At 40.9% G+C, this 115,343-nt stretch carries 99 protein-coding genes and 1 tRNA gene (1 of these 100 only partly in view); 72 read left to right on the top strand and 28 right to left on the bottom strand.

Features of this window, described 5'->3' with window-relative positions; all coding sequences use genetic code 11:
- The first annotated feature begins 61 nt into the window (after positions 1-61).
- Complete coding sequence (locus LEP1GSC185_RS09025; RefSeq protein WP_008591775.1) at positions 62-1,651, top strand: glycosyl hydrolase family 18 protein; 1,590 nt, start codon at positions 62-64, stop codon at positions 1,649-1,651.
- A complete protein-coding gene (locus LEP1GSC185_RS09020) occupies positions 1,638-2,573 on the top strand; it encodes an L-threonylcarbamoyladenylate synthase (protein ID WP_008590070.1) in 936 nt (311 codons plus the stop codon). The genes LEP1GSC185_RS09025 and LEP1GSC185_RS09020 overlap by 14 nt, the downstream gene beginning before the upstream one ends.
- 77 nt (positions 2,574-2,650) lie before the next feature.
- Here the strand turns inward: LEP1GSC185_RS09020 and LEP1GSC185_RS09015 are convergent, their stop codons facing one another.
- Entirely contained in the window at positions 2,651-4,363 is a 1,713-nt protein-coding gene (locus LEP1GSC185_RS09015) for a S49 family peptidase (protein ID WP_008591539.1), read from the bottom strand.
- 128 nt (positions 4,364-4,491) lie between these two features.
- On the opposite strand from LEP1GSC185_RS09015, the gene uvrA reads away from it, so the two are divergent.
- Together uvrA and LEP1GSC185_RS09005 are read left to right on the top strand one after the other, a co-directional pair.
- Positions 4,492-7,326: an excinuclease ABC subunit UvrA gene (gene uvrA, locus LEP1GSC185_RS09010; protein ID WP_008591167.1), complete on the top strand. Its 2,835-nt coding sequence runs from the start codon at positions 4,492-4,494 to the stop codon at positions 7,324-7,326.
- 11 nt (positions 7,327-7,337) lie between these two features.
- On the top strand, positions 7,338-8,402 hold the full coding sequence (locus LEP1GSC185_RS09005; RefSeq protein ID WP_008591112.1) for an acyl-CoA dehydrogenase family protein: 1,065 nt from the start codon (positions 7,338-7,340) through the stop codon (positions 8,400-8,402).
- A gap of 40 nt (positions 8,403-8,442) precedes the next feature.
- On the opposite strand, the gene LEP1GSC185_RS09000 is transcribed toward LEP1GSC185_RS09005, so the two are convergent.
- Together LEP1GSC185_RS09000 and LEP1GSC185_RS08995 are read right to left on the bottom strand one after the other, a co-directional pair.
- On the bottom strand, positions 8,443-9,456 hold the full coding sequence (locus tag LEP1GSC185_RS09000) for a cation diffusion facilitator family transporter (protein ID WP_008591395.1): 1,014 nt from the start codon (positions 9,454-9,456) through the stop codon (positions 8,443-8,445).
- A gap of 14 nt (positions 9,457-9,470) precedes the next feature.
- The gene (locus LEP1GSC185_RS08995) at positions 9,471-10,502 is read right to left on the bottom strand and encodes an OmpA/MotB family protein (protein WP_008590203.1); all 1,032 of its coding nucleotides are present in this window, start codon (positions 10,500-10,502) and stop codon (positions 9,471-9,473) included.
- Between the two features lie 138 nt (positions 10,503-10,640).
- Here LEP1GSC185_RS08995 and mgtE point away from each other — a divergent pair, with 138 nt between their 5' ends.
- From mgtE to LEP1GSC185_RS08960, 7 genes are all read left to right on the top strand, one after another.
- Entirely contained in the window at positions 10,641-12,035 is a 1,395-nt protein-coding gene (gene mgtE, locus LEP1GSC185_RS08990; RefSeq protein WP_008591050.1) for a magnesium transporter, read from the top strand.
- 49 nt (positions 12,036-12,084) lie between these two features.
- A complete protein-coding gene (locus LEP1GSC185_RS08985; RefSeq protein WP_008589476.1) occupies positions 12,085-12,729 on the top strand; it encodes an LA_2219 family laminin/E-cadherin/plasminogen-binding protein in 645 nt (214 codons plus the stop codon).
- Positions 12,730-13,723: 994 nt separating this feature from the next.
- Positions 13,724-20,872, top strand: coding sequence for an RHS repeat-associated core domain-containing protein (locus LEP1GSC185_RS08980; RefSeq protein ID WP_008591628.1), 7,149 nt, complete (start codon positions 13,724-13,726; stop codon positions 20,870-20,872).
- Complete coding sequence (locus LEP1GSC185_RS08975) at positions 20,869-21,540, top strand: hypothetical protein (protein WP_008590504.1); 672 nt, start codon at positions 20,869-20,871, stop codon at positions 21,538-21,540. Before LEP1GSC185_RS08980 ends, LEP1GSC185_RS08975 begins: the two co-directional genes overlap by 4 nt.
- A gap of 11 nt (positions 21,541-21,551) precedes the next feature.
- Complete coding sequence (locus LEP1GSC185_RS08970; RefSeq protein WP_008591304.1) at positions 21,552-22,004, top strand: TIGR04452 family lipoprotein; 453 nt, start codon at positions 21,552-21,554, stop codon at positions 22,002-22,004.
- 138 nt (positions 22,005-22,142) lie between these two features.
- Positions 22,143-23,126, top strand: a complete 984-nt coding sequence (locus LEP1GSC185_RS08965) for an NAD(P)-dependent alcohol dehydrogenase (protein WP_008590170.1) — start codon at positions 22,143-22,145, stop codon at positions 23,124-23,126.
- 32 nt (positions 23,127-23,158) lie between these two features.
- Positions 23,159-24,115 (top strand): c-type cytochrome, encoded by a 957-nt coding sequence (locus tag LEP1GSC185_RS08960; protein ID WP_008589825.1) that lies wholly within the window; start codon positions 23,159-23,161, stop codon positions 24,113-24,115.
- Positions 24,116-24,169: 54 nt separating this feature from the next.
- Here LEP1GSC185_RS08960 and LEP1GSC185_RS08955 read toward each other — a convergent pair whose 3' ends face one another.
- The 4 genes from LEP1GSC185_RS08955 to LEP1GSC185_RS08940 form a co-directional block, all read right to left on the bottom strand.
- Positions 24,170-24,484 carry an antibiotic biosynthesis monooxygenase family protein gene (locus LEP1GSC185_RS08955; protein WP_008590484.1) on the bottom strand — a complete coding sequence of 105 codons (315 nt, stop codon included), beginning with the start codon at positions 24,482-24,484 and terminating at the stop codon, positions 24,170-24,172.
- A gap of 66 nt (positions 24,485-24,550) precedes the next feature.
- Positions 24,551-25,327, bottom strand: a complete 777-nt coding sequence (locus LEP1GSC185_RS08950; protein ID WP_008590737.1) for a helix-turn-helix domain-containing protein — start codon at positions 25,325-25,327, stop codon at positions 24,551-24,553.
- Between the two features lie 47 nt (positions 25,328-25,374).
- Positions 25,375-27,897, bottom strand: a complete 2,523-nt coding sequence (locus LEP1GSC185_RS08945) for a cation-translocating P-type ATPase (protein ID WP_008589579.1) — start codon at positions 27,895-27,897, stop codon at positions 25,375-25,377.
- A 71-nt stretch (positions 27,898-27,968) separates the two neighbouring features.
- On the bottom strand, positions 27,969-28,178 hold the full coding sequence (locus LEP1GSC185_RS08940) for a YgaP family membrane protein (RefSeq protein ID WP_008591601.1): 210 nt from the start codon (positions 28,176-28,178) through the stop codon (positions 27,969-27,971).
- 130 nt (positions 28,179-28,308) lie between these two features.
- Between LEP1GSC185_RS08940 and LEP1GSC185_RS08935 the strand changes: the two genes are divergently transcribed.
- The gene (locus LEP1GSC185_RS08935; protein WP_008590517.1) at positions 28,309-28,869 is read left to right on the top strand and encodes a hypothetical protein; all 561 of its coding nucleotides are present in this window, start codon (positions 28,309-28,311) and stop codon (positions 28,867-28,869) included.
- 59 nt (positions 28,870-28,928) lie between these two features.
- Positions 28,929-29,900 (top strand): UDP-glucose 4-epimerase GalE, encoded by a 972-nt coding sequence (gene galE, locus LEP1GSC185_RS08930; protein WP_008591277.1) that lies wholly within the window; start codon positions 28,929-28,931, stop codon positions 29,898-29,900.
- Between the two features lie 57 nt (positions 29,901-29,957).
- Here galE and LEP1GSC185_RS08925 read toward each other — a convergent pair whose 3' ends face one another.
- Both LEP1GSC185_RS08925 and fbp read right to left on the bottom strand, forming a co-directional pair.
- Positions 29,958-31,610, bottom strand: a complete 1,653-nt coding sequence (locus LEP1GSC185_RS08925) for a thiol-activated cytolysin family protein (protein WP_008590210.1) — start codon at positions 31,608-31,610, stop codon at positions 29,958-29,960.
- A gap of 321 nt (positions 31,611-31,931) precedes the next feature.
- The gene (gene fbp / locus LEP1GSC185_RS08920; RefSeq protein ID WP_008589754.1) at positions 31,932-32,954 is read right to left on the bottom strand and encodes a class 1 fructose-bisphosphatase; all 1,023 of its coding nucleotides are present in this window, start codon (positions 32,952-32,954) and stop codon (positions 31,932-31,934) included.
- A 116-nt stretch (positions 32,955-33,070) separates the two neighbouring features.
- Here fbp and LEP1GSC185_RS08915 point away from each other — a divergent pair, with 116 nt between their 5' ends.
- From LEP1GSC185_RS08915 to rpoD, 7 genes are all read left to right on the top strand, one after another.
- The gene (locus tag LEP1GSC185_RS08915; RefSeq protein WP_008591181.1) at positions 33,071-33,493 is read left to right on the top strand and encodes a hypothetical protein; all 423 of its coding nucleotides are present in this window, start codon (positions 33,071-33,073) and stop codon (positions 33,491-33,493) included.
- Between the two features lie 240 nt (positions 33,494-33,733).
- Positions 33,734-33,949: a hypothetical protein gene (locus tag LEP1GSC185_RS08910; protein WP_008589453.1), complete on the top strand. Its 216-nt coding sequence runs from the start codon at positions 33,734-33,736 to the stop codon at positions 33,947-33,949.
- Between the two features lie 68 nt (positions 33,950-34,017).
- Complete coding sequence (locus LEP1GSC185_RS08905; RefSeq protein WP_008590900.1) at positions 34,018-34,482, top strand: hypothetical protein; 465 nt, start codon at positions 34,018-34,020, stop codon at positions 34,480-34,482.
- Between the two features lie 199 nt (positions 34,483-34,681).
- Positions 34,682-34,891 (top strand): 30S ribosomal protein S21, encoded by a 210-nt coding sequence (gene rpsU, locus LEP1GSC185_RS08900; protein WP_008591132.1) that lies wholly within the window; start codon positions 34,682-34,684, stop codon positions 34,889-34,891.
- 40 nt (positions 34,892-34,931) lie between these two features.
- The gene (locus tag LEP1GSC185_RS08895; protein WP_008589835.1) at positions 34,932-35,381 is read left to right on the top strand and encodes a GatB/YqeY domain-containing protein; all 450 of its coding nucleotides are present in this window, start codon (positions 34,932-34,934) and stop codon (positions 35,379-35,381) included.
- A gap of 11 nt (positions 35,382-35,392) precedes the next feature.
- Positions 35,393-37,183 carry a DNA primase gene (dnaG, locus tag LEP1GSC185_RS08890; RefSeq protein ID WP_008596593.1) on the top strand — a complete coding sequence of 597 codons (1,791 nt, stop codon included), beginning with the start codon at positions 35,393-35,395 and terminating at the stop codon, positions 37,181-37,183.
- A gap of 11 nt (positions 37,184-37,194) precedes the next feature.
- The gene (rpoD, locus tag LEP1GSC185_RS08885) at positions 37,195-38,961 is read left to right on the top strand and encodes an RNA polymerase sigma factor RpoD (protein WP_008589554.1); all 1,767 of its coding nucleotides are present in this window, start codon (positions 37,195-37,197) and stop codon (positions 38,959-38,961) included.
- Between the two features lie 111 nt (positions 38,962-39,072).
- Here rpoD and LEP1GSC185_RS08880 read toward each other — a convergent pair whose 3' ends face one another.
- Entirely contained in the window at positions 39,073-40,680 is a 1,608-nt protein-coding gene (locus tag LEP1GSC185_RS08880; RefSeq protein WP_008591638.1) for a glycerol-3-phosphate dehydrogenase/oxidase, read from the bottom strand.
- Positions 40,681-40,742: 62 nt separating this feature from the next.
- Between LEP1GSC185_RS08880 and tyrS the strand changes: the two genes are divergently transcribed.
- Positions 40,743-41,960 carry a tyrosine--tRNA ligase gene (tyrS, locus tag LEP1GSC185_RS08875; RefSeq protein WP_008590596.1) on the top strand — a complete coding sequence of 406 codons (1,218 nt, stop codon included), beginning with the start codon at positions 40,743-40,745 and terminating at the stop codon, positions 41,958-41,960.
- Positions 41,961-41,973: 13 nt separating this feature from the next.
- The gene (locus LEP1GSC185_RS08870) at positions 41,974-43,173 is read left to right on the top strand and encodes a polysaccharide deacetylase family protein (RefSeq protein WP_008591363.1); all 1,200 of its coding nucleotides are present in this window, start codon (positions 41,974-41,976) and stop codon (positions 43,171-43,173) included.
- A 22-nt stretch (positions 43,174-43,195) separates the two neighbouring features.
- Here LEP1GSC185_RS08870 and LEP1GSC185_RS08865 read toward each other — a convergent pair whose 3' ends face one another.
- The 4 genes from LEP1GSC185_RS08865 to LEP1GSC185_RS08850 all read right to left on the bottom strand — a co-directional run bounded on the left by LEP1GSC185_RS08865 (position 43,196) and on the right by LEP1GSC185_RS08850 (position 47,936).
- Entirely contained in the window at positions 43,196-46,552 is a 3,357-nt protein-coding gene (locus LEP1GSC185_RS08865) for an efflux RND transporter permease subunit (protein ID WP_008590252.1), read from the bottom strand.
- 36 nt (positions 46,553-46,588) lie between these two features.
- Positions 46,589-47,119, bottom strand: a complete 531-nt coding sequence (def, locus tag LEP1GSC185_RS08860; protein WP_008589590.1) for a peptide deformylase — start codon at positions 47,117-47,119, stop codon at positions 46,589-46,591.
- Positions 47,120-47,121: 2 nt separating this feature from the next.
- A complete protein-coding gene (locus tag LEP1GSC185_RS08855) occupies positions 47,122-47,808 on the bottom strand; it encodes a hypothetical protein (RefSeq protein WP_008590646.1) in 687 nt (228 codons plus the stop codon).
- Between the two features lie 55 nt (positions 47,809-47,863).
- Positions 47,864-47,936, bottom strand: a tRNA-Ala gene (locus LEP1GSC185_RS08850).
- 62 nt (positions 47,937-47,998) lie between these two features.
- Here LEP1GSC185_RS08850 and LEP1GSC185_RS08845 point away from each other — a divergent pair.
- The 5 genes from LEP1GSC185_RS08845 (at position 47,999) to LEP1GSC185_RS08825 (ending at position 55,891) form a co-directional block, all read left to right on the top strand.
- On the top strand, positions 47,999-48,304 hold the full coding sequence (locus tag LEP1GSC185_RS08845; RefSeq protein WP_008590162.1) for a hypothetical protein: 306 nt from the start codon (positions 47,999-48,001) through the stop codon (positions 48,302-48,304).
- Between the two features lie 96 nt (positions 48,305-48,400).
- Positions 48,401-51,082, top strand: coding sequence for a SpoIIE family protein phosphatase (locus LEP1GSC185_RS08840; RefSeq protein ID WP_420864561.1), 2,682 nt, complete (start codon positions 48,401-48,403; stop codon positions 51,080-51,082).
- A gap of 13 nt (positions 51,083-51,095) precedes the next feature.
- A complete protein-coding gene (locus LEP1GSC185_RS08835; RefSeq protein WP_008596558.1) occupies positions 51,096-51,425 on the top strand; it encodes an STAS domain-containing protein in 330 nt (109 codons plus the stop codon).
- A 65-nt stretch (positions 51,426-51,490) separates the two neighbouring features.
- Complete coding sequence (locus LEP1GSC185_RS08830; RefSeq protein WP_008589979.1) at positions 51,491-53,143, top strand: acyl-CoA carboxylase subunit beta; 1,653 nt, start codon at positions 51,491-51,493, stop codon at positions 53,141-53,143.
- A gap of 6 nt (positions 53,144-53,149) precedes the next feature.
- Positions 53,150-55,891, top strand: coding sequence for an ATP-binding protein (locus tag LEP1GSC185_RS08825; protein WP_008590768.1), 2,742 nt, complete (start codon positions 53,150-53,152; stop codon positions 55,889-55,891).
- 29 nt (positions 55,892-55,920) lie between these two features.
- On the opposite strand, the gene LEP1GSC185_RS08820 is transcribed toward LEP1GSC185_RS08825, so the two are convergent.
- The 10 genes from LEP1GSC185_RS08820 to ispH form a co-directional block, all read right to left on the bottom strand.
- Positions 55,921-56,949 carry a protein-glutamate methylesterase/protein-glutamine glutaminase gene (locus LEP1GSC185_RS08820; protein ID WP_008589541.1) on the bottom strand — a complete coding sequence of 343 codons (1,029 nt, stop codon included), beginning with the start codon at positions 56,947-56,949 and terminating at the stop codon, positions 55,921-55,923.
- 6 nt (positions 56,950-56,955) lie between these two features.
- Positions 56,956-57,447, bottom strand: a complete 492-nt coding sequence (locus LEP1GSC185_RS08815; protein WP_008591755.1) for a chemotaxis protein CheD — start codon at positions 57,445-57,447, stop codon at positions 56,956-56,958.
- A gap of 2 nt (positions 57,448-57,449) precedes the next feature.
- Positions 57,450-57,959: a chemotaxis protein CheW gene (locus tag LEP1GSC185_RS08810; protein WP_008590202.1), complete on the bottom strand. Its 510-nt coding sequence runs from the start codon at positions 57,957-57,959 to the stop codon at positions 57,450-57,452.
- Positions 57,960-57,969: 10 nt separating this feature from the next.
- Complete coding sequence (locus LEP1GSC185_RS08805; RefSeq protein ID WP_415857734.1) at positions 57,970-60,510, bottom strand: methyl-accepting chemotaxis protein; 2,541 nt, start codon at positions 60,508-60,510, stop codon at positions 57,970-57,972.
- A gap of 387 nt (positions 60,511-60,897) precedes the next feature.
- Complete coding sequence (locus LEP1GSC185_RS08800; protein ID WP_008591250.1) at positions 60,898-63,009, bottom strand: chemotaxis protein CheA; 2,112 nt, start codon at positions 63,007-63,009, stop codon at positions 60,898-60,900.
- Entirely contained in the window at positions 63,009-63,392 is a 384-nt protein-coding gene (locus LEP1GSC185_RS08795) for an STAS domain-containing protein (protein ID WP_008590232.1), read from the bottom strand. The genes LEP1GSC185_RS08800 and LEP1GSC185_RS08795 overlap by 1 nt, the downstream gene beginning before the upstream one ends.
- A 12-nt stretch (positions 63,393-63,404) precedes the next feature.
- A complete protein-coding gene (locus LEP1GSC185_RS08790) occupies positions 63,405-63,767 on the bottom strand; it encodes a response regulator (protein WP_008591692.1) in 363 nt (120 codons plus the stop codon).
- A gap of 19 nt (positions 63,768-63,786) precedes the next feature.
- Positions 63,787-65,058 (bottom strand): ATP-binding response regulator, encoded by a 1,272-nt coding sequence (locus tag LEP1GSC185_RS08785; RefSeq protein ID WP_008589865.1) that lies wholly within the window; start codon positions 65,056-65,058, stop codon positions 63,787-63,789.
- Complete coding sequence (locus LEP1GSC185_RS08780; RefSeq protein ID WP_008591341.1) at positions 65,051-67,129, bottom strand: PAS domain-containing sensor histidine kinase; 2,079 nt, start codon at positions 67,127-67,129, stop codon at positions 65,051-65,053. The genes LEP1GSC185_RS08785 and LEP1GSC185_RS08780 overlap by 8 nt, the downstream gene beginning before the upstream one ends.
- 132 nt (positions 67,130-67,261) lie before the next feature.
- On the bottom strand, positions 67,262-68,200 hold the full coding sequence (gene ispH, locus LEP1GSC185_RS08775; protein WP_008590225.1) for a 4-hydroxy-3-methylbut-2-enyl diphosphate reductase: 939 nt from the start codon (positions 68,198-68,200) through the stop codon (positions 67,262-67,264).
- A 337-nt stretch (positions 68,201-68,537) separates the two neighbouring features.
- Here ispH and LEP1GSC185_RS08770 point away from each other — a divergent pair, with 337 nt between their 5' ends.
- Both LEP1GSC185_RS08770 and LEP1GSC185_RS08765 read left to right on the top strand, forming a co-directional pair.
- Positions 68,538-69,386 (top strand): flagellin N-terminal helical domain-containing protein, encoded by an 849-nt coding sequence (locus LEP1GSC185_RS08770; protein ID WP_010515586.1) that lies wholly within the window; start codon positions 68,538-68,540, stop codon positions 69,384-69,386.
- A 383-nt stretch (positions 69,387-69,769) separates the two neighbouring features.
- Entirely contained in the window at positions 69,770-71,401 is a 1,632-nt protein-coding gene (locus LEP1GSC185_RS08765) for an ArnT family glycosyltransferase (protein ID WP_008590723.1), read from the top strand.
- A 198-nt stretch (positions 71,402-71,599) separates the two neighbouring features.
- On the opposite strand, the gene LEP1GSC185_RS08760 is transcribed toward LEP1GSC185_RS08765, so the two are convergent.
- Entirely contained in the window at positions 71,600-72,631 is a 1,032-nt protein-coding gene (locus tag LEP1GSC185_RS08760) for a glycosyltransferase family 2 protein (RefSeq protein ID WP_010515585.1), read from the bottom strand.
- Positions 72,632-72,804: 173 nt separating this feature from the next.
- On the opposite strand from LEP1GSC185_RS08760, the gene LEP1GSC185_RS08755 reads away from it, so the two are divergent.
- The 8 genes from LEP1GSC185_RS08755 to LEP1GSC185_RS08720 all read left to right on the top strand — a co-directional run bounded on the left by LEP1GSC185_RS08755 (position 72,805) and on the right by LEP1GSC185_RS08720 (position 81,307).
- The gene (locus LEP1GSC185_RS08755; RefSeq protein ID WP_008589668.1) at positions 72,805-73,890 is read left to right on the top strand and encodes a CehA/McbA family metallohydrolase domain-containing protein; all 1,086 of its coding nucleotides are present in this window, start codon (positions 72,805-72,807) and stop codon (positions 73,888-73,890) included.
- A 48-nt stretch (positions 73,891-73,938) separates the two neighbouring features.
- Entirely contained in the window at positions 73,939-74,358 is a 420-nt protein-coding gene (locus tag LEP1GSC185_RS08750) for a hypothetical protein (protein ID WP_008590758.1), read from the top strand.
- Between the two features lie 36 nt (positions 74,359-74,394).
- The gene (locus LEP1GSC185_RS08745) at positions 74,395-75,765 is read left to right on the top strand and encodes a TolC family protein (RefSeq protein ID WP_008590965.1); all 1,371 of its coding nucleotides are present in this window, start codon (positions 74,395-74,397) and stop codon (positions 75,763-75,765) included.
- Between the two features lie 10 nt (positions 75,766-75,775).
- Entirely contained in the window at positions 75,776-76,225 is a 450-nt protein-coding gene (locus LEP1GSC185_RS08740) for an LIC13259/LIC11441 family protein (protein WP_008589492.1), read from the top strand.
- Entirely contained in the window at positions 76,212-77,300 is a 1,089-nt protein-coding gene (locus tag LEP1GSC185_RS08735) for a heavy metal-binding domain-containing protein (protein WP_008590538.1), read from the top strand. The genes LEP1GSC185_RS08740 and LEP1GSC185_RS08735 overlap by 14 nt, the downstream gene beginning before the upstream one ends.
- 10 nt (positions 77,301-77,310) lie before the next feature.
- Complete coding sequence (locus LEP1GSC185_RS08730; RefSeq protein WP_008591668.1) at positions 77,311-80,598, top strand: efflux RND transporter permease subunit; 3,288 nt, start codon at positions 77,311-77,313, stop codon at positions 80,596-80,598.
- Between the two features lie 19 nt (positions 80,599-80,617).
- Positions 80,618-80,881, top strand: a complete 264-nt coding sequence (gene bufA2 / locus LEP1GSC185_RS08725; protein ID WP_008590321.1) for a BufA2 family periplasmic bufferin-type metallophore — start codon at positions 80,618-80,620, stop codon at positions 80,879-80,881.
- Between the two features lie 117 nt (positions 80,882-80,998).
- Positions 80,999-81,307: a hypothetical protein gene (locus tag LEP1GSC185_RS08720; RefSeq protein ID WP_008591420.1), complete on the top strand. Its 309-nt coding sequence runs from the start codon at positions 80,999-81,001 to the stop codon at positions 81,305-81,307.
- A gap of 79 nt (positions 81,308-81,386) precedes the next feature.
- Here LEP1GSC185_RS08720 and LEP1GSC185_RS08715 read toward each other — a convergent pair whose 3' ends face one another.
- Entirely contained in the window at positions 81,387-82,238 is an 852-nt protein-coding gene (locus tag LEP1GSC185_RS08715) for a flagellin N-terminal helical domain-containing protein (protein WP_008596549.1), read from the bottom strand.
- 308 nt (positions 82,239-82,546) lie between these two features.
- Here LEP1GSC185_RS08715 and LEP1GSC185_RS08710 point away from each other — a divergent pair, with 308 nt between their 5' ends.
- Genes LEP1GSC185_RS08710 through LEP1GSC185_RS08700 form a run of 3 tightly spaced genes read left to right on the top strand, consistent with a single transcriptional unit; the run spans position 82,547 to position 85,619 of the window.
- On the top strand, positions 82,547-83,104 hold the full coding sequence (locus LEP1GSC185_RS08710; RefSeq protein WP_008591055.1) for a cob(I)yrinic acid a,c-diamide adenosyltransferase: 558 nt from the start codon (positions 82,547-82,549) through the stop codon (positions 83,102-83,104).
- Positions 83,077-84,369, top strand: a complete 1,293-nt coding sequence (locus LEP1GSC185_RS08705; RefSeq protein WP_008591593.1) for a peptide MFS transporter — start codon at positions 83,077-83,079, stop codon at positions 84,367-84,369. The genes LEP1GSC185_RS08710 and LEP1GSC185_RS08705 overlap by 28 nt, the downstream gene beginning before the upstream one ends.
- Positions 84,366-85,619: a C40 family peptidase gene (locus LEP1GSC185_RS08700; protein WP_008590523.1), complete on the top strand. Its 1,254-nt coding sequence runs from the start codon at positions 84,366-84,368 to the stop codon at positions 85,617-85,619. Before LEP1GSC185_RS08705 ends, LEP1GSC185_RS08700 begins: the two co-directional genes overlap by 4 nt.
- A gap of 149 nt (positions 85,620-85,768) precedes the next feature.
- On the opposite strand, the gene LEP1GSC185_RS08695 is transcribed toward LEP1GSC185_RS08700, so the two are convergent.
- On the bottom strand, positions 85,769-86,383 hold the full coding sequence (locus LEP1GSC185_RS08695) for an LON peptidase substrate-binding domain-containing protein (protein WP_008590011.1): 615 nt from the start codon (positions 86,381-86,383) through the stop codon (positions 85,769-85,771).
- Positions 86,384-86,445: 62 nt separating this feature from the next.
- Here LEP1GSC185_RS08695 and rfaE1 point away from each other — a divergent pair, with 62 nt between their 5' ends.
- From rfaE1 to LEP1GSC185_RS08555, 28 genes are all read left to right on the top strand, one after another.
- Positions 86,446-87,456 carry a D-glycero-beta-D-manno-heptose-7-phosphate kinase gene (gene rfaE1 / locus LEP1GSC185_RS08690; RefSeq protein ID WP_024864007.1) on the top strand — a complete coding sequence of 337 codons (1,011 nt, stop codon included), beginning with the start codon at positions 86,446-86,448 and terminating at the stop codon, positions 87,454-87,456.
- Entirely contained in the window at positions 87,453-87,947 is a 495-nt protein-coding gene (gene rfaE2 / locus LEP1GSC185_RS08685; RefSeq protein WP_008589672.1) for a D-glycero-beta-D-manno-heptose 1-phosphate adenylyltransferase, read from the top strand. Before rfaE1 ends, rfaE2 begins: the two co-directional genes overlap by 4 nt.
- An 81-nt stretch (positions 87,948-88,028) precedes the next feature.
- Positions 88,029-89,645, top strand: coding sequence for a CTP synthase (locus LEP1GSC185_RS08680; protein WP_008590928.1), 1,617 nt, complete (start codon positions 88,029-88,031; stop codon positions 89,643-89,645).
- A complete protein-coding gene (kdsA, locus tag LEP1GSC185_RS08675) occupies positions 89,645-90,496 on the top strand; it encodes a 3-deoxy-8-phosphooctulonate synthase (protein ID WP_008589425.1) in 852 nt (283 codons plus the stop codon). Before LEP1GSC185_RS08680 ends, kdsA begins: the two co-directional genes overlap by 1 nt.
- Positions 90,497-90,508: 12 nt before the next feature.
- Positions 90,509-91,135 (top strand): LPS export ABC transporter periplasmic protein LptC, encoded by a 627-nt coding sequence (lptC, locus tag LEP1GSC185_RS08670; protein WP_008590483.1) that lies wholly within the window; start codon positions 90,509-90,511, stop codon positions 91,133-91,135.
- On the top strand, positions 91,132-92,463 hold the full coding sequence (locus LEP1GSC185_RS08665; protein ID WP_008591529.1) for an LptA/OstA family protein: 1,332 nt from the start codon (positions 91,132-91,134) through the stop codon (positions 92,461-92,463). The genes lptC and LEP1GSC185_RS08665 overlap by 4 nt, the downstream gene beginning before the upstream one ends.
- 9 nt (positions 92,464-92,472) lie before the next feature.
- Positions 92,473-93,198 (top strand): LPS export ABC transporter ATP-binding protein, encoded by a 726-nt coding sequence (gene lptB, locus LEP1GSC185_RS08660; protein WP_008590112.1) that lies wholly within the window; start codon positions 92,473-92,475, stop codon positions 93,196-93,198.
- Positions 93,195-94,631: an RNA polymerase factor sigma-54 gene (gene rpoN / locus LEP1GSC185_RS08655; RefSeq protein WP_008590871.1), complete on the top strand. Its 1,437-nt coding sequence runs from the start codon at positions 93,195-93,197 to the stop codon at positions 94,629-94,631. Before lptB ends, rpoN begins: the two co-directional genes overlap by 4 nt.
- 3 nt (positions 94,632-94,634) lie before the next feature.
- Positions 94,635-95,597 (top strand): HPr(Ser) kinase/phosphatase, encoded by a 963-nt coding sequence (gene hprK, locus LEP1GSC185_RS08650; protein WP_008589467.1) that lies wholly within the window; start codon positions 94,635-94,637, stop codon positions 95,595-95,597.
- Complete coding sequence (locus LEP1GSC185_RS08645) at positions 95,572-95,838, top strand: HPr family phosphocarrier protein (protein ID WP_008596556.1); 267 nt, start codon at positions 95,572-95,574, stop codon at positions 95,836-95,838. The genes hprK and LEP1GSC185_RS08645 overlap by 26 nt, the downstream gene beginning before the upstream one ends.
- Before the next feature lie 17 nt (positions 95,839-95,855).
- A complete protein-coding gene (locus LEP1GSC185_RS08640) occupies positions 95,856-97,631 on the top strand; it encodes an LIC_11548 family sensor histidine kinase (protein WP_024864008.1) in 1,776 nt (591 codons plus the stop codon).
- The gene (locus tag LEP1GSC185_RS08635) at positions 97,632-98,975 is read left to right on the top strand and encodes a sigma-54-dependent transcriptional regulator (protein ID WP_008589684.1); all 1,344 of its coding nucleotides are present in this window, start codon (positions 97,632-97,634) and stop codon (positions 98,973-98,975) included. It begins immediately after the preceding gene.
- On the top strand, positions 98,968-99,813 hold the full coding sequence (locus LEP1GSC185_RS08630; protein ID WP_008590804.1) for a hypothetical protein: 846 nt from the start codon (positions 98,968-98,970) through the stop codon (positions 99,811-99,813). The genes LEP1GSC185_RS08635 and LEP1GSC185_RS08630 overlap by 8 nt, the downstream gene beginning before the upstream one ends.
- A complete protein-coding gene (gene priA / locus LEP1GSC185_RS08625; protein WP_008590045.1) occupies positions 99,810-101,753 on the top strand; it encodes a replication restart helicase PriA in 1,944 nt (647 codons plus the stop codon). Before LEP1GSC185_RS08630 ends, priA begins: the two co-directional genes overlap by 4 nt.
- A complete protein-coding gene (gene fmt / locus LEP1GSC185_RS08620; protein ID WP_008591483.1) occupies positions 101,753-102,697 on the top strand; it encodes a methionyl-tRNA formyltransferase in 945 nt (314 codons plus the stop codon). The genes priA and fmt overlap by 1 nt, the downstream gene beginning before the upstream one ends.
- Positions 102,694-103,698, top strand: a complete 1,005-nt coding sequence (locus LEP1GSC185_RS08615) for a PASTA domain-containing protein (RefSeq protein WP_008591506.1) — start codon at positions 102,694-102,696, stop codon at positions 103,696-103,698. Before fmt ends, LEP1GSC185_RS08615 begins: the two co-directional genes overlap by 4 nt.
- A complete protein-coding gene (gene rpe / locus LEP1GSC185_RS08610) occupies positions 103,695-104,339 on the top strand; it encodes a ribulose-phosphate 3-epimerase (protein WP_008590056.1) in 645 nt (214 codons plus the stop codon). Before LEP1GSC185_RS08615 ends, rpe begins: the two co-directional genes overlap by 4 nt.
- A 99-nt stretch (positions 104,340-104,438) precedes the next feature.
- Positions 104,439-104,705, top strand: coding sequence for a 30S ribosomal protein S16 (gene rpsP, locus LEP1GSC185_RS08605; RefSeq protein ID WP_008590417.1), 267 nt, complete (start codon positions 104,439-104,441; stop codon positions 104,703-104,705).
- Entirely contained in the window at positions 104,705-104,935 is a 231-nt protein-coding gene (locus LEP1GSC185_RS08600) for a KH domain-containing protein (RefSeq protein WP_008591501.1), read from the top strand. Before rpsP ends, LEP1GSC185_RS08600 begins: the two co-directional genes overlap by 1 nt.
- Positions 104,928-105,446 carry a ribosome maturation factor RimM gene (gene rimM / locus LEP1GSC185_RS08595; RefSeq protein WP_008590897.1) on the top strand — a complete coding sequence of 173 codons (519 nt, stop codon included), beginning with the start codon at positions 104,928-104,930 and terminating at the stop codon, positions 105,444-105,446. The genes LEP1GSC185_RS08600 and rimM overlap by 8 nt, the downstream gene beginning before the upstream one ends.
- Positions 105,436-106,104: a tRNA (guanosine(37)-N1)-methyltransferase TrmD gene (gene trmD / locus LEP1GSC185_RS08590; protein WP_008589445.1), complete on the top strand. Its 669-nt coding sequence runs from the start codon at positions 105,436-105,438 to the stop codon at positions 106,102-106,104. The genes rimM and trmD overlap by 11 nt, the downstream gene beginning before the upstream one ends.
- A complete protein-coding gene (gene rplS / locus LEP1GSC185_RS08585) occupies positions 106,101-106,535 on the top strand; it encodes a 50S ribosomal protein L19 (protein ID WP_008591513.1) in 435 nt (144 codons plus the stop codon). The genes trmD and rplS overlap by 4 nt, the downstream gene beginning before the upstream one ends.
- Positions 106,536-106,610: 75 nt before the next feature.
- Complete coding sequence (locus tag LEP1GSC185_RS08580; protein WP_008590333.1) at positions 106,611-107,303, top strand: ribonuclease HII; 693 nt, start codon at positions 106,611-106,613, stop codon at positions 107,301-107,303.
- Entirely contained in the window at positions 107,272-108,075 is an 804-nt protein-coding gene (locus LEP1GSC185_RS08575; protein WP_008589832.1) for a hypothetical protein, read from the top strand. Before LEP1GSC185_RS08580 ends, LEP1GSC185_RS08575 begins: the two co-directional genes overlap by 32 nt.
- Positions 108,063-108,326 (top strand): EscU/YscU/HrcU family type III secretion system export apparatus switch protein, encoded by a 264-nt coding sequence (locus LEP1GSC185_RS08570; protein WP_033272141.1) that lies wholly within the window; start codon positions 108,063-108,065, stop codon positions 108,324-108,326. The genes LEP1GSC185_RS08575 and LEP1GSC185_RS08570 overlap by 13 nt, the downstream gene beginning before the upstream one ends.
- Positions 108,327-108,339: 13 nt before the next feature.
- Positions 108,340-109,524: an HD-GYP domain-containing protein gene (locus tag LEP1GSC185_RS08565; RefSeq protein WP_008589529.1), complete on the top strand. Its 1,185-nt coding sequence runs from the start codon at positions 108,340-108,342 to the stop codon at positions 109,522-109,524.
- Between the two features lie 72 nt (positions 109,525-109,596).
- The gene (locus LEP1GSC185_RS08560) at positions 109,597-109,956 is read left to right on the top strand and encodes a YraN family protein (protein ID WP_008590873.1); all 360 of its coding nucleotides are present in this window, start codon (positions 109,597-109,599) and stop codon (positions 109,954-109,956) included.
- Between the two features lie 94 nt (positions 109,957-110,050).
- The gene (locus LEP1GSC185_RS08555; RefSeq protein ID WP_008590301.1) at positions 110,051-110,248 is read left to right on the top strand and encodes a hypothetical protein; all 198 of its coding nucleotides are present in this window, start codon (positions 110,051-110,053) and stop codon (positions 110,246-110,248) included.
- Between the two features lie 30 nt (positions 110,249-110,278).
- Here LEP1GSC185_RS08555 and LEP1GSC185_RS08550 read toward each other — a convergent pair whose 3' ends face one another.
- Complete coding sequence (locus LEP1GSC185_RS08550; protein WP_008596624.1) at positions 110,279-111,814, bottom strand: YifB family Mg chelatase-like AAA ATPase; 1,536 nt, start codon at positions 111,812-111,814, stop codon at positions 110,279-110,281.
- Between the two features lie 82 nt (positions 111,815-111,896).
- On the opposite strand from LEP1GSC185_RS08550, the gene LEP1GSC185_RS08545 reads away from it, so the two are divergent.
- The 4 genes from LEP1GSC185_RS08545 to gspD form a co-directional block, all read left to right on the top strand.
- Positions 111,897-112,271 carry a type II secretion system-associated lipoprotein gene (locus tag LEP1GSC185_RS08545; RefSeq protein WP_008589447.1) on the top strand — a complete coding sequence of 125 codons (375 nt, stop codon included), beginning with the start codon at positions 111,897-111,899 and terminating at the stop codon, positions 112,269-112,271.
- On the top strand, positions 112,240-113,253 hold the full coding sequence (locus LEP1GSC185_RS08540; RefSeq protein WP_024864009.1) for a M23 family metallopeptidase: 1,014 nt from the start codon (positions 112,240-112,242) through the stop codon (positions 113,251-113,253). Before LEP1GSC185_RS08545 ends, LEP1GSC185_RS08540 begins: the two co-directional genes overlap by 32 nt.
- Positions 113,254-113,338: 85 nt before the next feature.
- On the top strand, positions 113,339-114,232 hold the full coding sequence (locus tag LEP1GSC185_RS08535; protein ID WP_008590415.1) for a general secretion pathway protein GspC: 894 nt from the start codon (positions 113,339-113,341) through the stop codon (positions 114,230-114,232).
- A 7-nt stretch (positions 114,233-114,239) separates the two neighbouring features.
- Positions 114,240-115,343: the 5' portion of a type II secretion system secretin GspD gene (gspD, locus tag LEP1GSC185_RS08530; RefSeq protein WP_008591540.1), read on the top strand. It continues 687 nt past the right edge of the window; 1,104 of the gene's 1,791 nt are visible here — the first part of the coding sequence; its start codon is at positions 114,240-114,242; its stop codon lies beyond the right edge, outside the window.

Genomic DNA, 115,343 nt, shown 5'->3' with positions numbered 1-115,343 from the left:
CTGGAAGACAGTCGGTGCTTTATTTTTGGCCCCCGCGATTCGATAAATATATAGAGCTCAAATGAATCCAAACGATGAACCTTACACCCCTGAGGACTTAATCCGCCCAGTCCCTTACCAAGCAAAGAAACAGTCTCTCTGGCAAACAAGCCTAGTGAGCCTGACCTGGTTTTTACTTTCCGGAATTTCTTTTTATTTAGGACTCCAAGCCTTAAAGGCGGATCCTAAACCTGCGTCTGCCCAAGCTGGGACAGAACAGGTAGCATTCCAAAATACTACTCTTAAATCGGACCTTGCTCCTACGGACGGGGCTTGGGAATCTTGGAAGAAATGGTGGAATTCCGATAACTCTTCTTCCGAGTCGGATGGTACTTCCAATTCTGTAAGTAATTCCGAACCGGAGTCTGAAGACGATCCTGCTTTTAGAGCTTCTACTTGGTTCTCAGACTACGAAGCGATGAAACGTACCGTTCATCTATACAACGAGATCCATCCTTTTATCTATGGATTCAAAGGTAGAGAAACAAATAACGGAGATCTTTATTCTCTATGGGGTTCCGCTCAAAAGCATGCTCGTGTTGCGGAGCTTAAATCTCTAAATCCTAGGGTTAAGATCATTCCTACGATCTTCCGCTGGGAAAATAAGAATGAGAAGATCGCAGAAAACATCGGCCTAAACGGACGTAATGATATCAGAGACAAACATATCCAGAACATTCTATATGAAGTAGACACTTACGGTTTCGATGGGATCGATATAGACTACGAAGGTATGAGCTGTGAGAAAAAAGAGAAGTTCGAGGAGTTCATCGTTCTTCTTGCGAAAGAGATCCACAAACGTGGTAAACTTCTTTCCGTTGCTGTTCACCCTAAGACCGCAGCTAAAAAAGCGAGCCTTAAAGCATGTAAGGGTCTGAAAGAAAAGATTAATATGGATTTTGCCGAGAATTGGAGAGGTCCGATGACCCACGATTATGCATTCTTAGCAAAACATGCGGACAGAGTAAAGGTGATGGCTTACGAACTTCATCCTCGCAAGTATAGAAACCCTGGACCTGGACCTCAAGCTCCAAACGTTTGGATCAGGAATATCATCACTTACGCAAAAGAAAGAGTTCCGGCTAAAAAATTGTATATGGCGATCCCGACTTACGGATACGATTGGGCTTTAAATTGTAACGCAAAGATCAAGTCTGTATATTGGTCCGATGCGTTAAAACGCCAACAACTTGGTGTAACCAAACAACCTACAAATATCAGCCAAGTTTTGGCGGATAATAAGAACTCAGGTTCTTGGACAAATCTTTCCAAGTTCAGCTGGGTACACGAAGGTAAAACATACGAAGACCCAAGTATTTGGTACAAATCGGAAGGTTGCGATCGTGTGGCGTTTTTCATGAACAGAAAAGCGTTCGAAGAGAAAATGACTCTATTAAGATCTTATGATATAGGCGGATTCTCTTTCTGGCAGTTATTATCTGATAACGATCCAGGAATCAACGATTATCTCGAATTGCTTGTGACTAACAAACTTCCGCCTGTTCCTAAGGCTAAAAAACAACTCGAAATCCCGAATCCTGACGTAAAACAGGCTCCTCCGGAAGAAGGTCAGGAAGAAGCCAAGAATAAGCAGGATCTTGTCAAAAAATAAGACCACAATCATCACGGAAGATCCTTCTCTCGCAGCTAAAATACTGAAAGAGGGAGGGATCGTTCTATTTCCTACCGAGACCGTTTATGGTCTTGGGGCGGATTCCAGAAATCTCTCTTCTTGTTTAGAAATTTATAAAATTAAAGATCGACCTGCGGATAATCCTCTTATCGTTCATTTGGGAAACCCGGCGCTTATCCCGGATATAGGAGAAGTCCCGGAGAGTGCAAAAATCTTGATCAGACAATGTATGCCTGGTCCTTTGAGCTTAGTTTTAAAAAAGATCGATAAGACGGTTTTTTCCACCGGGCTTTCTACAATAGCTGTAAGGGTTCCTTCTCATCCAAAAGCATTGGAGATGCTTTCCTATTTCGGCGGACCGGTCTCGGCTCCTTCTGCAAATCTTTCCGGCCAACCTTCTATCACAAGATTGGATGATGCGATCTCGGAATTTGACGGGTTAGTCGATCTGATCTTAAAAGGTCCGGAACCTGATATAGGTTTGGAATCTACGGTTGTGGATTTTTCAGTTTCTCCGCCGAAACTACTTCGCCCCGGATATTTTGGATGGCTAGAATTACAAAAATATGTCCCGGATCTAGAAGATTATAGTCGCTTGAAAGAAGGAGAAGCTCCTTCGAGTCCCGGTCAGAAATATAGACATTATGCGCCTAAGGCAAAAGTTATCTTTACGGAGAACCAAACCCCGGACAGAGAGTCGGCGGCGATCGGGATCGGTTTGACTCGCGGTTGGAAATTTGCTTTGGATCTTAGAAACAACTCTGAGTATATGAAAAATTTATATTCTTTCTTTAGAGATTGTGATCGATTGGGGATCTCCAAAATTTACTGCTTTCCGCCTGCAAATGCTTCCGGCAAAGAAGCGTTGCTCAATCGTATTATGAAGGCGCAAGAGATATAGGAGCCGCAGAGAGTTTTGGCAAAAACCCGGCTTACAAATTTCCTCTGCGCTTTAGCGCCTCTGCGTGCCAAATGCAGCTATATGTTCGAAAGTTCCTGTGCGATTTCGGACAGATGTAGGACTTCCAACGGGTTCGGTTTCTTCTCCGTATTCAATTTAGAGAAAAGAGAAAACTTGGAAAACTGCATTCCGGGTTTTAAATCTTGGACTAAATCCTTCCAACTATAGGTTCCTGGCAGATAACGCACATCAATCTTTTTAGATTTAAGCTCCGCTTTCAGATCATGCAATATATCCAGAAAGGAATCGCAGGAATCCAAAAATCCTGATTTGCGGAAAGTTTCTCCAGAAAAAATGCGACCTTCTCCATAACTTTTTTCTAATTCTTGGAAACTGGTTTTTCTAGACTCGATGACCCTGTTATAGAATAGATCCCTGGATCTCAAAACTTCTTTTCTTAAGAATTGTTCCGATTTAGGAGAGAGTTTTCCGTATTCGGAAAGAATATCTCTATGCGGATAAAATCCTATCCTTTCCTTTTGGACCCCGAATTTATCGTACAGTTTTTTTAACTCGAATCTCATCATGACCGCTCCTATGGAGCCTACGATAGAATAAGGCGTTCCATGGATTTTTTGGGTTGCACAAGACAGATAATAACCTCCGGAAGCGGCTACATTCAGTACGTACGTGATGACAGGTTTTTTTTCCGCGAGTTTTTTGATCTCTCTATACAATAGTTCCGAAACAAGTGCGCTTCCTCCAGGAGAGTTCATCTCCAAAACGACTGCGGCGACTTTAGGATCTTCTTTTAAATCCTTAAAAATTTCTTGGTAGTATCTGAATGAAACTTGCCTGGATCTAAAATCTTCTTCTCTTCCTAAGTCCGGAAGAATATTTCCTTGTACCGGAAGAACTGCAACAATCGGGACCGACTTGGAGACAATCGAAAAATTGGATTTTTTATGATATAGTCTGAAACCTTTGGCGCTTAGTTTTTTATATTTAGGCTTATCCGTTTCCTTCTCTTTTTTATAATTTTCGAATAGATAGTTTTCTTCGAAGTCGTCTTCTTCCATAAAATCGGTGATAAATCCGATCTTTTTCAATTTTTCGGAACTGAGTATCGGCTCTTCTAAAACTTTCAGATCTAAATTCGAGGACTTCTTAAATCCTTCCGAAAGTAGATCTTTATAATCGTTCAGCAACGCTTCCAAGTTTTTTCGGGCAGGCGCTGAGAAGGAAGTTCTTTGGAAAGTTTCTCCGAACGATTTGAATGCACCGCTTGCATAAGCTTCTACGCTCACACCGAACTTTTTAGCGGCTCCACCGAAAAAATAAGGCTCAGCGGAAGGAAGTATGGGAAAAAATTCGGATGCGGAAGAGGAGTATCTATATTTGCACTGAGAAAGTAATAATAGCGCCTTGGTCCCGCCGCCTAAACAAAATCCTGAAGTCTCGATTCCTTTTTCGTTCAAGGTTTGGATCGCTTTGCTGATATTCCAAACTTCTCCAAATCCGTATTCCGGATTGGAAATATAGAAAGAAACTTTTTTCAAACCCGGGACTTTAGTTAATGCCTTCAACCCTAATAAAAAATCCACCAAGAACGGATCTTCCTCTTTCGGGACAAGTAGTCTGACGAAGAAAGATTTTTTATCAAAGGAGAATGAAGAAGGAATTTCCAAATAGAAATGATCTCCCTTTCGGATAGTCCAGGACAATATCCTAAATCCTTGGAACAAAATCCGAATCGGTAAAAATAGAAGAGAGAACAGAATTCTAAACATTGGAAATTCCTTTTGGCGACCAAAGTAAAACGGTCATTTATTCCGGAAAACGTAAAATTGCGGAAGGAAAACCGCTTTTCAGCCTGGCTTTCCGGAAATTATCTGAAACCTAAGAGAGGGTTATTCGTTTGGATCATATCCGCATCCGAGGAGCTCGGGAGCATAATCTTAAAAATATCAATGTGGATATTCCACGAGATAAACTCGTGGTGATCACCGGACTTTCAGGTTCGGGCAAATCTTCTCTTGCTTTCGATACCATATATGCGGAAGGACAAAGAAGATACGTGGAAAGTCTCTCCGCATACGCTCGACAATTTTTGGGTCAGATGGAAAAACCGGACCTGGATCTGATCGAAGGACTTTCTCCTGCAATTTCTATAGAGCAGAAGACCACACATCGTAACCCCAGATCCACTGTAGGAACTGTTACGGAGATCTATGATTATCTTCGTCTTCTTTATGCGAGAGTAGGAAAACCGCATTGTCCTATTTGTGGAACTCCAATCCAGTCTCTCTCCATTGACCAGATCACCGAAAGGATACTGAATTTTCCGGAAGGAACTAAGATCCAAATTTTGGCTCCGATAGTTTCCGGTAAAAAGGGAGAACATAAAGATGTTCTGGAAAAGATCAGAAAAGACGGATTTAACAGAATCCGCCTGAACGGTGAGATCAAAACTTTAGACGAGGAGATCGTTCTTAAAAAAAGTTTTAAGGCAACGATTGAGATCGTAGTGGATCGTCTTGTGATCAAAGATGGGATACGTTCTCGTTTGACCGACTCGGTCGAAACCGCTCTCAAACAATCCGAAGGAATCCTACTCTTGGACGATGGGAAGAAAGATCATACATTCTCCCAAAAACTTTCATGTCCGAATCACCCGGAAGAATCTTTACCCGAACTTTCTCCTAGATTGTTTTCATTCAATTCTCCGTTCGGAGCATGTGAGACCTGCGACGGCTTAGGGAGCCTTTTAGAATTCGACGAAGATCTATTAATTACGGATCCGGAACTTTCTCTGGTAGAAGGTTGTATCGAAGCATGGGCAGGGGCCAAGAGTAATAGTTACTGGTTTTTAACCACCGTTCACTCTTTGGCTAAAAAATTGAAATTCGATTATAATATTCCTTGGAAAGATCTTCCTAAAAAGGTAAGGGATACGATCCTTTATGGGGATAAAAATCTTAAAATAGATTACGATTTTAGAAATGAAAAATCTCACTATGAGTTTAGTAGAGAATTTGAAGGTGTGATCCCGAACTTAAAAAGAAGATATAAAGAAGGTTCGGAAGCAAGACGTCAGCAGTTGGAAGGATACATGACCAATCATAATTGTCCTTCCTGCGAAGGAAAACGTCTTAAACCTGTGAGCCTGCATGTGGAAGTAAACGGTCTTACCATAGATAAATTCTCCGCCTTTAGCGTGGAGAAGGGCTTAGAATTCGTAAAATCGATGAAGCCTAAAGGAAGCGAAGAAGTGATCGCAAGACCTATTCTGAAGGAAATCCAACAAAGGCTTACTTTTTTGAATGATGTAGGCGTTGGTTACCTAAGTTTAGAACGTTCTGCCGGAACTCTTTCCGGAGGCGAAGCACAGAGGATCCGACTTGCCACTCAGATAGGATCTAGACTGCAAGGTGTATTATATATTTTAGATGAACCTTCTATCGGTTTGCACCAGAGAGATAATACGAAACTAGTCAATACCCTGAAAGATCTGAGAGATCTTGGGAATACAGTTTTAGTCGTCGAACATGACCAGGAAACCATGGAAGAAGCTGATTGGCTCATAGACATGGGTCCAGGAGCTGGCGTTCATGGAGGAACCATCGTTTGTTCCGGAACTCCGGAAGAAGTTTCCAAAAATAAGAACTCGCTTACTGGTAAGTTTTTGTCCGGAAAAGAATTTATTCCGGTCCCTAAAACTGTCAGACCTGGGAACGGTAAAAAACTCAAGATAGTAAATGCAAAAGAGAATAATCTCAAAAATGTAAGTGTGGAAATTCCATTAGGAAAACTGATCGTAGTGACAGGAGTTTCCGGCTCGGGCAAGTCCACTCTGATAAACGATATCTTATACAATGCGGCGGCTCATAAAGTAATGAAGATGAGAACCGTTTGGGGAAAACACGAAAAGATCACCGGTCTGGAAGAAATAGATAAGATCATCAATATTGATCAGTCTCCGATCGGAAGGACTCCAAGATCCAATCCTGCGACTTATACGGGGCTTTTTACAGTTGTTCGTGATATGTTCGCGCAATTAGAAGAATCCAAACTCAGAGGATATTCTCCGGGGAGATTCAGCTTTAACGTTAGCGGGGGAAGATGTGAGACCTGCGAAGGGGACGGTATCTTAAAAATAGAGATGCACTTCCTTCCTGACGTATATGTGACCTGCGATGTTTGTAAGGGAAAACGTTATAACCAAGAAACATTAGAAGTCCGTTATAAGGGTAAGAATATTTTCGAGATCCTGGAAATGACTGTAGAGGATTCAATTCCTTTTTTCGAGAATATTCCCGCATTAAAAAGAAAACTCGAAACTTTGGACGAAGTGGGCCTAGGTTATATCAAACTAGGACAACCAGCAACAACGTTCTCAGGTGGAGAGGCCCAAAGGATCAAGCTTGCGACCGAATTGTCCAAAAGACCAACGGGAAAAACGTTATATATCCTGGACGAACCTACTACCGGTCTGCATTTCGAGGACGTTAGACATTTAATGACCGTATTGCATACACTTGTGGATCGTGGAAATTCTATGATAGTTATCGAGCATAATCTGGATGTGATCAAACAAGCTGATTGGATCATCGATTTAGGGCCGGAAGGAGGAGATGGAGGCGGAAAGATCATCGCCGAAGGAACTCCTACAGAGGTCGCAAAGGTCAAAGAATCGTTCACAGGACAATATCTGAAAAAAGTTTTAGGAAATTCAGGGAAGAAGGCGGGTTAAATTTTTCTCAGATGATGAAAGAACTAAGAGAAATACTTTCTTCCTTTCCGCCGGGAGAATTCAGATCCGTTTACAAGTCCGTTTTGCCTGATATTGCAAAGGCAGGGTTATTGAATGCCTTAAAAGACGGAGGGTTCAGAGCATTTCACGAAAAGTTAATATTCTTACCCTCTTTTCCCCATGGGATCGGAGTGGGGGTAGGATTGATGGCCCAGACCAATGTGGCCGGAAAGATCCTCAAATTAGTGATCGGTTCCGAAGAAGGAGCCTCTAAAAATGAAGAAGCCAAAAATTTAGCGTTAGAACTACAGGATCGATTAGTAAACGGTTTTGGAATTTTGGGACTGGGAGTAAGCGAACCAGGATGGATGGGAAAGCTCACCAATCTCAAATCTACTGCAAAAATACTCCCAAACGGAGAAATAGAATTAAATTTTCATAAAGGATTCGTGACCAACGGAGCGGACGCGGAAGGTTACTTAGTAGTAGCCAAGGAAGAAGATCTGAATCGTTTCGGTGTATTTTTTATTCCAAGAGATTTCCCTGGTTTAAAAATCGAAGAAGTGTATCTGGACGTAGCTAGAGAAGCGACTCATTGTAAGATCACCGGTGAAAATTTCAAACTGCCTTCTCATTATCATTTTATAGAGGATTATTCCAAATTAGGTTCTGATATACATCTTTCCGAAATGTTGTCTGCCGCAGTTCTATTTTGTGGGGCCATCCGTAAAATAGTTTCAGACTTAAGCCAAGGAAGCGAATCCAGGGAAAGATTTGCAGTTTTAGGAAAACTCTGGGACTTAAGTGGGCTTCTATACGGAAAATGCCTGGAACTTTCTGATAAGAAAGACAAGGATCCGAACTATAAAATAGAAGAGGACCATCCGTATGGGTATGAAGCGATCCTAGATGAATGTATATCTATTTTAGAATCCATTCCGAATTTTGAATATAAAAAAGAATATCCTGATCTGGGATTATTCTGCACAATCCATCCGGCGAGAAGTCCTGTTTATATCAAGAATAGGTTAAAACAATCCAAAAGTTGGAGAAAGTTCGGCAAAGAAACGATGTAGGAGATCCTACACGTTACACGCAATACCCTTGCGCAAATTTTCAGTGATGGTGCGCTGGATGATCGTGAGTATGGTGATGATGTCCCCATTCTTCCGAATCTATTTCATGTAGTGTTTTCGCAATAATTCCGTCAATTACATGGGTGGTGGAAGCGTCTTCTAATTGCAGATAGATCTGCTCGAACTTCCATTCTCCTCTCAAAAGTTCATAAGCTTCCTTCAGGATTTTTTTAGGATCCGAGTCCTTAACGATCTGAACCCTGAAAGCGCAAGCGTGGATCCCTTTAGTTAGGGTCCAGGTATGAGCAGAAAGAAGAGATTCGACCCCTTTGATATGCAATAGATCCTTTCTCAAATGGTCCCATTCATCAAAAGTGGGAGAGGATTCCAGAAGGATCAAAAGACTTTCCTTTAAGATGATAACTGCCGCTCTTAATATAAAAATAGAAAGAACCAAACTAATTAGCGGATCTATCCAACTCCAAGCAAATATGCGGATCAGGATTGCGCCTACTAAAACGGCAACCGTACCGAATAGATCGTTCAGAACATGAAGGTAAGCTGTTCTAAGATTAATATTATCTGCGGAAATCCTTTTTAATAACCAGACGGAGATCAGATTTAGACCGATCGTTCCTAAACTGAAAACCAACATGGAGTCAGTACCAATTTCTTCCTGATGACGAAATCTTTGGACGGCTTCGTATATGATAAAAACTGAAATCCCAGAGATCAGAATGGAATTTAAGAATGCTGCAAAAACTTCTACCCTAAAGAATCCGAAGTTCATTTTTGCATTCGGTTTTTTGTCTGAGACTAAAACCGCAAATATACTTAACAAAAATGCGAACGAGTCCGAGATCACATGTCCTGCATCCGCAAGAAGCGCCAAACTTTTGCTTTGAGCGGAACCGAATATTTCCCAGGAGAAGGTCATGATTGAAAGAAAGAACGCGAAAACTAAACTACGTAATGCGTCCTTTCTTATGGGACGAAGGATCGCCTGTCTCCCAAAAGGTTCGAAATTAGAAGATGAGTGAAGATTTTTTTCCAAAGTCGAAAGAAGCCTTAGTGACTCTTGCCGCTTTGTGGTTCTAAAACGATATCCACTCTTCTATTCAAGGAACGATTTTCAGGAGTATCGTTTGAAACGATAGGTTGGTGTTCTCCATAACCTGCTACAGAGAAGTTCCTTGCATCCAGATTTTTGCTCTCTAATAAGAAGCGAACTACAGAAAGAGCTCTCTCAGTAGACAACTGCCAGTTATCGTTAAATTTTTTAGTCCGTATTGGAATATTATCCGTATGACCTTCTACAATGATGAGGTTTCCCGGATACTTGACCAAAATTTCCTTAATTTTATCCAATGCGGGAAAGATCTGTTTTTTCAGGTCCGCGGAACCGGAATCGAAAGAGATCTGATCGTCTATATTGATGACTAGTCTATTATGAAAACGTTTTACTCGGATCTGTCCTTTCGCGATCTCTCCGGAAAGTTTGGATTCTAATTCGTTTGCCTGCTCTGCCAAACGATTTAATTCTCTTTTTTGATCCTCGTTTAAGTTCTTGAGCTTGGAAAGATTATCCTCTAATTCTCTGATCCTAGCTTCCAGACCGGCAATTTTGGATTCGTATTCTCTTTTGAGCTCATCCATTTTACGGATACAGTTCAATCTTTCTTTTTCCAACTCGGACTTTAATTCGGAGATCAGTTCCTGGTATTTTTTGGACTGCTTTTCATTCTCTTCGATCAGCTCTTTTTCTTTATTTCCGCTCTTTGTTTTTAGAAGTGCGATCTGATTTTCAAGGGCACGGATCAGCTCCGCCGCAAGCTCCTTGTCCTTTTCTCGGAAGGACTTTTCGCCCGCGAGTTGCTCTTCTAAATTCTGGATCCTGGCATCCAGGCTTAGTTTTTCCTTTTTAGCGTTTTCGGTCTCGTTTCTGTAACGAAGTCTAAGCGAATCTAATTCGATCCTGAGAGTCGCGTTCTCATTATATAGTTTATTGTATTCCCAAGGGAAATAAAATGCGTCCGAGAATATCGGTAGGGAAAAGAAGAATAGAAGAACGGTAATAAGTCGGAAAAGAAAAGGTTTCATAGTCAAATCAGGAAAACTAGGTTCTATTCTAAGGCTACAAGTCCCCAGTCAAATGAAAAACTCTTGTACTAAAAATCAGGAAATTCATTGAACCGATAAATTCCATCAGGATTCTGTCATAGGGGGAAGTACGCAAAAATGGACGAAACAAATAGCACTAAGGAAACTTCTTCCCTGAAGGCAAATCCACAATCTGCGGATTGGATGGGGTCTTTTCTCGAAAAGATAGAAAATAAGGACAATAAGTTCCTACTCGCTTTCACTTCTTCCAATCACCCGGCGGATATTGCCGAAGTTCTGGAAAAGCTGGATATTGACGAAGCATTCTACGTATTTAAGCTCTGCGATTCCGAACAGCAGTCCGAGATCTTAGTCGAGTTTGACGAGGATTTGCAGGCGGATTTGATCTCTCGCCTGAATATGAAGGAGATCTCTCCTATCGTCGAAAATCTAGAACCTGACGATGTTACTAATCTGATCTCCGAGATCCCTAAGCATAAGGCCGAGGAAATCCTGAATTCCTTGGATCGGGAAGATTCGTCTCAGATCCGAAAACAACTGAATTTTAGGGAATACACTGCTGGTCGTTTGATGACGACCGAGTTTGCCTCTGCCTATGAGACAGACACTGTCAGAAAAGCGATCATCAAATTGAGAAGGGTCGCTAAAGAGACGGATGATATCTATCTTTTATACGTTACCGATGCGGAGAATCACCTAAAAGGATTTATCAGACTCAAAGACCTATTTCTTGCTCCGCTGAATCAAAAGGCGAGTAAACTCGTAAAAGAGGAAGTGTTCTCCATTCACTACGATACCGATCAGGAAGAAGTAGCTAGAATTTTCCGAAAATACGACTTAGTTTCGGCTGCAGTTGTAGACGATCTGGATCGGATTATCGGCAGGATCACTGTAGACGATATCTTGGATATCGTTCAGGAAGAAGCTTCTGAGGACATCTTGAGGATGGGGGGAGTTTCAGAAGAGGAAAGATTGAACACCTCTATCTGGGATTCTATCCGAAGAAGATTAACCTGGCTTGTGATCAATTTGGGAACTGCAGTGGTGGCTGCTTCTACAGTTGCGTTATTCCAAGATACGATCCAATCTTTCGTATTGCTTGCGAGTCTTATGCCGATCGTTGCTGGCATGGGGGGAAATGCGGGTACCCAATCCATCACAGTGGTGGTCCGAAATATCGCCACCGGCGATTTAAGCCAGTCAAACTGGACTGTAGGTTTCAGGAAAGAAGGTATCATAGGCATAATTAATGGGCTTACGATCGGAGCGATCACAGGACTTGCCGTATTTTTTTATACGGGAAAACTTGCACTTGCGATTGTTATCTTTTTTGCAATGTTAGCGAATCTAATCGTTGCAGCTATCGTAGGAGCTTGTATCCCTATGTTACTAAAGGTGCTTGGGATAGATCCTGCAATTGCGTCTTCCATATTTGTAACAACTACCACGGACGTGTTCGGCTTTTTCTGTTTCCTAGGGCTTGCCACACTGTTCTTGCAATATTTGGTATAGTTGGAACATTTCGGATAAAATTATAAATTTCCTTGGGTAGGAGAGGCCAATGTTTCGTGTTTCGGTTTTCCGAACTTTTTTAGCCGTTTTTGCGGTTCTATATTGTTTATCATTTATTTCTTGTATTAGTACAGGAGGAACTACCTCCCAAACACCGGAGACTCCTAAAGGAGAAGTCCTACCTAATCCGGCTGGAGAAAATGAAGATGTCATCGACGAAAATGGAAACTCAGTGAAGATCACAACTACAGATCCTGTTTCTTTCCAGAGTCAGTCTAAAGACAGCGCCGAATATTTCAGAGTACATATCACTAGCGACTCTTATCAGGTCCGTCAGATCAGAGGATCAAAATACATCCGCAGAAAAGTGGATAAAGGCGGGGATGCGCTTATCAGCGAAGAATTAGTAAAGTATAATAGGATCAATTTTAACGACGACGGAATTATCTTAGTGATCTTAAACGGAAATACCGGCGCTGTCGAAACAATCCGCTTTAATACTAGAGTTCCTAGGATCAATAACCTTGCTAAGATTATCCAGAATGATGTGACTCGATGGTCCATGGAACATTCGGAAGAGAAGCCTGTAGTGACTAAGTATCAAATTCATTACACAATCAAACTAGAAAATAAATCAAATACAACCAGAGATACAGTTAAGGAAGAGCTCCGCGGCGAGGTAAAGAAGAGGTAATTTTTTCTTTACAATCCGCACACCGGTGGGTACACTCGTTTTCAACTTGAAAGCAGAAGAAACGGTTTGAATCTCTAAATCACTTCTGTTAGTAAGTTGGAAGCGAGTGTATCCGAGAGGGACTTCTTCCTCTTTTCCTACTTCCTCAACCACTCCGATCTTCTCTCTCCACTTAGCAACTAACGCATCAAGTCCAAATACTTTTAAGTTTCTGTAGAAGCAGAACTCATTCAGATATAGTTGGGAGTATTCTGGGCGTATGTATACGTAGGAGGAGAACGCCTGTTTGGCTATGTTTCGAGAAATAAGGGCATATAAAGAGTTTAGATCCGAATATTAAAACCATTTTTTTGTCAGCCACCTCGATAATTTTGAGTTTAGAGAAGAGTTCCCTTGCTTGCAAAGTAAGGAATAGATTATATTAGGGTTTTATACTACATGAGATTGTCCAGGTCGACATTTTTTGCGCATACGATCTTAGTAGATATTCATAATCTAAACGGTTGCCTGTATCGCCATAGACAACCATCGATTACCGATGGAATTAACGCCACGATAGGTAATCAATCTTAAATTACGAATTGCCTATTGGAGAATCCGGACCAAATTAAATTAGAAGAATTGAAATTCAGGCAAACTATCTACGAGCAGGTTATACATCTGTAATAGCAATGTTCAAAAAACGTTACTATGGGTTTGCGAAGAGATAACTAAAGAAAAATTGGTGAGTTTTGTTGAAGAAAGTTTAATATTTTCTAATAAACAATTTTAACTGTAATTATGACCAGTACCTATTTAAAAGGTTCCCTTAGGTGATAGGTTTTTCATAAAAAATAAATTTGTAGCAAATGCTCCAGTTACTAGATTTATTCCATATTTATAAAATTTTTTGACATATTTGACTCTGATTTGGGTATTAGATATCGGAGCTAATAACGTAAGTCGTTTATTAAAAAGTCTTACGTTATTGACTCAAGTTCCTTGAGGGATAAATATGCGACTTAATAAAAAAATTTCAATCGCTGTCATCATAGCTACGTCATCTTTCTTTCTAATCGCCTGGAATCCTTTAAAACCAATTTTAAACTATTTTACATCTGTATTTTCCAGTGGAGAGACAAGTATTCCACTTCCTTTGCCGAATATCCAAATTGGGATAACAGGTAAGCCAAGTTTTTCTCTGAGTATCCAAGTTCCGCCGGGAGCAGGAGATTTAGTTCCTTCTATTACAATAGATTATACTGGAGGAAATACTCAGTCTATCTTGGGAAGCGGCTGGAATTTAGGAGGATTTCCTAGAATTTTAAAAAATCCTAATTTAGGAGTCCACTTTGGGACAACCGACGGTTATAGCTCCAGTGTTTTGGGAGAATTGGTTGAGACAAGCACGAGCGGTGTGTACCGATCCAAGATGGAATCTTTCTATAAGATTAAATTGGATGGAAACGTTTGGGTTTTCCAAGATAAATCTGGAATTACTTATGAGTATGGAAGAAACGATAGCAGCGGTTCGGAATCCATTGTTCTAAGTAACAGCGTAACGATTACTTCCTATTTAGATAAGGTCAGGGACTCTTTTGGTAACGGGTATGATATCGTATATAACTCGGATTCAGCTATTTCAGATGAGCCTCTTCCCAAAGAAATCAAATATGCCAGAGGAAATGGGAGGATAGTTTTTTCTTATAAGGATCGTTCAAGTGATTTTCGGGAGCAGATTTTTTATCTTACAAAAGCTGTTTTTAGAAAAAAGCTTTTAGATAAAATAGATGTGTATGCCAAAGATTCGAGTGGTTCGGAACAGCTAATTGAAACATATAATTTTAGTTATGAGATTACTGATCTGGGACCTATTTTATCTTCTTATGAAAGAGAGAATTATAAACCAATTAATTTCTCCTATTTAGAAAGATCAACTCAGGCCGATCTATTTAATTCGAACGGAAAGAACTATAATGTTTCTTACCAAGCAATCAATCCAAATGTTCAATCTAGCTGCGCTGCTACACAATCTGCTTGTTTATGTTCTGCTAGTGCTGCTTGCATGGCAGCAACAGTAGGCGCAGCTGGAATTTTATGTGCGCAAGGGATCGCTTCTTTTCAAGATGTTTGCACTAACGGGGTTACTTCTACATTCGTTACTCCCGCCGATACAGATGGAGATGGCATTCCTGAATTAGTAAAAGTAACAGGAACTATGACTAATCAGAAGTTTTCAATCTCCAAGCTGTCTGATTGGGAAAATGTCAATAGCAGTCCAATTTCTGCCAATACCAATACTATCGGGAGTCACATAGGAATTACTAGTATAGGAAGAATATTGCCTGGAGATTTTAACGGCGACGGAAAGAGCGATTTTTTAATTCTGAAAAATAACGGAGAGGCTTTAAAAGTTTATTACGGGCCAGATTTTATTTCAGCGTCTTACTCAAATGTGTCTGCTCAAAATCTAGGATCTTCAAATTCCAAGCATTTTATAACTGATGTGAATGGAGATGGAAAAACTGATTTTATCCAAGTAGATAAAAATAACGATTTCCTAGTATATGCTTCGACAGGATCAGGATTTCAAAAAATCCAAACGTTAACTATTTCTACGTATGGAACTTCCTTCCATCAGTTTGTAGATTTAGATCGAAATGGTGTACCGGATTTCATACGAATTAACGATTCAAATTCTCAAGAGCTAATTGTAACGTTTCTGGATTTTAAGAATGGACTACTTCAAGAAATAGAAACAAATAAAATTACTCGGCCCGATTTTGGCAAATATGGAGATCAATTCCTTTCAGATTTAAATGGAGATGGATATTTAGACTTTGCTTTTTTCTCAATGCCTGGAAGCCAGGGGAGTATATCGTATTATCCATTTACAGGAAGAATTTTCCAAACAAATGGAGCAAGTCCTCTTCAAACTATAAATGTTAATGGAGCATTTGCTAATAAAGAGCCTGGTTCAAGCACTAGTAAAGTTTATGTGGAAGTAGATCTTTCTGGAGATGGAGTAAAAGACAGAATTTCTTATGATAACACAGATATTTTCAATCCGTTTTTTAACGTGGAAATTTATGATTTGACGAATTCCAAATATTTAACGGCTTTCAAATTGTATTGGAACCAGGACGTTTCCAAAGATTTAAATGGAGATAGTGTTTTAGACACTCTCAGAGCTGATGTAACAAGCGAACAGCGGACCGATTCGAACGGATTAATAACAACCGTTAATACATCTAAATTCATAGTTACCATTGCTAATGCAAGTCCCTACGATGTAGCTATAGACTTGGATTCTTATATACCTTCTACTTCCAGCAGTGGTGATTCGAGTTCTATTTCTTACTTTAATTGGATGAACAGAAAAGATTTTATAGATCTTAATGGAGATGGTAAAGCTGATTTCTTGAGATATGATGCATCTAATGGCGTTTTGGCAGTTTCGTATGCCAGATTAGATTCGAATGGTTATATAACATATTCTCTAGATGGCGAAGATAGTTGGACAACAGGTGGATATTTTCAAGCGTTAGATACAAATGGTGACGGGAAGCCTGAATTTTTAGGACTAAAGGGGAATAAAGTCAATTTTCAGACTTCGGTTACAAGTAGTGCTCCAGGAATACTAACTACTGCTTGGCGTAGTTTTCCATACGAATCTAATTTAGAACTACATTATATTAGATTTAACCAAGCCCTTCCAAGTGGGCTCCTTTCAAAAATTGAAAATGGAGCTTATTCTTCGCAGGGAAATTTAGAATTAAATTTAGAATACCAACTTGCGAAAAACCATCCCGGAGCAATCCAACCAAATTTGTATAACTCTGCAAGTCCTCAATTTGTTCCCTTTGGAGGTGCAGATTATCTAACTACGAAATTAGTTCAGAAAACGGGAAATACCATTTTAAGCTCAGGAAGTTATACTTACTCTTTTGCTAGATTTTATTTGGGAGGTTTTCGAAATTCTTCGTATATCGGCTTTCAGAAAATGACTCAAAACGATTCCATTTTGAATCAAACAATTAAAGTCGAATACAATCCAAGTTTCATAGAGATGTCTGGAAAGCCTACATATCAGCGAATCGAGACAAACGGTATTCCTATTTCGGAATCTACGTGGAGTTACAATAAATCTATATCAAACTTTGGTAGCATTCTTGTTTTATCTGGTGACGCTTCCGAGGTAAAATATCAGGGTGGAAATGCTCTTTCTTCCTCATTAATTTCGAAAACTTATGATTCGTATGGAAACGTTTTAAATAAAGTAACTTCCATTAATGGTACATTATTAGCAGAAAAGACAACGTATTTGAATGATTGGAGCCAAAGTATAATAGGAAAACCGATTGAGATTCAGGTATTGAAAGATGGAGAATTACTATCTGACAAAAAACTTAATTATTCAGGACGATCCTTATCTGAAGTTCACGAGTTAATTTCCGAAGGAGTATGGCGGAGTCAGTTTATTCAAGCTTACGATGAATATGGAAATCCTACCTCGGTTTTAGACTCTAATGGAAACACAAACTCCATAGAATATGATTCTGTAGTACATAAATATCCACTTAAAACTACTAATTCGTTAGGACATATCTCTTTAAAACAATATGATTTAACGACCGGATTAGAACTTTCGACAACAAATTCTAATGGAGGAGTTTCGAAAACTGACTATGATACTTTTGGTCGTGCTGTTTTGAGTTACTTACCGGGGGAGTCAGATTGGTCGGAAAAAGTGGAATATGAAAATACGGGAGATTTGGAAAATAAACTTGTACGAAAATCTTTTCGAAGAAATGGCGGTAGTAGCTGGGAGGAAGAGTCTAGTAATTTAATTTCCGGGGTATCAAAGAAACGGAGCAGTTTAGTAAATGGTTATGTTCTTGTGGAAGAAGTGTATTACAACCCCAAGGGACTAACGTTGAAGAAGGTAGACTCCTATTTGGAAGGATCGACACCATTCTCTTGGACGAATTATACTTACGATGCAGAAGGAAATCTAATTCTTTCGGAAAGAAATGACGGTCATTCTACTTCTATCTCGATCAATGGGTGGACCGCTACGACGAAAGAATTTAATAATGGGAATGCTATTCGAGAAAATATCGAAATCAAAAATGTTTTTGGACAGACGATATCCGTAACTCAGCAAGGAAAAACAATTCAATATAAATATGCATCAAACGGTAAAATTTCTCAACTCATAGATTCGGAGAATGGAATTACGTACATTCAGAACGATTTTGCAGGAAGACAGACGAAAGTTATTAGCCCGAATTCTGGTACGACCCAATTCGTATACGATTCGAATTCTGGAAATCTTAATAAACAGAGATTGGCCAGTGGCTCGGAAATTCAATACTCGTATGATGTCTTAGGAAGAGTATTGCAAGCGACTGGAGTAGGTCCTCAAGGAGAAACTGTTAATCAGATTTTCGAGTATGATAGCGCATCAGTTTCAAACGGAATAGGTCGCCTAACGAAAGTTACTGATTCTTTAGGAACAACTGAATTTGAATATGATATACGAGGAAACCAGATAGTAATTAAAAAGAATCTTGTTGATGAAAATTTAACACTTATCGTCAAAAGGAAATACAACTTACAAGGTCAGGTTGAAGAAATTACCTATCCGGATGGGAGCGTCGCTAAGAACCTATATTCCGAAGCCGGTTACCTTTCAGCAGTAACCTTGGACCCGGCCGACGGAAGCGGTACCGATTTTCCTGTCGTGCAATATGCTGGACCTATTGTAGAAAATGGTCTCTTGAAAATCCAAAGAATATTGGGAAATGGTGTAAATACGAATATCTATTATGATCCAGTTAAGAAAAATCTGGTCCGTATTCAAACAAGCAAAGATTCAAGTTCCTATCAAGATTTAAATTATACCTATGACAATTATGGTAACCATTCTTCAATAACCGATAGTTTAACTCCTACTCGGTCTCAAAGTTTCACTTATGATTCATTAAACCGCCTTACATCTGCAGTGGGTATTTATGGAATAGAAGAATATCAATACTCTGATTCTGGTAAATTACTGAAAAAAGGTAACTCGACTTATTCTTATTTAGATTCTTCTCATAAGAATGCAGTTACAGATGTATCTGGGGATTCGATTTCTTATCATTATACATATGATAGTGCTGGAAACGTTCTTAGTAAGAATGATGAAGAGTTTGCTTATAATCCTTTCCAAAAATTAGAACGAATAAACACCTCTAATGGAGAAACGATTAAATTTGATTACGATTTCACCGGGACACGTATTCGAAAAACAAGAAGCAGCGACGGAACAAAAACGATTACTTTAGGCGGTCTATACGAGGTAGTTTTAGCATCTGCAAAACCTCCACAGCATACATTATATTTTCGGGGAAATTCGGGAGATTTAGTTGGGCAATGGTCCAGACAAAATCCTGATCTAATTTCCTACGGAAATCAAGAACTCTTAGCTTCTTCAGGTATAGGAGCCACATGGAATACCTACTTATGGCAATCTAAAGATCTTACAATTCGAGGCATTAAGTATCTGCTTTTTGTTCCTGGAGCAAATATCGTGTTCTTGTACGTCACAATATTTTTGGGTGTTGGGTTTGCTTTACTTTCTTTTGGAGATGGACTTTGGAGGTTAACTATAAAATTCGTAATACCATTAATGCTCGTCTCGTTTTCAAATTGTTCTATTACTTTGCCCGGTAGTAGTGGCAATGCTCCTTGGACAATATTACCTTTTATAGAATCAGGAACAACAGGTGTTGGAAGTCCTTACGAACCCGGATCGGGCGCGGGAATGCCAGTAGCGGGATTTCTCTTTTTACATCCGGATCATTTAGGATCGATCGTAATGGCGACAGATGGATTAGGAAATAGAGTAACTGGGGGAGAGCAATCCGGAGCTTCGAATGTAAGTTATAAGCCATACGGAGAAATTCAAAGAGAAGATTCTTTTGGACCTGATGTTTTTAGATATAAATACACTGCCCAAGAAGAGGATAGAGAAACTGGACTCTATTATTATAAAGCGAGGTATTACGATCCGATAATAGGTCGCTTCTTACAAGCTGACTCTCTAATTGATAGCAGTCGACCGATGGGAATGGATCTTTATATGTATACGGAAGGAAACCCGATAAGTTATACAGATCCTAGCGGTCATAGCGTCTTTAGTAGCTGGTTAAGTAAAAACGGTCTCGGTTTTTTAAACTTTCAGCTAACATTGACCAATGCGTTACTTATATTAAACCCGGTAGGGATGTTGGCAAGTGCGATTGCAGTTGGCATGGCAGGAGCATCCGTGATAGCAATAGCCGGTGCAACGGCTCTAGGTTTAGGAATCGCCGCCTCTGTTATCGTTGGATCTACTATCGTTATGGGTTCGGCTGCATTGGCAATTATAAGTGTAGGATCTGCAGTCATTGGAGGTTCAGCAGTAATGATGGGCTTGTCAGCCGCTGCAATTGTTGGAGCGGCTGGCCTAGCAATCGGGGCGAGTGCGTTGGGATTCATCTCAGGTATTGCGGCAGCCGCTGTAATAGCAGGAGTTAGCGTAGTACTAATGGCCGGTGCTGTGGCTATGACGGCTGCAGGTGCCGCAATAATAGTTGGGTTAGCGGCGATAGCTGTTGCAGCGGTTTTGGTCTTTACTGCAGTAGTTTTAGCGATTGCCGCGGCTTTAGTCGCTATCGCTGTAATTCCTATTCTGGCTGCGACAGCATTAGCAGTTGGAGGTGCAGCGGTCATAGTCGGTGGGATGGCTATAGGTTCAATTCTTTCATTCTGGACTTTACAAGCTTACGTTGCAGGTGGGTTTAGTAAATCGAGCTTTAATAATATTCATTGGAATGAAAGAAGCGCCAGACAAGGTGCTTGTTATGCAGCTGCTGGGCAATTTGGAGGAATGCTGGCAGGAGCAGGTATTGTCGGTTATCCGATCGCAAGTGGAGCTATACCTTGGCTGGAGCCCGCATTGACTGGTTTAGGTTATGGGATGACATTAAGGAGCGCAATCATGGAAGATTGGAAATCGTTTGGAGCTGCAATGGTCGGATTTGCAATAAAAGCCTACAAGGACGTAACAATTCCTGTGGGATTAATTTTAGATTATGCAGAAGGTACTAGTAGAACTTGCGGAGGAATCGAGTGAATAATTGCAGATTTCTATTATTTTTACAAATTGCAGTTACTTTACTTAGTTGTATATCCTCTGGCGGTATTGCAGGACCTGGAAGAAGTTTTCCTATAGAAAATCAGAAAAATACTTTTTTAATTCTCAAAATAGAAGATTATGCTAAATCCGCTTTGGCTGATCAAAGCCAAATTAATAAAAATAGTCGCTCTTTCTTTTTTTACATACGATCAAAGGATTCTGATGCGACAGGCTGGGCCAAAGGCCTTTCATATCCAGTGAACCCTTCCCATGAATACTTTAGAAATAAAAACGATGGACTTTATAAAAACATAGTTTGGCAATTTTTTTCTAGTTTTAGAAGGGAGGAATTTTTATTTGGCTGTGAATATCAAATCCCTATGCCATCCGGAGTAAACGAGTTTACATTTATGATATTCGATTATGATAATAGAAAAAGAGGATATATACAGAAAAGTTTAGATTTACCTGAAAATCATTCTGTTAGAGTAAAAGTTTTTGTAGGTGAAGACCAACCTTCGGAAAATCTTCGAAAGCTAAAAGATTCTCAGAATTGGCCTTCATCTTACCGGTTCTTGGGTGAGCAAATAATTAATTTGGACTTTCAAATTGAAAAAACCTTTCAAGGAGAAGAAGACTCCTCTTGTTCTCAACATAAAGAATGATGGAAGAATAAATGAAAAAGATTAATATACTTATAATAACATTATTATATAGTTTTCTGGCAAATTGTATAGTTGTTGATACTTTAGGTCTTACTGATACTTACAAAGGTGACGTTGCAAAGAGAAGACTTTTAGATGCGGCGATGATTGGGGATTCCCTTACTGCGAGGGCTGCTTTTACAGCACAAGGTTATACAGGACAGGAATTAGAATCATATATAATTGCCGACGTGATATATGTATCTTTCATTGACGAAATGGTATTTAAGATCGACGAATCTAAATATTATAAAAAGGACGATATTGACGATTGTGCAAAAATACTTCAATCTCTCGGAGTCATTTTAGACTTTGATTCATTTACCACTTATGCAAGCAATGTAAATTGCAACTTAAGCCCAAACGATTTGTTAATCGATAAAAACATGGCCGAAAGTTCTAATAATCCTTCGAAAAATAAGTAATCTATTGGAACTTTAGCGTAACTTCCAAGTAAAATTTCTTGAAATATATTAGGAAATTTTTTAATGATCTGGAATGACAAAAATTTCTCCCATCTCTCAATTGTCTGAAACTTTAAACCAAAAGATATACATATACGAATGAAAGCGATTGTATATGAGAATTACGGATCAACTGAGGTTCTGAAACTTAAAGAGGTCTCCAAACCTGTTCCGAAAGAAAACGAAATTTTAGTAAAAGTTCAGGCAGCTTCCGTAAATGCTGCTGATTGGCGTATGATGAAGGCAGACCCTTTTTTGGTCCGCTTTTATGCCGGGCTTTTTAAACCCAAAAAGATTTCGATTTTAGGTGCAGATGTTGCCGGAACCGTAGAGGAGGTAGGGCGGAATATTACTAAGTTCCGTCCGGGTGACGAGGTTTTCGGAGATGTTTTTGCAAGCGGCTTTGGCGGATTTGCGGAATACAAATGTGGCAAAGAAGACGAGTTTGTATTAAAACCTTCTAATCTATCTTTCGAAGATGTAGCTGCACTGCCTTTGGCGGGAATGACCGCGTTACATTCTTTACGCGATTTTGGAAAGATACAAGCAAGACAAGCAGTACTGATCAATGGAGCATCGGGAGGGGTTGGAACCTTTGCGATCCAACTTGCTAAATATTTCCGAGCTAATGTTACAGCAGTTTGTAGCACTTCCAAAAAAGAACTGGCAATATCTTTAGGAGCTAATCACGTAATTGATTATACCAAAGAAGATTTTACAAAAAACGGAAAAAAATACGATCTAATCGTTGGCGTAAATGGATATCGTTCTCTTTCAGAATATAAGGCTTCCTTAAATCCGAAAGGTAGATATGTAATGGCTGGCGGAGGAACTGCTCAGCTGTTCCAAGCCTTACTTTTGGGACCGTTTGTGTCGTTAACAAGCGATCGAAAGATTATAGCCGCATCTTCTCAACCGAATCAAAAAGATCTTCTCTTTTTATCGGAGTTAATGAAATCCGATAAGATCAAGTCGGTAATCGACAGAAGATACACTTTGGAAGAGGTTCCGAAAGCGATCCGTTACGTTGAGGAAGGTCATGCCGGTGGTAAGGTGATCATAAAAGTAGAGTCCACCGATTGATCATAAAAAATTAATAATAAAAGGAACTGTGAATGAAAAAAATTTTGAAGATGATTGGAATTATAATTATCCTTTTGCCCGTATCGGGGATCGGATTTTTATATTTTAAATTTCCGAATGCGGAACCAGCTCCGGAAATTTCGGCGGGAAAAGATCCTAAGCGTGTACAAAGAGGTAAGTATCTCGCCAATCATGTGTCAGCTTGTATGGACTGCCATTCGATACGGGACTGGTCTAAATTTTCCGGTCCATTAATCCCGGAAACATTGGGAGAAGGTGGCGAAGTTTTTGATCAAAAGATTGGATTCCCAGGTGCTTTCGTTGCACCGAATATTACTCCAAGTGCATTAGCTCAATGGACAGATGGAGAAATTTTAAGAGCGATCTCAAGCGGAATTAATAAAGATGGGAATGCACTGTTTCCGGTTATGCCTCATCCGGCTTACGGCCAGATGGACCAAGAAGATCTAATTTCTATCATTGCTTATTTAAGAACCTTGGAACCGATCGAAAAGAAAAATCCCGATTCTAAACCTGATTTTCCCTTCAACTTGATTTTAAGAACGATACCTAGTCCTGCAAAATTCGGAAAACTACCGGAAAAACAAGATAAGATATCTTACGGAAAATATCTATTTGTTGCGGCGGCGTGCACAGAGTGTCACACAAAACAAGATAAAGGAAAGCCGATTGCAGGTATGGAACTTGCGGGAGGATTTGAATTTCCTTTAAGTAACGGAACTAAAATTATTTCAGCAAATCTAACTCCGGACAAGGAAACCGGATTGGGTAATTGGACAGAAGCTCAGTTTATCAAAAGATTTAAGAGCATGGAACTTCCTCAATATAAACCTCATTCTGTAAAAGAGGGAGAACTCCAAACAATTATGCCATGGACGATGTATGCGGGAATGACGGAAGAAGATTTGGCCGCCATATTCGCTTATTTGCAAACTGTGCCGGCTATTAAAAATAAAATTAATAACTAAGCTTACTTTGCCAAGAAGAAGGGAAGAATATATTCCCTTCTGAATATATTGTTTTTAACTTTTTGAAGGCTCAAAAATCCCTCTTTCAATGGTAATCCCAAGTCTCTGCAACATCGCAGGCATATCAAAACCTTCCCTTTGATAAGAGGATAGCACTTCTTTTTTTGCGTTAGAAATTGCTTCTTCATTTTCCCAAATTGCAACAGTTACAAATTGAAATTCGGCCGGACTTTTTTCGCGGATATATGCGGAATCTTGGATAAAACCTGGGAGGGTTTTAATTAGATTCCGATTTACTTTGACCCGACTGAAAAATTCTTCTTCCGCGTTTTTAGGAACTATAAATGTATCTATCAAAACTTTTTGCATTTTTGTTCTCCTTTTGGAGAGAAGATACTATATTTATAGAATTCGAAATTGTAAAAATTCAGGATTTTACCAATAGGGAGTAGAAAGTTTAAAAAACTGTTTAGGGGTCTCGTTTGTGAAAGTTTTGAAGTCCTTAATAAAATGCGCCTGGTCAAAATATCCGGCTTCTTGGGCCACTTCCGTTAAATTTGTCTCAAAAGAATAGGAATCTATAATATTCTTCATTCGCACCATATAGGAGAATTGTTTAGGGCTAGTCCCAATCAATTCTCTGAATTTTTTTTCATACGAATCTCTACTGATCGGCATTCCTTTCAATAGATCCCTGATCTTCAGAGTTCCTTTCGACTTTCTGATCCGAGTGATAGAATCCAATATTAGATTATTCTTTTTAGTCCCTATCCATTCCGAGACCAGAAAATTTTCCACAATAGAGATCCTTTCCGGATTCGTTTTTGATTTGGAAAGTTTTTCTTCCGTTTCAGACACTTTTTTAGGGGAGATCAGATGATCTAAAGACAGGTTCATTTCGAATAGGGTATGGATCGGTTCCTTGATAAAACTGGCAGCTCCACCTTCTCTAAAAATTACTAATAGAGTAGAGGCCTTTGGGGAATATTCGATCAATCTAGGAAAACGTCGTAAGCCTGTAATTCCGGAGCTTGGCAGAATACTTTCTCGATTTTCTTCCTTATGAGAAATACTTCCGTTGATCCTAAAGGAAATTACTAAAGAAGATCCGGGAAGGATTTTATTTTGCATTCCGTTTTCACTTTCAATGATCAGGAATTGGCGTATATACGGTTGTAAATTTTTACTAGGTAAAAATGTATCAACTTTCATGAGAGTGGGTTCTTGGTTCCTTTAGATTGTCTCTTCTTCTAAAACTCTCAAGCAGAAAATCGTATTTTCCTTACTTCCCAAACAAGACCGGAGATAAGCCCCAATCCGATTGCGGAAAATACCCAGTCCAATGGGATTCTATGAAAACCGAATAACCTAAGACTAAAGTCGAATTGGAAACTTGCTATCAATGCGGAAGTCGCTAAGAAAAAGATCCAGAACACGGTGGAATGTAAGGATCTCAAGATGGAGACAAATCCGCCTTTATGAGTTAGATTCGTTAGCATTAGGCTGAAGTTGGATGCTACAAGGAATATAAAACCGAAAGATCTGATCTCATTTTCGCTAATACCTTTTTCTTTCATCTTGAAATATAAAGTAATTAGCAAGACAAGCACGATCGCACCTTGCGCGAATGAAAGAAGAAATCGAGAGACGGTCATTAGACTAGAATTCTTCCTTCTAGGACTGGAATAACGATCACCTTTTTCCAAATCCAATGATTCGAAAACGATAGAACATGTAGGGTCTATAATTAACTCTAAGATTAAAATATGTGCAGGAAAGAAGAAGATTGGATCTCCCGTAAATGCAGGCAATAAAGACATTCCTATGATAGGGACATGAACGGATAGAATGTAAGAAATACTTTTTTGTATATTCTCATAGATCCTTCTTCCTAAAAATACGGACTTTACTATGGAGGAAAAATTATCATCCAACAACACGAGATCCGAAGCTTCTCTTGCTACATCTGTACCTCTTTTTCCCATAGAGATACCGATATGAGCCGCTTGGAGGGCAAGAGCGTCGTTTACTCCATCTCCTGTCATAGCGACAATTTCACCCTTTTTCTGAAATGCTCGTACTATCTTTAATTTCTGAGCTGGCTTTATCCTGGAAAAAATTCCTATGGTATCTAACTTGGAGGCTAACTCTTCTTCCGTAAGTTTTTCTAACTCGTCGCCGGTTATACTTTCCTTATGGTCCTCTAATCCGATCTTGGAAGCTACTGCCTTAGCGGTCCCTGCGTGATCGCCTGTGATGATAATAACCCTTATCCCTGCTTGGACACATTCGGAAACGGAAGAAGGTACTGATTCTCTGACAGGATCTTCCAATAAGATCAGACCCAAAAATTCGAATTCTAGATCGTGTTGATTTTCAGGAAGAGATGAATTTGTAATTTTGGATCTTGCTACTCCGATGGCTCGGTATCCTTGTAGCGAATAAGTTTCAGTGATTTTTTCCCAATATTCCGTTTTTTCCTTCGAAAAATGGCAAAGGTCGAATATTGCCTCCGGAGCTCCTTTTGTACCGATCACAAACGCTCCGGGTTCTTCCGAATTCCAAGCGTAACTAAGTGCGAGTAACTTTGGTGAAAGTGGATATTCTTTTTCTAATTTCCAATCGGCATGAAGATGTTCCGTATCGTACAGCAATTTAATCCCTAACTCTCGGATCGCTTTTTCCATAGGATCAAAAGGGTCTTTTTTGGAAGCAAGAATGGAGAATTCCAAAAGTATATGAAATTCTTCCGCGACTTCGGGAGTTTTAAATTCGAATAAAGAATTCTCTTGGGAAGAAACCAAACCTTTCACTTTCATTTGGTTTTCGGTTAAAGTACCAGTTTTATCTACGCATAAAACCGTCGCTGCCCCGAGCGATTCTATCGAATTCAGTTTTCTTGTCAAAACACCACTTTTGGAAATTCTCCACGCTCCTAATGAAAAAAATATACTTAGGACTACAGGAATTTCTTCCGGCAATACAGCCATTAAGAATGTAAGCGCTGCCAGGACTGCCTGCATCCAGTTTCCACTACGTATCCCAAGTCCGTATATTAAAAAAGCAGAAATTACTAAAGCTCCCAAAAAGAAGGACGTCGTAAATTTTTTCGCCTCCTTTTGGAGAGGGCTTTCCGATTCGGAAATTTCTCCCATTTCTTTTCCGATAGAACCGATGGAAGTAAGATCTCCGGTAAATAATACTTTAAAAATTCCTTCTCCGGAAACGATCTTTGTTCCGGAATATACCTTTTGGAATTCGGAATATGGACCTTGGCTGTTTAGATCCGTTTCTTCTTTTAATACAGGGATAGACTCTCCCGTTAAAAGAGATTCGTCAGAATGCAGATTTAATCCGTCTACCAAATATCCATCAGCCGGGACCTTGTCTCCTTCGGATAAATAGACCAAATCTCCAGGAACAAGTTGGGCGGAATCAATCTCTATCTTTTTTCCTTCTCGGATCACCTTTGCCTTTAAAGGGGAGAGTTTTCTGAGAGACTCCAAAGCTTTTTCGGACTTATTCTTTTGATAAATAGTGAGAGAAATAACTGCAATGACTGCTATGGAAAGTGTGATCGCTTCTTCCAAATCGCCGAGTAAAGCGTAGATAAAACCGCAGGCCAGCAGTAAGGCAAGCATCGGTTCTGCGAGAATAGAAAGACTGATCCGCCAGAAGGATGTTTTTTTGAGTTTGGATTCGTTCGGTCCGAATTTTTGAAGAAGTTCGGATGCTTCCTGAAAGCTTAAACCTTTGTAAAGGATCTCCGTTGCTTGGGGCATAGATATAGAATAGCTATGATCCGATTCTCTATGGCAAGATCTTTCTTACCATAGAGAATAATTACGGGAATCTAAGACTTTTTAGAGTGGGTCCGAGTATTCCAGCCGAATAGGGAGTAAATCGGACACCAACCTACGATCCCTGTTGCCAGGATAATGAAGCCTACTGCAAAAATCGCAAGTTTATACAAATCTTCTATATAAAATGCCCAGGTAATCAAGGAGGTTCCTAATACCACTCTGAATACCCTGTCCCAAAAGTTAGAATTTATAAATTTCATATTGAACACCTATTGACCATTTCTCTATCAGAAATATTCTTCCATTTTAAGTCTTTGTCAATAATTGGACGGATACAAATCCGTTTCGGCAAGCTGATAAATATCAAAAGTATCTGAATTTGGAAGCATTATGAAAATCGATCGTTATATTATAAAAACTATAATAAAGACATCTATAGAGTATATATCCATCATATCGTTAGGAATCATTCTCATCTTTTTGGATGAAAGTGAATTTTCAGGTTTGGATATCAAATATCTGATCCTGATTTTGGCAGGTTTTAAATCTTGCTATTTTTTTATTAAAGGTTTCAGAAGGATTACGGAATTTTCCGGGTTGGATCTAAAATATTATGAATTTTTGGTATTTATCGCGTTCAATATTAGTGTAATCGTTCTATCTTTCGGATTCGATTTCCTTTGTATTTATAAAACGGATACAAGTTCTTTTTCCGGAATTCCTCAGAACTTGGGATATTCTTCCTTATTTTTTAAATTCGTATATTTTAGCCTGATGATTTTCACCAATATCGGGATTATCAAAATTGTCCCGGAAAGTACAGAAGCGGAAGTTTTAGTGATTTTTGAAGCTATCCTATCTTTTATCACGATCATCTTTATTCTTTCCGATTTTTTAAGTTTGAAAGAATCTTTGAGCGGTTTTACTTCTAAGAAAGGCGATCTCGGCTAAGGATGTCCCAAAATTCATTTTTACAATTTCGATCCTTCTGAAATACATGTAAAAGCTTTATGAAAAAAATCCTGATCACCGGTGGGGCCGGATATATCGGTTCCCATATGAATAAATATCTGCACAAATTGGGGCTGGAGACCGTAGTATTCGATAATCTATCCAACGGTCATGAGAAAGCTGTTAAGTGGGGAAAGTTTTTCAAAGGAGATCTATTAAATAAATCGGATCTGGCTCGTGTATTTTCGGAACATGAATTCGAAGCGGTCATTCACTTCGCTGCGTTCGCATACGTGGGAGAGTCCGTTACCGATCCCCAAAAATACTATGTAAACAATGTAGTGGGCACATTACAACTTTTGGAAGCGATGAAGGAGCACGGAGTCAAATACTTCATATTCTCTTCGACCTGCGCTACTTACGGGGCTGTTACAGAAGTACCGATCTTAGAGACCACTCCTCAAAATCCGATCAATCCTTACGGACAATCCAAACTTATGATCGAAAAAATTTTGGCGGACTACTCACATGCGTACGATTTGAAATACGTAGCTCTTCGTTACTTTAATGCATCGGGTTCCGACTTGGATATAGGCGAGGAACATGATCCGGAGACACATCTTCTTCCTATCGTGATCGAAAAAGCATTAGGAAAAAGAGATTCACTTACGGTAAACGGAAACGATTATGATACCAAAGACGGTACTGCTGTTCGAGACTATATCCATGTTATGGATTTGGCCCAAGCCCATTATCTTGGATTGGAGTATCTAAAAAAAGGTGGAACTTCCGATTTTTTCAACTTAGGAACAGGACAAGGATTTTCTATTTTAGAAATTATTAAAACAGTGGAGAAGGTCTCGGGGGTCTCTATCCCATACAAGATCGGCCCTAGGAGAGAAGGGGATCCTGCTAAATTGATCGCAGATAACACTAAAGCCAAAAAGATTTTGGGTTGGGATCCTAAATTCGCAAAGATAGAGGATATAGTAACTAGCGCCTGGGAATTTCACAAAAACCATTCTCACTAAAAAGAAAAAGGCTTCTTTCCCAATGAGAGAAGAAGCCTGAAAGATCGGTAATAGTGATTAGAATTCTGCTGTTTCGTTCTCTTCAAGAATGGACCAAGCGCCAGTAATCTTGTTTAATTTGTATTTGTAAGTTAACTGTTTTCCACAGGTGCTTACACTTCTATTTAGATTACGTGTTCTTAATACCGTTCCATTCAACTTCAGATCGATGTCCAAGGCTGCTCCGAAACAATTCGAGTTGATCAGTTCTACTGTGAACTCATGTTCTGAACCTACACTCATTGCATTGTTTAGATTGATCTCAGGTCCTGTATAAACATCCGCTTCCGGATTTGTGGAGAAAAATTCCTGTCCATCCATTAAGAAACGTACCTTGTCGTCCACTTTTCCGAGTTTTGCAGTGAATACCTGAGGATTTTCGGAGTAGGTTGCCTCACAGTCTCTTTGGTCATACACTGTGGTATAGCTCATCTTAGCAACGGATCTATCTTTAAGATAGTTTAATGTATAAGCGATAGGAACTCCAGGGTTCGCTGCGGAATAATTAGCAGCTTCCGGGTTCGCTAAAAAATTGCGAATTGCTTGGTACATACTTCCTGGAGTTGCGGAATCGGCGGAGCTGATAGGAGCCAAGGCCAAACCTGCGTTTCCACCTCTTACGAAATATGCAATCCGGGTCCTGTCTAAAACTTGCTCATGAGTAACGGAAACTTCCCCACCGATCGGAGGAACGGGAGAAACCGCAGAAAGAATCCCTGGATCCCAGGCAACTTCCAAAGCGGTTTTAACTTGGAGTGCAGTGTATTCGGACTCCAACAGGAAATAAACCACTCTTCCGTAGGAAACTTTAGAAACATATAATGGAGGATTGTTTGCCGCGATCTGTCCTTCCGGATCTTGGAAGTTAGCCCCGTCCTTAAAGACCGAAGTGGATAGAATAGGATCTTCAAAATTTACGTCGTAGAATTTCTGAGCGAACTTCATCAAAATATAGTTCTTTTTCCCCAAATTATCGATCCCGAGGCTGACTTTTAAGCCGACATCCGAGAAACGAGCATCTAATCCAAGATTGAAAAGAAGATGATTTTCATTGTAAACTTGTTCTACGCTAAAAGAAGCATCTGCTGCAGTTCCTACAACATCTGTGGATAGAATGTCTTGGATCCCTTGTTGTATATTGGATGCACTTACTTGAGCTAATTCCTTAGAGTAGATCGCGTTCGGAGAAAGTTTCAAACCGGTAAGGAAAATTTTACCGCCGGATCTAGGAATGGTAACCGGAGTGTATCCTCCTGCCTCCAAAAACTTACCTTGTAATAACGCGCCTGGATAGATCACTTCGGATCCTTGGTTCAGAATGGCGCGATCCACAAGGCTTCTTACTTCGGATGCACCCCACTTGGTAGTCGTGCAAGAATAATGACCTGTTTTAGAATCCGGAACAGGGATACCTGCAGGAAAAGGAGTGATCGATTCCTTAGTGGAAGAAGAAAGAGCCTGTCCATAAGAAGGTTCCGTATATAATTCGCCTGCATCCGCAATTTTAAGCGCTCCCGGGCCTGATTCTTGCACTTGTTTTGAAGAGCCGGAGCCTGCTAAAAAGCCTAATAAACCGTTTAAGTTGGATTGATTTGGGGAACAACTCGCTAAGTATCCTGCCGTTAGAACAGCTGCAACCGACGGTTTGATCCAATTTTTCACTATCTTCATTCTTTTAAAATACCTTGTTTAATATTTCAGTGCCTACAGATTATCTGCCCAAATTTTTGTAGCAAGCGCTAAAATAAAATCATGATATTTTTATTTATTATTAAAACGTAATATATAAGAAGAATGAAAGACGTTATGTAAGTCTTCTTGGTATAAAGTAAGACATATGCGAAAATATAAGTAAGATTTAAGCGCTTATTTTTTGGAGCGGTCGGAGGAAAGGTTTGGAAAAAAGGAAAGAGGAAGGGAAGAAGGGAAGAAGGAAACCGACTTGCGGATCTTCTCTCTGCGAAACAGACAAAGAAGATCCGCGAAAGTATATTATTTTTTTATAAAGGTTAGAAAATGTTCCACTTCGTTTTTGGAACCTACTACGAATGTAGTTCTTTCATGTAACTCCTCCGGCTCCAGATCCAGGATCCTTTTACCTTCTACAGTTACAGCCATTCCTCCCGCTTGTTCTGCAATGAGAGCCATAGGCGCAACTTCGTATAAAAGTCTAAGTTTACCTTTAGGGTATTTGGAAGACTTAGTATCGTTAGGATACAGGAAGATCCCACCTTTTAAAAGGTTTCTGTGGAAGTCCGCCACAAGAGAACCGATGTAGCGCAGAGACTGAGGCTTACGTCCTCCTTCGATAGACTTAATGTTTCGGATATAGTTCTTCACTTCATCCGACCAATAGTCGTAGTTCCCTTCGTTGATGGAATATATACCGCCGGATTCAGGCATTTTCATTTCCGGATGAGAAAGAATAAATTCGCCACAGGACGGGTCTAATGTAAATCCGGAGACTCCTTTTCCGACACAAAGAACGAGCATTGTAGAAGAACCGTAAACGATATATCCTGCCGCTCTTTGTTTGGATCCTTTCTGTAAAAGATCTTCTTTAGTTCCGGGAGTTCCCTGAGGAGAAGTTCTTAAGTGAACTGAAAAAATAGTCCCGATGGAAACATTCGCATCTATATTAGAAGAACCGTCCAGAGGATCGATCGCGATCGTATACTTTCCGATCTTATAACCTGTGGGAATAGTGATAATGTCTTCTTGTTCTTCGCTTCCCATCACGCATAAGTGTCCGCAGCGGGTAAGTGTATGAGTAAAAATTTTGTCGGCGTATTCGTCCAGCTTCATGACTGTTTCGCCCTGGACATTCGTTTGGTCGGTGGCTCCTAGAATATTTTCCAAAAGACCTGCTTTTCTAACTTCTCTAGAAACTACTTTTGCGGCGTAAACAAGATGGCTCATGAGTGCCGTAAAATCCCCTGTTGCCTGGGGAAGTTTGAGTTGTTCCTCGATCAGATATTGGGAAAGACTCATTAATTGGGTAGGGTGGGCGCTCACAGCTTGTTCTCCTTTTGCTTTTTAGCTATACCGGATATAAAATCGCTCCTGGGCAGGTTGACAAGCCTGAAAAAATTGGATTTTAGAGGGATATCCGGTCGATATTCCTAAAAGAGATGGAAACATCGAATCAAAAGCAGCCTATTCCGGATGTGTTCGAAGAATTTACGAACCAGTTTCTACGTGACGTTAAAAATTCACTCAGCACTGAAATGGTCCTAACTCATTTTTATTTCCAGGACCTCTCCCAGTATTTTAAACTACTTGGAGAACAAAAGTCAGGTGAAATTTTAGAAGAACTAAAATCAGTCATCCAGGCCCATCTTCGTCCGTACGATAAATTGTACGTTTTAAATTCCAGGTCATTCTTAACTTTTTGTCCTGATTGTAGATTGGATATTGTAAAAAGTAGATTCGACGAAGTGATCTTTCAAGTAAACCATCTCATCATAGATTACGAAATTAAATTTCTTGAATTCACTGAACCTTTGGATTCCTTCCAACCGGTTTACGAAAAACTACTAAAAGCTCATTTTTAAAATTCCACGCAAAGTTTTTCTGTTAAATTAGCTCTCCGCGTCTTTGCGACTTTGAGTGATATTTAAAACACTAAAATTGGCACGCAGAGACGCGAAGCCGCAGAGGAAGTACTACTTGTTTGTGTACCTTCTCCTTTCTTTACCCTATTTCTCTGCGTAAAAATTAATTCGATGCGAATAAAAAACTCTCTCGAGAAAATGAACGGTTGTACCGTAAATTGAAACGTATTGGGGGAGAAGATGAAAGACAGAGCGAAACAATTTAAGGACACCTTAGAACGTTATATCAATTATCGCGGGATAGATATTATTCTAACCTTAAAAGACGGAACCGTAATCGAACTGGATAAAAATAGAAAAATGAAAGGGGACATCGTCATCAAGAACGGTGACTTCGGGATAGAAGCAGAAATTGAAATTTCTTCCATCCAAAAAGCGGATTTTTTTGCAGCTTAAACCACTCTTTAGTTCTTGTCCGACCTAATTTTTTAGACTACAATTCTTCCCCGCGAGCGGGAGGAATTATGGAAGCAATAGGATTGATCTTCTTAGCCGGTTTTACCGGAACCATTTGTATGTCTCTCTCCATGTGGTCCATTCATTATGCTGGATCAGTCAATGCAGATATGATCCGAGCGGTGGGAAGTTTTTTCACAAAGGATATGAATCGAGCATTAATCCCTGGGATAATTGCTCATATCCTCGTGGGGCTTATTTTTGCATTTCCCTACGCTTTTCTGATCAATCTGGCTCCTCATATTTTGATCGCTTCGATTGTGACTGGAGGAGCGTTAGGATTCTTCCACGGATATTTGGTAGGCTTCCTATTAGTGGTTTTAGTTGCCAGAAACCACCCGTTGGAACAGTTTAGAGAAGCAGGGATCAGCGTTGCTGCCGCTCACGTTTTCGGGCATTTGATTTACGGGGTGGGTATTGGGGTCATACTTGGTTTGTACGGGTATGCCTGGACATCCATTTTGACCATATAAGGTCATTTTGGAGTTTTCTCTTCTTTTAGCCTGAAAAACGCCCGAATGACCTTGACTTCCTACCCGGTCAACAGAAATTAGTAAATACGGGGTATTTTGTCCCCAGACTCCGGACCTCTGTCGTTTCAGTGGTCGGTATCGTTTTTTGCGATATTGTTTATCCGGTCCTAAAACAATCCAAACAGGAGAACTCCACCGAATGGTAGGAATCATTGTAAAGGAAGGCGAGTCCATCGAATCCGCTCTCAAACGTTTTAAGAGAGATTGCGCTAACGCCGGAATCATGAGCGAGATCAAAAGACGTGAATTCTACGAAAAGCCTAGCATCAAAAAGAAAAAGGCTTTAGAATCCGCAAAACGCAAATTAGAAAAGAAAAAACGTCTCTTCTCTCGTAAAGACCGCGGTTAATCCTCGGTCTTAGGTTCCTAAGAGAAATAGGGGAACGGGCATGTCCCTGCAATTAAAAATTAATACCGACCTGAAAGAGGCTATGAAAGCAAAACAGGAGCCTCTTCTCTCCACCTTACGCCTGCTTAAGGCTGATATCCAATACGAGCTTACGAAAAACGGAGCCCATGAATTAAGCGATGAACAGATCATTGTCTTGATCAAACGTGGTTACGCAAAACGTATTGATGCAATCCAAATGTATGAAAAAGCGAATCGTAATGATCTCGCGGATAAAGAAAAGGGTGAAGCTGAAATCTTAAAATCATATCTTCCGCCTGATGTGCCCGAAGATCAAATCATCGCCGCTGTAGAAAAATTTGTCATAGAACTCGGAGCTTCCGGTCCCAAAGACATAGGAAAGGTTATGGGAAGAGTAATGGCTGAATTTAAAGGCGCAAACATAGACGGATCAAAGGTTTCTGCGATCGTAAAATCTAAACTTTCCTAAGCGGGTATACCTTGCAGTTCCAAAGGGAATTTATCGACCGTATTCGTAGGGAAGTTCCCATTGAAAGTTATATCAGTCGATTTGTACCCTTACAAAAAAGAGGGAGGAATATGGTGGGTCTATGTCCATTCCACCAGGAAAAATCCCCTTCTTTTAATGTTTCCGTAGATAAACAATTCTATCATTGTTTCGGATGTAAGGCCTCCGGAGATCTATTCCAGTTCGTGATGAGTTACGAAAGAGTGGATTTCCAAAGAGCGAAAGAAATTCTTTCCGAGTATTCGGGCATTCCGATCCAGGAAAAAGCGAAAGAAGAAGTAGAAAGAACTGAAACTTTATACAAAGTAAATAAGAAGGCTCTTAATTTTTTCCAAGAAAATCTGCGTGGACCACAAGGACTTGCGGCTCGAGAATATTTGAATTCTCGAGGCCTTGGCGAAGAGATCCAGAAATCTTTCCAATTAGGTTATGCTCCGGGTGGATTCAATCATCTAACCGGAAAAGTTTTTAACACAAAAGAAGAGATAAAGGCCGCTCTAGAAGTGGGCCTGATCCGCGAATCCGAAAAGGGAAAAGAGCCTTACGATTTTTTCAGAGACAGGATCATGTTCCCTGTTTTCGATCTTTCCGGCAGAGTAATCGCGTTTTCAGGAAGGATTTTAGGCCCGGGAAAAGAGTCTAAATATGTGAACAGTCCTGCTTCTTCCATATTCGATAAAGGAAGAACATTTTATCATCTTCACCAGGCAAAAGAATCCATCCAAAAGTCCAGGACCTCGATTTTAGTGGAGGGATATCTGGATGTGATCGGTCTCGTAGATAAGGGACTGGAAAACACTGTAGCGTGTATGGGAACCGCTGTGACTGAAAATCATATCCGTACCATGAAAAAATTCTCAGACAAATTCCTTCTGGTTTTGGACGGAGATTCTGCGGGTAGAAAGGGGGCGCTTCATGCAGCCGAACTTTGCCTGAAAGAAGGTCTGGATTGTTTTGTTATACTATTACCGGAAGGAAAGGATCCTTTCGATATTTCCAAAGAATTGAACCGCCAAGAATTGCATAAACTTTTGGAAAACCAAATCCCAGCTTCTTCTTTTGTTGTGGAAGAACTTTTGGATAAGGCGGATTCTCGCGCTCTTCCAGAAAAGAAAAGAAGGGCATTGGACAATCTATACCAATTTCTGAAAGGTTTCAATCGAGACTCCGACAAGGAGTTTTTCTTAAGTCTCGGGGCAAGAAGGCTCGGGATCAGTATGGATGCAGTTTTACGAGATTATAAGGGTGGGGGAGCCAAGTTTGCCTCTCCAGGGTCCGATAATAATAAGGATAAATCCGCCAAACGTGTATCAGGCCCGAATCCAGCGGAAAAATGCGAAAGAGAGATCATTGCCTTACTCGTGAAGGCTAATCATTTATTCCGTTTTTCCGAAGAATTATCCGGGTTGGAATTCTTGGACTCTAAAAGCGCGTTTTTATGGGACTTTATATATACGAGATACGCAAGCGAAGAAGAAGTTTCTCCCGCTTCCGTTATTTCTTCGGAGATCCCGAACGAATTTAAGGAATCCATAGCCCCATTTCTGATCTCAGAAGCGGATATGAGTCCTGAAGATTCCGTGAAGGTATTTAAAGGATTATTAAATCAACAGAAACTTTTCGTGATCGATAAGAGAATGGAAGAGTTGGATTCGGGTTCACCTTTGGATGATCCCGAACATTTTACAAAACTGGCATATTATAAGACCGAGAAAGCAAAATTATTGGAATTTATCCGTAATGAAAACTCGGGTGTAAGATAGGGGACCGCAGAATGGAAAATCTACAAAGCATGCCGGAAGTGCAGAAGATCATCGCGATAGGAAAAGCAAACAGCGAAATTTCCTACGACGAGATCAACGAGATACTTCCGGACAAGATCTTAAACTCGGAGAAGATCGACGACGTATTCACTCTTCTTCATGAGATGGGAATAGAGATCGTAGAAGAATATACTAGAAAATCTTTGGAGCCGGCTACTTCTATCCTGCCCAAAGACGATCCTGCTCTTCCGGTAAAACCTGCCCGCAAAAAGAAAGAGACTGCCTCTTCCGCAGGCGGTTCCGAAGATCCGATCCGTCTTTATTTGAAAGAGATCGGAAAGGTAAATTTGATCTCCGGAGAAACGGAAGTATTTCTCGCTAAGAAGATAGAAAAAGGCGAGAAGATCATTGAAGAAACCATCTTAGGGTCATCCATCCTTAGAGCGAACTTCATTAAACTCCTTCCTAAGATCCGCAGTAAAAAGACTAAGGTGTATGATCTTGTCAGAGTAGACAAGATGTATGCGATGAACGCGGAAGAAGCGAAGAAGTTGGAAGAACTTTTCTTCAAAAACATCTCCGTTATCCAAGAACAGGAAAAAGTTTTACAAGAAGCTCAGTCCAGGATCCGCAAATATTCCGAGAACTCTAAAAAATACAAAGAGTTCAAAGAGAAGATAGATATATCCAAGGGTATCATAGACACCGCAGTTCGCGAGCTCGGAGTTTCCCAGAAAGAGATCCAAAAAATTTCCCAAAAGATCAAATCTATGGTCTTTAGGATCAAAGAGATCGATCGCCATTTCTTAAAGATCAAAGCTCAATACGGTTACGACGTTAAGGATATCAAAGCATTCAACCGTTTCATCGAGAAGAATGAAAAGTTAGAAGATATTGAGAAGATGATGGGAGTCTCTATCGACGAGGTTCGCGAGGTCATCAAAGATATTCGTAACAACGAACGTAAACTTCGTCGTATGGAGCAGGAAGCAGGTTCTTCCGTCCAAGAGATCAAGGACTGGGGCGAAAAGATCATCAAAGGTGAGAGAGAGATCGCTCAAGCCAAAAAGGAGCTCGTAAAAGCAAACTTAAGACTTGTGGTTTCCATCGCAAAACGTTATGCGAACCGAGGAATGCATTTCTTCGACTTGATCCAAGAAGGAAATATCGGTCTCATCAAGGCTGTGGACAAATTCGAGTATAAGAAAGGATATAAATTTTCCACTTATGCTACTTGGTGGATCCGCCAGGCGATTACCCGCGCGATCTCAGACCAAGCAAGAACGATCCGTGTTCCGGTCCACATGATCGAACAAGTGAATAAGGTGATCCGTGAGACTCGTTTATTCGTCCAAGAATTCGGTCGCGATCCTTCCAACGAAGAAATCGCGGAACGTCTAGGTTGGCCTGTCCAAAAAGTAAAAGCGGTTAAAAACGTAGCAAGAGAACCAATCTCTTTAGAGATCCCGGTCGGTTCCGAAGAAGATTCGGAACTAGGTGATTTTATCGAAGACAAGGACGTGGAATCTCCGGTGAACTCTGCAGCTTCCAGCATTCTCGCAGAGCAGATCAGACAGGTTCTTCATACTCTTCCTGCAAGGGAACAGAAAGTGATCCGTATGCGTTTCGGTTTGGATGACGGTTATCCTCAGACATTGGAAGAGGTAGGTTATCAGTTCAAGGTAACCAGGGAGAGGATCCGTCAGATCGAGGCAAAGGCTCTCAGACGACTGCGTCACCCATCTCGTTCTAAAAAACTGAGAGATTACATCGATTAAGAGGCACAGAGTTTAAGAAGACGCTAAGGGTTTTTGCACGCAGAGCCGCAAAGTCGCGGAGTAAGTTAGCCAAAATAAAAACCCTCTGCGTCTCTCTTAGAACTCTGCGGCTTACTTACCGTCGTAAGTAGCTCTCAGAGATTCTATTAACCCCAAAGCTTCTGCTTCTTTTTCCTTTCTTTGTGCTTCTTTCCAGCCGAGTAATTTAGCCAAAACTTGTGAAACTGGTGCCGCAAGTTTTGCCGCTAATTTCAGATCCAAGAACTGGATACGGAACCTTCTCGCAAGAACGTCCGTAACTGTGAGTGCAAATTCTTCCTTAACAAACCACTCCACTTCTTCTTGGAAGTATTCCAGACCTGCAATAAGTTTAGTCGGCTTTTTACCTAGGATGATGAAAACTTCTCCACCGTAAAAGTTTTGGAGACGTTTTGCTGATATCTCGCTGACCTTATACATTTTTTGGATCTCTTTGTATAAGTCTTCCGAATATCCCACTTTTCCAGGAAAAGAGTATTTTGCTGTCCTGCTGGAGCCATACTCTTCCAGTCCGCCTTCTTTCAAGACTCGATCGATCAAGTCCTCCGCCATCTTTCTATACGTGGACCATTTTCCTCCTCCCATTGTAATAAGTCCGGAGGAAGAAACTAAGATGACTTCTTCTCTTGAAATACTTTTCGTATCTTGGTTCCCTTCCGGAGAAATGAGAGGGCGAATGCCGGAAAATACAGAGATGATCTCTTTTCTTTGTAAAGGTGAGGCTAAATAATCGGAGCCGGTTTGTAGTAGGAACTCCACTTCGGATTCCAAAGGAAGAGGATCTTGAGTCACTTCATGGATAGGAGTGTCGGTGGTCCCTAAGATCACATGGTCTTCCCAAGGGATGATGAATACCACTCGTCCATCCTTTGTTTTAGGAATGATGAGAGCGGTATTACAAGGAATGGTCTCTTTTTTGAAGACCAAATGAATACCTTGGCTAGGAGAAAGCACACGATATGTTCTTGGATCATCTTTAAGTCGAATATCATCCACCCAAGGTCCGGTCGCGTTCACTACAACTTTTGCTTTTACGTTATAGGTTTCTCCGCTGATAAGATCTTTTACTTTTCCACCTACAATTTTGCCGTCCTTCTTCTGGAAAGATAGAAGTTCCGTTTGGCTCAGTACCAGAGCTCCTTCTTTGGATGCCGCTCGAGCCAGGTTCACATTCAGTCTTGCGTCGTTGAACTGAGAATCGTAATATAAGATCCCGCCTGTCAGACCTTTGGATTGGAGAGCCGGAAAATCTTTTTCCACTTCTTCCTTAGAAACCCTTTTGTGTGAAGGAAGATTTCCTTTCCAAGCCAGGATATCGTACATAGTCATTCCGATGCTGTAATACGGTTTTTCGTAAAGTTTGTATGTGGGAAGAATGAATGGCAATGGTTTGACCAAGTGAGGCGCGTTTTCCAGAAGTCTTTGCCTTTCTGTGAGCGCCTCATGGATAAGTTTGAAATGGAATTGAGCGAGGTAACGTACCCCACCGTGGATTAGCTTGGTGGAACGAGAAGATGTCCCGGAAGAAAAATCTGATTTTTCTAAAAGAGCAACCTTAAGGCCTCTTAGGCTTGCGTCCAGGGCAGCCCCGGCTCCAGTGGCTCCTCCCCCTAAAACCAAGAGGTCGAATTCTTCTTCTTTTAATTTTTCAAACCGGCTTTTGCGATCGTGTTTTTGCATGTACAAGGTCTTCCTGCTTTACAGGGTGATTTCGCCGGGTGAAATTGCAATAAAAGAGCCAAATGGAACCTAAAAAACAAATCGAATTGATACGACGCGGGACGGTCGACCTGATCAGCGAGGAGGAACTTACCTCCAAACTTACCAAAAAAAAGTCCTTAAAAATCAAAGCCGGTTTCGATCCGACAGCCCCGGACCTTCACCTGGGACATTTCGTTTTACTTAGAAAATTAAGGCATTTCCAGGACCTGGGTCATGAGGTGAATTTCCTTTTGGGGGATTTTACTGCAATGATCGGAGATCCTACAGGAAAATCCGAAACCAGAAAAAGACTCTCCAAAGAAGAAGTTCTCAAAAACTCAGAAACCTACCAAAGCCAAGTTTTTAAGGTTTTGGATAAGGAAAAGACTAAGATCGTTTATAATTCCCGTTGGTGTTCTGGGATGAACTTCGAGGATGTTCTGGTTCTTACCTCCAAATACAGCGTGGCCCAAATTTTAGAAAGGGACGATTTCAGCAAAAGATACAAGGGTGGTCAACCCATCTCCCTGATTGAATTTTTATATCCTCTAGTCCAAGGTTATGACTCCGTAGAAATGGAAGCTGACGTGGAATTGGGTGGAACAGACCAAAAATTCAACCTTTTAGTAGGTAGAGAATTACAGAGAGAATACGGAAAAGAGGCGCAATGTGTGATCACTCTTCCTCTTTTGGTTGGTCTGGACGGGGTCAAAAAGATGTCCAAGTCCCTCGGAAATTACGTAGGGATTACGGAAGAGCCAATCGACATGTTCGGGAAACTAATGTCGATCTCGGACGAACTGATGTGGAATTATTTCGAATTGCTTACGGATCTTCCTATGGAATCCGTTACAGAACGTAAAAAAGGGATCCAATCCGGAGAACTTCATCCTAAAGAGGTCAAAACCGAGCTTGCAAAATTAATAATGGACCAATTTTCTCCTCCGGATACAAATTCGGAAGCGATCGAAGAATGGAATAAAGTCCATAATCCGAAAGCAAGAGCTATTCCTGAAAATATTCCGGAAACAAAATTAGGTCCCGAATTTTTCCAGGAATCCGAAACTCCGCAGTTGATCTGGGTTCTCGCCAAACTAGGATTTGTTCCTTCTACCTCCGAAGCGAGAAGGCTCATCAAGTCCGGGGGGATTTATGTCGACGAGGAGAAACTTTCGGACGAAAAATTTACCGTAAGTAAAAACGCAGAATACTTGATTCGCCAAGGCAAAAAAGGAAAATTCATCCGTCTGGTCAGTTGACCGAAATCAGAACATGCTCAGCGAAGAAGAATCCACAGTACTTTCCAAGACGATCAAGGAAATCCAGGACAACGAAGTAGAATCCGAAGTCCTGGAAAAAAAATTTCGTCAGATCCGGATCGGTTCCTCCGTATTCTTTTTTCTGATCTTGAGCGTCACCACTGTTTTTGCTTTGGCAAGAAGGTTGGATTCTCTCCAAAACACAGTCCAAAAACAGAATGAAGTTATCTCAGTTCTTTCGGAAGATATCACAAGTTTAAGGTTGGAAGAACAACAAAGAGAAGAGGAAGTCCTTCGTTTTAAATCTTCCATCTTGGATGACGTTCCTGACGGCGATCTAAGCGAAGAAGTGAATAAAAACTTAAATTCCTTACAAGCTATCATTCCTAAACCCGGAACTGGTAAGAATATTAGCCGGGGAAATCCGAATTTCAAAGAAATCTCCCTTACTTTTGATTTGGGTACAGGAGAAGATCTACAAATACTTTACGAATTTATGATGAGGTTTCCGATCAAGGTGACCTTATTCGTTTCGAACGAAAATCCTGCTAAAAAGGGCGGATCCTTATTTTCCAAAACCAATTTGGTCTATCTTAAAAAATTAGCCGCTTTGGACGGAAGGGTAGTTTTCGGGAATCATACTTGGAGCCATTTCAATCTACCTAGAAGTTTAAAGGAATCCTCTCTTAGAAAGAGAGCGCTTTTGAGCTACGTTGCGGATGAGATTCCGGATTTTAATCTTCTTTTAGAAGAGCTTACTTCTGTAGAGGATAAATTCAGAACTATTACCGGGCTTACTCTTACTAAGTATTATAGATTGCCCTACGGTGCGGTGGATCAGATCATCTTGGATGTATATGCCACCCAAGGTTATGAAAACCATATTTTCTGGAGCAATAATACGGTGGGTTCTTTGGATGTACCTGACTTCGTCTATAAAAAATACATCACTAAAAAAGATTCGGCGACCGGTAAAACGAAACTAGTACAAAATCCTCATTATAAAACTAAAGAAGAGATGCTGGATTTTCTATATCGCTGGGAAGCTTCCGATAAAAATGGAATGAACGGTGCAATTATTTTAATGCACTTAGGTTCTCCAAGACAATCCGAAAAGCTGATTTATATTCTTCCTGATTTTATCCAGGCAATGCTAAACAAGGGTTATAAATTCGTAACCATTCCGGAAATATTGAACGAAAAGCAGGATTGATTTCCCGCTTTTCGTTTTGATCTTACTTCTTCTTTTTACCTTTATTATTCGTTAAAATCCTATCAGGCTCGCTCGAAAATTCAGGGCTTGGGAAATAGACCGTACTAGGTTTTACGACCTGTTTTTTACCGAAAATCCTTTCTATTCTCCCATAAAACCAAGTTTGAAAATTATAAAGGTGAAGATAGAATACGGGCACCATGATCAAGGTGATGATACTTGCGAACGCAAGTCCCCAACCAAAAGCGAGTGCCATAGGTACTAAGAACGGATCGTAACCGCCGATCCCGTATGCAGTCGGCAAAAGTCCGAGCACAGTGGTAACAGTAGTTAAGGTTACCGCTCTTAATCTTAGATTTCCAGTATCTACTAAAATTTCCTTAATATTCTTGTTCGGATTTTCTCTTCTTAATGTGTTTGCAAAATCAACAAGCACGATGGAGTCGTTTACCACAACTCCTGCAAGTCCTACAATCCCAAGCATCGCCAAGAATCCGAAATATTCTCCATGGCTTACGAATGCCAGGATTACTCCAATAAAGGAGAAGGGGATAGCGCTTCCGATCACAAGAGGCTGCATTAAAGATCCGAATTGGGAAGCGATGATGATGTACATGATAAGAAGTGCCATCAAGAACAGAAATCCCAAGGAGCCCATGGACTCTTCCGTATCCTTATTCTCGCCACCGAAACGAACTATATAACCGGGATACTTATCTATGATCTTTTCTTGTTCCGCTAATTTTTTAGCGGAAGCATTTGCTTCGCTTGAATTAGCCTGTTTTCCGCCGGCCAAGTTTGCTGTGACCGTCACCAAACGTTTCCCATCCAAGTGATTGATATTGGAAACACCTGGAAGTCTTTGCATCGTTACTAAACGGGACACCGGGATCATTTTTCCGATGGAGTTGGAAACATATACATGATTTAAACTTTCCACCGACTTTCTATAGGATTCAGGAAATCTTACTTTTACCTCTACTTCTTCGTCCGTCCTTTTGATCTTGGTGGCGACAGTTCCTTGGAATGCAGTATTGATTGCTTGGGCGACTTTGAATACGGAGACTCCGGCGGTAGAAGCAAGAGATTCGCTGACTCGAATACGTACTTCGTCCTTACCTTCGTTGAAGTCGTCAGCAATATCCGTGACTCCTTTCACTTTTCCTAATATACCTTTGTATTCCGCGGCGATTTTGAGAAGAGTGTCGTAACTATCTCCTCTAATCTCGATCGCAACCGGTTTTCCTACAGGAGGTCCTCCGGATACTTTTTCGTATTCTAATGAGACTAGTTTGCCTCTAAGAGATTCGAATTCTTCTGGGATAACGACAGGTTCGGGCACATCACAAGGATTTTTGATTTCTGCGGCTTCTTTCTGGATCTTTTCCTCTTCAATTTTACGGGAAGTTTCGTTAAGCAACCAGAGAGTTTTTCTTCTGAGTTTTTGGATGATATCGTCGGTTTTATGGCATTTTTTGCGGTTCTCTTCTGCAGTTAAATATGCCATTACCATTCCGTAATGTTTTCCTCTTTTAGTAAAAGGATCATTCGGATTTGCCTGGATGATCCCTACTCGAGTTGCATAATTCTCCAAATCTTCTTGAGGTACTTTAGCGATCTCTTTTTCGATCACTTCTAAATAACGATAAGTTTCATTCAAACTAGCACCGGTTTTAGCGGTGACCTTTACATAGAACTGGTCTACGGAACCGGGGAATAATTTAAACTTGGAGAATAGGATCTGGATGATAAAACTTGCGATCAATAACGAGACTAGACCAATAGTCATCTTCCAAGGATTATTTAATGCGAATTTAAGAGCAGGAACATATTTCGTGTTCCTAAATTTAGAAAACCATCCTGACTCTTCTTTGATCTCTCCCGCTTTTACTCCACCTTTATTGATATCATACAAGTGGTTTGGAAGAATGAAGAATGCTTCCGCCAATGAAGCGCAGAGCGCGATAATCACAACAAGCGGAATGCTGAATACGAATTTACCGAAAATTCCCGGCATGAATAGGAGTGGAGCAAACGCAGCAATCGTTGTAGTAACTGTTGCTGTCACTGGGGAAACCACTTCTAAGGTTCCTTTTAAGGTTGCCTCGTATGGAGGAAGTCCTTCCTCTATATATCGATAAACGTTTTCACAAATGATGATCGCATCATCCACAAGGATACCTACGACCAGGACTAGTCCGAACATTGAGATCAAATTCAAAGTCAGACCGAATTGATCCATGATGAAGAATGTGGCACCGAAAGAGACCGGAATACCAAGAGCGGTCATAAGTGCCACTCTCCATCCCAAGAAGAAGAATAAAGATCCGGTAACTAGGATCATCCCGAATGTAGCGTTTGAAATTAGGACATTTAATCTACGCCGAATGTATTTAGAAAGATCGTTTACGAATGCATACTGGAACTCGGGAGAACCTTTGCGGAATTTTTCCACGGTTGATTTTACATTATCTACTACTTTGATCGCATCCGCACTTTGCCTTTTTAGGACTGTAAGAGCTACGGTCTTAGTGCCGTTTACGTTCTCTATATATTCCGCTTCTCTTAAACCTTCCGTTACCCTAGCAATGTCCTGGATACGGATCGCATTTCCGATCTCGTTCCCCCTAACATGTACTTTGGAGATCTCTTCTGGGGTATCGAATTCTCCGATCGTCCTTAGTATGATCTCTTTATCCAGGCCAGTGACATTTCCACCCGGGACGTTTACGTTACGGTTTCTCAATGCGCCGATCACATCTTGACCGGTGAGATAAAAACCGAATAGGCTATTCGGAAGAATATCCACTTGCATTTCGGTCTCTCTCCAGCCTCTGCGCGAGACCTTCGCTACTCCCGAAATATCCAAAAGCGCTTGTTCTACGATCTTTGCCTGCGCACGTAATTTTTTCTCGGCCTCGACAGATCCATCATCTTCTTTTAATGTGATGGAGACTTCGATCACTGGTGTTCTTGCAGTTGTGATCTCGGTTACGATCGGATCTTCCACTTCTTCCGGAAGATCCTCTACGCGGTCAATGGCGGATTTAATATCATCCACCACTTTTTGGGTATCCTTTGTATCAGGATCCAATGTGATCACGATCCCGGATCTACCTTCGATAGAAGCGGATCTATATTCTTTGATCCCATCCACTTCTTTGATCGCTTTTTCCAGAGGGTTCGTGACTAACTTTTCCACCTCTTGCGGAGAAGCACCCAGATATAGAGTAGATATAGAGACTATATCAAAATTGATATTTGGAAACGCTTCTCTATTCATTTTAACCGCAAGAAAACTTCCTGCAAAGATGATTAGGACTGTGAGTAGATTTACGAAGATACTTTTCGAGAGGAAATATTCGATGATACTTTTCATAGGGGCTTCCGCTTAAGTGTTTAGGGAGAAGTTCTTTTAGTCCAGGATAGGACCGGTCAGTTCCATGGAGTCGTTGAAGCCAAACATTTTTGTGCTCTTCAATCTATCTACGTATAAGACTCCGTTTAGGTGATCGCATTCATGTTGGTATACGATTGCGGAATATCCTTCGATGATTTCATCGTGGATGCTTCCTTTTTCATCCATCCATTTCATTTGGATCTTATTGGGTCTTTCCACATAACCCCTCATACCCGGAACGGAAAGACAACCTTCCCAGTTACCGTCTAGTGAGTCTGTGACCGGTTTGATCTCAGGATTGATCAAAATTCTTTCCGGAACTCGTGAAGGACTATCATCTTCCGGGTCGGATCCGACTACTACGATCTTCTTCATGATACCGATCTGAGGTGCGGCAAGGCCTACGCCGTCCGCATGTCTCATTGTATCAAACATGTCCCGGATCAACTTTTTGAATTCTTTGGTTCCCAATTCGTCCGGATGAACAGTTTCGCTGGTCTTTCTTAGAAGTGGATCGCCGATTTTGAGAATTTTACGCACTGACATTTTCAGAACCTTGTCCTAGAGCTATCTTTCACCGGTTTTTGCCCACCAGATTTTAAGAATGGTTCTAGGATTTTAGACAGCAGCCAACCGGTCGGTTCTAAAAATCTTGGATTTTGAGCTTCCCATCTAAAGACCGAAGTTCCGACGGAAAAATTTTGTAATATTTCCGCTTGGGTAGCTAAAGGACCAACAGTTCTGGGAAGTAGGATACCCACCGGACATTTTGCCTTTTGGGAATAGAGATCTTCCTTTTCTAATCCGTTCCATAACTTTTCTAAGCCGAATGGGTCCCAGAAGAACTTAGGGATTTGGGTCAAATTCCTTAAAAACCAATCCGTTTTTTCCAAAATAGATGTGGAGTATCCGGATACAGGCAGAGGGTTTGGGAAAATCAAAAATGCAGAAAGTATTTTGTCGTTACTTTGGGTGAGAAGCGGCCAGATCAATCTCGCGGAAAATCCTTCCGCAATTAGAATTTGTTTCTTCTTTCTTTTATCTAAAAAATCCAGAATATCCGTATTCGAAAATCCGCTGAATTTTTCAGGACCTTCCGCTACAGTAAGATAATAATCGGAAGAAAGTTCCGGGCTAAAGGACCTATCAAAAGAATGTAAGGGGTCCCGAAGCCAAAGCACCTCGTCTTTTTTGGGATTTCCCCGGCTGGTAAAAGTCCAATGATTCTCTCGCATTAGTCTTGACAGTGATTCGGAAAGGAAACTATCTATTAGGTTCGGCGTTGGTGTGTGGAGACGAGGGGAATCGAACCCCCGACCTTTTGAATGCCATTCAAATGCTCTCCCAACTGAGCTACATCCCCTCTGATTCCAATATGGTCTCCTTGGGTGCACTGTCAATATATATTATTTTAGGAGCAAACGGATGAGCGATTCCGTCGAGGAACTACAGAAAAAAATAAAAATCCAAAACGATATCATCAAAGGTTATGAGAAAGTTTTGAGATTGAATGAACAGGAATTGGAAAATGCGGATGAGATCATTCGTATGTATGAGACGATCATCCAATACTCCGGACAAGAATTAAAGGATGTTAAAGAAGCTTTTGATGCAACTTCAGTTGTGACTAACTTATCCAGAGATGAATTAATTTCCGCAATGAATCGGATCAAAGAACTTGAACTCGCCAACAGAAAACTAAGGGAAGAGTCCCTTAAATTCCAATCCTAATTTCCGACCTTGACCCAGATAAAAAAACAGGAGACCCTACTCAAAAGTCGCAGTGACGGTTCCTTCTTTTTAGAAGAAGGTTTAGGGGTCTCCTCCATCTTCGACAGTTTTTTGAGAGAGGCAATCGCACTCACTCATGCTGACTTAGGCGGTATATTTTCCACAACAGAGTCCGCAAACATAAGACAAATATCTGGGCGTAATGAAAGAGAACTGATCGAAGCTGCGCATTGGGCATTCTCTCAATCCGGAAAAGATCTACTTTTAGAAAGAGGTAAAACACCTCCTTGGGCAAAATCGCCCAGTAGTTACCCACTTTTAGTGGTTCGATTAAAAGTGGACGATCTTGACGCGAGTCTTAAAGCGAATCGTGCGAGTTACGCAGTTTTAGTTTTGCAAGGTAAAACTACCGCGGATCGTTTTTCTAAAACTGATTTTGAACTTCTTCGTACTACTTGTAAAACAGTAGGAAGATTATTAAAAGAATCTCATGTATCCGGAGATGCTTCCTTAGTCACTCTCTCCTTACTTGCTACCACTCAGTTGGTATTAGAAGCAGCACAAGCAAAAAGACAATCGGAACGTTTCGACTTCTTACTTACGGAAGTGATCCGTGTTTCAGGACTGATCAATTCTTCCTTAGATCTTTCTCAATTATTAGAAGCGATCATGCTTTCTTCCAAGACGGTATTCAGGACGGAAGCCTGTAGCGTTCTTCTTTTGGACGAATCGAAAGAGTATCTGTATTTCCACACAGTTCTGGGAGAAAAGAGCGAAGCTGTCACTAAGATGCAAGTTCCGGTAGGAAAGGGGGTTGCGGGTCTAGTCGTCAGAGAACGTAAACCGATGATCATCAACGACGCTCAGAATGATGATCGGGTTTATAAGGAAGTAGATAAGGCTTCCCAATTTACTACTCGAAACATCATGGCTGCACCTTTAGTCGCAAACGATGAGGTCATAGGTGTAATTGAGGCGATCAACACAGTAGATAGAGAAAAGTTTACGGGAGAAGATCTGGAACTTTTTTTAAGTTTTTCCGGTACTTCCGCCTTAGCCATCCAAAAGACCGGGCTTCTTCAGAACCTAGAGAATGCAAACAAGGATCTTCGCAAAAAAGTTTCCGAGTTAGAGTCCTTATTCGATCTATCGCAAGCGGTTAGTCTTTCTACGAACAGGTTGGGGTTAGTCCGAAAGTCCATCCGATTGATTATCCGCGAGTTGGATGCAAGTGTTGCTGGAATTTTTTTATACAGTCTTTCCAAAGAGAACTATATCAACTGCGCGTATTACGATGGGAAAACGGAAAAAATAGATAGGGTTATAGAGGAAGAAATTTCGGGAACCCAGATCCTATCCAGTGTTAGGGAAGGTCTTCCCGTCCTTAAAAGAGATATTTTGGACCAACCTTTCCGTCATGAGCTGGATAGAAGATTTTTAAAAGGTTCATACATTATCGTTCCGTTATTCTTGTCCAGCGGGGAACCTTACGGGGCCTTGACTGTGGCGGATAGAAAGGATAAACTTTCTTACCAGGACTCGGATTTCCGATTATTACAGACCATGGCTTCCCAGTTCACAAAGGGATTCGAAGCTTTCCGTTTGAGAAACGAAATGTTGGAAAAAAAAGCGATCCAACAGGAGATGGAAATTACCCGGAAGATCCAACAGAATATTCTTCCCTCGGAAAAAGTATTTCATTCCAATTTTGATCTAGGGATTCTTTCCGTCCCGGCCAAGGATGTATCGGGCGATTTTTACGATTATTACCAGTACAGCGACGGTCAATATTCCTTTTTGATCGCAGATGTTTCCGGAAAAAGTCTTCCTGCTGCGCTGTTTATGGCGATGAGTTCTTCCATCATCAGAACTCTAGCCAGAAATCATGACCTAAGTCCCGAAGAAATTTTAAGACAAGGAAATGAGCTGATTTTCGAAGATTCCCATTTTGGAATGTTCGTCACCGCATTCTTCATTCATTATAATCCTTCTTTGTTTACGATCGAATACGCTTCTGCAGGCCATAACGACCAGGTCTGGATCAAAGAAGACGGATCCTATGAGTTATTAAAAGGACAGGGACCTCCTCTAGGAGTGATCCCTACTGCAAAATATAAGGGTGGAAATTTTACGGTCAAACCAGGGGATATTTTCGTTCTCTATACGGACGGTGCGGTAGAAGAAAAAGACGCGCAAGGAAATGAGTTCGGTCTGGAAAGAATGATCGAAGAGATCAAATCCAGAAGACATCTTCCTGCCCAAAAAATTGTGGAAGAATTGTACGCAACTATCCGCTCTTTCTCCTTTGGAAAAGAACCTTTCGACGATTTCACTGTACTTCTATTGAAGTACAATAATGATTTTCAATTTTTCAGGACTTTCGACGCGAATACCGGACAAATTCCTATCTTCCGAGAATTTATATACGATGCGATCAAGGTAAGAAATCTGCCTGATTTTTTGAGAGACGATATTCTTTTGGCAGGGGATGAGGCGGCTACTAATATCGTGATGCACGGTTATAAGGATACTCTGCTCAGAAATCCGAAATTCGATTGTAAAATTCGGTTCACTGAAGATTCTATCACGATCGTGCTGACTGATTCCGGAAAAGGATTCGACAGAACGAATGTGAAAGACCCGTCCATAGAGGAAAACCTCTCCGGAAAAAGAAAAGGCGGATTCGGTGTGTATCTGATAGAGACATTGATGGACGTGGTGGATTATAAAATGGAAGAGGGAAGAAACATTCTTACTCTTCAAAAATTTTTCCGCTAACGATGGGGGCAAAATGGAACTGACGGTAGAAATAAAAGGGAACTCTAGAGTGATCCACCTGATTGGAAATATGGACGTTCACAATACCCATAGGGTAGAACAGGCGTTCATGGATCATATCAGAAAGGCAACAGAGCCCAATATCGTCTTAGATATGTCCAACGTGGAGTTTGTATCTTCTGCAGGCTTAAGAGTTATAGTAGGTTCCTTAAGAGTTTGTAAGGAAAGAGAGATCCAACTCAAACTAGCAGCTTTGCGCCCGGCAGTTCGTAAGGTTTTCGAGATTATAGATATGGATTCCTTATTTAAGATCTATGATACTGTAGATTCTAGCCTTCAATAAATCCTTTTACCGAACCGCGGTTTTTAGCTTTCCTCCCTGGCCTTTCTCTAAAAACTGTGTACCGTATGTCGGAACAAACGTACTCTATAGATAATCCGTTTCAATCTTCTGAATCTTCGGAATCCCAACCCGTCTCCAGTATTTACGACGATGCCAATACAATGGGCAAAGAGTTATTGGAAAAACCTCTGCAAGGAGGAGGAACGGATAGGATCCTAGTACAACATTCTAAAGGAAGAATGACTGTTTGGGAAAGGATCAAAGTCCTTACCAATTCAGAGCCCAATATTCTCTACCAAAACTGGGGAAAAAATTTAGACGGGGCTTCCTTAATTACAGGTATTTTAAATATTAACGGAAGGGACGTAGCGATCTACGGACATGACTTCACTCTTAGAGCGGGGTCCATGGATGCTACTAACGGAAACAAACTCGCAAGGCTTATCTACATGGCAGGGGAACATGGAATTCCTCTGATCGGAATGAACGACTCGGCAGGCGCATATGTTCCTGCCGGAGTGGGTGGTCTCGACGGATATTCCGAAGCGTTTACCGCGCTCAGAAAGATCAGCGGTGTGGTCCCAAGCTTAATGCTCATGTTCGGATTTAATGCGGGTGGTGGAGCTTATCTTCCAAGACAAGGTTCTTTCATGATCCAACCGGAAAATACCTTCTTTGGATTGACCGGACCTGGAGTTGTTAAATCCGTTTTAGGAGAGGATATCAGCGCAGACGATCTGGGTGGACCAAAAGTCCATGGACAGAGCGGGGTAGTTGACTTGGTCACTAACGATGAGTTAGGAGCTTTAAGAACTGCACTTAGACTTTTATCTTATATTCCTGATAATAATTCAAGTGCTGCGCCATTCCATCCTACCTCTGATCCTACCGATAGATTTATCTACGAAGAAGAGATCTTATTCAAAAAGACATTCAATTCTCCTACGGGGATGAATACTCCATTCGATATCACATTATATATCCAGAATATTTGTGATCATGGACAATATTTCGAGATCCAACCGCAAAGATCCAGAAATCTTGTCACCGCTTTCGGTAGATTGGGTGGACACGTAGTTGGTTTCGTTGCGAATAACTCCGCAGTATCTTCCGGGCAGATTGATATCGGTGCTGCAAGAAAGGGCACCAGATTTATCCGTTTCTGTAATGTATATAACATTCCTTTAATATTTTTAGAGGATACCACCGGGTTCTTACCCGGAAAAGAACAGGAACAGAACGGAATCGTCCTGGAAGGAAGAAAACTGTTGGATTCGATCATCGATATCCGCACTCCAAGATTGACTCTAATCATCCGAAACGCATTCGGCGGAGCATACGCAAGTTTTAACTCTTACCACACTGGTGCGGATATGGTATTTGCACTTCCGACCGCAAGGATTGCGGTAATGGGTCCTGCCGGTAAAGACTACGTCTATAAAGACGAGATCACTGCGATCCAAAAGGAATATAAGGAAAATCTAAAGAATGGCGTATCGGAAAAAGATGCCGCTGCGACTAGGGATAAAAAGCTTCAACTTCTCTCTCAAAAATATGAGAAAGAGCTAATGAATCCTAAGGAAGCGTTATCTTTAGGTTCCGTTTCCAGGATCGTTCTTCCGGGAACTACCAGAAACATACTCTTCAAAAATTTAGATTATTTAATCCGACACTACAAACCCGGACCGATGTCCGGACCTCAAAGGGAATTCGAGTAAAAACAAATGATCGACTACCAAAATCGACGTATTACATTTCGCGAATCTACTTCTCCTTGGATCCATTCTTTCTCTTTAGAAACGATCAAATGTCTGATCGTTTGCCGTGGCCCAGTTCGAAAAGAGGCAATGGAAATTTTCGACCAGATCGGAGTAAGAGAATACGGTATCTTACTTTCCGAAAAAGATTCGGTCGTTTATCCGATGGCACTCGCTCCGGAACTTAGAGATTTCAGATTTCCTTCTAATATCCATAGAGTTCCTGATTATATGGGAGCCGGCGCGGAAGAAAAAGCCGCTAGAATTAAACAAATCATCCAAATTGCAAAAGATAACGGGTATACTCATATCTTTGCCGGTTATGGATTTATGGCAGAAGATTCCGAATTCATCGAGGCAATCGAAGAGAGCGGAGTCACCTTTATGGGTCCTTCGTCTCATGTAGCTCACCAAGCAGGCTCAAAAGATGAGGCGAAAAAACTTGCTCGTAAACTGAACGTTTCCGTGACACCGGGCGTAGACACCATCTCTGCAACTTGTCTTCTTAAAAAAGCAAAGGACGAAAAAGCGTTAGTTGCCCTTGCCAAAGAAAAAGGATTAAACTTTTCGTATAATTCTTCTATTTCGTTGGAAGAAAACGCAGAAGCGTTACTGTATGCAGGTTACGAAAAGATCGTAGAATTAGTAACCATTCCGGAATTGCAGGCTCAGGCAGAAATTGAAGCTGCAGAGATCTGGAAAAAATACCCAAGCAATCGTATTCGTTTCAAATACGTAGGCGGTGGCGGTGGAAAAGGCCAAAGGGTAGTTTCCAAACCGGAAGAAGTAAAAACAGCAGTACAAGAAATATTATCTGAATCTAAAGTGACAGCTCCGGGTTCCAATAGGAACTTTTTGATAGAATTGAATATCGAAAAGACCAGACACAACGAGATCCAGTTGATCGGTAACGGAGAATGGTGTTTGGCTTTAGGTGGAAGGGATTGTTCCGTGCAGATGCATGAACAAAAACTTCTGGAGATCTCTCTTACTCAAGAACTTCTGCAGAACGAGATTGCAATCCTTGAAAAAACTTCACCTAAAAAAGCGGAGATCATGAAGGCGGATCTTCAGGTTCTCAAAGAAATGGAAGAACAATCCGAAAGATTCGGACAGGCAGTCGCTTTAAATAGCGTTTCCACCTTCGAGTTGATCGTAGAAGGGACCAACCACTTCTTCATGGAGATGAACACAAGGATCCAGGTAGAGCATAGAGTTACCGAAATGGTATACTCTTTGAAGTTTACCAATCCAGAGAACAAATCCGAATTTTTTATCGTAGATAGTTTGATCGAGGCGATGGCACTTTTAGCCCTCCACGGAAAAAGACTGCCTAAACCGGAACGTGTAGTCAGAAATATTTCCGGCGCGGAAGTCCGTATCAATGCTACAAATAAAGCGATCCAACCTCACGCAGGCGGGGTGATCTTAAGCTGGTCCAAACCTTTACCGGAAGAGATCAGGGACGACCAAGGGATTTCCGTCAGAAATCCGGATACTGGTCTATTCGTTCATTATAAAGTAGCGGGTGCTTACGATTCTAATATCGCTCTTCTAATCACTTACGGAACTAGTAGAGAAGATAATCTTCGCAGGCTCGGAAATATCTTAAGAAAAACCGAACTTAGAGGGCAAGATCTACAAACAAACTTACTTGTTCATTACGGATTGATCCATTGGATCTTAGGAAAAGATCCTTTATTCAAACCTTCCACTGCGTTTATGATTTCTTATCTTGCTGCGGTTGGCGCCCTAGAAAGCCTAGGCAAGGATATAGATCTGGAAGTTGCTTGGACTAAAGTTCTTTCTAATGCACCGGCAGAGGGAAAAAAGGTCCTTTCCAGAAAACTGACACTGATAACTAGACCTCTGGGAGAAATACTCGCAGACGCTCATGTTTTAGCGGGATTCTTAGGATATCATGAGAATGTTTCTTGGAAGTTTGAAAAAGACCAAGTAGTTTGGTTACGAAATCCGATCCATATTCTTTCCGACCTATACTATTATCTGCATATGGAGGGAGAATTACACCAATCTCCTTCCGAGCAGATCTGGGACCATGACCAGAAAATCCTTCAATCTGCATTAGCATTTTATGATGAATTAGAAAGGCTGACCGGTAAAAAAGCGGATTCCGCAGATTGGGATTCGGTTCTGGCTGCTAAAGCGCCTGCTGGCGTAGATGCAGGTATTTGGACCAAGGCGATTGCTTCCCACAAAGGGTTCCAGATCGGATTAGAACTATTAAAACTTATTCCGAACCTTGGAAACAAATCAGGTTTCTACAAGTTAGGAGTGGATGAGAACTTAGAGCCGGTCATCCCGGAAGAATTTAAGAAAGCGGATACAAGAGACGCGTTCATTAAATTTTTGGCGCCTGCTCCTAAAGCAAGCTCGGACGAGATCGTTTCTCCAATGGGAGGAATGTTCTATTCTAAGGAAGCTCCGGATCTTCCTCCAATGGTGAATGAAGGCGAGCACTTTAAAGCGGGCCAACCTTTATTCATAGTGGAAGTAATGAAGATGTTTAATAAGATCACTGCTCCATTCTCTGGAACAGTTAAGGAAGTGATCTTGAAAGAAAGCGACGGAAAGATTATCCAAAAAGGACAAACTATCTTTAAGATCGTTCCGGACGAGATCATTAAGATCGAAACCCCGGAAGAGATCCAAGATAGAAAGAATAAGGTAACTTTCTCTCTACTTTAACTTAAACTTCTATGATTCTCGCTCGGTTTTTAACCGGCGAGGATCTCGGAAGGAACATCTGCTAAGGAAAGTATCTTTTCCGCTGCTCCTCTCTCTATCGCTTCTCTTGGCATACCGAATACGACAGAACTTGCTTCATCTTGAGCGATCGTTCTCCCGCCAGCCTTCCTGATCTCTAATAATCCTGCCGCTCCGTCTGCACCCATACCCGTTAATAAAAAAGCCTTTGCATTTCGACCAACATGTTTTGCAACGGAATGGAATAATACGTCCACGGATGGTCTATGACGATTTACTAATGGACCGTCCGTGATCTTTACGATGAATTGGGCCCCGCTTCCGACCACTTCCATATGTTTATTTCCTGGAGCAATGAGTGCAATACCTTCTTGGATGCGATCTCCATCCTTCGCTTCTTTTACGGTAATTTTGCACATTCTATCTAAACGATTTGCGAATGCTTCCGTAAATTTTTCAGGCATATGCTGCACAATCACTATCCCCGGACTATTAGCCGGGAGAGAAGTTAGAATTTCCTCCAAAGCGATCGTTCCACCTGTCGATGTTCCGATTGCAACGATCCTATCAGTAGTTGCGATTTTCGTAAAATCCAGTCCGTTCGTCTTGGAGGAAGGAGTGGAAATTTGATGTTTCAACTTGGATATGGAAGCGGAACGAACACACTCTCCTAGATAAACAGCAGAATCCTCTAAAAAATCTTTAAGTCCAATTTTGGGTTTAGTAACAATTCCGACCGCACCTTCCTTTAAGGCTATCCAAGCAGTTTCAGAAGACTCTTCCGCGAGAGAAGAACAAATCAAGACCGGAGTAGGGTGAGTGTGCATTATCTTTTTTAAAAAACTGATCCCGTCCATTCTAGGCATTTCAATATCTAGAACGATCACATCTGGCCATCTTTCCGACTTTCCGAGTTTTTCCAAGGCGAACACAGGATCGGGAGAGGACCCGATAACTTTTATATCCGAATTCATTTCCAAAACTTGTTTTAGTACGGACCGAACCACTGCGGAATCGTCGATAATATATACGTATATCATGCTATACTAATTTTTCGGATTTTCCATATATACTTCTCCATCCCAAAGTGAGAAATATATTTTTCGATGGGATTTTCCTCCGGTATTGGAAGCCGTTAGATCTATATTCGCTTTACGGACCAAATCCAAAACGGACTCCACATTTTTTTCGCCAATTTCCACTATTCTTTTAACTTCCTCCAATTTATCTTCTTCCGGTGAGAACATGGAAGCTCCACCGAAAATTTTGCATACGAATCTTCCCGGTCTTTCTCCCAATTTTTGGAATTGTTTTAAGAAAGTTTCCAATGCATCGTCCGCATATTTAGGATGAGGTTCCGAAATATGAGATGGTCGTCTGGGTAACATGATATGGGCCATTCCTCCTACCTTGGAATATGGATGCCAAAAACATAATGCGACACAGGACCCTAAAAGTGTTCTAATACGAGTTCCATTCTCACCCCAATAAAAACCACCCGGCTGTAAAAAAATATCCCTAACAATCTCCGGTTCCATATTTAGCCTACAGAAATTACGTTAGCCGCTTCCTCTCTGGTTTCCTCTAAAGCGGTCAATTCTTCTACGGTTAATAAACGAAGAAGATTTAGTAAAAGGATGAATCCGCTTGTTTGCCTTGCCATACCCGCTAAAAAATCCACACGTATTCTAGATCCGAACGTAGGAGGTGGTTCTATTTCGGAAGAAGGTATACTCAATACTTCGTATACCGCTTCAACGATCAGGCCAATATCCATCCTGGCTCCATTTACAGATTCCGGGACTTCCACTATCACAATACAGGTTCTTTTGTCCGGAGAATGTTTCTTTCTGAAAAACTTATCGCATACGTCCAGGACCGGGACCACATTTCCCCTTAGATTGATCACTCCCGGAATAAAAGAAGGCATCATCGGAACTGTTGTGACATGTGTATATTCTAAGATCTCTTTTACATTCAGAAGTCCGATCCCGAAAGTTTCTTCTCCGATCTTAAAGGTCAAATACTGGTTGTCTTCGAAAGCGCTCACTTACAATACCTCAGTACTTTTCAAACTTAGGTTTGTCCGGAATATTTACAGTTCTTACAGCCGCGATACTTTTGGAACCGTTACCGAAACTTTCTTTTCCCTGGGATTCTTTACTCAGCCTAAAGAATAATACGGATTCTCGGAGAGATTCCGCCTGGCTATTCATCTCTTCAGCGATCGCAGCCAGCTCCTCTGAGGCGGAAGCATTCTGTTGAGAGACTTGATCTAACTGTCCCATTGCTTTATTAATCTCGACTACCCCGGAGGCTTGCTCTTCACTCGAAGCAGTGATCTCTTGCACTAAATCTGCAGTTTTTCTAATATTCGGAACAATCTCGCTTATGAGTTTTCCTGCTTTTTCCGCAATTGCTACGGAAGATACTGCAAGACTAGAGATCTCATTCGCTGACTTTTGGCTCCTCTCCGCTAATTTTCTAACTTCGGACGCTACTACGGCGAATCCTCTTCCATGTTCTCCTGCTCTTGCCGCTTCAATCGCTGCATTCAAGGCAAGCAGGTTAGTCTGGTATGCGATGTCCTCGATGATGGAAATTTTTTCCGCAATCTGCTTCATCGCACTCACTGTTTCGGTTACAGATTTTCCTCCCTCTTCGGCATCTTTAGAAGATTGGCTTGCGATCTGTTCGGTTTGTTTGGAGTTACTAGCGTTTTGATCGATAGATGCAGTCATTTCTTCCAAAGAAGAAGTAGTCTCTTCCACAGAAGCAGCCTGTTGTGAAGCGCCTTGGCTAAGCGAATTTGCCGTAGAAGAAACCTCTCCGGCAGAACCCACTAAACTTCCGGCTTTCATGACGATATCCCCCATGATCTCGTTCAGTTTGTCTACAGTAGTGTTTCCATATTCTTTCAGTTTTCCGAATGTTCCAAAATATTCGTTTTCTATTTTAGAAGTCAGGTCGCCGTTCGCTAATCTCTCTAAAGCATCTACAACTTCATTTAATCCGGTTTCGCTTACTTGTAGGAAGGAATTGATACCTTCTCCTAAACTTCTAAAGAAACCGTCTTTTCCTTCTAATCTTACCCTAGTTTTAAAATCTCCCTTTGCCGCAGCGCCTACTATCTCTTCGATCTCTTTTTGGACTGCCAGTTCCGCTGTAACGTCGTACCATTCGACAACTGCTCCTAACCTTTGTCCTTCAGAGCTTAAAATAGGATTTGCGATCAGGTTGAAAGACCTTCCTCCGATTGTGATCGAAGATTCGTAGGTGTTATTCAAATTCGCGAGTATATTCCTTTGGTGGGCGGGATTCTTATGGTAAGAGTCGATATTCGAACCAAGTACGCTATGCAAATTAAAAGCACTTAATTGTTTTCTAATATCTCCTTCTCCGTTTTGGAACATCTTATATACTGCCTTATTCATATACTTGATGTTAAAGTCATTGTCGGCGATCATCACATTCGTAGATGCATTGTCCAAAGCGACTTTGATACGAGTTAACTCGTCATTTTCTAGTTTACGCGCTTCTGCGATTTTTTTCTGCTCGGTTACATCCGACCATTCTACGACCGCACCCAGTCTATCTCCGGATTCCGTCAAAATAGGATTGGCAATCAGATCGAAACTTCTTCCTCCGATCTCAATGCTAGATCGAAAAGTATTAGTGAAAGAGGCAAGTATTCCTCTTTGGTGAGCTGGATTCTTATGATATGAGTCTATATTCGAACCAAGCAATTTATTCAAATGGAAATTATTGAGTTGTTTTCTAATATCAGTTTCGCCTATTTCGAACATCTTTACGATCGCTTTGTTCATATATTTGATATTCAAATGAGTGTCAGCGATCATGATATTCGTACTAGTATTATCCAAAGCGACTTTGATACGGGTAAGCTCTTCATTCTCCTGGCGTCGGACCTCCAACATTTTCTTTTGTTCGGTTACATCCGACCATTCTACAACCGCACCTAGTCTATCTCCTGATTCCGTCAGAATAGGATTAGCAATCAGATCAAAACTTCTTCCTCCAATTTCAATACTAGAGCGGAAAGTCTGATTTAGATCTTTTAGTATATTTCGTTGGTGAGCCGGATTTTTATGATAGCTGTCGATATTCGAACCCAACAAAGATTCCATTCTAAATTGACTGAGTTGCTTTTTGATATCTTCCTCTGCATTTCCGAACATCTTACGAATGGATTTGTTCATATATGTGACCTTTAAATTCTGGTCCGCCATCATGATATTCGTAGTAACATTATCCAAAGCTGTCTTGATCCGAATAAATTCCTCCGAATCAGACTTACCATTAACAACAATACTTCCGGAAGAAAAAGGTTTTAGATAAATCGTTAGAGCGGGTAAGAGTAAGGTCCCAAAAATCGCAAACAGGAAATGATAATAAAGCGAGCTTTCCTTCTGGGCAGGAACGGAAATAGAAGATCTTGTTTTCTGCCAATCAGATCTCAATTGTTCAAGCTTTGGTAGTGAATTTTCTGAGACCTGATTTAGAAAATTTTCTCTCGTGTCTTTTGCCTGGATCCCTAAAATCCCTTTTGCAGCCAGGATACTTTCCTGAATGGATTCCATATCCTTTTGAAATTGATTTAAACCTTCAGGGTCTTTCAAACCGGAGGAGAATCCTTTTAGATCCGATACGATCTCGTTTTGGATCGTTTTCAAATTTTCTAATTTAGAATAAAACGATTCCTTACTTTGTCCGGGTAGAAATAGGGAATATAGAATAGATTCATAATCCTTAAGTTTTGAATCGACCGTTTCCGAAGAGACTGTAATTTTATCCGATGATCCTGTATTAAATCCATGATCATACAAATAACTCCAACCTGCTGATCCGAACGTTAGGAATATTCCTAACAACAACGACCACACAAGCACGCTCAATTTTAATTTACCCTGTCTCATACGATTTACCTATTCTATAAATTAATTATTTCATTTGTTGATACGCTCAGTTCAGTGAGCGAATGATCTATCTCTTAGATTAGTTCTTTGGATCTTCAAGAGGGAATGAAGCCCAGGCACATCCAGGATGAATGCGATCTTTCCCGTACCCAAAACGGAAGTCCCGCTAATACATTGAATTCCCTTAAAAATTTCATTCAATGGTTTGATCACTGATTGGATCTCGCCCAGCAGATCATTCACTAATATCCCGAAATTTCTACCGTCATGTTCTAAAACGAGTACGTTCTTTCTTCCCTCATCCGGATCAGGGAGACCTAAAAACCTTCCTAAGTGTAAGATAGGAAGAACTTCTCCTCTCAGATTAATGGAACCGGCAATCTCTTCTGGTCGAAGTTGGAGTTCAGACTCCATTGTCTCTCTAACCCAATCCATTGGGACTACGAAGTAAGAATCGCAAGATCTAACTAAAAATCCGTCTATAATTGCGAGTGTAAGAGGGAGGCGAATGGAAAATACGCAACCTTTTCCAAATTCGGATTGTACATTCACCGATCCCCTTAACGATTCTATATTTCGAAGTACGACATCCATTCCAACACCTCTGCCGGAAAGACTTGTGATGGATTCCGCCGTGGAAAATCCCGGCTGAAAAATAAGATTAAAAATTTCTTGTTCGTTTAATACTTGGGCAGGATCTATTAAACCTTTTTCGATCGCCTTCTGTCGGATCTTCTCATGATTGATCCCTTTACCGTCGTCTGAAATCTCGATCGAAATGCTCCCGGTGGAGTGAGAGGCTTGTATCTTTAATTTTCCTCTTTGGGATTTTCCAAGAGTTGTTCTTTCTTGGCTGGGTTCTATTCCATGATCTAAAGCATTTCTTAATATATGAACGATAGGATCGTTTATTTTTTCGATTACTGATCGGTCTAACTCCGTTTCTCCTCCTAAAATTTCGAAGTCCACTTCCTTTCCTAGTTCCAAGGAAATATCTCTTACGGTCCTTCTATACTTTTCGAAAAGTTCTCCGATAGGCACCATTCTAAGAGCCATTGCGGTTTCCCGTATCTCTCCCACTAGTCTGGATAATATTTCGGCGGATTCGTTCAAATCTGAGTCTTCCTTATCCGCAAGTAAACGTCCTAAACTTGCTTCTGAAATGATCAGCTCTCCGACAAGATTCACTAATTGGTCGACTTTTGCAGAGTCGATACGGATGAGTTTAGGAACGATTTGATTGGTTTGAGTTTTTTCTATGTCCGTCTTTTTGAAAGATGATTGCTCTTTAGAAGTTTCGGAAGGTTGAAAGGAAATTGTCGTTTGTAAGCGAAGTCCCTGTAATTCAAGAGCCTTAAAGTATTCTTGCTTTTCGCACGGGATCTCGTTTGAAATCGTATAAAATACTTCTTCTGAAGAATTCGGAGGAACAATTCTCAAAAAGGAGGAATCCTTTACGAAAGAAAAGACCGATTCTATATCCTTCTTCTCCGCAACTGATTTGAGTTGTACCTCGTAACCTAGATAACAATTTTCCGAATCCCAATTATTCCAATCGGGTAGTTTTGTTTTATATACGTATAAGTATTGGATCTCTCCGATGGTCCTAAGATATTTTAAAAAAGAGAATGGATCCATTCCGTCCCTAAAGATATTTTCGCCAGGAAAGAATGTGATCTGCCAGTTAGAGTTTACTGTTCCTTGTTTTTCCTGCTTATCTTTGCCCAGATCTGAATCATTTGCTGAGTCTTTTATTTCTTTTCTATCAGGAGTTTTACCTGTAAATCCTCGGGCCTCCTTTATAATTTTCGCCTGCTCCTCTTCTAATTCCGGATTTAAGTTTTTGCCCGGGATTGGATCCCCTACGATCCTTTTCAAATGGTCTATTGCTCTTAATAAAAAGTCGATCTTAGCTGGATCTAACTCAGTCTTTCCCGATCTTGCAAGGTCGAGTAGGGTTTCCAGCTCATGAGAACATTCTTCTATGGATTCATAACCGAACATTCCGGCAGTCCCTTTTACCGTGTGAACGGATCGGAACATGGAATGGATTGCTTCCTCGTCGAGTTCTCCTTTTTCCATACGTAAAAGATGTAATTCGGCCCCGGACAATAATTCCAGAGACTCCTGTATGAATGCTTCTTTGATCTCGGAAAGATCCATTATACCTTCTCCAGACCGTAAGAAAATTTAAAGGAAGAGGAATCCTTCTTAGAAATACGGATACGGTCCTGAAAAAATCCGATCAGACCATAAAGATCATAAAATTCTAATAAACAATTCGGATGGTTTATAATAGCAAGATCCCAGGATTTATGCAGTGAGTCTTTTTTGAGTAAAATTAAGGATTGAACGAAACTGGAATCCACCTTTTCCAGGGCAGACGTATCTATCTCCACCCGGATTGGATTTCTATCCAGAAGCGGCTGCAATTTGGACTTCCAATCGGAAGCATAATAAATAGAAGCCTCTCCAGAAAGATCCAAATGAAAGATCGGTCTGGAATTTTTTTGCCCGAGTTCAGATACTTTTATTTCCAAAGACATAAAATTTCCCGATTATACGAGTAAAACCTGTATCGTTTTTAAAAGTTCTTCCGGAGAAAACGGTTTAGTAAGCCAGGCTTTCGCACCTGCTTTTAAACCTTCATTTTTAAGTTCATCTTGGGATTCAGTGGTTAGCATGATGATCGGAACAAATTTATGATTCGAATCCTCTTTGATCGCCTTTACGAAAGATATGCCGTTCATGTTCGGCATATTCATGTCGCTTACTACTAGATCCACTTTACCTTCTTTCAACTTCTCCAATCCTTGGAGTCCGTCTTCTGCCTCTATTACGGAAAAGGAAGCTTGAGAAAGATGTAGGGTAAGTATCTTTCGAAACACGGCAGAATCATCCACGATTAAGATTTTTTTCATATTCTCCTTCTTGTCATTCTCACTGAATAGGTAATAATAATTCGCTCATCACACAAAGACGAACCTGTTCACCGGTGTGATCCTTAGCATTATGGATAAAGAATAGACCGTTATGTTTTCTGAGAATTTGATCAACCGCAGTGAGCCCTAAGCCTAAACCGAATTTTTCCAAGTGAGATACACTTTCTACCGGCGGATGAATACGGAAGAACGGCTGCAACACAAGATTCTCATGTTTTTCGTCGACACCTCCATAAGGTTTTTCATCTACGATATTTTTTACCACAACGCAAAAGTAACCTTGGTTAATGCTTGTAAACACTTCTAAAGAGGTTTTGGGGGCACAATACTTGTATGCATTCAAGATCACTTCTTCCAAAGCGAGAAGAAACAGATCCACTTCAATATCTAGTTCGACCTCCTTCTTAAGAATTGGTAAGGAAAGTCTAAGACCTTTCTTTTCTAAATACGGTTGGATGAACTCGGCGGAACGTTTGATTTTTTCCACAAGTTCCGAAGCCTTGATCTTTCTTTTCTGAAGATTTCGATTTATGATCTCTAATAGCTGAGTTAGGCCGTTCAGCAGATTTTTGGTGATTTCCTGATTTTCAATCACCAGATTCATCATACTTTTATTAATTAGATAATTATCTCCATCTTCCTTCATTTCAATTTTGATCATATCCAAAAGACTGATGATCGCTCCAATCCCGGACCCTTGAGAGAGGGAAGTCTGCAAAGAATGTATGGACGATTTTTCCCAGGATTCGTCTCCGGCTTTTCTTCTTGTTTCCTTATAGGTTAACCATTCGAGCTGATTTCTTAGTTTCAAACTTTCCGCTTCCAAGATCGCAGCTTCGCTCGCTTTCAAAAAACGATAGTCTACTGCCTTGTTTAGAGCTTTATGGAACTGGTCCGGAAGGATCGGTTTGATGATGTAATCGAATACTCCCAGCTTCATCACCTCGATCACTGTGTCTGTCGAGTCCAGAGCGGTTTGAACAAGTACAGTCGCATCCGGTTGGAATTCCTTCAGTCTTTGGATAAAAGTAGGGCCATCCATTACTGGCATCATGAGATCCACTATGTAAAAGGAATATTTATTGGTTTTAGCCATCTCCAGCGCTTCTTCTCCATTGGAAGCAGACTGGTATTGTATCCCGAACTCGTCGCAAAGAGCTTCGAGCATTAGGGTATTTTCCAACTTATCCTCAACTATAAGTATAGGGTCTCGGACAACGCTCTTTCTCTCTTGTTTGTTTTTGATCACTGAACTCGTAGAGTTAGTCATTGATTTGGTCCGCCAATTCTTCTAATACTAATTTTAATTCGTCCAAGGAAATTGGCTGTGATAGTACAAAGTCAAAATTCTCCTTGGAATATTTTTTTTCAAAATCCTGCGACTCTTCCGGAAGGATCAGAACTGTTTTCCAAATTTCAGATATATTTTCTTTCAAAGTAGAATTAGAATCTTGGAATAGAATGATCTTCTTATCCTTTCTAACCTCCTTGAACGATAACGGTTGGTTTTGCTTTTTGAAAAAATGAGTGAGAAGTTCCGCATTTTTTTGATTGGATAATTCTAATCGGATAAGGCAGAAATTTTTTAATTTTTCAGGATACGCTCCCGCAAAATTTTTTCTGGGTTTGGATTGTTTCGGACTCTGTTCAAGTATAGGAAGGTTCAGATAAAAAGTAGTTCCGATCCCTTGTTGGCTTTTAACTCGGATACTTCCTCCATGAGCCTCGACTAATTTTTGAACTATAGAAAGTCCGAGTCCCGTTCCTTCCGTGTCTCTGGATCTTGAATTTCTAATCTGATAGAATGCATCGAAAATTTTTTTCTGCTCGGAGTCTGGGATGCCGATCCCAGTATCAGTGATCTCTGCGACCCAATCTTTTCCTTCTCTCTTAATGGAAAGATAAATAGAACCTTGTTCCGCTGTGAATTTTACGGCGTTTCCGACCAAATTTAAAAAGATCTGTCGAATTCTTTTAGGATCTCCCCAGATCATGGATATAATTTCTTTGGGCTCATCCCAAACTAAATGTAGATGCTTTCTTATAAGTTCCGGTTCTAGGAATTCTACCACCTGTTCGAGTTCCTTCCTTAGATCCATTTCTGAAAAATAAAAAGAGGATTTTCCGGCGTTAAGTTTGGAAAGTTCTAGAATATCATTAATTAAACCTAATAAATGTAATCCTGATTTATGGATAAGGTCCAGATACCTCTTGTCGTTGGAATTTTCATCCTCTATCTTGATTAGTTTGGAAAGACCAATGATCGCATTCAGCGGAGTACGAAGTTCATGGCTCATATTGGCAAGAAAATCACTTTTAGCGGTACTTGCCGCTTCCGCCTTTTCTTTCTGAATAGAGAGTTCTTTTGTTCTTTTAACGACCGTTTCCTCTAGGTTTTCTTTATGAATCTTTAATTCCTCTAATATGGACATTCTTTCCAAATAGAAACCTAACAGGTCCACGAATGTCCTAAATGTAAACTGTTCATCCGGTCCTAATTCATGTTGAAAGAATTCCATTCCCAAAAATCCGAACCAATCTCCGGACATTCTGATCGGAAATAGAAGAATGGTGTCCGTTCTTCTACCTTGGTAAAATGTCTTTTCAGAATCTAGAAGCTCTGAAGTTCTAAACTCGATAATATCATTCCTGAGAAGATACGGTTTCCATCTTGCGAATTTACTGGAGAGCGAAATTTCCGGATGAGTTTCCATAAGAGTGGCGCTGGAATATGGACTTTTGATTTCCGCCTGTAAAGCCAATACATCCGGATTTGCGGTCTTTTTATATAGATAGATCCTTTCAGCTTCTACCAATACCAGAAAATGTTCGATCGCTCTTTCTATCGTAAAACTTTCATGTGTTGTATTCAATAAGATCTGAGAAGCCGCAGTGAGCCCCATTTCAGATCTAAGTCTTTTGGCGGTTAAGTCTTCTCTTCGGATCTTTTCACTGATATCTCTCTGGATAGATAATAAATTTGTAATATTTCCGTCTTGATCCTTAACCGGAGAGACTTTCCATTCGGAATGATATTTAGTTCCGTCTTTTTTATAATTGATCGTGGAAGAAGAGTAGGAGTCTCCTCGTAAGAGGCAATTTTTAAGATTTTGTAATATTCTTCTGTCGGTTTCTTTACCGAATAAAATTTTAGGAGAACCTCCGATCAGTTCCTCCGCTCTATATCCGGTCAGTTCGCAAAATGCGGGATTAACAAAAACAATAGAAGGTCCGTTCTCGTTTAATACCGCGTCTGTAACAAGAATTGCGTCCGACGTTTGGGAAACGATAATTTGAAAAAGTCCGGTTTCTGTGTCGAACTGCAGATCTTCCGCGACCATATAGGCCAGAGAATTTAAGCGAAAATAAACTTAATTCAACCATTTTAGCGGAAAATTCCACAAAAATGACTTATTTTAAGTCAAATCGATCAAATGCGTGCGATCTGAGACATAACGGGATTGTCGAAGTGACTACATCAAAAGATTTGCAGGCAATTTAAAGCTCATGGAATCCTCCCTCGAATCGGGGAAAAGATCCAAAACAGCTTTCGGGTAGAATTGAATGAGCTTAGAAATGATCTCGTCCACGAGGATCTGAGGAGTAGAAGCGCCTGCCGTGATCCCTAAAATTTTGATCTCGGAGTTAGCTATATAATCTTTATTTAATTCTTCTAAGGAACTTATTTTAAAGGAAGAAGGTTTTGATTTTTGAGCCAATTGTAGAAGCCTGAGAGAGTTGGAACTGTTATCCGCTCCAATCACCATCATCGCATCTATCGCATCCATCATGGACGAAACTGCTTCTTGTCTTTCAGTAGTTGCGTAACAAATATCATCCTTGGCAGGATGTTCTACGCTCGGGAATAATTCCGAAATCTTTTCTACCACAAGTTTGGTGTCAGCCACTGATAAAGTGGTCTGCATTAGATAGGTGATAGGTTTGTTTAAATCTAATCTTCCGACCAATTTTTGGACATCTTCCGGGGATTCTACAAGGAACATTTGGGCTTCTCCCATTGTACCGATTGCTTCGTCATGTCCTTGGTGGCCTATATAGATGATTTGGTGGGAGTCTTTATATCTGCGTGCTTTTCTGTGAACTCTGGTGACTAAGGGGCATGTGGCGTCTCCGATCTTCATTCCCCTACGTTTTGCTTCTTCTACAACTTCAGGAGAAACTCCATGAGCAGAGAAGACAACTGTGGAACCGTCCGGAGCTTCGCCCAATTCGTTAATGAACTTGATGCCTCTTTTTTTCATATCTTCCACGACCCTTCGGTTATGAACGATCTCTTTGCGGACATAGATCTGCTCCTCGGAATTGGATTGAACCTGTTCCACATAGGAAATTGCGTATTTGACACCGGCGCAGAAACCGCGGGGATTCGCTAGATAGATTTTTTCAAGCATCTGCTTTCAGACTGTTTGGGCTGCCTAATGACGCAAGCATTTTCGCATCCAGGATCCGCGCCAGAGATGCGGCGGGCGAAGTCCCGACGAAGTCGGGATGAGGGCCAGGCCCGAACCCGGAGCAGCTCGATCCTGAGCCAGCGAAGGAGGCGCCCGGACCATTTACAAGCGACATATACACTTAAGGAAGGAAGGAATTTTTTATCTATTTTTGGTAGAAAAAAGTATCTCTTCCAATTCCGGAATCCTCCCGATTTTCAAGGGGAAGAGGTCAAGGAAGACCTCTAGGAAAATCAAATTCTCTCTTAGGAGAGATTCGGATTCAAGGAGGAACCGAATGATTATTAACCACAATATCAGTGCCATCTTCGCTCATAGAACTTTGAAGTTCAATAGCGAAAGCATGAACAAAGACATCGAAAAGTTGTCTTCCGGTATGAGAATCAACCGTGCAGGTGATGATGCATCCGGTTTGGCCGTGTCTGAAAAAATGAGGACACAGGTCGGAGGTTTGCGCAGGGCGGAACAAAACACTGAAGACGGTATGTCTTTGATCCAAACAGCGGAAGGGTATCTGCAAGAAACCCATGAAGTTGTTCAAAGGATCCGCGTGCTTGCTGTGCAAGCTGCGAACGGTATTTATACCGAAGAAGACCGTCAACAAATACAAGTAGAAGTATCTCAGTTGGTCGACGAGATCGACAGGATTGCTTCTCAGGCTGAGTTCAACAAAATGAAACTCCTTACTGGAGCTTTCGCTCGTTTGAACCCAACCGCAAGTATGTGGTTCCATATGGGTGCTAACATGCACCAAAGAGAAAGAGTGTATATCGAAACGATGAACACTGCGGCTTTGGGATTAAGAAACCCGACCGTTCTGACTTTCATCTCTCTTTCTACGGCGGGAAAAGCGAACTCCGTAATTGGTCTCGCTGACGATGCTCTTAGATTAATTTCTAAACAAAGAGCAGACTTAGGAGCTTATTACAACCGTCTGGAACATGCTGCTAAGGGACTCATGAACGCTTATGAGAACATCCAAGCTGCTGAATCAAGAATTCGTGATACTGATATGGCTGAGCAAATGACCAGCTTTACCAGATATCAAATTCTGACTCAGGCTGCCACTGCGATGCTCGCTCAGGCGAACATGAAACCGCAAACCGTGCTCCAGCTATTGAAGTAATTCGATAGCTAACCTGCCGGCTTGACTTTAGTAGTATTCCGGCAGGGGAGCTGGCCTTAAGCTAATGTTGGTTCTTTCGACGGGACCACGGATTTATATTTATTATAAATCGCCGTACGACTCTGAAGCCTAACTTCTCGTAAGCGAAAGTTAGGCTTTTTTTTGCCTTCTTAGTTTTAGAAGAAATGATCAGAAAGTTTTATACCGAACTTTAATCTTTGCAAAACTCTAGTCCCCGCAAGTTTAATACCTAATACGAAATTTATCCGAATTGTAATCGAATACGAATCATAAAGATCAGTTTTAGAATGCGAAAGCGGAGGCCTTCACATTTTTGGAAGGGGAGAAGTATGACTCTTCTCTAAAAGGAAACTTCTGCATCGATGCGAAATTTATACTTACCGATTACACTCTTAGTTTATCTTTTATTGCTAATTTTTGGATTAGGAAGTTTTTCTCTCATCGATTGGGACGAAAATATTTACGGAGCAGCATCCAAGTCCATGCTGGAAACCGGAGAATATTTCAGGATCCAAGTTAACGGTCAGCCTTTTAGTGAAAAGCCTCCATTTTACTTTTGGCTAGCGAATCTATTCTATAAAGCATTCGGTCTTTCTGAATTTTCCACAAGGCTTCCTTCCGTTTTTAGCGGGATCTTGTCTTTTATGATCTTGGTCCGATTCGGAACAATTTTACATTCTAAAAAGTTCGGATATGTTTGGGCATTTTTATATTCAGCTTCTCTTTTGCCTCTTCTTCTTGCAAGAACAGCTTATATAGATCATTTATTCAATACATTCATTTTAGCATCCGTTCTTTCTTTGTATTTATATGAAACAAATGAGAAGGGGGACTTTCGTTCTAGGGCGATCTGGATCTTGTCTGCAGCATTCTTTGCTGGGATTGCAGTTTTGACAAAAGGCCCATTAGGATTGGCAATTCCACTTTTTATTTTTGCAGCAAATCGACTTTTAGATAAAAATTTTAAAATCAGGATTTTAGATTTTATACTGTTTGGATTCATTTCTGTAGTTGTTTTAAGTTTTTATTATCTCACAAATTTTATCTTTTATGGAAACGAGTTTATAGTTCAATTTTTCGATTTCCAGAAGAAACTTTTAACAAAGTCTTTAGAATCCCATACTGGACCTTGGTTCTATCATTTTATCGTAATGTTTATAGGGTTCTTCCCTTGGACTGCGCTCTTATTACCGGGCGTAAAAAACTGGAGAATTTTTGCCGATCCTAAAATTTCAAGAATTTCACGTTATTTTCTCATTTGGTTGGGAATAGTGCTACTGATCTTTTCGATCGTTCAAACCAAACTTCCTCATTATTCTTCTTCTATCTATTTTCCTTTATCCTTCTTTTCGTCTTATTTAATTTTAGAAAAATCGGAGATTTTAAAATCGACTTCTTTCTCACTTTCTTTCTTAGGAATCGGATTGATTGTAGGTTTAATATTTCTGCTTTTGCCTCAGATTTCAGAGTATTCTAGTTCTACAATGGGAATTAACAAGGCGTTGTTACCATCCTTCGATTTCTGGGATTCTAGTTCCGGATTAGTTCTCATTTTCGGAATTCTAATCGGTTTTGCAGGATTACAGTCATTCAAAAAAGGGAAGGAGAAAGGAAAGGATCTTTTTCTAGCCTCAACCTGGGCTTCCATGTTGGTCTTTGCGGGAGTTCTATCAACCACGATCACTCCTAAGATCATATCCTTTTTACAGGATGGAAATCTTCGACTGTATGATAAAGCGGAGAAATCGAGGAATCTGATCGTATATTATAAATATCTTTCTTTCTATCCTATGTTTTACAGAGAAAAAAAGATCCATACGATAGGAAGCTATAAGTTTAAAGACGAAACATTTCTGCTAGATTCCGAGGAAAAACTTTCAATCATCTGCAATCGAAACAGCGTATTGGAATTGGTATTAACATATCCACAAAGAAATTTTCAGGAAGTTTCCGCTGAAAATGGGATTGTACTTTTGGATTCTTCACCTAAATAAATGTAGAAGGAAAGTTCTGCGCGAAAATCGGCAGATGGAATAAGGAATCTACGTTCCAATTTTTTAGGAGCAAGATTTAGATTGTATGATTGGCTTTTTTGTGATATAGGAAAGGCGAGTTCTCCCACGGGCCACTCCCCACCACCCAAGATTCAGGGTGGGGGCGGTCCTTACCCGCGTAGGAGTTCCGACGAAAACTTAATTACTTCCGCTCGCGACCTTCTTTTCTCTATATGAGGATCGTTGAGAAGCAGCGGTAATCATTGTTTGACTCCAAATCGGAGTTTCCATTTCGGCTTGGATCAATCTCAATTCAAAATTGGTTCTTTGGATTTTAGAAACCGTGTGTAAGACAAGTCCGATCGCAATTTGGATCCAAGAAAACAACATTAAACCCATAGCAAGCACCGCCAAAGGAACATGATACACATATCTATATTTGATATAATCCAGAACTGGGGGAGTTCCAGCGACTAAGGATAGTATACCGGAGACCGCGGAAAAAAATCCGAAAAAGTGCATCGGTTTATAATCTTTAAAGATCCATAATATGTTTTTCACTACCTTGTATCCATCCCGGATGGTATTCAATTTGGAAAAACTTCCTTCAGGTCTATCTTTATACGGAACAGAGATCTCTTCCAATTTGAACCTTTTATCTAAAGCGTGTAATGTCATTTCTATCTCTATCTCGAAACCGGAAGATAGGATCGGATAATTTTTAACGAATCTACGAGAGAATACTCGATATCCACTCATTGGATCTTTCAGCTTGGTGCCGAATAGAAAATTAATTAGTGTAAGAACAAGTTTGTTACCAGTAGAATGGAATCTTCTCTTATTCTCCCTTCCGTAATCTCCCTCGCTCAAACGATCTCCCACAACCATGTCGAGATCTCTTTCCTTTAAGGTTTGGATCATAGAATGTATCTTTGATGCAGGGTAGGTCAGATCAGCATCACACATGATATAAATTTCCGCGTCGATCTTAGTGAATGCCGTTCGAACTGCATTCGCCTTTCCCTGTCTCGGTTCGAAAAGGACTTCTCCAAATATGGAATGCTCCACCAAAACCTTTTTGGAAATTTCCGAGGTCTTATCCTTGGAATTATTATCCACGATCACAAAATATGCATTCGGGATCTCTTTATAAAATTCCAAAACGGTTTTTTCTATGGTAAGTTCTTCATTATATGCAGGAAGGACCAATACAAGAGGGAAGGGTTTCATTCTAAGATTGAGTTCTTCTAAGTGTGAGTGAAGAATCATCCAGAATTCGGATCTTCTCTGTTACAGATCGATGAATCCTAACAATCTAAATTTGAAATCGTATGCAAGTTGTAACATTCCAAATATGGAATTCTAGTTTTCGCTTAGAACCTGATTTATGTACTAGCGATAGAATGAAAAGAAGCAAGATAATCTTCTTAGTTTCTATCTTTTTCGGGATACTTTTGCTCGGAAATCTGCTTACTTGGGCAATTTTTAGAGTGGATACTTTTCGATCTTCTGTCGATTGGGAAAAGTATTCTAATCCATATAAAAGAAATACCAAACTCAAACTCCAGAAGGCTGGAATTCATTTGCATACGAATCGGACCTGGTTCACCCCCGGTAGGAATTCGCCGGAAGAGATAGAAACGGTCTATGCGGCTAATGGCTACAAAATATTAGGCTTCACCGATTACGAAAGGATCACTCACCCCGATTCTCCAAAACTTGCTCAGATCAAAGGATATGAATGGGGAACCAATCTTAGAAAAAGGCATTTAAGTGTTTTAGGTCTGGAAGAAGCAAGTTATGATCTATTTCCTTTGTATGCGGATCCTGAAAATCTACAATGGGTAATCGATAAACTCCGATCTAAAAATGGATTTGTAGTAATTAACCACCCTCTCTTAAACGAATCCTTTCCTTTAAAACTTTTATCCCAACTAAAAGAATACGATGCATTAGAAGTTTTGAGCCCTTTCGGAGATATTCCTAAATTCTGGGATAAACTACTGAGCGAAAAACATCCTTCCTTCTGCATGTCCTCTGACGATCTACATTATCTACCTAGGGATGAATATTTAAGAGTTAGAACTTCCGGGATCCCGAATTGGCGGGACCTAAGTTCAGAAATATACAAACAAGAAGGGGAATCTTTGATGAGATATCTTCTTGTAAATACAGATAGTTTGGATGAGAAAGAGGTCCTTCGTTCCTTAAAAGAAGGAAATTATCTTTGCGTTCGCAAAATGGAAAGAAGTTTAGAAGAGCCAAAATTAGGTCCTTTAGGTTTAAATTCGGAAAGCGAGATCCATTTTAGTTTCGAAGATACTCCAATCAGCGTCGACTTTATTGGACAAAATTCTGAAATTCTTTCTCATACTTCCTACCAGAACAAAGGATATTACAAAATGAAACCCACTGATCTGTATGTAAGAGTCCAAATAATCTATCCGACTGCGATTATTTTGAGTAACCCATTCTTTCAGAAACTATAGATTTTTCTTGACTTTTCTCTAATTCGTAGAGTCAGATAAAGAAAGGTCATGGGTTTAGGATCTAAAAAGACAATCGGTTCCATATTAGCGATCGGATTTCTTCTACAAATCGCTTGTGTGTCCGTTTATAATCTTACCGGAAATTGTCCGGTGAGTATGTCCTATCTCGAAAAACAAAAGGAAACCTCCCAAGTTCCACCTTGTCATAAGTCCGAAAATTCCGCGCAAAAGAATAACTCCTCTTCCAATGAATGTTGCCCTAAAGAGAATGGCGTAGCCTCTTTAGATCTTTCCAAACTTTTGGACTGGGAAAAATTAGGATTACATAAAGTCCTAATCTTTTTATTCACTTCGGAATTGAATTCTCCGCAAATCGTGTTAGAAAACGTAATTCTGGACGATTCTTATATTCCGATCTCTTCATCACAATCCATTAGCTTAAGCACTCTTCAAGTTTTCCTCATTTAATCCGTATTTTCTCCCTTTTGATCTTTAGGAGGAAATATGAATCCGAGACTTATTGTCTTAATATCAATTTACACATTATTTTCGTCCGCAGCATACGCGGAAAAAAGGAACCTGGAAGAAATCTTAGATGTTTTAGTGAAAGAACACCCTGAGTCAAAATCTTTGGCTGGACTTTCCCAGGCTCACAAATCACATTCCGAAGCCACAGGTATATTACCGGATCCTAAAATAGGAGTGGCTTTCCGAAATTATCCCACTAGAGGCGGGTATTCCACTTCCGATCGGGCATTGGATACTCCTACGATGACAGGGATAGAATTGTCAGTGTCCCAAGAGTTTCCCTTTCCCGGAAAATTAAGTACCGAAAAAAGGATCTCCAAACTAATGCAAACCGAGTCGAACTTTGCCTATATAGCTGGAGTAAATCGGATCTTAGGGGATTTTTTCAGCAGATTGAACAAATACAAATATGCCGAAAAGAAAAAAGCAATTAATGAAAGAATATTGATCCTGCTCGGCGCTCAAAAGTCCATTAGCGAAAACTCATATTCTTATGGTGAGAACACTCTGTCCGGAGTTTTGAAGGCAACTGTTGCCAAAACGGAAGCAATCGAAAAGGAAACGGAATATTCCACTCAGTTGAAAGACCTTAAGTCCCAACTAGAATACTATCAGGTTTCCGATAAGATTACATTCTCCGATATATATTCGATCGATTTGGATTCGTTCTTAGAGAATAAGAACGAAGAATTAGAGACATTAGTCTCCGCACAAATTTCCTTGATCGAGGATTCTCCGGAATATAAGATACAGATGGAAGAGGAAAAACGTTTAAAAGAACAGGCAAAACTTACTAAATATTCTCTCGCGCCCCAAACAGAAGTGTTTTTCTCCTATATGAAGCGCAGATCCCAAACTTTCGCTCTGGACCAAGGCCCGTTGAACTATGGACTTATGGATACCACTGAATACCGAGGAGATCTTTTCAGCTTCGGAGTAAATATGAGGGTTCCTGTTTGGTCCGCTCTTAAATGGAATTCTATCACGGGAGAAACGGAACATCTGGCGGAAGTAGGTAAGGATTCCGTGGAAAAAACAAGAATACAAATGTTCTCTGAATTAAACCGGAATTTGGCCTATATTAAAGGTGTTTCGAACCAAATCCGTTTGGTAGAAAAACGGCTGATCCCTGAATTGGAAAAATCAGCAAGAGCAGGCTCCTTCCAATATGCTTCCGGAAAGGTGAATGTGCAGGATACTCTTCTTGCTCAAACGGAGATTCTAAATACCAAAATACGTTTAGAAGATCTGAAAGAGCGAAAGAACGAATCCATTCTAAATACGTTAAAACTCTTAAGTTTTATCTATAAAGACAACAAAACTCCGGAACATGTTAAACATAACTGAGGATGAAAAAATGAAGAAGTTACATTATATATTTTTAATTTTATTCCTGACCGCAGGAAATCTATTCGCTCATGAAGGAAAGGAAACATTCGTTCTGAGAGAGGTTGCCAAAATCCATTCTTCTATATATTCCGAGACTCCGGGAAGTATCGACGTTCAAAAGTTGGTCCAGCTCCTGAAAGAAAACGCGGATCACAAAAAAGATACTGAGAAATTTAAGAAAGCACTTCCGATCGTGGAAGAATTGGGTAAAACTACAGATATTGCGAGAAAAAGAGAATTATTCGAACGTTTATCCCAAGAATTAGAATCGATCGTAGGCCATCATGACAGATCCGGAGTATCTATTTTCTACTGCCCAATGCTTAAAAAGAAATGGTTGGCGTCCGGCAAGGAAATCAAAAACCCATACGATCCCAAAATGAAAAGTTGTGGAGAGATCATTCATGAAGCCAAGTGATCTTTTAACCTCTTCACCTTTAAGATGGATCGGAAAACTTCTAGCGATTCTAATATTTACAGTTTTGGTGATGGATTGTTCTTCTAAGAAAGACATCTATTATTGTCCGATGCATCCCCATTATACTTCGGATCGTCCCGGAACCTGTCCGATCTGTAACATGGATCTGGTTAAGAGAGAAGAATCTTCCGAGCATAAGGATCATACTAACGTGAACAATTCTTTGCAAGTAGCGGAGGCTACGGCAGGTGAAGATCATTCTTCTCATCTGCCCACACCCTCTTCCGAAAATAATTCCAAAGAGTTGATCCTTTCCTTTGAAAAACAACAGTCTATCGGGATCAAGACGGAATTGGTGAGCAGACGGAACCTGGTAAAAAAGATCAGTGCGTATTCTAGTGTTGCTTACGATCCGGAATTGTATTCTGCATTGAGTGAATACAAAGAAGCGATTCGTTCTTCCGAATTTCTTTCTCCTGAGATCATTCGAAATCTTCAATTGAGGCTTAGACAATTGGGCTTGGGTCTGGACCAGATACGTGTTTGGACATCCGGCGCAAGAGACCCATCCGAGTTGATATTAGGAGGTAAATCGGGCAGAGCGCATATCTATTCCCAGATCTATGAGTCCGATTTTACCACCGCCAAGGTTGGACTTCCTATAAAATTTAAAACGGATGTTTATCCCGAAAAGGAATTCATAGGAAAGATCAAAAGTATAGATGTGATCTTGGATAAAAACAACCGCACACTTAGATTAAGAAGCGAGGTCTCAGATCCGAACCAACTTTTAAAACCTCAGATGTTCGGAGACGCAGTGATAGAAGTTTCTCTTCCTAAAGTATTGTCCGTTCCGACTTCCGCAATTTTAGACACTGGAAAACAAAAGATTGCGTATGTTCAAACTGCACCTGACAGGTTCCAGGCGGTTTCCGTTCAGACAGGAAAAAATATAGATCCTTGGGTCGAAATTTTATCCGGTGTTCGGGAAGACCAAAGAGTTGTGACCGAATCCACATTCTTGATCGATTCGGAAGCTAAGATCAGATTCGGCTCTGATTCTCATGCACATTAAGGAAAAGAATATGATCCAATCCGTTATTCGTTTTTCCGCAGAAAACAAATTTTTAGTTTTACTCGTCACTCTGGCGATACTCGTCGCATCTTATGTTTCCATGAAAACAATCCCATTGGATGCGATCCCTGATCTTTCGGACACACAAGTGATCGTATACTCGCGTTGGGACAGAAGTCCGGATATCATGGAAGACCAGGTTACCTATCCGATCATCACTTCTCTTTTAGGCGCTCCTAATATCAAAGTTGTAAGAGGATTTTCAGATTTTGGTTTTTCCTATGTTTATGTGATTTTTCAAGACGGTACTGATATCTATTGGGCTAGATCCAGAGTATTGGAATATCTTTCCAGGATCCAACCTTCACTTCCGGCAGGTGTAAAAACCGAATTGGGTCCAGATGCGAGCGCCGTTGGTTGGGTCTACCAATATGCCTTAATCGACCAAACAGGGAATAATTCTCTCGTCGACCTGAGGACATACCAAGATTTTCAATTGCGTTATCTTTTGAATTCAGTTCCGGGAGTTTCCGAAGTCGCTGGGATCGGTGGGTTCAAAAAACAATACCAAATCACGATCCATCCGAATGCATTAAGATCTTATAATGTGGATTTTGAGACCGTTATACAAAAAGTAAGGGAAAGCAACCAGGAAACCGGTGGAAGATTGCTGGAAATTTCAGGTGCGGAGTATATGGTAAGAGGAAGAGGATATCTTTCTTCTCTGACAGATATAGAAAATATTCCGCTTTCTACGGATGCAAACGGAACTCCAGTGCTTCTCAAAAACGTAGCATCCGTCCAGTTCGGACCAGATATTCGCAGAGGGATTGCCGACTTGGATGGAGAAGGGGACGTAGTCGCCGGCACCATAGTCATGCGTCATGGAGAAAACGCACTCTCCGTTATCGAAAGGGTTAAAACCAAGTTAGAAGAAATTAAAAAAAATCTGCCTAAAGGCGCAGAGATCATCACCACTTATGATAGATCCGAACTTATTGAACACGCTATCAGCAATTTAAAATTCAAATTGGTAGAAGAGATGATCATTGTCTCCATAGTGATCCTGATCTTCTTATGGCATTTTCCTTCCGCAATTATTCCCATACTTACGATCCCGATTTCAGTGATCATCGCTTTCATTCCAATGAACCTATTGGATATAAATGCAAATATCATGTCATTAGCGGGAATGGCGATCTCTATCGGTGTGCTGGTAGACGGAGCGATCGTAGAAGTAGAGAATGCTTATAAAAAATTAGAAGAATGGGAAGCAGGAGGTAGAATTGGGGATTATCATGCGGTCCGATTAGAGGCATTATTAGAAGTGGGACCTTCCGTGTTCTTCTCTCTGCTTGTGATAGCTGTGGCGTTCTTTCCTATATTCACGCTTGTAGACCAAGAAGGTAGGCTATTTCGTCCACTAGCATATTCTAAAAATATAGCGATGGCAGTGGCAGCATTCTTGGCCATCACCTTGGACCCGGCTGTCAGAATGTTATTCACTAGAATGGAGCCGTTCCGATTTAAGAATGTATTTCTTTCTAAGATCGCAACTACGATGCTTGTCGGAAAATATTATCCGGAAGAAAAACATCCTGTAAGCAAAGTACTATTCCGATTTTACGAACCCGCCTGTCGTTATGTTTTGCATAGACCTAAAACGATCATCGCTTCCGCAGCGGCATTGGTGGTCTTAACGATTCCTGTCTATTTTAGTCTGGGTTCCGAGTTTATGCCGCAACTCTACGAGGAATCCTTTTTATATATGCCTACTACCTTACCTGGGATTTCCGTTGCAGAGGCAGAAAAACTCATGATAGCGATGGATAAAAAACTGAAAAGTTTTCCTGAAGTAAAACGAGTATTTGGAAAGGCAGGACGCTCCGATACTGCGACGGATCCGGCTCCATTCTCTATGATGGAAACTGTCATTCTTCTAAAACCCCAAGACCAATGGAGAAAGGCGGATCGATTTTTTTCCAATTGGCCAAGGATATTTCAATATCCGTTCCTCCCATTTGTATCGGAAAGGCTAACTAAAGATGAGTTAGTGGAGAAGATGAACAAGGAGATGCAATTTCCGGGAGCCACGAATGCTTGGACCATGCCGATCAAGACCAGGATAGACATGCTTAGCACAGGTATGAGAACTCCGATCGGAATTAAGATCTTAGGTTCTTCATTGGAAGAAATAGAATCCATAGGGATAAAAATAGAATCTCTTCTTAAAACGGACAAAAATGTTAGAAGCGTTTTCGCGGAAAGAACCGCCGGAGGATATTTCCTAGATCTGAATTTAAGAAGGGAAAAATTAGCAAGATATAATATATCCATAGAGACTGCACAACAGATCATAGTAGCAGCTATCGGAGGAGAACCGATTACCCAAACCATAGAGGGTAGAGAACGTTTTTCCGTCAATGTGCGCTATCCTCGTGAGCTTCGAGATTCTTTGGAGAAGATCAAAACGATACTTGTCCCTACAAAAGAATTCGGCCATATTCCAATTTCTGAAATTGCGAATATCGGAGCAAAAACCGGTCCTTCTATGATCCGGGACGAGAATGGGTTTTTGGCAGGTTATGTGTATGTTGATCCTTCCACATCCGATATCGGGGGTTTTGTAGATAAGGCTAAAAAGAAGGTATCCGAATCCATCCTTCTTCCTCCGGGGTATTCGATAGTTTGGAGCGGTCAATACGAAAATATGATACGTGTAAGAGAGAGGATGATGTACATTCTTCCTTTGACAATCTTCATTATATTTTTGTTATTGTACTTTAATACTAAATCTTATATAAAAACTTCGATCGTTCTACTTGCGGTGCCGTTTTCTTTGATAGGTGCGGTTGGACTTCTTTTCATCCTAGATTACCAGGTCTCAGTGGCAGTTTGGGTGGGAATGATCGCACTTATGGGACTGGATGCTGAAACCGGAGTATTTATGCTTTTGTATCTGGACCTTTCTTACGAGGACGCCAAGAAAAAAGGAAGACTGAGAACCAAAGAAGATCTAATTGAAGCGATCATACATGGCGCGGTACATAGGATACGACCTAAGATCATGACCGTTCTTGCAGCAATGATGGGACTTTTACCGATCATGTGGTCTGCCAGCACAGGTTCGGACGTTATGAAAAGAATCGCTGCCCCCATGGTAGGAGGACTGGTAACCAGTTTTATTCTGGAACTTTTAGTATATCCTCCTATATACATGCTTTGGAAGGAGGGAAGACTCGAAAATATCCTGCCTGTCCTTCCGCTAACGAAGAAGAAAAGAACGAAATCCATTTAAAACAATAGGGACCAAAAAAATGAACAATACTGCCAAAAAACTGATCATCGGAGCTGCGCTCTCCGGACTATTTCTATCCGGAGAAGTATTTTCCGAAAAACAGGAATCTGGTTCGGATAACGCAAAAGGAGAATGTCATGGGGTCAATTCCTGCAAAGGAAAAAGCGACTGTCATACAAACGGAAATTCCTGCTCAGGACAAAATTCCTGCAAGGGGAAGGGATGGATCTCCTTAACGAAAAAAGAATGCGATGCAAAAAAAGGGACTTTTAAAAAGTCTTAAATTTTAGGACATTTATCAATTCGCATTTCGTTAAATGTTAATATAAATTCTATCAATTTAATATTGACTATAGGACATGGTGCCCATAATCTTAGCGGGCACATATTAGGAGTTCGTATGAAAAAGACCTTAGCAACAATTCTTTTCTCCCTGATCCTGGTCGGTAATCTCTCTGCATTTACCGAGTTGGACAATCTACTCATCGCAGAAGCTACCACCCCGGATCTAAAAAAGATCGCAAAAGATTACTTTAATAAAAAGGCAAAAGACCATAAGGAGTTGGCTGAAAAATACAAATCCTTAGCCGGACTTTCTCATGGCGGAAAAGCTACTGCAGACGCCGCAGAAAAGAAAAAGTATGAAAAACTGTCGGAGCATTGTGAAAAAGAAGCTGCCGCTTACAAAGCGCAAGCCGACAAATTTTGATTTCCATTACACTCTTGTAATAAAAAAACCCGTCCTTTCCAGGACGGGTCTCTTCGAATTTTCAGAAAATCTGTTCTTTCTATCCGAATCTTTCACTCAGAAGTTTCACCACTTGTTCCGGCCTCATGTTTGCTTGGGCAAGCATAGCGACCCCACTTTTGGTTAAGATCTGATTTTTGGTATAGTCCACGATATGTTCTGCCATATCCGCGTCCCTTACTCGACTTTCTGCCGAAACCATATTGATATAGTTTGCCTGCAGACCTTCCGCCGTAATTTCCAAACGGTTATAATAAGCTCCTAGATCGGATCTTTGTTTGTTCACCTTTTGGATCGCGTTATCCAGAATACCGATCATCGCATTAGAAGAAGCGGGAGTAGACAAAGTCTGTTTTTTCCCGTTATTCTCCAATTGAAGAGCGCCGGCATTCATTGCATCCACGAAAATTTCCAGCTTCTCGTTTTGATTCGGTCCCACGTGCAATTGGATCGGATTTTTGGAATCCTTGGAGTAGGCCCCGCTCAATGGACGAATTTTATTGAACTCGGCGGATTTACCCAACCTGTCCACTTCTTCAATGAGTTGGTCTACTTCCAATTGAACTAGTTTACGATCGTCGTCCGAGTAAATCCCGTTGGAAGTTTGGATGGATAATTCTCTTAATCTTTGGAGAATATTATTCACTTGTTCCAAGTTCCCTTCGGTGACTTGGATAAAGGAAACTCCATCCATTACGTTTCTTTCTGCTTGAGCAAGACCACGGATCTGGGTACGCATCCTTTCGGAAACTGCAAATCCCAATGCATCATCACCGGCACGATTGATCCTCATACCGGTTGATAATTTTTCTGTGGTTTTGTCCAGCTCGTGATTGACTGTCTTCAGTACGTTATTCGTACGAAGAGCACTGATGTTGTGATTGATAATCATCAACAACCTCCCTGTAGCTAGAGTTCGGATCCGTCCGAACCATTGGCCGGGCTTTTAGGAGGGGAGAACCTCCCGGGCAACCCGGATATCCACTGCGAATTTCACTCCCTTATATATATGGGGAGATTTTTTTAGATTTTTTCCTAAAGACTAAAGCCGTTGCCGACGATAATCCAAAAGAGGGAAAATCTGCCCTCATCCTACCACTCACTTTAGTTGTTTCGCAACTTTTTTTCCGTTAAAACTGCTTTTCTTGCGGGAATTTTCAGAACTTTTTCGGATTCTGTCCCCTAAATTCAGGCCGAATCATGAAAATTTATACCAAAAAGGGAGACACCGGAAGCACATCCTTGGCATCTGGGACCAGGGTCTCCAAATCGGATCCCAGGGTAGAATTGTATGGAACAGCTGACGAGCTGAACTCCTCGATCGGAGTCGCAATTTCTTTCCTAACAAAAGATTCCAAATTAAAGAATTCCCTAGAAAGGATCCAAAATCTGCTTTTTGAATTAGGATCCGAACTTGCAGGATTCAAGAAGAAAGATGACTCTTCCTGTATCCTGGAAGAGGATATTTCCGAATTGGAACAAGAAATCGATCATTGGCAGGAATCACTTCTTCCGCTGAAAAATTTTATTCTTCCCGGCGGGTCCTCATCTTCTTCTTTTCTCCATGTTGCCAGAACCTTGGCCAGAAGATTGGAAAGAGAATTGGTACGCTATAAAGAAGAAGGTCATGAGATCTTTCCAGAAAATCTACGTTTCTTAAACAGACTCTCCGATCATCTTTTCGTAGCGGCAAGATACGCAAATTTCGAATCTAAAATCCCGGAACCAGAATGGAAATCCAGAGCCAAAGGCAAATAACTCATCCTAGAGGTTTGTATGTTCTCTTCTTCGTGGAAATGTGGGAGAGATTTTCTTTTTACGGAATGAGAGCACTTCTTGTTCTATTTTTGACAAAAGAACTTTTAATGCAAGACGCGAAGGCGGGTAGAATATACGGATTTTATAATGGATTCGTGTATCTGACCCCCATACTAGGCGGTTTATTAGCGGACCGATTCTTAGGATATAAACGTTCCATCTTCTTAGGTGGAGTGCTCATGATGTTCGGTCATCTTTCCTTGGCATTCAACGGGATTTGGACATTCTATTTAGGACTAGGACTTCTGATTGCTGGAAACGGTTTTTTTAAACCTTGTATCTCTACAGTTGTCGGAAGAATTTACGAATTAGAAGGTAAACCTGAACTAAAAGATTCAGGTTTTACTATATTCTATTTCGGGATCAACCTAGGCGCGATCCTAGGCACCTGGGCATGCGCGAATCTTGCTGAGTACAAAGGTTGGCATTACGGATTCGGTATCGCTGCAATTGGAATGTTGATCGGCTTGATCATATTCGGTTTTTTAGGAAGAAGAGTGAATCCGGAAGCATTCTTGGCGAATGGAAACAGATCCAATTCGGAACCAGATACGGAAGATCCAAAACAAAGCAGAGAAAGAATTTTTGCGATTATGGTTTTCTCCGCCGTTACGATCACATTCTGGGCTTCCTACGAACAGATCGGTTCTTCTTTAAGCCTAATCATTGATAGATATGTCGACAGAAATATTTTAGGATGGGAAGTTCCTTCTGCGAATTACCAATCTCTCAATCCGTTTTTTGTGGTAAGTTTGGCTCTAGTGGTTTCTTGGATTTGGAAAAAATTCGAAGAAGCCGGAAGACATATTTCCACTGTGACCAAGTTTTGTTTGGGACTGATCGTTTTGGGAATAGGATATCTTCTTCTTTCCCTGGTCACTTACGGTTCTACTGAAAAATTTTCCTCCATTTGGATCATTCTTTCCATTTTACTTTTAACTATCGGAGAATTATTCCTATCACCTGTAGGCTTGTCCTTAGTCACAAAATTAGCTCCCGTAAAAGTCGCTTCAATGATGATGGGATTTTGGTTTTTGGCAAACTTCTTTGCTCACGTACTTGCAGGAGAATTGACTAGGTTCATGGGGGGAAGAGAATCCTTGTCAGGATTTTTCCTGATCTTTTTCTTTTTACCTACGATCACTGCTATCGGTCTATTTTCATTCCGTAAAAAACTAGAATCTTGGATGCATGGTGTAAAATGAGAATACGGATCTTAGTCGGTTGCCTTCTTCTTTTATTCTCCTTTTCTATATTTGCGGATCCATTTGAGGATTTGCTTAAATCGGATTGGGACAGATCCCAAACTCTTCTCATTAAAAACTCCGTTTTTCAAAAATTAGGACAAAGAGCGGGCAGCAAAGAAGTTTTGAAGATCACTAAAAATGTGATCCCTTGGGCAATCTTAGAAGGAGTAACCCCGGAAAAAACGGCAGAACTCATAGTAAATCTGGACTTTGCAGTCAAGGAAGGTCTCACTTTCGAAGAAGCAGAAGACGCGATTCCTGTTGTTTCCAAAAGAGAAATTTCCAAAGAAGACTTCAGTTATATAGGTTTATATTTTAAAGAAACCAAAAAAGCGGGGATTAGAGAAGAAGTCCGAAATCGTTTTGTTGAAGCCGCCATGGAAAAAAAATGGGACGGGTTTTCTGTGCTTGCAGGTGGAAGGGCTCTTATCGCAGGTAAGCTAGTTGATTTTCCGGAAAACCGTTTAGCTTCTAAAATCCTTACACAATTCCCCACAAAAGGTAGAAGTATCCCTTTTACAAAGACGGAAACTGCTTTTAAGGCAGTACTCGATTCTAAAATGGATGGGGCATCTTATATTCTTCTTTCTAATTTAAAAAAATTGCATGAAGGGGAGAAGGTATCAACTCCGCAAAAATTTGCATCCGCTCGCGCGGTAGAGACTTCTTTGGAAGAAGTAGGCGGGATCGTGATCGGAGATAGACCAAGAATTGAACCTTTGCCTGATCCTCCCTTAGTTCCAAATTTGCCCGAACCCGGAGAACCGACGGAACCGGATAAACCTACAAAAGAAAGTTGGGAGACTTTATCTTCTTCTACGCTGCAAAAAGTTGCGAAAGAATGGGTAGGAACTCCTTATAAATGGGCGAATGCAGCAAAAACCGGAACGGATTGTTCGGGATTTACTTTCAGGGTTTTGACGGACGGTCGTATTGGTGTTCCTGAAAAAATGGTGTCCCGTGCCTCCAGCGCTCAAACTAAAATGGGAACAGGAGTCTCTCATAACGAAATGAGATCTGGGGATCTAATTTTTTTCTCCGCTTCTCCAAATCAATCCAAGGTAACTCACGTAGGTATGGTCTTGAATGGAGAAGAATTTGCTCATGCATCTTCCACCCGTGGAGTAGTCATAGACAAGATCAGAATGAAATGGTGGATAGATCGTTTTGTGATGTCCCGGCGGGTATTTAAGAAAGTTGTGAATTGAGGCTGAGGCGCAGAGTATTAAGAGTCGCAGTTTTTTGGGCACGCAGAGGCGCTGAGACACAGAGGGTTTTTAGAAAAAATAAATAAAGAAGCTCCGCGTCTTCGCGGCTCTGCGTGAAAATAGCTCTGAGTCTCTTTTAAACTCTGCGTCTATTCTCCGAGATTCATCTCTTCCACAATACCAACTAACAATTGGGCTTTAAGGATCTGATCGGTGCTTGCGAGAATTTCCTGCTTCTTCTTAAAATTAAAATTTAGAATGGAAGAAATAAAATCCACCGGGAAAGGATGGGACCATAGATCATTCATTCGGAGGATCAATTCTTCTTTAGCTCCTTCGGAGAGTAGTATCCGTTTGGTGAGATATAAGATACGATCAAAGATCTCCATGAATAATTTATCTTCTATATACTTGGAATCGGGTTCTAATTTTTCAACCACACCGATACGAAAAGGTTCCATAGTATCGTAAGATTCTAATTTTGCGATTCCTTTGCCTTCGAGTAAAATATTGGATCTTCCATCAGGGAGAGGATCTCTTCGGACGATCGTGCCCCAACCAAAAATAGTTTCGATCTCAGGCTGAGGATTTTTTAAATTGCCAGGTTCCATTTTGATAGGTGCGATCGCCATTTCCTCGCCGGACTCGGAACAATAATCTAGCATCATCCTGTATCTAGGCTCAAAAATATGAAGAGGAAGGAATGTGCCTGGAAATAAGATGACTTCGGGAAGAGGAAAGATCGGAATTGTAATTCTTGACACCTAGGATTTATCCTAACCTGTTGAAGTGAAAACGCAAATCAAATTGTAAGACCGGTTTAAAATTGTACTACTTAGATAAAAAGCGATATTTGGAAGCTGCTTCTAAATTAAAAACCACTAAAATTATAGTCATCGGAGATCTCATTCTGGATGAGTATCTGATAGGAGAAGTGAACCGAATTTCTCCGGAAGCCCCGGTTCCTGTGGTTTGGGTCCGCAATGAAAAAACTACTTTAGGCGGAGCCGGGAATGTTGTAAAAAATCTTTCTCGCCTTGGAGTCCAATCATTTGTATTGGGTAGAGCGGGGAATGACCCTGCTGCAAAAACTTTGGATGATCTTCTTTCTTCCGAAAACACAAGCACTTCTAAAAATACGATTATCCGTTCTGAAAAAGTACCAACGATCCTAAAAACCAGAGTGATCGCTGGACACCAGCAAGTTTGCCGTATCGATAGAGAAGAAACATTTCCTTTAAGTGATGTGGAGGAAAAACAACTACTGGAAAGTTTTTCCAAGATCATACAAGAAGCGGACGCAGTCGTTCTTTCCGATTATGATAAGGGAACTTTAACTGCGAGCCTCATTCGTAAGACAATCGATATCGCAGTCCAACATAAAAAGATCGTAACTGTGGATCCGCAAGTGTCTCATTTTTTTCAATATACAAAAGCTACAGTCATGACCCCGAACCATCATGAGGCAGGAAAAGCTCTTGGAAAAAAATTAGAAACAAATTCTGAGGTGGAAGAAGCAGCTAAAAAGATCGCTGAAAATCTAAATTCTCCTTCTATGATGATCACTCGTGGTGAAAAAGGAATGAGCCTTTATATTTCTTCCGAATCTAAAACCTATCATATTCCTACGGTCGCCAAAGAAGTATTTGATGTGACCGGAGCAGGAGACACTGTGATCTCAGTTTACACTTCCTTTTTAGCGGCAGGACTTGGAGAATTAGAAGCAGCAATTGTTTCTAACGCTGCAGCTGGAGTTGTGGTCGGAAAACTAGGCGCAGAAACAGTTTCTTTAGAAGAACTTTTAGAGGCTCTGGAAAAAAGAGGAAGTTTTCAGTGAAGTCTTCTTTTTCTTTGTGTATAGAGAAAATCATTCCATTTGCGGAAGTGAAGAACATTTCTGAAAAGATACGCTCCAAACAAAAGATCGTTTTTACGAACGGTGTATTCGATCTGGTCCATAAAGGTCATTTGACTTATCTTTCTCAGGCTAGAGACTTGGGTGACGTTCTTTGGGTGGGGATCAATTCGGATTCCTCCGTAAAACGACTCAAAGGTCCGGAACGTCCCGTAAATCCGGAAGAAGATCGAGCCCTTCTTCTTTCCTGTCTTTCCTTTGTGGATTATATCAGCGTGTTTACGGAAGATACTCCTTTGGAACTGATCTCTCAGGTAGCCCCTCATATTCACGTAAAAGGGGGAGATTATGATCTAGAAGCTCTTCCCGAAACTCCACTTGTTCGCAAATTGGGCGGAGAAGTGAAAATTCTGCCCTTTGTTCCAGGATTTTCCAGCACGGATCTGATCCGACGCATTCGCCAAAAACCCTAGATTTACTTCTCAATTCCGCGAAATTCCGAGTTGGATTTTCCGAGACTGAAGAAAACTCTGTTCAGCAGGTAGGAGATCGGTTTGTCCAAAACTAAATTTATTTTCGTGACCGGAGGTGTTTGTTCCTCCCTTGGAAAGGGTGTATCCGCTGCAGCCCTTGGATGCCTATTAGAAAGTAGGGGCTATTCCGTTTCCCTGCAAAAAATGGATCCATATATCAATATTGATCCTGGAACAATGAGCCCGTACCAACACGGGGAAGTATACGTGACCGAGGACGGCGCGGAAACGGATTTAGATTTAGGTTATTATGAAAGATTTACCAAATCCAAGTTCACTCGTAAAAACTCCGTTTCTACGGGACAAATTTATAATACAGTAATCCAAAGAGAAAGAAAAGGGGATTATTTGGGAAGAACGGTCCAAGTCGTTCCTCATATCACAAACGAGATCCGAAATAGGATCTATACTCTCGCAAGAGAAAATGCAACTGACTTTGTGATCGTAGAGATTGGTGGAACAGTGGGGGACATTGAGTCCATCCCATTCTTAGAAGCAATCCGTCAGATGAGATATGAACATGGGCCTACTCAAGTTTTATTCATCCATGTTACTTTAGTTCCTACCATCACTGTAGCTGGTGAAGCAAAAACAAAACCTACCCAACACTCCGTTAAAGAACTTTTGGCACTCGGGATCCAACCTGATATTTTGATCTGCCGTGTGAATCAACCGATGCCTAAAGAAATGAAAGGAAAAATTTCCTCCTTCTGTAACGTAAAAGAAGAAAATGTGATCTCCGCTTCCGATATCAGCACTTCCATTTACGAAATCCCTAAAATGTACAAGGAAGAAAAATTGGACCAAGTAGTTCTAAAAACTTTAGGACTTGAACTTGGAAAATCCAATTTTACTGAATGGGAGAAGATCATAAAAAGTCTTCAATCCGCAAAACATACTGTGCAGATCGCAGTGGTCGGAAAGTATATTTCTCTTCATGATGCGTATCGTTCCGTTTATGAAAGTTTATCCCATGGCGGAATTGCAAACGAAGCAAACGTAGAATTTATCAAAGTAGATCCCGAAAAACTGGATAAAACAAATGTAAAAGATGTATTAAAATCCGCTCATGGTGTTTTAGTTCCGGGTGGATTCGGAGATAGAGGGATCGAAGGCAAAATAGCGGCGATCCAATATGCAAGAACCAAAGGGATCCCGTTTTTCGGAATTTGTTTGGGAATGCAATGTGCGGTGATCGAATACGCTAGAAACGTTCTTGGTCTAAAAGATGCAAACTCCACAGAGTTCAGGCCCGATTCTCCAGATCCAGTAATCTCTCTAATCGAAGAGCAGATGGATATTGATCAAATGGGTGGAACTATGCGTTTAGGATCTTATCCATGTAAGATCAAAAAGAACACATTAGCATTCAACGAATACAAACAAGAACTGATCTATGAGAGACATAGACATAGATTCGAGTTTACCAACAAATACAAACAAAGGTTCGAAGAGAAAGGAATGATCCTTTCAGGCATTTCTCCGGATGAAAACCTGATTGAAATCGTAGAAATTCCGGATCATCCTTGGTTTATAGGAGTTCAGTTCCATCCTGAATTCACCGGAAAACCTACAAAACCGCATCCATTGTTTGCCGGATTCATCCGCGCTGCGGTCAAATTTGCAAGGAAGGCATAATGAGCGATAAAACTGCCCAAGAAAGGGATTTTTTAAGCGGTAAGAAGATCGGAGGAAAAAATCCATTCTTCCTGATTGCCGGTCCTTGCGTGATGGAGAACAGAGACTTACTCGAAAAAGTCTGTGCAGAAATGTTAGAGATCACCACTGAACTCGGTATCCCTTACGTTTTTAAAAGTAGTTTCGACAAAGCAAACCGTTCTTCGGTTACTTCTTACCGAGGTCCTGGACTTACGGAAGGGATTAAACATCTAGAACATATTAAAAAGAAATTCAATGTTCCAGTTTTGACCGATATCCACGAGACCATTCAAGTAGGTCCTCTCAAAGATGTGATCGATATGTACCAAATCCCTGCATTCTTAAGCAGACAGACAGACTTGATCGCAGAGTCCGCTAAAACAGGAAAATGGGTGAATGTTAAAAAAGGGCAATTCTTAGCTCCTTCCGACTGTAGACATATCAAAACCAAGATCCAAGAATCCGGTTCCGAAAAGTATATGGTAACCGAAAGAGGTACCACATTCGGTTACGGAAATCTGGTGTTCGACGGCAGAACCGTCCCTATATTACATAGTTATGATATACCTGTCGTATTCGACGCTACTCATTCGGCACAATTGCCTGGAGCAGCCGGAAATATCACGGGTGGCCAAAGAGAATACATTCCGAGTATGACAAGGAGTGCGGTAGCGCTCGGAATAGAAGGTATCTTTATGGAAGTGCATCCTGATCCTGCAAAAGCACTTTCGGATGCTACCACACAATATCCGCTTTCCGAAATTAAATCCTTATTAAAGGAATTGGTCGGTTTAGACCGTTACGTGAAACAGGAAATCCTAAACCGCTAGTCGTTAATAGCCTTGTATTTCCGCATACTCACTTTACTCAAAATAGACCCGGAAACCGCTAGGAAATACGGTCCGGGCCTAGGAGTAGGGATCGGAATTCTTCTATTGATCCTTTTTTTCTATTCAGGCGGAAAATCGGACGCTAAATACACTCGTGTAGAAGAAGAAAAAGAAAAAGGTTCCACTGTTTCTTTCAAAAATTTCGCAAAAGACCAATACGACGAGAACGGCACTATATTATGGAAATTGAAAGCGGAAGAAGCTTATCTCTACGCTGACGAAAAAAGGTACGTTCTATACGGCATCAATTTCGACCAATATGAGAATGGAAAATTCAAGTCCAGACTTACCGGCGAAAAAGGTGAGATCAATCAAATCACAAAGCAGATGAAACTCACAGGTAATATTCTTCTTAAAACGGAAGAACATAGGACTCTGAGAGCAAAATCGTTGGATTATAACGACGAGACCAAAGAACTCACTTCGAACGAAGAAGTTGTAATCGATGCAAATGGAACTCATATCAGAGGAGTCGGGCTTCGAGCCGACAAGGATCTGAATAAATTTACAATTTTAAAACCGAGTGCGATCACACAAGGCGGTTCTAATCCGCTATCTTCTTCCCCTAAAGAAAAATGAAACGAATCCTAGTCCCTTTCTATTTATTATTTTTACTCCCATCACATCTGGGATCTCACTCCAGACCTCCACTTCTATTTTCAGCGGAGACATTAGATCCTAAAAGTTTTCAAGGGATAGGAGAAGTGGACCCAAAACGTAAAGAAAGTTTTCCGACTTTCTGGGGGGCAAACGCACTTACCCAAGAAGACAGAGAAGTCCAAGGACTCAAAGTAACCATATTCAGTTTGGAAGGCGGAGCCTGGATCCAACATAAAAAAGTGAAATTGGGCGCCAACCGTATAGAAGTTTACGGAAAAGAAGCATATAAGGCTTTTTTAAAGAACGGAGTACATATAGAAGACCAGGAAAACGGAACAGTAATGAGAGCAGGAGTAGGAGAATACGATAAATACTCCGAAATGGTCTATATCAAAGAAAGACCTAGATTAAGTTTCCGAGATAAAACAGGCAAAACAACAGTCATTTCCGCAAAACAGATCGATAGGGAATTGAATACCAAAATCACAAAATTACACGGTGGAGTGATCGTAAATCATCCGGAAGTCACCATCTTCTGCGCGGAAGCCGTTTTTAAAGAATCGGAACATCTGATCACTACGGACCCGAACCCGATCCTGATTTCCAAGAATAGATATTTGAGCGGGAAAAAGTTATCCTTTTACACAAATGAAAGTAGGATACTTTTAGAAGAAAACACCGTCTTATTCCAATCTTCAGAAGAGACAAAAAAAGATCCGGAAGGAAACGAAAAAAAACAAACTGTTCTCACCATCCTAAAAGGGGATAAAATAGAAAGTCGTCCCAACGAAGAGAATGATCGTACAGTGCTCATCAGTGGAAATGCAACAGTTCTAAGAAAAGACATGAAGATCACTTCGGATAATATCGAATCCGTAGGAAAAGATTCGAGTATCATCAGAGCAAGAAAGAACATCAAGGTACACGACAGAGAGAATAATTTACTTCTTTCAGGTAATGTATTCGATTATTTCCGAAAAGAGAACTATCTGCATCTGACAGACGAAGGTAAAATGGAATTTTTAGATAAAAATTCGAGTCAGGTCACAAGCACGATCACTGCTCAGGAATTCGAACGATTTTTGGACCAAAAAGAAACAGTCATCCGAGGAAATATCTGGATCAAATCCAAGTCCACTGAGGCGCAAGGGGAATACGCCACTTATTTTGAAAACGACGAATCCGTACTTTTAGAGGGGAATCCCAGGATTAATCGAAGTGGTAAGATCTTAAGAGCGGGAAAAATCGTCTTTTATCCAAGAGAAGGAAGATCAATTCTGACAGAAGGAGTCCATTTAGGAAATTAGGCTTACATAATGGGACAAAGGATCCGATGCCAAAACTTAATCAAAATATACAATAAGCGTAAGGTTGTAGACGGAGTTAGTTTCGATGTTCGCAAAGGAGAAGTAGTAGGTCTACTCGGCCCGAACGGTGCCGGAAAAACTACTTCTTTTTATATGTCTGTCGGTTTCGTAAAACCGGATTCGGGTCATGTATTCATAGACGACCAAGATGTTACGGATGCTCCTATGCATACTAGAGCAAAACTTGGAGTAGGTTATCTTGCACAAGAAGCTTCCATATTCCGTAAACTTACTGTCGCGGAAAATCTGGAAGCAATCTTAGAAACTCTCAACATTCCTAGATCGGAAATCATTCGTAGAAGAGACGAACTGCTATTAGAATTACAAATTATGAGAGTAGCCAACCAAAAAGGTTTTACTCTTTCTGGCGGGGAAAGAAGAAGATGCGAAATCGCTCGAGCCTTAGTCACAAATCCGGATTTTATCCTTCTTGACGAGCCGTTCGCAGGGGTCGACCCTATAGCAGTAAAAGATATTCAAACCGTTATAAATAGTTTAAAGAAGAAGGGACTGGGCATCTTAATCACCGACCATAATGTTCGAGAAACATTAAAGATCACGGATAGAGCGTATATCATGCATAGCGGTCGGATCTTAATTGCGGGAACTCCTAAAGAACTCGTAAACGACAAAGAAGCAAAGAGAATGTATCTAGGAGAGGACTTCAAGCTGTGAATCTGAATCATCAGTTAGTACAGAAGCAGACACAAAAGCTTGTAATGACGCAGGACTTGCGTCAGTCGATCGAGCTTTTGCCTTTGTCTACACTGGAACTTGCTGATAGGATCAGCGCCGAGCTGGTGGAAAATCCGATGTTGGAAGAGGAGCCCGGCTCGGAAAGAAGTAAAAGTCCGGAACTCTATTCAGTAGATGATCTAAAAAGAAAAGAGAAGAATGATTTTCTTAAAAATTCTGACCAAGGTTGGCAGGATTCTTTTAGCTTAGACAAACCTCAGTATCGAGGAACCGACGCTTCCGACAGAAACCAAAAATATATCGAATCCTCTCCTAACGCACAATCTCTTTCCGATCATTTACTTTGGCAGCTTAGGATCTCCTCATTAAAAGGAAAAGAAATGGAGATCGCTGAAATTTTGATCTCCATGCTGGACGATCGAGGATTTATTTCGCAAACTCAAGCAGAACTTGCAGCCGAAATCGGGGTTTCCGTCAAGATCATTAAAAAAGTCTTAGAGCAGATCCATCAGCTCGATCCACTCGGAATAGGCGCAGGAAGCATTCAAGAAACGTTATATATCCAAGCAAAGATCCTAAAACCGGAAGATAAAAATCTACACGATCTCATCTTAAATTATCTAAAAGACCTGGAAAAATTGGATTACAAGGGAATTTCCAAAAAAATGGGACTCCCGGTCGAATCCATAGAGTCAATGGCGGCAGAGATAAAAAAACTCGAACCGTTTCCCGCAACGTTATACACTCCGCAAAAACCGGATTATATAGTTCCGGATGTGATCATCCGAGAAATAGAAGGTGAGTTCAGTATTCTACTGAACGACGAATGGCTTCCTAAATTAAAAATTAATAAAGAATATAAAGGAATGCTCAAAAAAGGAGCCGGTGCAAAAGATTCGGATAAGGAATATATTTCCACTAAACTAAATTCCGCAGAATGGCTGATCCGATCCGTAAACCAAAGAAGACAAACATTATACAGAGTTGTCTCCGCAATCATAGAACTACAGACCGAGTTTTTCCGTAAAGGTGTTAGATTTCTAAAACCACTCACTTTAAAAGATATCGCAGAAAGATTGGATCTCCACGAATCCACGGTTTCCCGTATCACCTCCAATAAGTATGTACAAACTTCCTGGGGAATTTTGGAATTAAAATGGTTCTTCTCCTCCGGATTAAAATCAAAAAGTTCCGAAGGTGGAATGGAATCGTCCAAAACAATTCATGATATTATACGCAATTTAGTCAAAGAAGAAGATCCAGAAAATCCGCTCTCTGACCAAGACATAGTGGAAAAAATAGAAAGTAAAGGGATAGAGATCGCCAGAAGAACAGTGGCAAAATACCGTAAGATCCTAAAAATTTTACCGTCCAACCAAAGAAAAAAAGTAAAATCTCTGGAAGCAAGGTAACTCATGTCCGTTCCCGGAATTAATGTTTCTAATATTCTAAAAGACCATCCTGAGTTAGGTTTAAAACTGATAGCAGGAGAGAACGGTCTCCAAAATCGGATCCATAGTTCCGAGATCAATAGGCCCGGTCTTTCGCTCACAGGTTTTTACGAAAGTTTTGCACACGATCGTATCCAAATTTTCGGAAAAGGTGAATGGGCTTATATCACTTCCAAAGAAGGCGAGGACCTCGAAAAACTCGCAGCCGATTTTTTTCATTTTCATTTGAATTGTATCATATTCACTCATGGAAATGTTCCTCCTCCTATTTTTGTGGAGTATTGCGACCGACTGAATATTCCACTTTTGGGTTCGGATGTTTCTACTCATAAATTCATTACGCTTATATCTCAGATCTTGGACAGAAGTCTCGCTCCGAGAACCATGAGACATGGAGTTCTAATCGAGGTATTCGGAATTGGAATACTTCTCTCCGGAAAAAGTGGTGTGGGGAAAAGTGAAACAGCGTTAGAACTCATAGAAAGAGGTCACCGTTTAGTTGCGGACGATATGGTAGAGATCAGAAGACTTTCCGAAAGTTATCTGATAGGTACTTGCTCGGACCTTTTGCGCCATCATATGGAGATCAGAGGATTAGGAATTCTGAATATAAAGGATATATTCGGGATCGGATCCGTTCGAGATCATAAATTAATAGAGCTCATCATCCACTTGGAAGAATGGACGGAAGAGAAAGAATTCGATCGAACAGGACTCGAAAACAGAACGGAAGAAGTCCTAGGCGTTAATATTCCTTTGATCAAACTTCCAGTTCGACCCGGTAGAAATATTCCAATCATCGTAGAAACTGCCGCAATGAACCAAAGATTGAAAAAACTTGGGAAGAATGCAGCGGCGGAATTCAGCCAAAAATTAAATATTTATTTGCAGCAAGGAAAAGTTGAAAGAAATCCACCTCAAAATTAACGAAAACGGCGCAGGGATGCATGCTCGTCCCGCCTCAGTCTTTGTGAATTGCGCGGCAAAATATCCCTGCGAAGTTCTGGTCTCCAAAGACGGAGTGGAAGTGAACGGTAAAAGTATCATGGGACTCATGATGTTGGCATTAGCGCCAGGTGCAGAATTTTCCATCAAAACAGAAGGCGCTCAGGAAGAGGAAGCAGCCAATGCATTAGCCAAATTAGTGGAAGGCGATTTTGCGATATGAAATGGTTTCCATTCCGGATCGAGGAGGAGAATCGATACTATCTTCGAGATCTTCTGATTTTATCCGGAGTCATTTCAATAGCAATACTCGCCGCCGAACTCATTCATTTTAGGAATTCGGAAAATTTAGATATAGTAGATAGGATACTTATCTATGTATATTATACAGTCCCATTAGTCGTACTATTCCTGATCATTTCCTATTTTTATAGGAATCGCAGGAATTTAGAAACAGGAAGGCTCAAAAGTTCCATTCGTTACAGACTTTCTCTTTCCTTTTTATTCATCGCAATGCTTCCTTCTTTTCCGGTATTCTTACTTACTTCCAATGTGATCGGAAGAGTATTCGAGGGATTTTACGGTTTAGACATCGCTCAGGCCTTGGAAGCAGGAGATCATTTTGTCAAAAAGGAACTGGATCTTGAAAAGAATAATCTATTAGAAAAAGCTAAATTATTCAGAAATCTTGTCCAAAGACAAAATCCGAACCCGAATTTGCTTACAAATCGGGCTAATGAATTGGATCTGATCTCCAATCCGAATTACTATGTTGGTTGGTATGAAAATAACATCCCGGCTCTCGAAAATAGATCCTTAAAATTGTCAGTTTCGCCTCAGGAATTTACGAACTTCGGAACGGAAGGTATTTCCGAAAAATTGGCACTAAACCAGAACCTAGGATTTTATCTACTCAAAATAGACTCTTTAAATCCTTCAAAATTCCTTATATTAGGAAAACGTGTATTTCAAGGAGAAGAATCCAAGGCATATTCTTTTATCAATACCAGAAAGAATTATATCACTGCCGACTTGGCCAAGGAAAAACTTCCTTATGAAGTACGGCTTACGATCACACTTCTAACCGTATTCGCATTTTTACTTTCCATCTTCTTTTCACTCGTATTCGCTCGGAAAATTTCAAGACCAATCATAGATCTAGCAAACGCTACTCAAAAAGTTTCCTTGGGAGATACCGACATTAATCTTCCCCTAACGGAAGGAGGGGAAATCGGGGCATTAGTGGAATCTTTTAACCAAATGGTGAAAGATCTTAAATCCAAAAACGAAGAACTAATGCATACGCAAAGGATTGCCGCTTGGAAAGAAGTTGCCCAGAGAATGGCTCACGAGATCAAAAATCCACTCACTCCGATCCAACTCTCTGCAGAAAGAATACGCAGAAAACTAAACTCGGAAGTTCCTAAAGAATTCCAAGAGATCGTTACAAAAGGAAGCGAAACCATAGTCGGTCAGGTAAAGATCCTGGAACATTTGGTAAACGAATTCTCCGAGTTCGCAAGGATGCCTGCACCTAGATTAATCAACCAACATCTGGAACCGGTGGTATTGGAAAGTGCAAAACTATTCGAACATACGCCCGGCATCCAAATAGAACTCAACTTTGCTAAAAATTTGCCTGAAATCTTTTTGGACAAAAAACTGTTTTTAGGGATCATGAACAATCTTTTCAAAAATGCGGTGGAAGCCATAGAAAAGAGAAGACAAAGAGGAGACTCCAGTTTCTCCCAAGGAAAAATCAGGATTTCCACCGTTTTAGAAAAAAGGATCATGAGACGTTCAGTGGTTTTACTTGTGGAAGATAACGGGATCGGAGTCTCTCCCGAATATAAATCCAAAGTTTTTGAACCGTATTACTCCACAAAGGAAGAACATGTTTCCGGGATAGGACTCGCAATCGTCCAAAAAACGGTAATCGATCATAATGGTCATATTTCGATGGACTCTTCCGAATTGGGCGGATGTAAATTCAGGATAGAACTTCCGGTAGCTTAGATGAGAATATTCATAGTAGATGACGAACCGGAAATCCGCAAATCCCTCCAAGATATTTTGGAAGATGAGAATTACGAAGCGGAACAATTTTCTTCCGGTAAAAATTTTCTAAAACATCTAAAGATAGAAAGACCAAGTCTTGTCCTACTAGATGTCTGGCTTGGAAAAGAGGACGGACTAATCATACTAGACGAGATCAAAAAGATCTATCCGACCGTTCCAGTAGTCATGATCTCCGGACATGGAACGATCGAACTCGCAGTACAAGCCACTAAAAAAGGCGCTCTTAACTTTTTGGAAAAACCGTTATCGATCGAAAAAGTTTTAGAAGCGGTAGAAGAAGCATTGGTATATTCCGAAAAATCCGAGTCTCCCGAGATCAAATTGGAATCTGATGAAATTTTAGGAAATTCCCCTGCGATCCAAAAAGTTAAATTTTCAATCGCACAAGCGGCAGCCACGAACGCTAGAGTTTTTATTTATGGGGAGAATGGAACAGGAAAGGAATTGGTCGCTAGAACCATATTCAAAAATTCTAAAAGAAAGGACCAACCGTTCGTGGAAGTCAACTGTGCCGCTCTTCCGGAAGAATTGATAGAATCCGAACTTTTCGGCTATGTAAAAGGAGCATTCACAGGTGCGACAGATACAAGGATCGGAAAATTTGAGGCTGCTAACGGCGGCACCTTATTTTTGGATGAGATTTGCGATATGTCCTTGTCCACCCAGGCAAAAGTGCTTAGAATTTTGCAGGAGCAAAGATTCGAAAAGTTGGGAAGTACTGAACAAGTATCCGTGGATGTTCGGATTATAGCGGCGACAAATATCCCGGTGGAAGAAGCAATCAAAGAAGGAAAGTTTAGAGAAGACCTATATTATAGATTGAATGTGATCCCGATCACAATCCCTCCACTAAGAGATCGAAAATCCGATATTCCACTTTTAGTAGATCACTATGTACGACAAACGATCTCGGAAAATAATTTATCTCCGAAAATTATAGAAAAAGAAGCGGTTTCCATTTTAGAAAACCATTTCTGGCCAGGGAATATCAGAGAATTAAAGAACGTAATCGAAAGACTTTGTATCATGACAGTAAGCGATATCATCCGCGCGCAAGATGTGAAAGATTCTATGACCGGTTTCGTAAAAGCGAACGATCTGGCAGAAAAAGGTGATTTCAAAAAGGCAAAAGAAGAATTCGAAAAACAATATATTCTAAAAACATTGCAGACAAACGAAGGAAACGTTTCCAAAACCTCCAAAGCACTCGGAATAGAAAGATCCCACTTATATAGAAAAATGAAATCCTTGGGAATACAGGCGGAGGACATCCATGACTAAGCCCGGAATTTTTGCGGAACTAAAAGGGATTTTACAAGACTTCAGATTTTTAATCCAAAACGGAGAATTTCCGATCTTACGCAGACAAGGAGAAAAGGATCCACAAGATCTGGACTTGGAATGGAAAGAATCTTGGGCCTGGTCTTCCATAGGCTACCAAAAAGAAAAGGAAACTTCCGTCCCTGGTATCCAGATGCGGATTCCTCCTAAAAAGGAAGACAGGAACTTCTCCTGTAAGCTCTGCTCAGATCGACTCAGCGCTGTTCGTCATTTTATCATCCGAGGCAGAAAGAAAATATTAGTATTACATTATACAGGTGAAACGATTTCCGGAAAAGAATCCTATGTTAAAACTTCTCCGTTGAAAATTTTCAGAACTAACGAAGCGGAGGATCTATTCGATAGAATGATCCAAAAAGTATTCGGATTTACAATGAAGGAGTTCTATTTTCAGGAATTCCCAGGATGTTTATTTTCCCAAGATAGATCGAACGAAGAAGATTGGAAAAGAAGGACCCAAAACTGCAAGGTCCAAGTACAAGAAACCGTCCAAGAAGAAGGGATCCAAGGTATTATACTCTTAGGAGCTGCGGCCACTCTATATTTCGGAAAAGAAGAAGCGCTCAAACAAATGGGAAAAACTTTAGAGTTCCAGACTGGAATTCCTATGGTAGTACTTCGGTCTCCCGAAGCGATCTTAGCCGCGGAACAAAAAAGAAAATCCAGTAAAGCGGATTCTCCGGAATTCCAAGAAGCCAAGAAGAAGGAAATAGAAGTCAAAGAAAGTATCCTATCTCAACTGGGGATCTTCCATCAGGAGATTAAAGAAAAAATTTGATCCAATACGCAGAACTAGCCTTCGATCTTCCTATCTTAGAAGACACATTCACATACGAGGTCCCTCCGGACACCCAGATAGGGATGAGGGTAGAAGCCAAACTTAGGGGAAGAAAAGAAGAAGGGATCGTATTATCCTTACATCATAATGAACCAAGCTACGAAGTATTGCAGGTAGATAGGGTCATTGACAAAACCCCGGTCATCAACGAAGAACAGATCCGACTCGCATATTGGGTAAAAGAACAATATCTGGCCTCTCTTGGGGAATGTATCCACAAGATGATCCCCTCAGGGAGAAGACATTCCAAAGTAAAACTAAACGAGAATATTGTAGCCACAGAGCCCTTTCCATTAAACGAAGAACAAGAAGCCGCATATCAAAATATCAAAGCGGATTTTGGTAAAGATTCCATACATCTTCTATTTGGGATTACTGGAAGCGGAAAAACGGAAGTATATCTTCACCTGATCCGAGACATTCTACAAAACTCAAACAAAGGAGTTTTACTCTTAGTTCCTGAGATAGGTTTGACGTATCACATTATCCGAAAATTAGAAGCGGTCTTTCCGGGTGAGATCGCATTACTTCATTCCGCTTTGAAAGTTTCCGAAAGATTCAAGGCATATACGGACCTTCTACAAGGTAAAAAAAGGATCGCAGTAGGTACAAGATCTGCAGTATTCGCCCCGGTCGCGAATTTGGGGTTAGTCATAATAGACGAAGAGCATGACGGTTCTTTTAAAGAACATTCTACTCCTAGATACCATGCAAGACAGGTAGCATTACAACGTTGCAGAAAGAACAAAGCGGTTTTAGTACTCGGATCGGCGACTCCTTCTTTAGAAGTGTATCATCTTGCCAAAACGGGAAAAATCGGACTACAAATCCTGACCAAAAGACCGGGGACCGCAAAGCCGCCTACAGTTCGGATCGAAGAAAATAAAAAGGACGCCAGATTGATCGGCTCGGAACTTACGTTTGCGATCAAACAAAGATTGGATAGAAAAGAACAGGTTATTCTTCTTTTAAACAGAAGAGGATACAGTCCACTCATCTATTCGGAAAAAGAAAAAGCTTATATACCTTGTCCGAATTGTACATCTCATCTATGTTATCATAAAAAAGGTACCGTTATCTGTCACCTCTGCGGTTTTTCGGATTCTCTCCAAAGATTAGAATCCAAGCTGGGAGAAAAATTAGTTATGATGGGGACCGGCACCCAAAAACTGGAAGAATTCCTTTTAGAAACTTTCCCCGGCGCAAAAGTAGAACGCCTAGACCAGGATTCTATCCAAGATAAAAGTGTTCTTACGGATGTGATCGGAAGATTGGTTGATGGAGAGATAGATATACTCACCGGGACCCAAATGATCTCTAAAGGACTCGATGCGGCAAGAGTCACTCTAGTAGGAGTTTTGAATGCAGGGATTGGCCTAGGGTTACCGGATTTTAGAGCAGGAGAAAGAGTATTCTCTCTTTTGACGCAGGTGGCGGGAAGAGCGGGGCGATCCGATCTAGCGGGAGAAGTTTTGATCGAAACAAATACGGTAGATCATCCGATCATTCGAATGGCATTGGACCAAGACTATATTCGATTTTACGAATCGGAGATAAAAACTAGAGAAGAACTTTTTTATCCCCCATTCTCTCGTTTGGTTCGTATCTTATCCAGATCTAAAGACGAAAATCTTTCCCTCAAAACGATTGAAGAAGTTCACCAAGTTTTAAAAAAATATCTTCCTGAGCCGAATACCGTAGTATTGGGCCCGGCTCCTTGTCCTTTTTATAAAATAGATGCAAATTTCAGAAATCATATACTGATCAAAACGACTGTGCAAAACAAATGGAGAGAGATCCTAAAAAAAGAGATCCGACCTCTTAAAATTTCTAAAAACGTTTACCTGGAATTGGATTTTGATCCATTGGATCTTGTCTGATGAAAATCGCATTTTTTGGGACCCCGGAACCTTCTGCCAAACTTTTGCAGGCATTGCTACAAGAGCCTGATATCCAAGTACAATTCGTAGTCACAAATCCGGATCGTCCAAAGGGAAGAAGTAAAACCCCAGTCCCAAGTCCTGTGAAAGAAGTTGCACTTGCTGCAAATCTTCCGATCTTCCAATATGAATCCATAAAGAAGGAAAAAGAAGAAGCACTCCAAAACTTATCCAAGTTTGATGCGGAACTATACGTTGTATTTGCTTACGGTTCTATTCTGCCGAAAGAAATTTTTTCCCATCCTAAATTCGGTTCTATCAATCTGCATGGTTCCATTCTTCCCGACTTAAGGGGTGCTTCTCCCGTCCAAACCTCTCTTTGGAAAGGTTATACAAAATCAGGGATCAGCATCCAATATCTGGGAGAAAAAATGGATGAGGGGGATATCATCCGTATCCAAGAAGTGGATGTGGACCTAGAAGATGATACCGGAACTCTCATGGAAAAGATCACCCAAGCAGGGATCCAAAGTTTAATCCCACTTTTGAAAGGCCAGAGAACAACCGCCTTCGAGGCTTCTCCACAAGATCATTCCAAGGCAACTTATTGCACCAAGATCCAGGCGGAAGATAGAGTCCTGGATCTACAACTTTCTGCCATGGAAATACATAATCGTATCCGAGCATTAAGTCCGGATCTGGGCGGGTATTGCCGTTTTAGGGACAAACGTTTGGTCGTATGGAAAACAAGACCTACGGATTTTTCCGAAACGTCGATTCATCCTGGCAAATTGAAACGAATGGACAAAAAGGCCCTTATTTTCCAGTGTGGAGATGGCCGTTTCTTAGAGATCCTTTCCGTACAACCGGAAAATAAAAACAGAATGACTGTTGCGGATTTTATGAACGGTTTCCGTATTTCGGACGAGGATCGTTTCGAGTGACCAAGGAAGAACTCCGCTCTAAATATCTCCCTATCGGGGGTTACTTTTTTTTCATCGCATTCGGCTTAGTAGTATTTTTCATAGCCGCATTCTTAGTTGTATTCGTTCGTACTAAAAGTTCCACTATGGTAGTCATGCCTGATGTGGTAGGCAAACCGTACAACGAAGTCCATAACGAATTAATGCGACTCCAATTGAAAGTCAGATTGGAGTCCAAACGTTATCCGGACAAAACGGACGGAATTATTATCTACCAATCCATTCGCCCCGGAAGAGAAGTGGAAGCAGGTTCCAAAGTTTCTCTTACAGTCAATATCGGTTTAGACAGGATCGACATGCCCAACTTAAAGGGGCAAAGTTTAGTTTCGGCTAAAAACTCCATGGAAAAAGTACTCTCCGGAGAGACTTACGTTTCTCTAACTCTTGGGGGGATCACTTATGTAGAAGTGAAAGAAGGGGAGCAACCTGATACAGTAGTGGATCAAATTCCGGAAGCAGGTAAAAATATCACTGCCGGCGAAAAAGTATTCTTACTTGTTACAAAACCTTCTACCAAGAAAAAAGAAGGAGAACCACAGGCGGGTTTAGATTTTAAACCTGGTGATTCTTTCGCATTCGCACAAAGAGCGCTTGTAAGAGCCAAAATTTCCTCCAAGGCAGAAGTGGTTCTCACAAAATTTCGTCCCGATAACGGAAAGATTGAATCCGTCCAAAAAGTGGGAAACGAATATAAGTTTAAGGTATTTTATTTCGAGCCGGAAGACCGAGTAGAAAGCGGATACGAAAGTTTCGTCTACGAGGCTCCTGAAAACGGAACCTATTCCCTAGTTGTAAAAGACCAAAACGACAAAACCAAACAAATGGAAATCAGCGCTCCCACAACCTACCAAGAGGGAGAAAAAATCCAGACTGTCTTTTACAGAACAGGAGACGTGACCCTGGTTCTTTTGGACGATAAAGGTTCAAAAGTAAAATCCAAAGACTACGAGAACGAATTTTGAAAATCTCCGCTTCTATTTTAGCCACCCAACTTACTGCGCTCGCAAATACAGTTCCTAACTTCAAAAAAGAAGGAATAGATCTAGTCCATATGGACGTGATGGACGGAAACTTTGTACCTCAGATCAGCTTCGGAGAAGCGGTCAATAAAGAGATAAAGGCCATGACTCAGATCCCTTTGGACGTTCACCTAATGGTGGAGAAGCCTGAAAATCATGTTCCTAAATATTATGAGCTGAATCCTTACTGCATTACTTTCCATGCAGAAACCACTCGTTTTCCGATTCGCTTAGCTCAGGAAATCAAAAAGAACGGAACCAAAGTGGGAGTCTCGCTGAACCCAGGAACTCCAGTCTCTGCGTTAGAGACACTTCTACCTTATATCGATCTAGTACTCATAATGACAGTAGAACCTGGATTCTACGGACAAAAATTCGTGGATGGGGGAATGGACAAGATCCGCAAGGTCAAGTCTTTGATCTCCAATTACCCGATCGAGCTGGAAGTAGATGGGGGAGTCAATGATACAAATATCAAAGAACTCGCCCAGGCCGGTGTAGATATTTGTGTGGTGGGGGCGGGTTTATTCAAATCCGGAGACCCAAGCGAGAATGGCATTCGTTTAAAAGGCCTCGCAAAGTAAGTCACATTAAATATTGACAGCCGAGCGTTCCAGGGAATTATGGCGTATTAGGGCGAGCCGTACGGTGAGCCATCCTTATTTATTCGAAGGAATTTTACTTTGGTTAAGATCAGACTACAAAGAACCGGAGCCAAAAACAACCCTCACTACCGGGTAGTGGCTGCAGACAGCCGTTCCCCTAGAGATGGTAAATTTATCGATATCCTTGGACACTATCACCCAGCAGAAGTGAAAAGTGGAACTGTCCTGGATAAAGACAAAATTTTAGGCTGGCTCAGCAAAGGTGCGCAACCTACCGGAACCGTTCTGAACCTCATTAAACACGAGGGAATTTGGGCGGAATACAAACAATCCCTGAAGAAGTAATGGAAGAGCTGATCCGCTATATCGTTACTTCTCTAGTAGATCATCCGGAGGAGATTTCCGTAAAAGAAATCGAGGGCGACGAACAAACCGTCCTAGAACTCCGGGTTTCCCCGAAGGACGTGGGGAAAGTGATCGGCAAGAATGGTAGGATCGCAAAGTCCTTAAGAGCGATCTTAACCGCAGCTTCCATCAAAGCCGGAAAAAATTTCTCCTTAGAAATTATTGACTGAGACTCGTATCCTAACCGGACATTTAGGAAAACCCTTCGGACTGAAGGGTTTTGTCCGATTGGTTGCAGAGGATAGTTCTGTTCCGGAACTCAAATTTCCCATCCATGCCACACTAGAATTTTCCTCTAGAGAACCTGTATCTGTCAAAATCCTAAGATCGACCATTCAATCAGGAAAAATACTTTTACAGTTAGAAGGGATCAATTCTCCCGAAGAAGCTTCTTCCTTAACAGGCGGAAAACTTTATATCGATCGTTCTTATTTTCCCAAATCCAAAAACGAAGAATATTATCTATTCGAATTAAAAGGTCTGAAAGCGATTTCTGAAGACGGAAAAGAGCTTGGCTGGGAATTGGTGGACATTTTAGAAAATCCGGCACATTCTATACTTGTTTTTCAAACCCAAGATTCGGAGATCTTAGTTCCATACGTAGAAAAACATGTAGGAAAGGTAATCTTAGAAGAAGGTAAGATCGTTTTAAAAAGTCCTGAGGACTGGAATGAAATTTAATTTTATTACCTTATTCCCCTCCAAGGTCCAGGCATACTTTGCGGAAGGGCTACAAGAGAAGGCAATCCAAAAGGGAGTATTCTCCGTAAACATCGTACATCTGCGGGACTTCTCTAATAATAAACATCTAAAGGTAGACGACACACCTTATGGCGGTGGTCCAGGAATGCTTTTAAAAGTAGAGCCAATAGACCTCGCATTAAAGTCCTTGGGAGAAGATAAAGGGCTCGTAATTCTTACTACACCTTCCGGAATTCCATTCGATCAGAATGTTGCGGAGAAACTTTCCAAGATCCAAAAGCCGATCACTCTTATATCAGGATATTATGAAGGAGTGGATCATAGGGTAACAGAGCATCTTGTTGACATAGAACTGTCCCTTGGAAATTATGTAATTTCAGCCGGAGATTTGGCTAGCCTCTGTATTGCGGATGCTGTGTCCAGGCTTTTGCCCGGCTTTTTAGGCGACCGAGAGAGCCTGGAAGAAGAATCTCATAACGAAAGGGATGTTTTAGAATATCCACAATATACGAAACCTTCCGAATACAATGGTTGGAAGGTTCCCGAAATTCTCTTGGGCGGAAACCACGCGGCGATAGAATCTTGGCGCAATGCCAATCGAAAGAAAGTCGACCCTGATATTACGAGGAATTTATGAAAGAACTTTTAAAAGGCGGACTTCCTACAGAAGCGAATCGTACCCTGAACTTCAACGTAGGGGATACTGTTAAGGTCCATTATAAAATCCAAGAATCCGGCAAGGAAAGGGTCCAGGTATACGAAGGAGTTGTGATCTCCATCTCCAACGGCGGAAACGGAAAATCTTTCACCGTTCGTAGAATTTCCTACGATGTGGGTGTAGAAAGAGTATTCCCTCTATATTCTCCTCGTATCGCTAAAATTGAACTAGTACGTAAAGGTAAGGTTCGTCGTTCTAAACTATTCTTCTTAAGAGAACGTTCCGGAAAATCTGCTCGTATTCGCGAGTTGAAAGGTGGAAAGATCTTAGTAGCAGAAGACAGAAAACGCCAAACTGCAGAAGAAGCAAAAGCTGCCGCTTCCTCCGCAGAAACTGCTGCTGCAGAATAAGATCCTTTAATTTGCGGCGAGTTTCTTCGCCGCATTTCCCTCCTTCTTTTCCTTTTACTTTCTCCCTAAAAACCAATGCCTCTCGCAAATTTCGAACCGGAAGAATTGAAATTTTTTCCAGATCATCTTCCATGCGGTATAGATGAAGCAGGAAGAGGACCGTATGCAGGTCCTTTATCCGTAGGAATGGTTTCCTTTACACCTGAAGTTCTGGAAAAGATCTACTCGGGCCAAATCTTAAAAGGATTGAATGACTCCAAAAAACTCACTGAATCAAAACGTGAATCTTTGTTTCAAGAAATTCAGGAAACTGCCCACAAAGTTGCACACGCATTCTTATCCCATACCTATATAGATCGTTACGGGATCAACAGAGCGGTTTTAGAGGGTATCCTGAAATGTTATAGAAAGGCCTCCGAAGCTCCGATAGAAAGTACTGGAAAAAAACTTCTGCTCTTAATCGACGGAAACTATAATTTTTCCAAATACAAGGAATCGGAAGAGGTAAAACGCCAGTCTTATTATTATAAAAAAGGAGATTCCAGGATCGCGAGTATTGCGGCTGCATCTATTATCGCAAAAGTAAAACGGGATCGTTTTATGAAGGCAATCGCCTCTAAGTTTCCCGGTTATGGATTCGAGGCTCATAAAGGATACGGTAGCGCAGGACATGAAGAAGCAATCCGGAATCTGGGACTAGCAAGAATCCACAGAAGATCCTTCACAAAAAAATTCCATGCTGCCGATTCCTCCTCCCAATCCGATTGATAAAAACCTAAACAATCAGATCCGAAAAACGGATCGGGTCCCTGAATCTCATCAAATTTCCTTAGTCATCAATTCCTCCACAAAGATCCTCAACCCGGAAACTTTCGAAGGAGAATCCAAAGACGCTCCATTCTTTAGGGTTTGGGTAAAAGAAGGAACCAAGGACGGAAAGGCAAAACTTGTCTGGAAGGGAGAAACGTTAGAGGCGGAAACAAAGACCAGTCTTCTTACCGGAGAACAATTACTTTTATCTCGAACCTTATCGGGGGATTCGGAGTGGAAAATCCAGGAAAGGAAACTAACGTTAGAACTGGACGATTCCAAAATTTTTTCTCCTTTGGAAAAAGGACTCACAGGAGTTTTGGAGAAGGTACTACATAAAGAAGAAGGGCCAATCTCCGAAGATAGTATTTTGGCCTTTTTAAAAAGTTATTTTCCTCATTTCGAATGGAAATCGGAAACTCCCTATTTCGAGTGGGAATGGGAAGGAGGAAATGCGGAAGGATATTTGGGTGGAACCGATCCGGGTCGTATATTTGTTCTCTTTATGGAGACTAAAGAAGACGGTCCAAGTTTGTACAGGTTCCATTGGAAAAAAGAAGATGCGTCGGACCTGATTCTAACGGCTATTTATACTAGTTCTAAATTGTACTTGCATATAGGTCGGAATCGTAAAAAATTTATGCAGTTCTTGGAAGAATCGGGAGTTAGATTCCAGGAACTCAGGATACAATATAAGCCCTCTTTACAGAGAAGGGAATGGACTGCGTGAAATTCGGAATCGCCCTAAAGTTTACACCGGATGAAAATAAAGGCCCAAAGATCCTAGCAAAGGGAGAAGGTCTTTTAGGTGAAAAGATCAAGGGCGTGGCGAAAAGACACGGAGTCCCTATAGTGGAGGATGCTCCTTTGGCCGAGGCACTTTCTCCGATACCGGTAGGACAAGAAATCCCGGAAAATTTATACAGAGCGGTTGCGGGTGTTTTTGCTTTCGTACTCAGCCAAAAAACGGAAGCAAATTAAGGGAATTTGAAAAATGAAAAAATTGAACGTGTCCGAATTGAAGCCGGGTATGAGATTTACAAAACCCGTTTATCTGGACAAAGAAAATCTGTTCATCACTTCTAATACTCCGATCACTGATTCGGACTTGGAACGTTTGAAAAGATTCGGGATCACCGAGGTATTGACTCACGGAGATATCCTAGTTATTGATGTGGATCCCGAAAGGTTAGAAACCCAATTAGAGGATTTTATCATCAGCACGATCGTAGACGAGGACCTTCTTCCGTTGAAGGGGATCTACGATAACCTGAATCGTATCAAAATACAATTTTCCAATCTATACAAAAATACTTTCGCATTAGTACAAGACGTTTATAGAAAAGTTGCGGACGATAAGGTATTCGATTTCGGTCCGGTAAGGGAGCAGGGAGAAGCGCTTTCCGATTTTGTAAGGACCCATAATAATCTTTCCTACCTGATCCTTGGAATGAATAATCCAGGGTATTACCTTTACAACCAGATCACTACATCCACATTCTATGCTTTGATCATAGGAAAACTTTTGGACTTCTCCCGTCCTAAAATGGTGGATCTTGCGATCTCTTGTTTGGTAGCGGATGTGGGAATGACAAAAGTTCCTGCAACCATATCCGAAAAAACGGACCAGCTCACCGACGAAGAATATAAATCCATCCTAAAGCATACGATTATCGGTTACCAGGTTCTGACCCAAAGAGTCAAAATTAAGAATAGTTTAGCGGTAGTTGCTTTACAACACCATGAACGTTTTGACGGAAAAGGTTATCCTCAAAAGATCGCTGGAACTGCAATCGAGGAAAATGCTAGGATTTACGCGATTGCCGATAATTTTTCCGCCCTGATCACAAATAGACCTCATAGGCAAAGAGTACTTCCTCATGAGGCGATCAAATCTATGATCAGTATGGACGTAGGTAAGTTTGACTTAAAGATCGTGCGTACTTTTTTAAACCAGGTTTCCTTGTATCCTGTAGGTTCTTGCGTGGAACTTTCCGACAAAAGAGTAGGAGTCGTTCTAGCCGCAAATGCGGACAAACCTTTACGCCCTTCTATCCGTATTATAAAAGACGAATATGGCACTTTTGTACGCAATTTAGTCTTGGTGGATCTGGTAAAAGAGAATCATCTATTTATTGTCAAGGCTCTCGATCTACAAGAAGCCACCGCAAATTCTTAATTTTTTTTAGGATCTAAACTTTTTAAGTCCTAAATATTCTATTCATTCTTCTTTTCCAGAACAGGTCTCTGTATGAGACCTGACTCCAAAGTAAGAGTATTGAAAGGAAAAGAAGGAGAAAATATAGCTGCAGAACTCCTTCTAGGGCAAGGCCACACCATTCTAGAAAGGAACTTCCGGATCCAAAAGGGGGAAATCGACATAATCAGTGAGAAAGAAAACGTCCTCTATTTTACGGAAGTGAAATACTGGGCCAAAACCTCTCCGATTCATCCCTTGGAAATATTCAGACCAAGTAAGATCCGTAGAATGAAAACGGTAGCTCGATATTATTTGAGTAAAAACGTTTCGTTTAGAGATCATTTTGTCTCCTTCTCCCTGGCCTTAATTACCGAAAAAAGGGAACTGAAATATTATCTTAATCTATTCTAAAACAATCGTTAAGCGATTTGAAAAACGAGTCGATTTTCGAATTGTCTGCGGGTTCTCAAGGATGAGGACCTTAAATCGTTACAAGGAAGTAACTATGAAAAGCATCCAAATTCTCGGCAACTTGGCCGGGTCCGACCCGTTCGGACCGGACCCAGTGATCCTGAGAAAACGAGGAGTTCCGATCAAAAAGCGGAAATTCGAGGACTATAAGAAGAAGATCGAAGACGAAAACTACATTGATTTCGCAATCGATAAGATCGCTATGGAACTCTCGCATTTCCTGTCAAAGTAACCACAAAAATAAAACCGTCGAAAGAACAAGTTAGGTTACGGCCCTGTTTTCCGGAGACCATCCGGAATTCAGGAAAACAAGGGCCTCCTCCAAATTCCTCAAAAGTATATCCTCCGAACCTTCCAGATCCGCAATCGTTCTCGCAAGCTTCCTAAAATGAGCAACCTTACGAATGCTGAACTTTTGGTTAGAGACAGCCTTCCAAAACATAGACTCACATTCCTTGGAAAGAGGGATCATTCTTTCTACTTCTTCTCCTCTTAATCTTCCGTTATACAGCTTTCCTGTTTCCCTGAATAATCTTCGATATTGTATATCCGCAGCGGACTGGATGGAATCTCGGATAGATTTTAGATTTACGGAAACCTTCTCGCTATCTGGATTTCCTGAAAAGCCTATATGGTAGAATATTTCGATCCGATCTAAAAATGGGCCCGTAAAAGGGGACTGGTAGTTTCGTATACTTGCAACGCTGCAATTACATTCCTTTATTAAGGTTTGGTAATATCCGCAAGGACATGGATTGGTGGCTCCTATGAACAAAAATGAAGCAGGGTAGGTAATAGAACCTTTGATCCTAGAAATCGTAATTTTTCCTTCTTCCATAGGCTCTCTTAATGCTTGTAAATTACGAGAATGGAATTCGGAGAGTTCGTCTAAAAATAGTATTCCATTTCCGGCTAAGGAAACTTCTCCCATTCTTAAACTACTTGAACCTCCCACCAAAGAAATATCGGAAATCGTATGATGCGGACTCCTAAAAGGTCTTTCTACTTCCGTATCGGACAAGTTCTCTTGTAAGGAACGGATCCCTAATAGTTCTATTCCTTCTTTCTCTTTGATGTTTGGAAGAAATCCGTAAGCCAATTTTGCGAGCATTGTTTTTCCGGCTCCAGGCGGACCAGACAATAAACAATGATGAGCTCCTGCACTTGCGATCTGCATCGCTCTGATTGCAGGTAACTGGCTCTTATGAAATTCCGATTTCCAAGGAAATATTTCAGACTTGATCTTGATCTCACTCTTATCTTCCGGTTTTATCTTTCCTTTAGCTAAGGAGACTAAATCTTTTAAATGAGAGATCGCATAGATCGGAAATTTCCCGAGGATGGAAGCTTCCTTCCTATTATCAAAAGGGACAACGGCCGCTGTAAAACCTGTATTCTCTATACCGGAAAGTATAGGAAGAATTCCTTTCAGAGGTTTAACAGTTCCATCCAGCCCTAATTCTCCCAAGAAAAGAAACTGTTCTAATTTTTGGGAAGAAGGTAATTGCTCCGTTAAATATAAGATCCCAGCAGCAATGGTAAGATCTAAGTATGTCCCGTCCTTCTTTCTGCCTGCGGGAGCGAGGTGGACCAGGATATTCTGCAAAGAATATTCAAAACCGCTATTCTCTATTGCGATCCTAATCCTATCCGCTGATTCTTTGATGGAAGGGCTTGCAAGTCCCGTGATCTGGAACCTTGGGATCCCTCTTTTAATATTGATCTCTACGGATACCGGAAAGGGTTGTATTCCTTCCAGAGAAGCTCCCAGAAATTTGGTCAGTTTACATGTCTCCATAACCGGGACAGGTGCGGAAAAATCCGGGCCTCGCGCTTTTTTTCTAAAAACTAGTTTATCACTTCCGGACCTTCAGTAAGTTATGCATGAAATGGTGCGATTCTTCGCTTTTTTACTGGCTCTATTTACCATACAATGCGGCGCCAGGCTGATCAAAAAAGAGAAGTTATTCGAGATCAACGAGCATTACCAGGATAAGATATACAGCCTTAAAAAAGACACAAAAGTCTCCATGACCGAAACTTTTAAGAAGGGAATGTTGGTCCGAATCTATGTCGAATCGACTCCTTCCCTGATTAAAGTGAAATGTTTCCCTGCGGACCAAAAAAGGGAACATGCAATCGGCAGGCTGATCGCCTATCAGGTGAACGAAGATCTAGAGAAAAAGACCATCAGTATAGAGGATTTGGATAAGATCGTTGCAAATGAGCTCACGGAATATAAAAAGAAAAAGTAGCCGTCGTTCCCCCCTAGGTTCAAGAAGGCATCCCGATGCGGCCGATATTAAATATGTGAAACGGACGATTCTCTGCCTTCCCATTATATCCGCCATGCTTAGTTCTGCTTTATCGGCCGATCCACTCAAAAACTACGAAAACGCGATCAACGATTATGCGAACAAGGATTCTTCCTTCTTTACCGATAAGGAAGAGCGTAAGATCAAACAATTATTCTCCCAATCTCCGGAAGAATGGGAAGAAGATAAATATTCTTCTCTTAGTTATAATAAGGATAAGTCCAATTTGGAACTTCCTTCCTTTATTAGTATCAATCCGATTGTTTCTTCCAAGATCGTAAGCCAGAGCGGCTTTATTATAAAATCCTATATCGTAAAACCTAAGGATACATTATTCAGGATCGCAAAATCCTTAAAGACCACTGCTGCTAAAATTTCGGAAGCAAACGGGCTAAACAAAGGTTCCGTTCTAAAAGTAGGACAGAGCTTAAGTGTTCCTGTAAAAGTAGGAAACGCTTCCCGTCAGAAGATTGAATACAAAAGAGTATTCATTACTCCAGTATTAGGAGCTAGATTTTCTTCCAGATACGGCAAAAGAAAAGATCCGTTCCATACAGGTGGAGGGGGTTACCATACTGGGATAGATATGGCTGGCCCTCAAGGAGCGCCAATCTTAGCTTCGGCGGATGGAGTGGTAAGCTTTGCGGGAGTGAATGGCGGTTATGGAAATTCAGTCATCATAGATCATCCAAACGGTTATAGAACCATGTATGCGCATTGCGCTAAAATTACAGTGGAAGAGGGAACGAAAGTGAGAGCAGGCACGGTCATAGGTGCCGTAGGTCGTACAGGCTCCGCCACAGGTTCCCATCTCCATTTCGAGGTGTTCTATAACGGAAAAAGGATCAATCCTGAGGTGGCTCTCAGGAAGACCTTAAAAATTGTTACCAACCTGGACCCAGGCAAAGTAGCGAAACTTTAACCGATCATCTTTTCAAAAGCCGGGACCAATTCCATTTGGATCCGGCTTTTTTAGATTGAATCAGTGAAACTATCCGAAGGGCGCAATGAACGCAATTTTTATCGAATTCAGAAAACATACATTCTATGTTCTGATCCCTGTCGTGATATTTTTTTCCTTCTCCCTGGCATATCTTTGTAGGGGGATACTTTTACTTTTTCTGACCCCTGATGTTCAAGCCGGTTCCTCTACTGCAGCACCCAGAAGACCCGTAGCAGAGAATTCGATTACGATCGAAATGTCCAAGGAAATGGTAACAGGCTCTTTATTTAGAGGAAGTTTAGCTCCACCACCGGGAGAAACTCCTGTTGGCGTAGACGGAACCCCAGGCGCTCCTCCGGATACAGGAGAAGGCGAAGAAATGAGAGTCACCGGAACCTTAAGCGGTCACTGGAGTTTTGCCCGAGTTACTATTTTGGAAAAAGGAAAACAAAACGCGGAAGAGTTCGCAATGGGAGAAGTAGTAGGCGGATACAAGGTAAAGTCCATTCTTCTCAACCATGTTGTCCTAGAAAAAGGAGGCCAATCTATCAAAGTTGAGATTGGCCAAACGCCGGGAGAGGCCAGAGCCAAATTAGGTGCTCAGGCAGATGTACCTGGAGGACCTCCTGCTGCAGATACGGTCCGTAAAATCCTGTCCAGACAGGATGTGAATAGAAAATTAGCTAACGTAGCTGAACTTTATAAGGGAAAGTTCGGTCCTTATTTGGAAAATAACACGATCGCGGGTTACAAAATATACAGTATCGGCAGTGATCATATTTTTTATTCTTTGGGAGCTAGGACCGGGGACGTGGTGCGACGGGTAAACGGAATGCCCTTAAACGATACGGTAAAAATGATGGAAATATGGAATTCCCTAAAAACAGCCGATAAAGTATCCGTAGACGTAGAGAGAATGGGCAAGATATTGTCCTATGAATTCATCATCCGGAATTAGAGATTAAATGCGCAAAACAGATTTACGATCCAGATATTTGAGAAACGCAGCATTCGCGTTCTTACTTCTTCTTTCGGTGAACGAAGGGTTACTTTCCCAAGCTTCCAAAAAGGGAAGTAAGAGAAGTACTGCCCCTTCCGCGGAAGATACAAAGGAAAAAACCTTTTATGCCAACTGGAGAGATACTGAACTTAATGATTTTCTAAAAGGGATGAGCGCGATCCTAAAGAAAAACATTCTTTTGGATGAGAGTTTAAAAGGTAAGAAGATCACTATCATCTCCCAAAAAGAGATCCCGATCAAAAACGCATTTCCTTTCATGAAAGCTGTTTTGGAATCCATGGGGTTTGCGATCGTAGAAGAGGTGGATCTGATCACCATCGTAAAATTGAAGGATGCACTTGCCAGATCTCCTTATGTAAGAGTGGGTAAGGAGCCTATTCCGGAGACAGAAGCATTAGACAATCGTATTATTACACAGATCATTCCGGTAGAGAACGTAAAACCGGAAGAATTGGAGCCTATCTTAAAAAGATTAACTTCTCCTAATACTGATATTATCGTTTATAGAAATACGAATACAATCGTACTTTCCGGTTCCACGGCGGACATCAATAAACTTCTCACTTTAGTAAATGAGTTGGATGTAAGACCGGATGAGACTACCCCCGGAGCTGTCGCTTCAGCGGGTGATGTTCATATTTATACATTAGAATTCAGCGAAGCGGAGAAGATTGCTGCAACGTTGATCAAGTTGGATAATCCTGTAGTAGGGGACCAACCTCTTCCAAGCAGCCAACCTGGTGCACCTCCTCCTCCCGCTCCTAAGGTAGAAAAGATCAAGGCTGTTGCTCATAAAGAATCCAACTCTGTGATCGTAACCGCTACCGAATCGGAATGGAACGAGATCCGTAAAATTATTCGAGTATTGGATTCTGCGAGAAAGCAGGTATTGTTAGAAGTTTTGATCGTGGAACTTTCTTCCACGGATACGAATGACTTCGGTATCGACTGGAGATTCCAAGGCCAGGGTCCTTATAGCCAGTTCAACTCGGGCCTTGCTAAAGAAGGTAATATCATAAATTCAAGCGGTAGGATCAACCCGAACCTG

The organism is Leptospira licerasiae serovar Varillal str. VAR 010, assembly GCF_000244755.1.
GTDB classification, from domain to species: Bacteria; Spirochaetota; Leptospiria; order Leptospirales; family Leptospiraceae; genus Leptospira_B; species Leptospira_B licerasiae.
Note: the sequence above shows the minus strand (reverse complement) of the source record. Positions and strands in the feature narration are given on the sequence as shown.

Excerpts from the sequence above, each read along its gene's own strand:
- LEP1GSC185_RS09025 (WP_008591775.1), top strand. The coding sequence starts at position 62 with ATGAATCCAAACGATGAACCTTACACCCCTGAGGACTTAATCCGCCCA.
- LEP1GSC185_RS09015 (WP_008591539.1), bottom strand. The coding sequence starts at position 4,363 with ATGTTTAGAATTCTGTTCTCTCTTCTATTTTTACCGATTCGGATTTTG.
- LEP1GSC185_RS09005 (WP_008591112.1), top strand. The coding sequence starts at position 7,338 with ATGATGAAAGAACTAAGAGAAATACTTTCTTCCTTTCCGCCGGGAGAA.
- LEP1GSC185_RS08995 (WP_008590203.1), bottom strand. The coding sequence starts at position 10,502 with ATGAAACCTTTTCTTTTCCGACTTATTACCGTTCTTCTATTCTTCTTT.
- mgtE (WP_008591050.1), top strand. The coding sequence starts at position 10,641 with ATGGACGAAACAAATAGCACTAAGGAAACTTCTTCCCTGAAGGCAAAT.
- LEP1GSC185_RS08985 (WP_008589476.1), top strand. The coding sequence starts at position 12,085 with ATGTTTCGTGTTTCGGTTTTCCGAACTTTTTTAGCCGTTTTTGCGGTT.
- LEP1GSC185_RS08980 (WP_008591628.1), top strand. The coding sequence starts at position 13,724 with ATGCGACTTAATAAAAAAATTTCAATCGCTGTCATCATAGCTACGTCA.
- LEP1GSC185_RS08970 (WP_008591304.1), top strand. The coding sequence starts at position 21,552 with ATGAAAAAGATTAATATACTTATAATAACATTATTATATAGTTTTCTG.
- LEP1GSC185_RS08965 (WP_008590170.1), top strand. The coding sequence starts at position 22,143 with ATGAAAGCGATTGTATATGAGAATTACGGATCAACTGAGGTTCTGAAA.
- LEP1GSC185_RS08960 (WP_008589825.1), top strand. The coding sequence starts at position 23,159 with ATGAAAAAAATTTTGAAGATGATTGGAATTATAATTATCCTTTTGCCC.
- LEP1GSC185_RS08955 (WP_008590484.1), bottom strand. The coding sequence starts at position 24,484 with ATGCAAAAAGTTTTGATAGATACATTTATAGTTCCTAAAAACGCGGAA.
- LEP1GSC185_RS08950 (WP_008590737.1), bottom strand. The coding sequence starts at position 25,327 with ATGAAAGTTGATACATTTTTACCTAGTAAAAATTTACAACCGTATATA.
- LEP1GSC185_RS08945 (WP_008589579.1), bottom strand. The coding sequence starts at position 27,897 with ATGCCCCAAGCAACGGAGATCCTTTACAAAGGTTTAAGCTTTCAGGAA.
- LEP1GSC185_RS08940 (WP_008591601.1), bottom strand. The coding sequence starts at position 28,178 with ATGAAATTTATAAATTCTAACTTTTGGGACAGGGTATTCAGAGTGGTA.
- LEP1GSC185_RS08935 (WP_008590517.1), top strand. The coding sequence starts at position 28,309 with ATGAAAATCGATCGTTATATTATAAAAACTATAATAAAGACATCTATA.
- galE (WP_008591277.1), top strand. The coding sequence starts at position 28,929 with ATGAAAAAAATCCTGATCACCGGTGGGGCCGGATATATCGGTTCCCAT.
- LEP1GSC185_RS08925 (WP_008590210.1), bottom strand. The coding sequence starts at position 31,610 with ATGAAGATAGTGAAAAATTGGATCAAACCGTCGGTTGCAGCTGTTCTA.
- LEP1GSC185_RS08915 (WP_008591181.1), top strand. The coding sequence starts at position 33,071 with ATGGAAACATCGAATCAAAAGCAGCCTATTCCGGATGTGTTCGAAGAA.
- LEP1GSC185_RS08910 (WP_008589453.1), top strand. The coding sequence starts at position 33,734 with ATGAAAGACAGAGCGAAACAATTTAAGGACACCTTAGAACGTTATATC.
- LEP1GSC185_RS08905 (WP_008590900.1), top strand. The coding sequence starts at position 34,018 with ATGGAAGCAATAGGATTGATCTTCTTAGCCGGTTTTACCGGAACCATT.
- rpsU (WP_008591132.1), top strand. The coding sequence starts at position 34,682 with ATGGTAGGAATCATTGTAAAGGAAGGCGAGTCCATCGAATCCGCTCTC.
- LEP1GSC185_RS08895 (WP_008589835.1), top strand. The coding sequence starts at position 34,932 with ATGTCCCTGCAATTAAAAATTAATACCGACCTGAAAGAGGCTATGAAA.
- rpoD (WP_008589554.1), top strand. The coding sequence starts at position 37,195 with ATGGAAAATCTACAAAGCATGCCGGAAGTGCAGAAGATCATCGCGATA.
- LEP1GSC185_RS08880 (WP_008591638.1), bottom strand. The coding sequence starts at position 40,680 with ATGCAAAAACACGATCGCAAAAGCCGGTTTGAAAAATTAAAAGAAGAA.
- tyrS (WP_008590596.1), top strand. The coding sequence starts at position 40,743 with ATGGAACCTAAAAAACAAATCGAATTGATACGACGCGGGACGGTCGAC.
- LEP1GSC185_RS08870 (WP_008591363.1), top strand. The coding sequence starts at position 41,974 with ATGCTCAGCGAAGAAGAATCCACAGTACTTTCCAAGACGATCAAGGAA.
- LEP1GSC185_RS08865 (WP_008590252.1), bottom strand. The coding sequence starts at position 46,552 with ATGAAAAGTATCATCGAATATTTCCTCTCGAAAAGTATCTTCGTAAAT.
- def (WP_008589590.1), bottom strand. The coding sequence starts at position 47,119 with ATGTCAGTGCGTAAAATTCTCAAAATCGGCGATCCACTTCTAAGAAAG.
- LEP1GSC185_RS08855 (WP_008590646.1), bottom strand. The coding sequence starts at position 47,808 with ATGCGAGAGAATCATTGGACTTTTACCAGCCGGGGAAATCCCAAAAAA.
- LEP1GSC185_RS08845 (WP_008590162.1), top strand. The coding sequence starts at position 47,999 with ATGAGCGATTCCGTCGAGGAACTACAGAAAAAAATAAAAATCCAAAAC.
- LEP1GSC185_RS08835 (WP_008596558.1), top strand. The coding sequence starts at position 51,096 with ATGGAACTGACGGTAGAAATAAAAGGGAACTCTAGAGTGATCCACCTG.
- LEP1GSC185_RS08830 (WP_008589979.1), top strand. The coding sequence starts at position 51,491 with ATGTCGGAACAAACGTACTCTATAGATAATCCGTTTCAATCTTCTGAA.
- LEP1GSC185_RS08825 (WP_008590768.1), top strand. The coding sequence starts at position 53,150 with ATGATCGACTACCAAAATCGACGTATTACATTTCGCGAATCTACTTCT.
- LEP1GSC185_RS08820 (WP_008589541.1), bottom strand. The coding sequence starts at position 56,949 with ATGATATACGTATATATTATCGACGATTCCGCAGTGGTTCGGTCCGTA.
- LEP1GSC185_RS08815 (WP_008591755.1), bottom strand. The coding sequence starts at position 57,447 with ATGGAACCGGAGATTGTTAGGGATATTTTTTTACAGCCGGGTGGTTTT.
- LEP1GSC185_RS08805 (WP_415857734.1), bottom strand. The coding sequence starts at position 60,510 with ATGGAATCCATTCAGGAAAGTATCCTGGCTGCAAAAGGGATTTTAGGG.
- LEP1GSC185_RS08800 (WP_008591250.1), bottom strand. The coding sequence starts at position 63,009 with ATGGATCTTTCCGAGATCAAAGAAGCATTCATACAGGAGTCTCTGGAA.
- LEP1GSC185_RS08795 (WP_008590232.1), bottom strand. The coding sequence starts at position 63,392 with ATGTCTTTGGAAATAAAAGTATCTGAACTCGGGCAAAAAAATTCCAGA.
- LEP1GSC185_RS08790 (WP_008591692.1), bottom strand. The coding sequence starts at position 63,767 with ATGAAAAAAATCTTAATCGTGGATGATTCTGCCGTGTTTCGAAAGATA.
- LEP1GSC185_RS08785 (WP_008589865.1), bottom strand. The coding sequence starts at position 65,058 with ATGACTAACTCTACGAGTTCAGTGATCAAAAACAAACAAGAGAGAAAG.
- LEP1GSC185_RS08780 (WP_008591341.1), bottom strand. The coding sequence starts at position 67,129 with ATGGTCGCGGAAGATCTGCAGTTCGACACAGAAACCGGACTTTTTCAA.
- ispH (WP_008590225.1), bottom strand. The coding sequence starts at position 68,200 with ATGCTTGAAAAAATCTATCTAGCGAATCCCCGCGGTTTCTGCGCCGGT.
- LEP1GSC185_RS08770 (WP_010515586.1), top strand. The coding sequence starts at position 68,538 with ATGATTATTAACCACAATATCAGTGCCATCTTCGCTCATAGAACTTTG.
- LEP1GSC185_RS08765 (WP_008590723.1), top strand. The coding sequence starts at position 69,770 with ATGCGAAATTTATACTTACCGATTACACTCTTAGTTTATCTTTTATTG.
- LEP1GSC185_RS08760 (WP_010515585.1), bottom strand. The coding sequence starts at position 72,631 with ATGAAACCCTTCCCTCTTGTATTGGTCCTTCCTGCATATAATGAAGAA.
- LEP1GSC185_RS08755 (WP_008589668.1), top strand. The coding sequence starts at position 72,805 with ATGAAAAGAAGCAAGATAATCTTCTTAGTTTCTATCTTTTTCGGGATA.
- LEP1GSC185_RS08750 (WP_008590758.1), top strand. The coding sequence starts at position 73,939 with ATGGGTTTAGGATCTAAAAAGACAATCGGTTCCATATTAGCGATCGGA.
- LEP1GSC185_RS08745 (WP_008590965.1), top strand. The coding sequence starts at position 74,395 with ATGAATCCGAGACTTATTGTCTTAATATCAATTTACACATTATTTTCG.
- LEP1GSC185_RS08740 (WP_008589492.1), top strand. The coding sequence starts at position 75,776 with ATGAAGAAGTTACATTATATATTTTTAATTTTATTCCTGACCGCAGGA.
- LEP1GSC185_RS08735 (WP_008590538.1), top strand. The coding sequence starts at position 76,212 with ATGAAGCCAAGTGATCTTTTAACCTCTTCACCTTTAAGATGGATCGGA.
- LEP1GSC185_RS08730 (WP_008591668.1), top strand. The coding sequence starts at position 77,311 with ATGATCCAATCCGTTATTCGTTTTTCCGCAGAAAACAAATTTTTAGTT.
- bufA2 (WP_008590321.1), top strand. The coding sequence starts at position 80,618 with ATGAACAATACTGCCAAAAAACTGATCATCGGAGCTGCGCTCTCCGGA.
- LEP1GSC185_RS08720 (WP_008591420.1), top strand. The coding sequence starts at position 80,999 with ATGAAAAAGACCTTAGCAACAATTCTTTTCTCCCTGATCCTGGTCGGT.
- LEP1GSC185_RS08715 (WP_008596549.1), bottom strand. The coding sequence starts at position 82,238 with ATGATTATCAATCACAACATCAGTGCTCTTCGTACGAATAACGTACTG.
- LEP1GSC185_RS08710 (WP_008591055.1), top strand. The coding sequence starts at position 82,547 with ATGAAAATTTATACCAAAAAGGGAGACACCGGAAGCACATCCTTGGCA.
- LEP1GSC185_RS08705 (WP_008591593.1), top strand. The coding sequence starts at position 83,077 with ATGGAAATCCAGAGCCAAAGGCAAATAACTCATCCTAGAGGTTTGTAT.
- LEP1GSC185_RS08700 (WP_008590523.1), top strand. The coding sequence starts at position 84,366 with ATGAGAATACGGATCTTAGTCGGTTGCCTTCTTCTTTTATTCTCCTTT.
- kdsA (WP_008589425.1), top strand. The coding sequence starts at position 89,645 with ATGAGCGATAAAACTGCCCAAGAAAGGGATTTTTTAAGCGGTAAGAAG.
- LEP1GSC185_RS08665 (WP_008591529.1), top strand. The coding sequence starts at position 91,132 with ATGAAACGAATCCTAGTCCCTTTCTATTTATTATTTTTACTCCCATCA.
- lptB (WP_008590112.1), top strand. The coding sequence starts at position 92,473 with ATGGGACAAAGGATCCGATGCCAAAACTTAATCAAAATATACAATAAG.
- hprK (WP_008589467.1), top strand. The coding sequence starts at position 94,635 with ATGTCCGTTCCCGGAATTAATGTTTCTAATATTCTAAAAGACCATCCT.
- LEP1GSC185_RS08635 (WP_008589684.1), top strand. The coding sequence starts at position 97,632 with ATGAGAATATTCATAGTAGATGACGAACCGGAAATCCGCAAATCCCTC.
- LEP1GSC185_RS08630 (WP_008590804.1), top strand. The coding sequence starts at position 98,968 with ATGACTAAGCCCGGAATTTTTGCGGAACTAAAAGGGATTTTACAAGAC.
- fmt (WP_008591483.1), top strand. The coding sequence starts at position 101,753 with ATGAAAATCGCATTTTTTGGGACCCCGGAACCTTCTGCCAAACTTTTG.
- LEP1GSC185_RS08600 (WP_008591501.1), top strand. The coding sequence starts at position 104,705 with ATGGAAGAGCTGATCCGCTATATCGTTACTTCTCTAGTAGATCATCCG.
- trmD (WP_008589445.1), top strand. The coding sequence starts at position 105,436 with ATGAAATTTAATTTTATTACCTTATTCCCCTCCAAGGTCCAGGCATAC.
- rplS (WP_008591513.1), top strand. The coding sequence starts at position 106,101 with ATGAAAGAACTTTTAAAAGGCGGACTTCCTACAGAAGCGAATCGTACC.
- LEP1GSC185_RS08580 (WP_008590333.1), top strand. The coding sequence starts at position 106,611 with ATGCCTCTCGCAAATTTCGAACCGGAAGAATTGAAATTTTTTCCAGAT.
- LEP1GSC185_RS08575 (WP_008589832.1), top strand. The coding sequence starts at position 107,272 with ATGCTGCCGATTCCTCCTCCCAATCCGATTGATAAAAACCTAAACAAT.
- LEP1GSC185_RS08570 (WP_033272141.1), top strand. The coding sequence starts at position 108,063 with ATGGACTGCGTGAAATTCGGAATCGCCCTAAAGTTTACACCGGATGAA.
- LEP1GSC185_RS08565 (WP_008589529.1), top strand. The coding sequence starts at position 108,340 with ATGAAAAAATTGAACGTGTCCGAATTGAAGCCGGGTATGAGATTTACA.
- LEP1GSC185_RS08560 (WP_008590873.1), top strand. The coding sequence starts at position 109,597 with ATGAGACCTGACTCCAAAGTAAGAGTATTGAAAGGAAAAGAAGGAGAA.
- LEP1GSC185_RS08555 (WP_008590301.1), top strand. The coding sequence starts at position 110,051 with ATGAAAAGCATCCAAATTCTCGGCAACTTGGCCGGGTCCGACCCGTTC.
- LEP1GSC185_RS08550 (WP_008596624.1), bottom strand. The coding sequence starts at position 111,814 with ATGGAGACATGTAAACTGACCAAATTTCTGGGAGCTTCTCTGGAAGGA.
- LEP1GSC185_RS08545 (WP_008589447.1), top strand. The coding sequence starts at position 111,897 with ATGCATGAAATGGTGCGATTCTTCGCTTTTTTACTGGCTCTATTTACC.
- LEP1GSC185_RS08540 (WP_024864009.1), top strand. The coding sequence starts at position 112,240 with ATGAGCTCACGGAATATAAAAAGAAAAAGTAGCCGTCGTTCCCCCCTA.
- LEP1GSC185_RS08535 (WP_008590415.1), top strand. The coding sequence starts at position 113,339 with ATGAACGCAATTTTTATCGAATTCAGAAAACATACATTCTATGTTCTG.